Source organism: Terasakiella sp. (genome assembly GCF_048267425.1).
Lineage (GTDB): Bacteria > Pseudomonadota > Alphaproteobacteria > Rhodospirillales > Terasakiellaceae > Terasakiella.
Genome location: NZ_JBLWXN010000006.1, coordinates 1 through 115,343 on the forward strand (window position 1 = coordinate 1; position 115,343 = coordinate 115,343).

The window sequence follows — 115,343 nt, forward strand, 5'->3', positions numbered from 1 at the left end:
TGTTTCCTCGTTGGGTTATATGATGAGGTAAATTCGGTATTGTTACGCGCGCTAAACGTGCCATAGTGCTCTCCTTCATTTTCTGAAAGAGGTATGAAAAGCTTAGGCAAGTAATTCGGTAACTGTCCCCCGAACTGGCCCCCGAACTGTGGCCCCGAACTGTGGAACTGGAACTGAACTCCCCCCGAACTGAACTCAGGATTTTATCTAAAAAGATAAGATTCTTTCAATCAGATTTCTTACTCAAAATCATTCTAGGAATTATCGAGAGATCATTATAAAAGAATTCATTAATCGCACTCGATCTGACATTCACCGTATCAAAATGGGCAAATATTAGGTCGCCTCACTCTTAATTGTAAAAATTTAATTAAGGACCATTAGATGCTGGTATGTATTTATTGCGAGGAAGAAAAGGGTGACAAAAACTTTTCATCTGAACATGTAATCCCGAAATCTCTTGGTGGAGCACAAGTCCCAGATAGATTTAAGACGCAACGAGTTTGTGAAACATGCAATAATAACCTAGGACTATTCGTTGATGCCAGTTTTGAAAAAAACTGGTTCATTTCCAATTGGCTACACGCCATTTACCCAACAGACAAAATTCAAGATGGTTTTAAAGAAATCCCCTTAATCTGTATCGGAATCCTAAAAGAAAAAGCACCATTTCTTCAAACAGATGAAATCTGTGAATATTATCTCGGCCCAAACCACGAAAGCATTTTTTGGATAAGACCAGATGATGAACGATTATTTGGGTACGTAGGTGGTAACCCAAGAACGACTAAAGATGCAAATACAAGGGCTTATTTCTTTATGTCCAAAAAAAGTGAAAGCAATGCACACGCAATGCTTTATAGTTTCAAACATGCTTTTTCAGGCAGAAAAGTTGATAAAATACTAGCTGGTCAAATTGATGGTTTTGAAATCTCAAAAATTGGTCTTCGCCCTCCAAACGAACATGAAAAAACCGAAATCCAATGGTTAGATAATTATGCATTTAATCAAAATGAAAAGGTGCAATGTCAAATCAGACACTACGGACGGTTCGATATACGCTTCTTGTCCAAACTGGCAAGAGGTCTCTCTTTCTGCATTTGGGGAGATAAAGTTTTACAAAGCCCTTATTCTCGCGAAATATTTAAAGGCATTTGGCTCAAAAATGACGAACCTATGCCTGACACTAAAAACGTTTCTATTTTTGCGAACCAAGACCAAAATTTACTAGATCGGTTTGGTTACCCAAAAGCAATTGTCATCACATTTATGCAAATAGACAAAAACATTTCAATGTGTGTAAATATTGGGACTAAAAAGTCAGCACGCATTATTTGTGCAGATGAGAAAATGCTTACAGATATTGACAGAAGAAAAATTGAAGGAGGGTTAGCTATTGTAATATTTAGCTTTCTTAAAAAAGCAATTTCTATGACCTTAATGGAGTTCCTAGCCCATAAAGACGGCACATTGCCACATCCCGAATTAGCTAAAATTGAACAGGAGTTTGATTTAACGAGTGAAAAAGCTCCCCGCAACCTTCAAGATAAACCTTAAGATTGCTTCATCTCTTTTATATTTAAGACATCCAGTCGTTGATCATCGCATCCGGGATCGCGTCGCAGGCGTAAGTGAACGAGCCTTCATCGTGCAACTGCGCAAGGGTGCGGTTCAGGTGGCCGTAGGTTGCGCGCATCAGCGATCCGCCCGTTGTGATGCGGTTTACACCTAAATCTGTATAGTTTTTTAAAGACAAAGGTGTTGCAGAGACACCGCCCAGAATATTGATGGGGGCTTTGATCTCGTTCACCAATGTGCGGATTTCATCATGGTCCACCACACCGGGGATAAAGACGCAGTCCGCACCGGCTTCTGCATAAGCTCGTCCGCGCAGAACAGCTTGATCCAAGGCATCTGACTGCCCCGTTAAGTATGTATCGCAACGTGCATTTAAGACGAATACCCGGTCACCTACTGCCTTTTTCGCTGTTTCTACGGCCTGAACCGCCACATCAAGTGGGAACAAATCATCGACCGCTCCACCTTTGGCATCTTCCAAATTCGCACCAACGGCCCCGATTTCAATAATCCGGTTGACTGTTTTTGTGATATCGCCGTACCCGGTTTCCATATCCATCGTGACCGGGACAGCAACGGCGCGCACGATGCGTTCAACAGCTGCAAACATTAAATCGGGATCAAGATTATTACCATCTGGCAAGCCGTGGGAATAGGCAATCCCCGCGCTTGTCGTCGCAACTGCGGGAAAGCCAGCGCGAGCAATCATTTTCGCACTGCCAGCGTCCCATGCGTTCGGCAAAATAAAAGGCACGCCTTTATGGTGAAGATCGTAAAATATCTGTGCCTTTGATTTTGTCATGTCACTTACTCGTCATCCGATCCTTTAATCCGGCTGGCAAGGGCCGCCGCCATAAATTGATCAAGGTCCCCATCCAAAACAGCTTGGGAATTGGAAGTTTCCACGCCTGTGCGCAAATCCTTGATCATCTGATAGGGTTGCAGGACATAAGAGCGGATCTGATGGCCCCACCCAATTTCCGTTTTTGCATCATGTTCGGCCTGACTTTCAGCCTCACGTTTTTGCAGTTCTGCTTCATATAGGCGCGCACGCAGCATTTTATAAGCGGCTGCACGGTTTTTATGTTGCGAACGGTCATTCTGACACTGCACGACAATCCCGGTCGGAATATGTGTGATCCGAATGGCTGAGTCCGTTTTGTTAACGTGCTGCCCACCGGCACCGGAGGCGCGGTAGGTATCAATGCGCAGGTCTTTTTCTTCGATTTCAATCTCGATATTGTCGTCAACTTCAGGATAGACCCAGACAGAAGAAAAACTTGTATGTCGGCGTGCAGAGCTGTCAAACGGTGAAATGCGCACCAAACGGTGAACACCACTTTCCGTCTTTAACCAACCATAAGCATTGTGACCAGAAATTTTAATAGTTGTGGATTTAATGCCGGCTTCTTCACCCGGTGTTTCTTCGATATATTCAACCTTGCATCCGTGTTGGTCTGCCCAACGCGTGTACATGCGCAACATGATATTTGCCCAATCGCACGCCTCGGTCCCACCGGCACCGGAATTGATCTCAAGGAAACAGTTGTTGGCATCGGCCTCACCGGACAACAAAGTTTCGATCTCTTCCTTGGCAGCGCGTTCCTGTAAGACGACCAGAGCCTCTTCTGCCTCTGTTACCGTATCGGCATCATCTTCCATCTCGCCCATTTCGATCAATTCGATATTATCGGCAAGTTCCTGTTCGGACTCTTCCAGCGCCTTGATGCCATTTTCAAGACGTGTGCGTTCCTTCATCAGTTCTTGTGCTTTTTGCGGATCGTTCCAAAGGTTTGGATCTTCGCTCAATGCATTCAGCTCTTCCAGACGTCGCACAGCATTGTCGTAATCCAGATGCTTGCGCAACAAGGTAAGAGATTTGCGGATTTTTTCGACCTGAGTTTCGACTTCGGCACGCATGGATATTTTCCTAAAGAAAAGAATAATCTGATGGGACGCTATTTAAACTGTAATAAGCTTGCGGTCAATATAGACCACCGCCTGTGTCCACATCGCCCGGCGTGATAATCTCATCACTTTGCCCTTCCAAAACGCGATTGCTTTGGCTGGGCGATGTCCCTTGTTTAAAGGCTTCCCAAATAACATTTTGATCGCCAATTTTCGCATCCTGCCCGGTACGCGCATTGACACGAACCATCCGTACCCCGTCCGGGATACGAAACGGTGTTGCCGGTTTATCCGCCAAAGCTTCCTTCATAAAATCACGGAAAATAGGTGCGGCGACACTTGAACCTGTTTCGCGTCTCCCCAAAGGAATGGGAGTATCAAAACCAACAAACACACCCGTGACAAGGTCGGGGCTAAAGCCCATAAACCAGCTGTCGCGTTCCTCGTTGGTTGTCCCGGTTTTACCAGCAAGCGGTTTACCCACGGCGGCGACACGCCGCCCGGTACCGCGCTTGACCACGCCTTCCAGAATAGACACGATCTGATAAGCACTTTCCGGTGAGGTCACACTTTCACGGTTATCAATGATTTGCGGGACGGCTTCATCGCCCTGCCACTGCATCGCCATACAATCGGTACAATCGCGCGTATCATGTTTGAAAACCGTAATCCCATCCCGGTTTTGAATGCGGTCAATCAAGGTCGGCATGATCCGCTTGCCACCGTTTACCAACATCCCGTAAGCCGCAGCCAGGTTGATCAGCTTCGTTTCCCCTGCCCCCAGCGCCATTGACAACGTTTCTTGTAAGTTGGGGGTAATGTCGAAACGTTTGGCATATTCTGCAACTTTTTCCATGCCTAATGTCTGCGCAAGACGCACCGTCATCAAGTTTCGTGATTTTTCAACACCCAGACGCATGGTTGACGGACCGTAAAATTTATTACTGTAGTTATCAGGGCGCCATTTCGGCTGCCCCGGCCCTTGATCCAGAACAAACGGCGCATCCAGAATCAGCGTGGATGGCGTATAGCCTTCATCCAATGCCGCCAGATAGACAAACGGTTTAAAGGCGGAACCGGGTTGGCGGTTGGCTTGGGTTACACGGTTAAACTGGCTGCGTTCATATGAATAGCCCCCGACCATTGCCAGCACACGCCCTGTATGCGGGTCCATTGCGACAATGCCGCCCTGCACACCGGGGATTTGGCGCAACGCATAATGCTGAATGTGTTTTTCTTCGCCCTCTTTTTGCGCAAAAACAGGTTTAACCCAGACGACATCACCCAGCTTAAGAACATCGGAGGCGCGAGAAACCCGTGGGCCAAGTTTTTGTCCTTCAATCCACGGGCGCGCCCATTTCATTTCTTCTAAAGGAACCGTTCCCTGATTGCCGCCAACAAAGCCGACATCTGCACTTTTGTCATGAACTTTCAGCACGACACCGAGTTGCCAGTCCGCAGGTGCCCCTTTAGGCGCTGTTAAATCGGATAACTGCTGTTCCCACGACAGGATATTTTCCACCCGAGTTACCGGACCGCGCCAGCCATGCCGTCGGTCATAAGTTTCCAGACCGTCTTGCAACACCCGTTGGGCCACACTCTGAAGATCAGGGTCCAATGTCGTATGTACGGACAACCCGCCTTTATAAAGCTTGTTTTCCCCGTACATATCCACGAGTTCACGGCGGACTTCCTCGGCAAAGTAAGGCGCATTGACAAATTCTGTTTCAGAACGCGATGCAACTTTTAAAGGTCGTTTTTTCGCTTGATCTGCCTCAGCTTGACTGATCAAACCTTCAATCGCCATACGTTCAATCACCCAATTGCGTCGTTCAATCGCCTTTTGGGTTTTACGAATGGGATGGTAGTTATTGGGCGCTTTGGGTAGGGCTGCCAGATAGGCTATTTCTTCAATCGACAAATCCCCTAAAGATTTGTTGAAATAGTTTAACGCCGCAGCCGCCACCCCGTAAGACCCATACCCCAGATAGATTTCATTGAGGTACAGTTCAAGAATACGGTCTTTGCTCAGGGCTTTTTCGATACGCAAGGCAAGGATCGCTTCCTTAATTTTGCGCACATATGATACTTCATTTGTCAGCAAAAAGTTTTTCGCGACTTGCTGGGTAATCGTGGATGCCCCCACCAGTCGCCGCCCGGACCCGACATTGCGAAGGTTCGTAACGATTGCGCGTGCGACCCCCATCGGATCAACACCAATATGATCATAAAAATTTTTGTCTTCTGCCGCTAAAAACGCACGAGACACCCGCAACGGAATGGCTTTGATCGGCACGAAAACACGGTTTTCAATGGCATATTCCGCCATCAACTGACCATCACCGGCATGCACACGGGTCATCACCGGCGGTTCGTAATCCTTAAGCTGGGTATAATCGGGCAAGCCTTTGCCAAAATGGTAAAAACCATACAAAACGGCCCCCGCGCCCAAAAGGGCAAAAAACAGACAAACCGCCAATAATCCAGTGATGATTTTTAATATTTTCACAAGTCTTAACCAAACAATCCAACAACAAAAGGACGGCAGTATAACCGCTCGGGACTAAATGTCTTGATTTTTATAAACGATTGGCTTCTTCAACCCGGTTAAAGTACCGATTGATTGACGTTTTAATCGCATCAGCCAGTTTCGCACGATGTTTTTTGGACCGCAACGCCCGTTCATCATACTTGTTTGACAAGAATCCGAGTTCGATCAAAACGGCAGGCACATCCGGTGCTTTCAACACAGCAAATCCGGCAAAACGGTGCGGATTACGTAACACATGACCGGACAAGGAGATATCTTTCACCAAGGTTTCAGCAAAGCGCGAAGATTGGTTTTTCGTATCGCGTTGTGCCATATCCAGCAAAATAAAGCTTAAATCATCCGTCGTGGATGACAGGTCCACCCCTGCAATTAAATCCGCCTTGTTTTCGCGCTCCGCCAAGGCTTGTGCTTCCTTGGAAGAGGCCCTTTCAGACAAGGTATAAACGGATGCCCCGCGAACCGATTTATCGCGAAACGTATCGGCATGTAACGATAAAAACAAATCAGCACCGGCCCGGCGTGCAATCGCGGTTCGTTCACGCAAAGGGATAAAAACATCACGGTCACGGGTCAACACCACCTTGTATCGCCCTGTTTTTTGCAACGTGTCGCGTAACTGGCGTGCGATTGCCAAAGTGATATGTTTTTCGTACGCCCCGCTTACACCACGCGCACCCGGATCAACGCCGCCATGCCCGGCGTCAATAACCACCACATGTTTGCTTTTCTTGGCAGGTTTGGATGGTGGTAAAATTGCAGGCACACGCGCTTGCTGCACATGGGCACGATTTTCAACAACTGTCGGCGTTGGTGTAGAGGCCACTTGATCGGGATAAACCGCAGGCTTCATCAAGGCCATAAATGTTGAATGATCCGTTGGCACCAAATCCATGACAAAGCGCCAATTTCGGACCTGCCCACGCGGAGCCAACATCAAGGTTTGCTTGATTTTCACAGGTGCATTTGCATCCAGCACAATCCGTGACGTTCCCGTTTTAAACAGGCCGTAGCGAAAACCGCTTAACGCCCCGTACATACGGGGGTTGAACCCTTCAGGCAATTGCCAACCCAATTCGGGAAAATCAACAACAACCCGGTAGGGCTCTGCCAAGGTTGTCACCTTAAAGCCCACATTATCGCTGACTTCCATAACAAAGCGGGTATGGTCGGGATGTTGACCGACGCGCACACTTTGTACAACAGGCATGCTGCCATCCTGCGCTAATGCGATATCTGCGAATCCTAACAGACAGCAAAAGAGCAATAAAGTTTTGAAAAATGGTACCTTTATGGTTCGATAGCTCGACATCTTCGCTCGACGACAATAGATTAAAAACACGGATTATATAAGTGCGACTCCTATGATTTACCTCATTTTCATAACTGACGGCAAGAGGGTGATGAAAAATTCATATAAGGTTAAAAGTAAAGAAAATCATAAATGACGCGATTAAGACATTGTGAAATTAAATTCCTACCGTTATGTTAACGACCGCGTGAAAAAGCACTCCTGTCTGTAAAAGCTCCATTTTCGGAATAATTTATCCTCACAAAAATGGAATAAGGTTTAAGCAAGACCGATGTTCACGCCGATTTGACGCAACTTTCAATTTGCGCGAAACGAAGTGCTAAAGCGACTATACACTTAATTTCGAGGTTTTCATGCCGGCAAGAGCAGACCACATGACCAGATCACATAAAACGGAACTGTCCGTTTTATGTTCTGCATTGGGCGCCGCCGACATTTCGACCATTTATTTCAATACAGACTATCGCAGAAATACATTGGCGGGTTCAGCATGCTTTGAGAAGCGCTCCCCGAAAAGAACGGTTTCTGCATATCGGAGTTACAGGCCTAATGGCAACCAAACGCATGCTTATCGATGCGACTCATCCGGAAGAGACCCGGGTCGTCGTTGTCGATGGAAATCGACTAGAAGAACTGGAATTTGAATCGGCGAGCCGTAAACAGCTCAAAGGAAACATATATCTCGCAAAAGTCACCCGTGTAGAGCCTAGCTTACAAGCTGCCTTCGTTGAATACGGTGGCAATCGACACGGATTTCTTGCTTTTAACGAGATCCATCCGGATTATTATCAAATCCCTGTATCGGATCGTGAAGAATTTGAAGCCGATATTGAGGAAAATAACGAGGATGCGGCCTCCTCGCCCGCAACAGAGGTCGAAGAGTCAGGTTCCGATGATAGCGAGCAGGTCGAACATATCCGACCGCATTATCGCAATCAGCGTCGCTATAAAATTCAGGAAGTGATTAAAAAACGCCAGATCATTCTGGTGCAGGTCGTTAAGGAAGAGCGCGGCAATAAAGGTGCAGCCTTAACCACGTACCTATCCCTTGCGGGCCGCTATTGCGTCTTGATGCCCAACACGGATAAAGGCGGTGGGATTTCCCGTAAAATTTCCAACGTCAAAGACCGCAAGCGTCTTAAGTCTGTTTTATCTGAGCTCAGCATCCCCAAAGGGACTGCCGTTATCGTCAGAACAGCCGGTGCGGAACGTTCAAAAGCAGAAATCAAACGCGATTTTGAATATTTGATGCGTCTATGGTCCAATATCCGTGACGTAACCCTGCAAAGTCAGGCACCTTCGCTTATTTATGAAGAAGCCAACCTGATCAAACGTTCAATCCGCGACATGTACAGCCGCGATATTGACGAAGTACTCGTTGAAGGCGAAGAAGGCTATCGCACAGCCAAGGACTTCATGAAAATGTTGATCCCCAGCCATGCGAAAAAGGTTCAGCCTTATCGTGATGAATTGCAAATCCCGCTTTATCACCGTTATCAGGTGGAAGGCCAGCTGGATGCGATGCACAGTGCCATTGTTCAACTGCCTTCTGGTGGTTACATTGTGATCAACCCGACCGAGGCACTCGTCGCCATTGACGTGAACTCCGGTCGATCCACCAAAGAACGCAATATCGAAGAAACAGCGCTGAAAACCAACTTGGAAGCCGCCGACGAAATTGCACGTTCTTTACGTTTGCGCGATCTTGCCGGTTTGATTGTGGTCGATTTCATTGATATGGAAATCTCACGCAATCAGGCACAGGTCGAACGCCGCATTAAAGAAGCCATGAAAAACGACCGTGCACGGATCCAGATCGGACGGATCAGTCCATTTGGCCTATTGGAACTGTCGCGTCAACGCTTGCGCCCCAGCTTCACAGAAACCAGCACGGAAACCTGCCATTTCTGTCATGGAACCGGGGTTCGCCGTTCCCTTGAATCAACAGTACTTCATGTTCTGCGCGTGATTGAGGAAGAAGGCATTCGCCGTCGTTCCGATGAAATCACCGTTCATGTGCCCACACAGGTTGCGCTTTATATTCTTAACCAAAAACGCGACCAACTGGCGGGTATTGAAGAACGCTATCAAATGACTGTTCAGCTTTTGGGCGACGATAGCCTTGTTTCGCCTGAATATAAACTGGAACGGATCAAAGCCAAAAGCGCACAAGAAGCCGGCGTTCGCCCCCTTGGCCCGGAAGATTCCACTCATTTGGATGAAATCCGCGGTGAAGTGCTTGATAGCAATGACGAGGAACAGGACGATGACGGACGCAAACGTCGCCGTCGCCGTCGCCCGCGCCGTCGTAAGAATGAAGGTCAGGTCAGCGAAGAAGTTTCCGAAGATTTAGAGGTTACAGAACCTGCTGAAATCGAAACGGAAACCGATTCAGATGACGACAATGATGATGATAAACCGCGCAAGCGTCGTCGTCGCGGTAAACGCGGTGGTCGTCGTCGTTCTCGCCGTCCAAATGAGGATGATCCTGATTTTGATGAAAACGAGTCTTCACAAGATGACGCTGATGCAGATTCTTCAGAAGACGTTCAGGACGCAGAAAACAACGAAACCGAAACGACATCCAGCGACGATACGCAAGAAGAAAGAACACGCCGTCGTCCTCGTCGTCGCGGAATGCGCCGTCGTCGTAATGACGATACACCTCGCGAAACAACAGATGTTTCTGTTGTTGAAGCAACAGAGGAAAATTCCCCTTCAAAGGATGACTCCGCCGTTGCAGAGGCCGGGGATACAGAAGCATTGAGCGTAGAGGCGGAAGAAGAAAAGCCGAAACGCAAGCCTGTACGTCGGCGCACAACACGTAAAAAGAAAGACGAGGAAACCGCACCGGCCTCTTCTGACGAAAGTGCTGATACACCTGTTGAAACGCCTAAGTCAGACGATGCGACAAGTGAAACCGAGGCCAATGCAGAGGCGGAAAAGCCAAAGCGGAAAACCACAACACGTCGACGCACCACAACCACGCGTAAGAAGAAGGTTGAAACGGATGGAAATGAAACCGATGCGAGCGTATCGGATACAGCACCATCAGAGAAACCCAAACGTCGCACAACACGTAAGGCAAAGACTGCTGATACGGTAAAAACAGAAGAACCAAAAGCAGTTGTTGAAAATAAGGTTGAAACTGTCGCAATTGCCGCAACAGGCGTAATCGTCAAAAACAGTGATGGTTCCCAACAGGAAATCGCTGACGATAAACCGAAACGCAAAGGATGGTGGAGCCGCTAACGCCCGCTACCCCTGATACAAAAAAAAGCCCGAAAGAGTGATCTTTCGGGCTTTTTTGTTCATACTTCGGTAATAATTCAACACTTTATTTCGGTAAAAACTGTGCTATATTACGAAAGCTCAGAGAAACACGTTTTTTCATATAAAACTTAATTCAAAGGAATGAAAAGACCATGTCCGTTACAATAAAATGCGGTGAAGGTGAACATTGCCAACACTGTAAATTCAATGGCACCTTTAACTGTGCCAACCATACTGTAATTTTCAGCAAGAACAAACTGGGCCGTTGCGATTGGTTTGCAGATAAACCCGGTTCCTCAAAACATATTATTAAAAACGTTACTTGAGGAACACTTTCAAGCGTTTCGCAGCTTCAACCATATGTTCAAAGCTGCCCGCATATGAAAAACGCATAAAGTGATTCCCACGCGCACAATCGAAATCGACGCCGGGCGTTGTTGCAACGCCCGTCTTTGCCAAGATGGTCTTGCAAAACTCTTGTGCATCATTCGTCAGGTGCGCCACATCTGCATAGATATAAAACGCGCCATCACTCGGGGCCAATTTATCAAAACCAGCCAGAGGGAGTTCGTTTAACAACATTTCCCGGTTGCGGGCATAATGCGCAACATTGGCATCCAATTCTTCGCGACAATCAAACGCAGCCACGCCACCGAACTGCGATAAAGTCGGCGCCGATATAAACAGGTTTTGTGCCAGACATTCAATGGCACGAACCATATTATCCGGCACAACCATCCAGCCCAAGCGCCAGCCTGTCATGGAAAAATATTTCGAGAAACTGTTAATCAGAATAACATCTTCACTAAATTCAATGGCTGTATCGGCACGATGATCATAGGTAATGCCGTGATAAATCTCATCTGAAATAAACCGGATCCCTTTGGCATCGCAATAGCGGCACAATCCCTGTAAATCTTCACGCGACAGCATGCTGCCTGTAGGGTTTCCCGGACTTGCCACAATCAGACCATCCAGTTCTACGCCTAACTCATCCAGCATTTGCGGTGTTGGCTGGAAATGAGTATCCGGGCCAACAGGAATTTCAATGGCTTCAAACCCCAACGCTTTTAAGATATTGCGATAAGCCGGGTATCCGGGGGCCGTTAAGCCCACCTTATCCCCTTGTTCAAAAGCCGATAAGAAAGCCAGTAAAAAACCGGTTGAAGACCCGGTCGTTACAACAACGCGGCGCGCATCCAGACTAACATCGTAATATTCTTTATAATATTGCGCGATCCGTTCACGTAAAGCCGGAATGCCCAGTGCCTCGGTATAACCGACTTTATCAGACATTAATGCTTTTTGTGTGGCTTCCAATACGCCACGCGGTGCGCTTGTGCTGGGTTGTCCGACTTCCAGATGAATAACGTCCCCGCCCTGTGCTTCCCGTTCGTTGGCAGCGCGCATCACATCCATCACAATAAACGGTGCAACACTGCCGCGTTTTGAAATTTTTAAAGCCATTATTCCGCCCCTGTTGTCAAACCGTATCCGCGTGGATCGTTCATGGCACGGCAGCTTTCCGGCTCTGCATGCAGGCCACCGGGACAAACGATTGCATTTACAATACCAATCCCACCTTCAACACCGGAAAGTTCATAGCCCAAAGTCTGCAATTTCCCCACAACATTTGTGTCCAGATTGCTTTCATAAAAGACCTTATCCGGTGCCCCGCCATGATGGGTACGCGGTTGGCTCATGGCTTCTTGCATGGTCTGTTTTGCCATAAATGTGCGCGCGGCAATATTGACCAACTGTGTCGGTGCCGTCACGCCGCGTGAAGCCGCACCGGCAAAATAAACTTCATTGGAATTTTCATTCACAATTAACATCGGTCCCAAAGGCATCGGCCCCCGACCATTTAGTCCCGGTAACGCCGACAACAAAACCCCTGTTTGAGGGGCGATACGCCCAACACCAAACGTGCTGTTCATACTGACGTTACAGGCAACCCCCGTACCAAAACTGTCAATAGCTACCAAACTCAGCGCAGAGGGTGCTTCCGGTGTCACTTGCGGTGGATTGGGGAGTGTATTTGCAGGCTGATGACGATCCATGCTCATGCCTTGCATCAGGTTTTCGATGTAATCCTGCGTCAACAAGGCATTGACATCTTCACGCGCACGGCCATCCGGGCTGACCCATCTTGCACGTTCTCCATATGCACGCATAGATGCTTCTGCTAAAAGATGGGCGCGTGTTGTTTCATCCGCAGAGGCAAAGTCGCCGTTTTCAGCCAACATTGACCAAATTTGTGCGCCAACAACGCCGCCAGCCGCAGCCGGTGGGGCAAAATGGGCAACACTGAAATTATAAGGCAAGCCTTTTACCGTTTCACGCCACTGAGGAAGCGCATCACGTAAATCTTCGGCTGTCAGGTAACCGCCGGCTTTTTTAACCGACTCTAAAAAACGCTTGGCAAAGGTGCCGACATATAACGCCCCCGGTCCCTTGGTTCGAATTTCAGTCAAGGTCGCAGCCAAGTCATACTGTTTAATAAAATCACCCTCGTGAACCGGTGTTCCATCTTCTTTGGCAAAAACCCGTGCGGCTTCGTTATCACGAATAAGTGCCTCGCCAACAGGGCGCAACTCTGCTGCTAGCGCCCTTGACACCTGTGTCCCAAACCGGGCCAGATTTTCCGCCGGGGAGATCAACTGTGCCCAACGCAAATCCCCATATTTGGATTGCAAAATGAAAAACCCGCGCGCGTTCATCGGGACACCAACCGGACGCACCGTCCCTGCAGGAACCGATTGCGGCGCCTTGCTTAAAAAATCAAGGGCTTCGGTTTTATTGTCTTTACGATCATGGATCACGCAAACCCCGCCCCCACCAAGACTGGCAGAAGACGGCATGGTCACTGCCGAGGCAAAATACATCGCCGTGACCGCATCCGCAGCCGTCCCCCCGGCCGACAACACATCGCGACCGATAAGGGCCGCGCGCGGTTCATCGGCAACGACTGCACCGATATATCCCTTTACAGAACCTATTTTGCCTTTGTCTTCGGGTTTGTCCAGTGCACTACACGCACTTAAAGAGACGATCAAAGTGCAAGCCGCCAATTGACGCAACCCTGTTGTCAGGCTAGCTTCCATAAAGACCTTTTGATTTAGACGGTGATAAAGCGTGCGAAAAACCATTAAATTACTTTTCTTTGTCGTTCTGTGGAGCGTGACATTCCCGGTTTCCAAATCGCACGCCATATCCTTTGTGCGCGATGCAGAAATCGAAAGAACGATTGCTCTGTTTGCGAAACCGATATTCGAGGCAGCCGGCCTCAGCGCCGACAACATTGAAATCTATCTGGTAAACGATAGTCGACTCAATGCTTTTGTTGCCAATGGACAAAAACTTTTCATCCATACCGGCCTATTACAACGTAGCAAAAGCCCTGAGCAGGTTATTGGTGTCATCGCGCACGAGACCGGGCACATTGCAGGCGGACACTTATCACGTATTCGTCAAAAAATGGAAGAGACTTCCCCCGAATCCATTCTCGGCTTTATCTTAGGCGGTGCAGCTATCCTTGCCGGACAACCCGGCGCAGGCAGTGCGATTATCATGGGGGGACAAGATATGGCCACACGATCACTGCTGAAGTACAGCCGGACCGAAGAAGCGTCTGCCGACCAAGCCGCCGTCACTTATCTGGATGAAACCAAAACATCGACACGCGGCCTGTTGGAATTTTTTGAAATTCTGAAAAAAACGGAATTAAGCTCTACATCCCAACAAAATCCCTATATCCGCACACACCCTCTGACCGCAGAACGAATTACCTTTCTGGCAGCACATGTTGCAAAATCTCCGCTGAGTGACATCCGGGTTTCAGATGAATTCATTGAATTGCACGCGCGCATGCGTGCAAAACTAGATTCTTATCTTTTATCCCCAACCCATACCTTTCGCTTATATCCGACAAGCGATACCTCAATTGCCGCTCGCTATGCGCGTGCACAGGCTTATCACAAAGACAACCAACATGAAAAAGCCATTGCGGAAATTGACGGCTTGATCGCAGAACACCCGAAAGATCCTTATTTTTATGAACTCAAGGGTCAAATCTATTTTGAAAACGGCGATATTGAAAATGCGATTGAAGCCTATAAAAAATCAGTTGCGATATTACCCAAGCACCCCTTGCTCCTACTCGCATTAGGGCGCGCCTATCAGGAGTCCGGCAAAGATGAATATCTGCCGGAGGCTATTGACCTGCTTGAACAATCCATCAAACAGGACAACACATCCTCATTTACATGGCGTCAACTGGGCATCGCCTATGGACGTGCCAATCGCATGGCCGAAAGCTCCCTTGCACTGGCAGAAGAAGCCTATCTTCAACGCCGTTATAAAGAAGCTATTTTTCTGGCGGGGCGTGCGGAAAAAGAATTTAAAACAGGTTCTTCGCAATGGATCCAAGCACAAGATTTGCGCCTCGCCTCTGAAAGACTAATGAAAAAACAAAACAAATGACACGCTTGCCCTCCTTATTCGGTTTCCTGACCCTTTGTCTCGTCCTAAATGGGTGCATGACACAAAGGGCCTCTTATGACGAACAGCCCTATAAAATAGGAACTGGCAGCCGGATAGATATTCTTGATGGTCGTGAACGTTTTTATAAAGGGCACAGACCACGCGGTTGGACGCTGTCCGGTCTTGACGAAGACGAGATCTTTTCCTCAAAAAAACAAGTGCGTCATATCTTTCAAACCCAAAAAGAGGGGCAACAAGGGCTTCATATCCAGAATTTCAAACAAGACTATATTCTGGCACGATATACAAATACTCGCCTTCTCGTAACGCCCTATCTATCTTGGTACTGGAACGTATCCGAACATAGCGGAACGCGGCATCCTGTTCGCTTACTCATCGGTTTTTATGGCGGAACGGCGCAATCACCTGCCCTTGCGCAAGAACAATTCATCTGGAATAAAGACAAGCTGCCCCCATATGATCGTTTACTGGCCATCGGGTTTGACGATTTGGCCTTAAAACGTGCAACCCTCTATCCGATGGGTAATCTGAAATATTATGTGCAGCGTGGTGGTATTGAACAGACGAACCAATGGTATTTCGAGGCGGCAGACTTATCCATTATTTACCGAATGGCCTGGCCACAAGACGATGCCGGAAAAACCTTTATCACCTTTGTCGGTTTTTGGGCCGATAACCAGCCCGGTATCGGCGGAATAACCTTCTCAAAGATAACGCTTTCACGATAAGTCTACTTGCCTCTTGTGCCTGACTGGCCCATGATGGGAAAATGAAAAACTAATATTAGGTTCACGAATTCATGTTACGCATTTTTACTGTTTTATTCCTTTCATTTATTGTTTTCTCCCCAGCCAACGCGGCAGATCAACTTTCGACCACTCAACAGGACGAAGTGCGCAAGCTGGTGCGCGAAACCTTATTGGCAAACCCTGAAATTTTGATGGAAGCCATGAACGTCCTGCAACAGCGTCAGGAAGAGCAAAAAGAAAAAGCACAAAAAGCAACACTGTTGTCCCTGGGAGATTCCATCGAAAACGGTCCCTTAACACCCATCGCCGGCAATCCCAAAGGCGATGTGACGATGATCGAATTTTTCGATTACCAATGTGGTTATTGCAAACGCGCCTTCCCCGGCGTCATGGAGGTGATCAACAGCGATAAAAATATTCGTTATGTCTTGAAAGAATTTGCAATCCTTGGCCCTGAATCAGAAGTTGCCGCCCGTGCTGCATTGGCAGCAAAAAAACAAGACAAATACTTTGAAATGCATACAGCATTGATGACTATTCGCGGTCGCCTGAACACCGATAAAATCATCAAAATTGCAGAAGACGTTGGACTGGATGTTCAGCGCCTGAAAACCGATATGCAAGGCGATGACGTCAGTGCGGAAATCCTTTCTACACGTGCCATTGCACAGCGTTTAAATATCACAGGAACGCCTGCCTTTATTATCGGAGATCAGATCATTCCGGGGGCCATTCCACCAGAAGGTTTGAAGGAAGCAATTGCAAAAGAAAGACAGAAGTAGGGGGAAGACAAGCATGTCACTTAATATCAAAACTGTAGAAGAGCTTCTTGCGCACTCCATCTCTATGGAAACGGATGCGGGCGAACGCTACCGCGAAATTGCAGATGCAATGGAAGTACACAATAATCCTGAGGTCGCTGAACTTTTCAGCGTCTTGGCTGGCTATGCGGACAAACATGCCGCTGAAATGGAAGAACGGGCCAAGGATTTGGTTATTCCCCATATTGCCCCTTGGGATTTTGCATGGGAAGATAAAGACAGCCCTGAAGCAGCTGACCATTTTCAAACCCATTACAAAATGACCCCCTATCACGTCCTGCAACTGGCCATGAAGGTCGAAAAAGGCGCACGGGACTTCTATGCCGGCATTGCCAAAGAAAGCAGCAACCCGGAAGTTTGCGCTATGGCTCAGGAATTTGCCGAAGAAGAAAGCGAACATGTTGAAATGCTCAAAGGATGGGTTGGTCGTTATCCGAAACCGGAAAATGACTGGTACGACGACCTCGACCCACCGATGATGCATGAGTAGCATTTTTTGAAACAGGGCCGCAAGCTTATGAGTTTGCGGCCTAATTTAATACGGGAACGGGCAAAAGAACAAAACGGTAGCCGTTGTTGCGAGCAACCAGTAAAACCACCATTTCTTTATTTTCTTTCTGCGCCTTTTTGAAATAACTGACAATATGGGCGGGCGTCCAGACATCGGACTGATTGACCTGCACCACAACATCCCCGACTTTCAGGTCCAAACCTGCGGCTTTTTCTTTATCAACGAGTGAGACAGCCACCCCACGTGTGTTCCATGCCACATCAAAACGCTGCTGCACTTTATCGGTCAGAGACGCAAAAGTAAGACCCAAGGCAGGGATTGTTGAAAAACTGTTGCGCGCAATCGCCCAGCTTGCCGGTAGAACACCCAACTTGATATCAACATCTATCGTCTTGCCACGTCGCCAAACCTTAACAGGAATATTCATTCCCGGTTTAAAGGCTTTGACCCGCACTGTAATCTCGTCAACCGATTGAACGTTTTTTCCATCCAATTCCACAATCACATCCCCACGGCGAATATCAGATAAACTGGCCGGACCCGGAAATGCAATATCACGCACCATTACCCCTTTGGCGTCATCTAGCCCCAAGGCAGTCGCAATAGCTGGCGTCATCCCCTGAATTTGCAAGCCAAAAAAAGACGCCTTTTCGCCAGATGCCATTGTTACGTTACAGGTGGCTATACTCAAAAGCATAGCGGCGCAAAAAAAACGCAACTTCATTTTTATTAATTTAAACACGCCTAACCTCACCCTGAAAGCTGCAACTATTTCAAAGATATTATCCTAAAAGATAAGCGTAAAGAAAGTCTGAAAATACGAGAGGTTCTACGTCCCTAAAACAGACAACTTGGAATCATAGCGACGATATCCATTGCGCCCACTGGTTTTCACCGCATACATGGCTTCATCCGCATAGCGCATCAATTCTTCCGCATCCATCGTATCATCGGGATAACAGGCCAGCCCAACACTGGCCCCCAACGTACATTCCCGTCCACCAGCCATGATGGGTTCTTCCAGACAATCCAATACTTTTTGCGCCACGACAGGACCGACATCAACACTGTCGAGTTCTTCCAACAAGATAATGAATTCGTCCCCACCGATACGTGCAACCGTATCGGACTCCCGAATAATTTTTCTAAATCGCTGTGCAACTTCGATTAAAACCACATCACCGGCCTCATGGCCCAATGTGTCGTTAATTGGTTTGAACTTATCCAGATCAATGAACATCAGCACAAGCGCACGATCATAACGATGAGACAATTTGATGGCATGATGCAAGCGATCCGTAAACAAATGCCGGTTTGGCAACCCCGTAAGCGTGTCGTGGTGCGCCAAATGACGAATGCGTTCAACTGTTTGAATACGTTCTGTAATATCGCGCAAAACAGCCGTGAAAATACGTTCGTGTCCAACTTGCATGCTGGAGATGGTAATCTCCATCGGGAACTTGCCTTTGGTGCGATTAAAACCGTTAATCTCCATCGGCTTACCCATCAAATTGGATCGGCCATGCGCAACTTTACGATCAAAAATGCGCCGAAATTTTTCATGTTTATTATAAGGAAGCAATTCCACAACATGATGACCGATGATCTCATTCGCCGTACATCCAAACACTTTCTCCGCCGCGGGATTGAAAGTTTGGACTTTTCCTTCAGAATCAAAGGTAATAATGCCTTCGCTCACCGTATTCAAAATACTTTTAATCCGGTGTTCACGATCTCGCACCGCTTCAGACGCCCGTTTATAGGCCGTGATATCCTGAACTTCGACAATATAGGCCGCCTTGCCCTTAATCTGCAATTCATGGATTAAAAGTTTGGCGTCCAGTTCATCCCCTTGCAAAGTTGTAAGCTTCAAAGGGATAAAATCATCTTCTTCGGCAAGCACCTCTAACCCAAAGGCGAGGTACTCTTTATAATCATTATGAATAAAATTTATAAATTCCTGATTGATGACATCTTCTGCAACATCGATGCCTAACAACTTCAATCCTGCCGGGTTCATATACTGAATACGGTCATCAACACAAATGGTAAACAGATTGGACGCCGACTGAACAAGATTCATCGCCCAGCCAGCATGGGCCAGATCGAGGATATCTAAATTCACAACGGTTTCTTCAATCGCCATTATGTCTTATTTGTCCCTGGTTTACCTTATTCACAAGGTCTATTTTAGTTTAGACTTAGCCTTTGCAAGGGCTGCAGCCAATGCATTGTCACCTTGTGCCCCAAAATTATCTTTTCGGCTGAACCTTGTAGTAGAATCTTGCGGTGACTGTACCTTATTTTTCACACGATGCGAACCGGCTTTTTTGTCATTTGACGCATATTTGTCATTTTTTACCGCTTCTTGTAGTTTCATTGAAAGGGATATTCTATTTCTTGGTAAATCCACTTCCATAACACGCACTTGCACCACATCACCGGGTTTCACCACCTCATGTGGATCTTTCACAAATTTATCTGCAAGTTGAGAAATATGGACCAAACCATCCTGATGAACCCCCACGTCCACAAAGGCACCAAAATTGGTCACGTTGGTTACAACACCTTCCAGACGCATCCCCTCTTTCAGATCTGACGGTTTTTCTACCCCTTCTTGAAAGGTTGCCGTATGAAATTCAGGACGGGGGTCACGGCCAGGCTTTTCCAGTTCCGCCAGAATATCGCGCACTGTCGGTAAGCCAAAACGTTCATCCGTGAAATTTTGCGCATCCAAACTGGACAAGGTTTCACGATCACCGATCAGGTCATCAATGGATTTTGAGACCTCTGCAATAATGCGTTCCACCACCGGGTAAGCCTCTGGGTGAACAGAGGAACAATCCAAGGGGTTGTCCCCGCCTAAAATACGCAAGAACCCTGCGGCCTGTTCAAAGGCTTTCGGCCCCAGTCGGGACACATCTTTCAATTCTTTGCGGTTTTTAAAACGCCCCTTTTCTTCGCGGTACTGTACGATATTTTGCGCCAACCCCTCGTTAAGTCCCGAAACACGGCTAAGCAAGGCCACAGAAGCGGTGTTCAGGTCAACACCAACCCCGTTTACGCAGTCTTCGACCACACCATTTAGCATACGTCCTAACTTAACTTGTGACACGTCATGTTGATATTGCCCGACCCCAATGGATTTGGGATCTATTTTGACCAGTTCGGCCAACGGGTCCTGTAAACGCCGCCCAATGGAAACGGCGCCACGCAAGGAAACATCCAGATTGGGGAATTCCTGCGCCCCATATTCAGATGCAGAATAAACAGAGGCACCCGCTTCGCTTACCACCAACTTGGTAAGTTTCAATTCCGGATAACGTTTCATCAGGTCTGCTGCCAGTTTATCGGTTTCACGCGAGGCAGTTCCATTCCCGATACTGATCAATTCCACCTTATGTGCACGACACAGGCGTGCCAGTATTTCGATCGACTGATCCCATTGGCGTTTGGGTTCATGCGGATAGATCGTCGCGGTATCGCATAATTTCCCGGTATCATCGACAACCGCAACCTTCACCCCGGTTCGAAATCCGGGATCGAGGGCCAGTGTCGGACGCGTTCCGGCAGGTGCGGCCAGCAACAAATCACGTAAATTACGCGCAAAAACCATAATGGCTTCGTCTTCGGATTGTTCGCGCAACTGGGTCAGCAAATCCATTTCAAGATGGAGAGAAAGTTTCACCTTCCACGCCCAACGGACACAGTCACCAAGCCATTTATCTGCCGCCCTGCCGCTATCGTGAACTCCAAAATGACGAGCAACTTTTACAATACAATCGCTCGCATCCTCTTCGTTTGACAGCAACGCAATTTTCAGGATCCCTTCATTGCGACCACGAAAAAGAGCCAAGGCCCGGTGCGACGGGATTTTGTTAATCGCTTCACTATAGTCAAAATAATCGGAAAACTTTGCGCCTTCTTTTTCTTTCCCGGCAATCACTTGCGAAACAACCTTGCCCTCTTCCCACAGATAATCGCGCAACTGTTTGATAAGACCTGCGTCTTCAGCAAAACGTTCCATCAAGATCTGGCGCGCCCCATCTAGGGCAGCCTTAACATCTTCGATACCTTTATCAATCGCCACAAACGCCTGGGCTTCCCCCTCAGGCATTTTCGCTGGATCGTTAAACAGCATATCCGCCAAAGGCTCCAACCCCGCTTCACGGGCGATCTGTGCTTTTGTACGGCGTTTTTTCTTGTAAGGCAGATATAAATCTTCAAGCGTGGCCTTGGTATCAGCTTTTTCAATTTCCTTTTTTAAGCTATCGCTTAGCTTGCCTTGCTCATCAATCGTTTTTAAAATGGCATCGCGTCGCTCATCCAACTCGCGCATATAACGCAAACGCTCTTCCAATTGCCGCAGTTGGGTATCATCCAGACCGTGCGTCACCTCTTTACGATATCGCGCAATAAACGGGACACTTGCCCCTTCATCCAACAGGCGGACCGCAGCCTCGCTTTGATGCAGTGCAATAGATAACTCAGAAGAAAGACGTTCGATGACAGAGAGCATTAATTCTTATCCTTGTGAAAGCGGGGCGCCTTTATAACAAGGAGATTTAAGCAGACATAGGAATTTTATAAACAAAATGAGGATCGTGCATAAATACAAAAAAGCCCTCGCCATGAGAACGAGAGCTTTTTGATATTTTTTAGATATAAATCGCTTCGAAAGAGGGGGATTTATGAATGCCACATTCTGTCTTGCCTTGACCTGACCAGCGACCGGCACGTTGATCTTCCCCATCTTTCACCGCCCGGGTACAGGGGCCGCAACCGATGGACGGATAGCCCTTGTCAACCAACGGGTGCTTGGGCAAATTCATCATTTTAAACTGGGACACCACCGTTTCATAATCCCAGTTGTAAAGGGGATTGATCTTGAAACGACCATCATGGTCCAATTCAATTCCCTGCAATTTTGCACGTTCACTATTTTGGAAACGTTTGCGACCACTGACCCACGCATCATACGGACCCAAGGCTTTTTCAAACGGTAAAACCTTGCGGATATGACAACAATAATCCGTATCGCGTTGATAAAGGGTGGCGTCACGATCGGCATTGTCCAAATGGATTTGTTCCGGCTGCACTGTGATAATATTGCTTAACCCCAAATGTTCTTCGATGGTCGATTTGTATTGAATTGTTTCTTCAAACAAATGCCCGGTATCGATAAACAAAACAGGCGTGGTTTTATCCACCTCAGAAACCAGCTTCAACAAAACAGCTGCCTCAGCCCCAAAAGACGAACTAATGGCAATCTTGGCGGGGAATTCCTCTTTTAACATGACCTCCAACAAGGCCTGACCTTCAAGTTTGCCATAGCGCTGCATCAATTCCTGCAAACGAGCTTCTTTATCGCTCGAGGCGGCGTTCAAAGGGCTAAAAGAAACGGCTGTTGATGTTGCGCTCATTTTGTCTATCTCAACTTATTTCATTTTGGTCCTTACGATTTAGTCCGAACCTTCAATTTTGTCAATTATTTTTGTTATTTATTTTAATTAACATTTTAAATATGTATTTGATAGAGGTGAAAAGATTAGCTACATCCTTGAGGATCAAAATACAAGGATACAGCCCTATGCCCCGCTTAAACGGCCCCGAATACCTTCCCGATCACAACCAAATCGATTCTGTTGTTATTTTCCTTCACGGTTTTGGCGCGGATGGGCAAGACCTGATTGGGTTGGCACCTTTTTTTGCCTCTCACTTACCGACAACGGCCTTTTATGCCCCCAACGGCCCCGAAATATGTGAAATCTCCCCTTTTGGAAGACAATGGTTCAGTCTTGCACGTTACGATGCAGATTACTTGCGACGACAAACGGCAACGCAGGCAACAGCCTTTGAAGCCATGTACGAAGGGGCACAAGATGCCGCAAACGACCTTCAAACTTACATTGACCATGTGCAAAAAAAGCACAACGTCAGTGCAGACAAGATCGCTTTGGTTGGTTTTTCACAAGGGACCATGATGGCTTTGCATCTTGCTTTCAGGCAAAAGACACCATTTGCCGGGATTGTTGGCTTTTCCGGTGCACTCGTCGGTGCATCTCACCTGATATCAGACAAGACATGTACATGCCCTGTCTTATTGGTTCACGGCGAAGTGGACGAGATGCTCCCTATTCACGCCGTCGATTTGGCTGCTGAAGGGTTGACACAAGCAGGCATTGAGATTTCGGTCGTAAAGCGTCCCTCTCTTCCCCATGCAATTGATGAAGAAGGCTGTCGTGCTGCTGTTACTTTTTTAGGAAAGCATTTTTAGGTCAAAACCAAAAAAAGCACCTGATATCAGGTGCTTTTTAGAGCTATTTTTAATCTTTAAATCAGTCTTCAAACGGGATCAATGCATCAAATTTTGCAATTTCCAACATACGACGAACCTGACCATCAGCATTTCGGATAGAAAGGGCAAAAGGTTTCCCTACGGTTGCATCGCGCAACAACATCAACATACCCAAACCTGCAGAATCGATAAATTCCAGACTGCTTAAATCAAAAACACATTTCGTACCGTTGTACTCTTTCAAGTCATCAACAATTTTACGAAACACAACATTGTCGGAAAATGTCAAGCGCCCCTGAAGGAACAGTTCCTTACTATTGTCATCGCCACGAACGTTATATTCCATGTTCTTTCCTCGTCTAAACTAAACAGTGCTACTTATTCAACTTGCACCTTTTATATCTGAAAGTACCATACCTTGTTTTTGAATCTCGTCCAACAAATTCAAATACTTTCGATGCTTTTTTATTATCTCAGTTATCTTAACTCAACCTACGGACATAAACTATAAATTTATTTGCCGTACACCTGCTTAATGGATGATTGAATCTCGCTGACCGTTGTATTTTCCGTATTTTCTGCGTTCACCGTTGTACACAATGCGGTTGCAAGCTCTGGCAATAAATCCAAATCTTTATTTTTCGGCTGACCGCCACTTTGCCAAATGGCTTTGGTCACAGTCACCAATGTCGCGGCCAAAGTAGATACATGTGCATAATCGCTGTTTTTCAGTCGTTTGCTGATATCCTGACCAACATTCATCAAACGTTGCACCATTTCGGCACTGTCCTTTGTAACCTGCCCTGTTTTAAAGGCCGGTACAATTCGATCCACCAGATATTTAACCTGAAAGACGTGACGCTCAATTTTTTGGGCATTCACACTCCAAACGGCATTGGCGATTTGGCGTTGTGTTTTATTGGGCTCAAAATCCCCTGTGGCCTTCAGCGCCAAGGTATTGGGAACCGTGACAAGCGGAACTTCTTGGCCTTCTTGACGCGCTTCTTTGCGACGGTCCGGCCCTATATAGTCCGTTGTTACCACAAATGGTTTTCTTTTTTCGATCAGGAACTTCACACGGTCAATGATTTTTTGAGCCACAACCGGCTTTATCTGCAAATCATCCAGACCCGCCCGTGAAGCCTGACGAACGATTTCTTCGCCCGCCTCGTCAATAAACAGAATCACGGCTGCAAAAGGATTTTGCCCTAAATGGTTATGGCGCAGGCGATGGATAACTTCGCAAACCTGTTCGCCCTTTAAATTGACATCGCATAAAATCAAATCAGGACTATGCGCACGAATAGCATCTTCAAAACTTTCAATGTCGTATGCATCCGTAATTTTACGAAAACCGTAATGGTGTAAAACACCTTTCAAACTACTTCGCAGTTGACGGTTACTATCCGCAATAAGAATACTGATATTCTCTATTTGGTATTTAGCCATAGTTGAAATATTCCGCGCCATGATTTCTGTGTCGTTCATTTAAAGAACGTTATGCGCGAACTATTAAACTATAACGACAGGTAAAAGAAACCTATCCTCACGTATAGTCCTTAAGTTTAAGGAACTTCCCTTTTTCCATTGGCGGGTTAAAATAATACCCTTGCAGCAGGTCGCAACCACGTTCTTCCAAGAACGCCACATGCGCTTCTGTCTCTACCCCTTCGGCAACAATACTCAGCCCCAGACTATGTCCCATCGCAAGCATGGCATTGACCAAGGCCGCATCATCATTAGATTCCGGCAAGTCGGAAATAAAGGCCCGATCAATCTTCAAAATATTAAACGGATACCGTTTTAAATAATTCAGTGACGAAAATCCGGTCCCAAAATCATCTACCGCCAGACGGACACCCAAATCCGACATGGCCTTCAAAGCGGTCAATGTGGTTTCTGTTTCAGCCATACAAACGCTTTCCGTCACTTCAATTACCAAACTTCCTTTTGGGACGTCATATTGGGTAAGCGCATTTTTCACGACATCCACCAAAGTCTGAGACCAGATTTGCTGAGGAGATACGTTGACCGCAATATAAAGGTCGTCAAACCCGCTGGCATGTAGTTCCTTCAAGGCCTGACAGGCCGTTTCAATAACCCACTGCCCGATAGAAACGATCAAGCCGGTTTCTTCTGCCAATGGAATAAACTTATCAGGTGGGATCAACCCTTTTTCAGGGTGCAGCCAGCGGATCAAAGCTTCCGCACCAGCAATACGACCGGTTTTAGGTTCAATAATCGGCTGATAATACAAAGTAAGTTCTTGTTTTTCCAATGCCTTTCTCAGCCAGGCTTCAAGAACAAGACGTTCTTCCGCTGCACGGTTCATATTGGGCCGGAAGAAACGAAAACCGTTGCGCCCGTCTTCTTTGGCTAAGCGCATGGCGGCTTCTGCATTTTTAAATAATGTGGACGCATCGTTGCCATCTTCCGGGCAAACCGTCAAACCGGCGCTGATCGTCACAAACAATTCATGCCCGCGGATATCAAATGGTGCGCTGAACGCATCCAAAACATCGCGCACCACATTTTCAACATCACCGATCCGCGAAATATCGGACATCACAATGGCAAATTCGTCACCACTGACCCGGCCAATACCGTAATTATTATCCAAACAGTTTTTCAGGCGAAGCGAGGCCATGACCAACAGTTCATCCCCAAAACTATGGCCCAACGATTCATTGACCTTTTTAAAATTATCCATATCGACGGTCATCAGCGCAACATTGTCGGAACGTCGCAACGCCTGCCCCAATCGATCCAAAATTAATCCTCTGTTGGGAAGGCCTGTCAGTTCATCAAAATTTGCCTGACGATAGAGTTTTTCTTCCGTCTCTTTTCGATAGGTTATGTCTTCCTTTGAAATCAGCAGGTTGGTCAAAATACCATTTTCATCTCGGATCGGAGCGACGCTGACATTTTCCCAAAAAAGTTCGCCATTTTTGCGTTGATTACAAAATTCGCCCCGCCATTCCTTACCATTATTGACCGCTTCCCAGACAGCTGCATTTTGTTCCAACGACACAAAATCACCTGCAAGAATATCCGGCAATTGCCCCAATACTTCTTTACGCCCGATCCCGGTAACCTGTTCATAATGAGGGTTTACATATTCCAGTCGCCCTTTACCGTCCGTAATCATAATACTGGTCGGACTCTGTTCCACCGCGCGGAACAGTTTACGCAAGGTCGCCTGATCGCCCAAACGTTCCTTGCGCATTTTCATTTCGCGCAATTCGCGCTCGATCGCGGGCACCAGTCGCGCATAGTCCCCTTTTTCGATAAAATCATGCGCACCTGCCTTAAGCAAGATCACCGCATCCCTGGCACTTACGGCCCCGGAAATAATGATAAAAGGTAAATTGCTTTCGTGTTTAACGGCAATATTCAGGGCCGCGGGCGCATTAAAGGCGGGCAAATTATAATCAGATAGAACAAGATCCCATTCGCCGGAAATCAATTGTTCTTCAAATTCACGTGCGGTTTCAACCCGTGTGATAGTCGTGTTCAAACCACCACGACGCAACTCCAACCCAAGGAGCTCGCAATCGTCTTCAGAGTCTTCTACCAGCAAAATTTTTAGCTGTTCACTCATGCCCTAATCTATTCAGCCTATTTTCCCCCTGCACCTTCTATAAATTGACTTATTGCTCAGAAAAATACAAGCTTCTTATGCTATTACACTACGAAATAACACTTTTTAAGTCACAAGATTACTGAGCGCCTCTCTCAAATCAGCAGGCATTACAGGTTTTGTCAGCAAAGGCACATTTTGCATTTCCAGTTTACGAATTAAAGACGCTGCCGTCTCACCGGAAAGCACGATGGAAGGGGTATTCACCTCCAACTTGCGCCGTAATGACAAAATAACGTCCAATCCTGTCTCCTCACCACGCAGCCGGTAATCGGCAACAATTGCATCAAAGGGCAATCTCTGATCAACCTGCTTGCAAAATTCAAGGGCTTCCCGCTCTGTGGCGGCAAGTAACGTTGTGCATCCCCATGCTTCCAACATATATTTTGTGGCGGTTTGAACGTCTATTTCATCCTCAATAAATAAAATGCGTTTTCCCTGCAAAACCGAACCACCTGCCCGTGAAGAATTTGCCCGCTCACTTTCATCTACCTCACATGTCTCAACATCAAAACTGAACATGGAGCCTTTTCCCAACACTGAGGTCAGCTGAATTTTCGTCTTTAAAAGTTTGGCAACCCGTTCACAAATTGCCAATCCTAAACCGAGCCCCTTACGGCGGTCGCGTTCACGATTACCAAGCTGGCGGAATTCCTGAAAAATGATTTCATAATCTTTTTCTTCAATACCGATGCCGGTATCCAGAACGCATATGCGCAAACGTTCTCCTTCGCGACGAGCACCGACTATAATTCGACCGCTTTGTGTATAACGCACAGCGTTTGCGATTAGGTTTCGCAAAATACGGTCAAACTGAAGGGGATCACTGAGAATCCAAAGAGATGATTTCACGAAAACAAGTTGCAGCCCCTTTCTGGCGGCAACCGGTGCAAATTCATCTTCCAAAACCTCAAAACACCGGGCCACGTTCACAGGCTCCAGCCTAACGAGAACCGCGTTTGCATCCAGCTTGGATATATCAAGGATCCCGGAAAACAGTTCATTCATGGTTTCCAAAGATGTCATGACGCGTTCCAGAACCTGAAGCCCTTCTGGGCCGGGGATATGTTGTTCCAGAACGCCTAACAACAACCCAATAGCATGGAGAGGTTGGCGCAGGTCATGGCTGGCCGCTGCCAAAAACTGCGACTTGGCCAGACTTGCCAGTTCCGCCTTTTCCTTGGCTTCTTCCAATTGACGCTGATAGTGCACTTCCTTGGTTAAATTATGGAATGTACAAAGAAAAGCCGACAGTCCATCATAAAAAATGGGCGTACAGGAAAGCGTTAAAACCAAGGTTTCCCCTGCGGGGTTAGAAAAACTCAGTTTGTAATCTTCGATCCCCTGCTGATCGATCAAGTTTTGACGAACGTCTGCCGGCAGATCAAGTTCATCAAATATTTTCTGATTATTTTCCAGATTGAAAACGGCTTGTGCCGCCCGATTAAAAAACAAGACCCGATCATCGTGTTGTTCGACCACAACAATTGGCATGGGAGACGCATTAAAAATGAAACGCAGGTTTTCTTCACTTGCCTTATAGGCTTCGCGGCGACGTCGATCCTGTGTGACATCAATACCGCTGCAAGACAAACCGACAATATCGCCTGTCGCCTCGTCTTTTAGCGGTTCAACAACAAGGTCAAAATATTCAGAATTTTCGTCCCCTGCGACGGTGGGCATCTCGACACGTTCGCCTCTTCCTGTTTCCAGAACCCGACGTTTAATCGTCCCCATACGGTCAGCCAAATCTTTATCAAGAATGTCCCAGTCGGTCAGCCCAATGACATCATCCTGCACAAAGCCCATATGACCGTTATAGAGCCATGTGTAACGCAAATCCCGATCATGGTGACACATTGCCATCGGACTGAGGCGCAGAGCATCCAGAAAGCGTCTTTCGGAAAGACGGACACGCTCCACTTCCTCTTTTAATTGCTTATTTTCAGCTTCCAATGCCGTCAGTCGGTTATTTTGATCAGGTAATGTCATAAAAAAAAAGCGCTAAAGTAATCCGTAGACAACTTTAGTCGCATATTTTCACCCGTTAAACCAGCTTAATTCGCGTCAAAGCAGTTTCCGGTTATAGGCAAAAAGCCCTGAAAAAAACTTGTGTCGTTTTCAGGGCTTTCACGTTTTAGAATTCAACAGCCAGTTTTGCCGTTGCTGTATGGCCGTCGGCACCAGTACCGCCTTCGGTTTTGCTGTAATCTTCATCCGCAAGATATTCTAGCGTCAAAGCTGTTTTATCATAGACTTCAACGGTCACCGCCGCACCCAAACGTGTTTCAGGCAGGCTCAAAGCCAATGCTTCATCCGAACCTTGGTAGGTTGCCGCAAAGGTCGTCGGTTTACCCATAATTTCAGTCGCATAGGAAAGTTCCGTATTCCATGCGCGCGGTTGCGCCCCTTGACCATTAAAGGCCAGTTCGCCAACTTTAAACGTATCCGTTGCTTTCACATAACCAGCATTGAATGTGATATCAGAAACAGTGACAGAACCATTCAGGCTCATACCACCCACATAGCTGTTCAATGCAGCCGGACCGGTCACAACATCAGTAACCCCATCAGAATCTGCAATGTTATTGATATAACCGGCACCCAACGCATAAGTCAGACCAGCATCTTCACCTTCATAAGCGACATTTAAACCATATTGGTCGATGTTGTTGCCTTCCCCGGCTTGTTGTGTATCGCCATTAAAGGCAAAACCTTCGACGCTAAAGCCTGCATATGTCGCACCGACCAAAATGGCGTTCTCTTTGGTTTCACCCAATGTTTTTGTAATCGGGTCGGAGCTCATCGCCGTATCATAATTACCAAACGGCAAAGCCCATTTCCCAACCGTCGTATAGAGTGGGAAGTTTTCTTTGTTCGCGATTTCGATGGTTGCTTCATCCAATGTGATATTGTTGGAACCATCTTCGTACAAAGCCACAATGTTTGTGGTTACGTATTCGTGTGGTTTTGCAGAAAAAGACAGTTCCGCCTTTGCCAAGGAAAGATCACTGCTATCAGCCCCACTGAAGGCTTCTGTGGACGTTGCTTCAAATTCCAGAACACCCCCAATTTGGACGGTATCCAAAAACGCAGGAGAAGCTTTTTCTTCTTCTACTTTCTGTTCGGTTTTCTCGACTTGCGCCTGAGTCTGCTTCAACATTTTATGAAGCTCGTTCAACTGGCTTTGTTGCTTGTACAGCATGGCCAACAATTCTTCACGGGTCGGTTCAGCCGCCATTGCAGAAACGGACGTTAAGGCTAAAGCAGAAGTCACGCCCATAAGGGCAATTTTTTTGAATGGAAACGTTAATGACATTTGATTCACTTACCGGTTTGCTCAAAATTAAAAGGTTATAGATAACGATAATCATTATCAGTAAACCGCTTTTAATGAACCCCAATCTCAATTGCAAGTGTTTTTCATAATCATTATCATTTAACGAAATAAGAAGAACATATTTGACACACTCAAATCCAAAAATAAAAAACCTCGCTTCGATGAAGCGAGGTTTTGTAATGGTAGGCACTACAGGATTCGAACCTGTGACCGTTCGATTAAAAGTCGAATGCTCTACCAACTGAGCTAAGTGCCCTCATTTGAGGTGGTCCGTCGTACCGCTTGGCGGTGTGTCCGTCCCGTTTGGTGAGGCGGAACATAGTGGGGTCGACGCGTCTGGTCAACAAAGAATTTAAAAAAAATGCATTTTCTTTTAAAAATATTTAAAAACAAACAGTTACAGAGGCTTTCTTGGTACATTCACGACAAAAAAAAGCGCCGTTTTCAATTTAACTGGGAATCTCGTTCAGCCGAAACCATGAGATCACCCTGTTTTGAAAACGACGCATTGTTCTGATTCGATCCTATTCGTCCGCGTCAAAACGCTCCATAAGTTTTTCTCGCACGTTCGGTGTGACGAAGTTACTGATATCGCCACCTAATTTGCCAATCTCTTTGACAAAGCGTGAAGAGATAAACTGACATTTATCCGAGGCCATCAAAAAAACCGTTTCTATATCCGGTTCCAAATGGGAGTTCATCCCCGCCATCTGGAATTCATATTCAAAGTCAGAGACCGCACGCAACCCCCGCACGATGGTTTTTGCCCCTTGTGCCGCTGCAAAATTCATCAGCAAGCTTTCAAAAGGTTTAACCTCAATCGTGGCACCTGTACGTTCCATGATGGCAGAAAGTTCATGCTCGACCATTGCGACACGTTCTTCCAATGAAAACAAAGGGCCTTTGCCGCGATTAATTGCAACGGCGAGGATCAGGTGATCAACAATATTGGTCGCTCTTTCAATAATATCCAGATGACCGTTTGTCACCGGGTCGAAGGTTCCCGGATAAATACCAATGCGCTTTTTAACCATGAGACATCACTCCTCAAAAGCATAACAGGCAGTGCGTAGAAAGCGTTTAGCTTTCCACGCCTTCGTCATTGCCTTCCTGTATATCGGCAGTTTGTTCTGCCTGTTGTTCCATACCTTCTGTAGAAGGTGTCTCATTTTCGGATGCAGCCTCAGTGTCACCACCCTCAGCATCTATATCAGAATCCTCGCCCATATCCCGGAAACAGCTGACGGAGACGACGCTCTCCCCTTCTGCAACGCGGAAAAGGGTCACGCCCTGTGTCTTACGTCCGGCAATACGGATTTGATCGACGCCCGTGCGGATCAGTTGCCCGCCATTTGTCACCATAATGATCTCGTCCTCAACTTCGACCGGGAAGGAGGCCGCAACCTTGCCATTACGTTCGGACATTTCGATATTGGCAATCCCTTTACCGCCCCGCCCGGTTGTACGATATTCAAAGGAAGAAGACCGTTTCCCAAAACCACGTTCGGTAACGGACAGCAGGAATTCTTCTGCCGCTTCCATTTCTGCGATCTGTTCTTCGTTCAGTCCTTCTGCAACAACGTCTTCGCCACGTCGTTTCGCATTGGCATATCGCAAATAGCTATCACGTTCTTCTGACGTCCATTTCCCGCCGTGCAAGATCGACATACTAATTACGCGATCTTCGCCCTGCAAACGGATGCCGCGCACACCTGTTGAATTTCGCCCGGCAAAAACCCGGACATCTTCAACGGCAAAACGGATACACTGACCGTTATGTGTCGTCAGGAAGACGTGATCTTCTGGCGAACAGACCGACACGGCCACCATCGAATCGCCTTCATCCAGTTTCATCGCGATTTTCCCGTTGGCCTTCACATTTGTGAAATCAGACAACAGGTTACGACGCACGCCGCCGGACGCGGTCGAGAACATGATATGCATATCTTTTGCAATGCTCTCGTCTTCCGGCAGTTCCATCACGGTTGAAATGGTTTCGCCTTCATCCAATGGCAACAAGTTCACCATCGCCTTACCTTTAGACTGCGGTGTACCCAATGGCAGACGATATACTTTCATTTTGTAGACCATCCCGCTGGAAGAGAAGAACAACAGCGGTGTATGGGTATTGGCGACAAAAACCTTTTCGACGATATCTTCTTCCTTGGTGCTCATGCCGGAACGGCCTTTACCACCACGGCGCTGCGCCCGGTATGTATCCAGCGGCACGCGTTTCATATAGCCGGAATTCGTCACCGTCACGACCATGTCTTCGCGTTGGATCAAATCTTCGATATCGTGTTCAAATTCGGCTTCCTGAATTTCAGAACGGCGCGGTGTGGCAAACTGTGTGCGCATATCCAGCAATTCGTTGCGCATCAAAGTCATCATTTTTTCACGTGAGCGCAAGATAGAGAGATATTCTTCAATCTCCGCACCCAATTCACGCAAATCATTGGCAATTTTATCGCGTTCCAAGCCTGTCAACTTATGCAGGCGTAAATCCAGAATGGCTTTAGCCTGTGTTTCTGACAGTTTGTATTTTCCATCAACAACTTGACGGTCCGGTTCATCCAGCAATTGGATCAACGGTTCGACTTCGCCGGCTTCCCACGCCCGTTCCATCAAGGCTGCGCGCGCAATCTGCGGATCAGCCGCCTGACGGATCAGTGCAATAACCTCATCAATATTCACAACCGCAACAGCCAGACCGGCCAAAACGTGTGCTTTATCGCGGGCTTTACCTAGTTCGTAAACCGTGCGACGGGTGATGACTTCTTCGCGGAATGCAATAAAGGCCTGCAAAATCTGCTTCAGGTTCATCAATTCCGGGCGGCCTTCGTTCAAGGCCAACATATTGACACCAAAACTGGTTTGCAGCGGTGTAAATTTAAACAGTTGATTGAGGACGATTTCCGGGTGGTGGCCTTTTTTGATTTCAACGACCACACGGACACCGTGACGGTCCGACTCATCACGCAGATCGGAAATGCCTTCGATTTTCTTGTCGCGAACCAGACCTGCCATCGTTTCGATCATACGGGCCTTATTGACCTGATACGGAACTTCCGTGATGATGATCGCCATGCGGTCTTTGCGGATTTCCTCGATTTCCGTGCGTCCGCGCATAATGACGGAGCCCCGCCCCGTATGAAACGCTGAGCGCAAACCGGATTGTCCCAGAATAATCCCCCCGGTCGGGAAGTCGGGACCAAAAACATAATCCCGGATCAGATCATCAATCGACAAGTACGGGTCATCAATGAGCGCACAACAGGCATCAATTAATTCCCCAAGGTTATGTGGCGGGATATTCGTCGCCATACCAACCGCAATACCGCCCGCCCCATTCACAAGCAGATTGGGGAATTGCGCAGGCAGAACACTGGGCTCCACCGTAGAATCATCATAGTTGGCCTTAAAATCGACCGTTTCCTTGTCGATATCGGCAATCAGGTTATGCGCCGCCTTATCCATACGCGCTTCGGTGTAACGCATGGCGGCGGGCGGATCACCATCCATAGAACCGAAGTTGCCCTGTCCATCAATCAAAGGCAGGCGCATAGAGAAGTCTTGCGCCATACGCACCATCGCATCGTAAATCGCGCTGTCACCATGCGGGTGATACTTACCCATGACATCCCCGACGATACGGGCCGATTTACGATAAGGTTTATTGTACTCGTAACCACTTTCTTTCATGGCATAGAGAATACGACGGTGTACCGGCTTAAGGCCGTCGCGCACATCCGGCAGTGCCCGTGAAACAATTACGCTCATCGCGTAATCGAGATAGCTGCTGCGCATTTCGTCTACGATAGAAACCGGTGCAATGTCCATACGTGATGGTGTTTGTTCGTTGTCGCTGGTCAAGTGACTAACCCAATCTGTTATATCTTCATTAAAAGCATGCTTTTCAAACGGATAAAACACACTTTCCTATTTGGGTGAAAGGTATAGCAATTTTCAAAATCAACAACAACCAATCAATGCCCTCTCCCCCAAAGAAAAACGGCCTTCATTCAACTGAAGACCGTTTTAAACAGAATTTTATTATCGTTTTGCCTTACATCAACGTGGACATCATCCAATAAAGGATTGCTGCCAATAAGGCTGAAAGCGGCACGGTAATCAACCAAGCGGCCACGATTGTTGTCAAATGTTGACGACGGACCAGCTTGCGGCGACGTGATTTTTCCTGTTTTTTGATTAAACGCTCCAAGGCCTCGCCACGCCCTTTATCCGAACCGGTTTCACCTGCTTCAGGTAAAACTTTCTCCAGACGTTCGCGTTTTTTCTTATTGCTCAAAAATTCACGGAAGAAACCAACACCGAACACACCGCCAACTGCGATATGCGTAGAACTCACCGGTAACCCCAATGCAGAAGCAATAATAACCGTAATCGCTGCCGATAAAGCCACACAATAGGCGCGCGCACGATCCAGTTTGGTAATTTTCTCACCGACTGTACGCACCAGTTTTGGACCAAACAACAGTAGGCCAGCCGCTATACCCAAGGCACCTACGACCAAAATCCACATCGGCAAGCCAACATTGCCCGTCATGTCCGCCCCACTGGCAACACCAACAACGGCAGCCAAGGGCCCAACAGCATTTGCAACATCGTTTGCACCATGAGCAAAAGACAGCAGTGCCGCAGAGAAAATCAACGGAATCGTGAAGAGATCGCTAACCGCACGACGACGGTTTTCAATTTTTTCAGCCGCCTTGGCCACAACAGGCTTCACGATCACCCACGTACTGACAAAGAAAACAAGGCCGATCAGCATGACAACTTCGCCACTCGGCTTCCACAGCTTTTTCAAGCCCTTCATCGTCAGATACATGGCAAAAGCACCCGCCATAAAACCAACAAGAACCGGAACCCATTTTTTAGCTGCCGTGACCTTATCTTCTTTAAAGAGAATCTGGAATTTAATCAGCGCAAGGAAGGCCGCTGCGATGATCCCGCCCATCACGGGTGAAATAACCCAACTTGCTGCAATTTTTCCCATTGTCGCCCAATTAACAGCCCCTAGACCCGTTGCCGCAATCCCGGCCCCCATAACACCACCGACTACAGAATGTGTTGTGGAGACAGGCGCGCCAATAAATGTCGCAAGGTTTACCCATAATGCAGCAGCAAATAAAGCCGACATCATAGCATGAATAAACATGACGTCGCTTTCCATCGCTGCCGGGTTTACGATACCTTTGCGCACCGTGGATACGACATCACCGCCGGCAATAATGGCCCCCGCCGCTTCAAAAACAGCGGCAATGATAAGCGCACCGGTCATGGTCAATGCTTTGGAACCAACCGCCGGACCAATATTGTTAGCCACATCATTGGCCCCAATATTCAATGCCATATAGGCACCCAGCAAACCTGCCAGTACAATAAAGACCTGATTACTGGCATCTGCAACTTGGGTGAAGGCGAAGAATCCGACCATCACAAGGAAAAGAATACAAATACCGAATTTCAGATTGCCGCGACTAATTTCTTGTACCGCGTCTTCGAATCTACTGATGTTTTTCAACTCTTTATCGAGTTTCTTCAGATCACCGGATGGAAGAGGATTCTCAGCCATTTGAACACCATTCGCCCTATTGAAGTCAGGAGCTTGTAACTTTTCCGTCATAAAAAGTACACAGCAAAAATTAAATGTAACAATAGTGTCATACTATAATTACTTTTAATTGCAATTCGTACATCAATTTAACGCGCGCAGCAAATTAGATTTTATATAATTTTACTCACCATAACACCACGTCACAAATTATTCACTCTCAACACTTTGCCATTGTCAGGCAATGAGATAGAGTGATCAAACGTTGATCAAAGAACACTCTGGCCAAATTCATCACAAGCGTATAACAAACCATGCATCCACGCTTTCACAAGCTTCTTCTTCTTGGATTGAACATGATCCCCACCGCGGCACTCGCAAGTGTCGCCCCCGCAGATACGTCGTCCGAGACCCTACTTATTCTCGTTCTTGGCATTTTGATACTCATCTCTGGCGCAATGCATTTTATCCCCCGACTTAAACCTCGCAATAACATCACAGTAAAATTAAAGAAATATCTCGGCGCAATTGAACGCATGTCACACAAGTTGCAGCCCCTTCTTCTGCAAACCTCGCCTGAAAAAAAAACAGAGGAAACGATCCATTGGCTCCTGAAGGAAACTGCAAGAACGATCGATAGTGCACAAGTCAGTTTATGGCGTTTTAATGATGAAAACAGCAGCCTCACCCAATGTTATTGTTTTGAGAGCCAGCACGATACACCCGCGCCCTCTCTCCACATGACTTCAGAGCTGTACCCCACTCTTTTCACCGCCCTGCAACGTGAAAAGGTCTTGAGTATTACAGATATTAAAAACGACCTTCGTTCGATTGAACTGCATAAAATTTACACAAAAAACGATGCACCCTTATCCGTATTGATGGTGCATATTAATTTTGGTCAAAACACGCACGGTATTCTTCAAATACATACCCGACGACAACACCGCCACTGGGATGACAGTGACCGACAATTTGCCAACGCCGTTGCCGATCTATTTTCCCTTTATCTGTCGACGACGGAATTACAAAAAGCACAAGAAAGCTTAACCGATAACGAAACCAAATTGCGCGACCTCGTGGATGCAAGCTCCGACTGGTACTGGGAAACTGACCGCAATCATTGCTTTAGCTATTTTTCAGACCAGTTCACACAATTAACCGGCATTGATGAAACACAACTCATTGGAAAGACACGTCTCGACCTAAAACCGCATGCATCACAAAGCGCCAAATGGAAACAACACCTAGAGGATCTAGATAACCACAGACCATTTCGCAATTTTCAATACACAACTCGTATTGGTGATCGTGAAATCAGCGTCACCAGCAACGGCAAACCATTTTTTGATAAGAATGGTGAATTTGCCGGATATCGTGGCACCGGTTCCGACCACACGGAAAGCACCGTTTTCAAAGCCCGCTTTGAAGAGGGACTAAACGCACTGCCCAATGGGTTTTTGATGTGGGATTCTCAAGACCGTTTAATCATGTGGAACAACACCATCTTCGATATGTTCCCCGCCCTCACCCCTTATGCCAACAAAAAACCAACCTTTCTAAAGCTGATGCAAATTTGCCATCGCGAAAAGATCATTAAATACCCGCGCCCCTTTACCAAAACTTACGCAAAAGTCATTGTGCACGCTCATCAAAACTGTGGCATTAACGAAGTTGAATTAACCAATGGACGCCATCTTCTCGTTCACGAACACAAAACATCCGAGGGCGGGATCGTAGGCATTTACACCGACATTACCGCGTTGAAAGAGCGAGAAAAGGAAATCCTTGAAGGCAAGAAAATATCCGAAACCCTCAGTTCTTGCAGCAACATCCTGTTTCATGCCCGCAACGAAAGTTTCATTCTTTCAGAAATTTGCCGCATTATCACCGACACCTTTCCCTTTGATACGGCCTGGATTTCTCTTTTCAATACAACAGGGCAATTACCGGAATTTCTAAAAGTGAATATGCTGCGCGGTCGTCAACTTCCACAAACCTCCTACCGCCCGTCCAGCACACTGAAGCAGGCTTTCATTAAACAAGAATATATGATCCTGAATGAAAATCTTTTGCTGCAAGCTTACCCAGACTTCAAAGCCTTCTTTCAAGATACAGGTGCACGCACTGCCGGAATTTTTCCAATTTGGATCGATACAAAACTCACAGGCTTTCTAACCGTCGTATCAAGCGACCCGGGAACGTTCCATAATCGCTATATCAACCTTATGTCTGAACTTGCCAATGATGTCGGATATGGCCTGACCAGTTTACGCAGCGAACACAGCCGTTTGATTGCAGAAGAAGCCTTGCGTGAAAGTGAAGGCAGATACCGCAGTCTGGTTGATATGTCACCGGATGCCATTCTGGTTTTGGATGAACAGCATAAAATCGTCTTTTCCAACCCCGAAGGCCATGTGTTGTTTGCCACCACCAATCGGGCGGAAATCTATCACAAATCTTTCTATGATTTTCTGGTGAAAGAACAGGATCTTTTTGCCAACGCACCACGCATCACAGATGATGATCCGACGCAATTTATTGGTTCTGTCACCCTGCGACGTATGGATGAGCGATTATTTGAAGCCGACATTACCGCACGTCCCGTCTCGTATTCTGGCCTTACAACCCGGTTACTCATTATCCGTGACGTTACAGAGCGAAATCGCGTCAATGAACATCTTGCACAGACTTCCAAACTGGCAACCTTGGGGGAAATGGCCGCGGGGATTACCCATGAACTCAGCCAACCGCTTAACATCATGCGTTTTGCCGCCGAAGGCTCCTTACTTAAAATGCAACGTGGCACACTTGAAAAAGACGAAAGCCAGAAGAAATTTGATCTCATCAGCATGCAATGTGGTCGCATGGCGGACATTATTGACCATATGCGCATTTTCAGCCGTAAAGATACTGGGGATCTCGAACTGTTTGATCCAACTTTAGTTGTTCGACAATCTGTGGATTTGATCGAGTCTCAATTCCTTGCAGAAGGTATTCATCTGGATGTTCGCTATCCTGCCCATTACGCCATGTTAAACGGGCGCCCTATCCAGTTGGAACAAGTCATTCTGAACCTCGTCAACAACGCACGTGATGCAATCAATCAACGACACCAAACAACAAACTGGGAAGAAGACGAGAATAAACAAATCATCCTACAAATTACCTATGATCAGGCAGATCATAAAATCAATATTGCGATTACAGATAACGGTGGCGGCATTCCCGAAGATGCCCTTGCCAAATTATTTGATCCCTTTTTCACCACCAAAGAAGTGGGCAAAGGAACCGGTCTTGGGCTTTCCGTCAGTTATGGCATCATTGCTGCTATGGGCGGGGCCATTCGGGCACGCAACATTCATAAAGGGGCGCGGTTTGATATCACCTTGCCTTGTGCCATCGAAGAAGAGGAAAAATTCTCTCCCAAGCGTCTTGCCGAAAAAATGGTCCACAAAAATACACCACTGCCAATCATCGAATTGGCTGAGGATGAAGACGACGATTTGGATATGAACGCCGATGGCGCAAAAGTTCTTGTTGTCGATGACGAGATATACGCCGCCGAAGCCATGATGGAATACTTGTTCGACCAAGGATATCAGGTCAATATTGCAGGTGACGGCGAAGAAGCCCTCGAACTCTATGACATGGAAGCCGTTGATGTGGTCGTCACCGATATGCGCATGCCCCGCATGGATGGCTATGTCTTGATCCAAAATTTGAAAAAACGCTGCCCGTCCCTTCCCGTCATCGTTGTCACCGGGCATACCGGGATGGATGATGCCGATCAACATGATCTAAATACGCTAGCTTTCAAAATCCTTAAGAAGCCGGTCAGCCTTTCTTATTTATCCGAAAGCATTGAAGAAGCCCTGCAATCCGTCAACGAAAAGACGTTTTCTACTATTGAGGATTGAGAAATATATAATATTACAATATGATATGCACAATTATTGGTAAAAAAGAAAAAGCGCACATGAAAATTCTTATTGCAGATGACCACAATCTCGTTCGCGAAGGCCTTCGTCCCTTTCTTGAGGAACTAAGCCCGGACGTTGAAATCATGGAAGCAGCATCCTTCGATCAGGCTTATGAAATCTCTCAGGCCAGTGATGGCTGGGGTCTTATTCTAATGGACCTTAAAATGCCGGGAATGAATGCCTTCGATGGTCTGGTCAAAATGTGCGAGGCCCACAAAGATGTCCCCGTTGTCATCTTATCCGGTCATTTCAATCGCCATGATGTTCTGGAAGCTGTTGAACGTGGCGCAGCAGGCTATGTCCCTAAAACCATCAGCGGGTCCGCTATGGTCAATGCGCTCCGTCTGGTCTTGTCCGGTGAAAAATACATTCCCTCTGCCGCCTTTCAGGATACGCCTGAATCAAATGACGACAGCCCGATCGGGCGCAGTGCCACCAGCAACAACATGGAAAACGGCCCGCTGTCACGCTTAAGTGACCGTGAAAAAGAAATTCTCGGCCATCTGATCGAAGGCAGTACAAATAAAGAAATTGCCCGCAAACTTGGCTTACAAGAGATTACCGTCAAAGTACATTTGCGCAACATCTATCGCAAAATGGAAGCCGCCAACCGCGCCCAAGCCGTCCGCATCGCCTTGCAGAATGGCTGGGAAGGGTAACCCCTCCTATTTCATTTTACTTTTTAGCGTTTCGTCATAAATATTTAGAAGACTCTGAATATGGGTAGGCATGTCTCTTGATTGGCTTTCCAAGGCTAGTCTCGCATTTCTACCTTTTTCTGCAACCCACGCATCATCGCGGGAAACATCTTTCAATATCTCGCTCAAGGCCTGCACATCACCATTAGGGAAGACCTTTCCGGCATCAAACTCCAAGACAAATTGCTCTGCAGCCGTATCAGATGCCGCAATAATTGGAATACCACGAGCGGCGGCCTCCAGATACACAAGCCCTTCCGGTTCCTGCCATCTTGACGCCATAACAAAAGCACGAACCTTTGAAAAAGCGTGGATATAATCTTCGCCGGTCAACCAACCTGTAAATTCTAATTGAGTAAAACGTTGCTTCAACTCTTCTAGTTGCACCCCAGCGCCTACGATTTTACCTTTTATGGCGGCCCGTTCACAGCCTAAAGCGAAAACATCCATACCTTTCTCCGGCGACATACGTCCTGATGATAAAAAGACCTGATTTTGGGCTGCATTAACAAGATCAAGTCTGTTCACCGTTATAGGGTTTAACAAGGTCATCACAGGACGACTAATCGGCAGAAATGGCTCTAAGATCTGTCGGCTGAAAGCAGTGACTGCAATAAATCCGTCTATATCATTCGGGATACCATCGGTTTGAAATCGTTTCTGTCTAAGTATCCGGAATATCTTGAAAGCCATATTGCGGGAATCGCACGAGCAAAAAACACAAGACATACCCAACGGAGTATAACCGCAATTTGATTGGGTCTTGTAATTATATAGACCACCATTCGGACATGCCGAAAAATAATCATGCAAGGTTAATACTGTTGCAAGGTTTCTTTCTTGCAAAGGTTCAACCACACCGCCGGTCAGAATTTTAGAATAAGCATGGATATGAGCAATTTCAATAGGATCATCCCCACTGACCTCATCCAACCATTGCCTCATCACCTTTACAAAAAAAGTATTATGAAACGCATCCTTCAACGCAGCAATTGGCGATGCCCCCAATTGCATTAAAGGATCTTCCTGACCGCTCAGCTTCACAGAGATATTGGGATGATCAAGAATAGGATCAGAAGCGGTTCCTCCTGCCCAAAAGTGAACTTTTTTGCCAAAGTTTGCGAGCCCGACGGCCTCCTCGATCGCCACTTTTGCAGCCCCGCCCGTAATTGTCGCATGATCATTTAAGATAAGGATCGACATAATCTATCTCGCACTCGCTACAGACGATGGTTACGATGCCAAGCATCCAGATTTATCAGAGCCCAAATCATCTGACTACACTCAGTTTGACCGTTCAAATGACGTTGGATCAGAGCTTTAACTCCGCTTTCATTCAAAGACCCATCCTGCAATAATGGGCTGTTTAATAATTTTTCAATCTCAGGACGGGCAACTGCCCCTTTCAGCCATTTAGACATAGGTGTCCCAAAGCCTGTTTTCGGACGATTTAGTATTTCATCCGGCAAAATACCTTTCAATGCATTTTTTAAAATAGGTTTTGTATACGCCCCTCCATTTGCACCAGACAGACGCACAGAACGGGACAATCCCGCCATATATTCCAAAAGACGATGGTCCAGAAAAGGCACCCGGGCTTCGATACTATGCGCCATCGTCATTTTATCAACTCGCATCAATAATAATTCAGGTAAACGATGATCCAACTCACGCATCATCATCTGCAGGCAAATATCGGCGGGCTCATAATCAGTTTTCAATTTTAATAAAGACTGGGATGCAGCCGCCCGCGCACTTGATAAAACCTCACAACTTGCGTCCATGCCAAGCGCAGATAAATCACCTTCTATTTCCGCTATTTCGTTCTCTTGTGGTAAGGATGGACAAATACATTGCGCATTAAGATCATAAAACCCGATTGCTCCTGATAAGAACTGAGGATCTCCTCTCAGAAAGCGGCTCAAATAATCAAAACGAGAGAGAACCCCAGGCCGCTTAGAAGGAATCCGTTCAATAAGAGATGCCAATCCATTTGAAACAGAGCAATCACCGATCAGAGATTGACCTGCCCCCCACCATTTATCATGGCGCTTGAGACTACTATAATAATGCATATAGCCAAAGAAAGGCTCATCGGCCCCTTCCCCGACCATAACTGTACGCAGACCATTTCGATGCGCTTCCCGTGCCAATGCATAAATGGGCATACATACCCAATCGGCAAGAGGGTCTTCCTGCGCATCAACAATAGCATGCCAGTCGGCAAAAACATCCTCTTCGCTCAGGGTAATATTCGTATGAGAAGCTCCCATTTGCGCTGCAAATTCTTGTGCAAATACGGATTCATCTAAATAATCATCCTCATCATAGCGGACAGAGAAACTCTCCATCCGTTTGCCCGTAATTTTTTGTGTCAGCGCAAGAATGGCACTTGAATCAATTCCCCCGGATAAAAAAAGTCCAACCGGGACATCCGCATCCAATTGCTGTTCAACAATTTCAAACAAGAGATCACGAACTTTTAAGGTTGCAACCTCTGGATCCGTAACGGTTAGCCCTTGTTCAAATAAATTCCCTGTATCATGGTTTGTTGCAACCCAATAACGTCGGGTCTGCATCGAAAAAGTATTTAAATCACATTCCAACAAGTGACCTGGAGGAAGTTTATAGACACCCTTCATCAAGGTAAAAGGCGCACTCACAGACAAAAAAGAGAGGTAATGGCGCAGGGCAAGACGATTGAGTTTTTTTTCCACATCCGGCATGGCTAAAATCGCGCGCATTTCAGACGCAAAGATCAATTGATTGCCTTGTCGGGTCAGATACAGTGGTTTAATTCCGGCAAAATCACGCGCTAAAAACAGCTTTTCATATCGCTCGTCATAAATAGCAAACGCAAAAATACCACGAATTTTTTTTAGTAACTCATCAAGGCCCCAGCATAAATATCCCTGCAGCAGAACTTCCGTATCAGAATGATCTGTCACAAACGTCCGCCCAGACCGTTCCAGTTGTTGACGTAATTCACGAAAATTATAAATTTCGCCATTGTAACAAAGTGCAACAGATTTTCCATCCGGACTCTGCCAAACCATTGGTTGGTTCGCTAAGTCTTCCAAATCCACGATTTTTAATCGGCGGTGCCCAAAACCAACTTTTTGTGATTTATTAAGCCATTGACCATCTGCATCCGGCCCGCGGTGACGCATGGTATCACTCAAAGTCTTTAAAAGATCAACAGACAAAGTGCGTTCTGCATTTCGATTTAACGCAACTCCGACAATACCACACATCTATTTTTACCTATCGGCTTACACAACAGCCTTGCATCTGTTGAAATAAAGGCTAGTTCTGCACGGGACGCCAGAATTCTTTCTCTGCATACAAGGTTGTTTCCATATTTGCCACTTGTTGACGACAAATATCCCGACCTTTTGACGGATCTTTTACAAAAGTCATCAATCGGTCAATCATATCGCCATGACCTTTATCCAAATCACCTTGCCATAAGATCGCCCCGGACGCCAAGTCCATCACTTTATCATAGCCAAAATCATAGACATGACCATCAGCAAAAATCTCGGCCTTTTCCTTATCCAAATTTTTATGCCCTAATGACGTATAAATCAGGTTTGCAACTGAACCATCCTCATAACGGATTTGAGTAGAAAAATTTTCCTGCTTCATCGCTTTATCAGCCAATGTTCCGCCAATGGTCATAGACTGAACATTTATCGCCGGACAACCAATAACAGACTGGAAGAAATCATAAATATGGCAACCTTCTCCCAAATTGCGACCGCCGCCCATAGGCCCGCGTGTCCAATGGTTTTGCGGTAATGCCAACGCATTCATCCGATAAGAAATCATTAACGGGTTTTGTCGCTCCTTCAACGCATTGACAAGTGCAACAGTACTCCGTGCAAAACGTCGATTGAAACCAATAAATAATACTTGATCCGGTCGTTTTTCAAATTCTTCGCGGATTTCTAGAAATTCATCCTGATCAAGTGTCAGTGGTTTTTCTACAAAAACATGCTTCCCGGCACGCAAAGCCGAAAGAACAAGTTTGCCATGACTGTCGTGTCTTGTCGTAATATAAACCAGATGGACCGCAGGATTATTTATCAATTCATTTGGATCGACATAAACATCCTTGATTTTATAGCTTTGCGCCAATCCAGCAGCCACTGCAGGCTGGCGGGTCGCAAGTGCAACAAGATCACAATCATTATGATCACATAACTTCGGCAAATGAATCCCTTGTGCAAACTCACCTGCACCAATCAGGCCCACCCCAATTTTTTCAATTCTCTGTACATCTGTGATCTTTGTAGATTCAGAAGTATGAGAAGGCTTGTCCTCATCATACGAAAACAGTCCAAACAGCGGACGATCTTCCGCCTCCGGTTTCATTTCTTCATACAATTGAGGGGCTTCATTCACAGTGCGAATACGGGCAATTTCGTCAAGATGGAGATCAACCTTACCTTCATCAATCAAAGCAAGGTACGATGCCATATTACGATTTTCAGTCCAACGCACATAATCGAACGGATAATCATTTCCCAAAATTTCGTAATCAGGATCATAACGCCCTGGACCATAAGAGGTCGAAATCAATACGTCCGCTTCGCGTTTATATAACGGTTCACGATCCAGATCTATTTTCGCGTCGCCGACAACAATGACTTTTCCCTTACGACGGCACAATTCAACAGCTGTATTCACCAACTGTTTATTTTGCGTTCCTGCCGTAACAAATACGACATCCACACCACGCAAACCAGTTTTATGTCGACAATCGTTTAATAGAGCATCACCCGTTGTATTCAGGCAAAAATCCGCCCCAGCAAGTTTCGCCCAACTTAGCCGTATCTCATCGGTATCTACAGCAATAACTCGTAAACCGGCTGCTTTCGCAAATTGCACAAGTAGATTTCCAATCAATCCCAAGCCAACAACAACAACCGTTTCACCTAATTGAGGGCTTGCACGACGTAAGGCCTGCATCGCGATCCCTCCGATGGCAACGGTCGAGGCCTCTTCCAAACCAACATGCGCAGGAACAGGAACGGCTAGATTAACCGGAATGGAAATATATTCGGCATGAGAAGCAAAACCGGCTCCCGCACAGGCGACAGGATCACCGACACAAAAACCTTCCACCCGCTCACCAACACCAACAACAATACCCGAAGCAGAATATCCAAGTGCAGTCGGGGGAGCCAGCTCCCCCTTTGCCTTACGCCAAGTTTCTTGCAAACCTCTTTCTTGCATCATCTTTAAGGCTTTTTGAATCTTATCAGGATTCTTCAATGCCTTTTTCCACATTGGCATCTCGGCATATCCGAGTCCTGCCAACTCAGTGCCCGCACTGATACAACTAAAAGAAGTTTTAACAAGTAGTCCTAGGTCTGGAATATCTGGTTGAGGCGTCTCGAGTACTTCAATCCGGCCAGCTTTTTGGCAGACTTGCTTCAATTCCAAACCCCGCGTGTATCCAGAATGACTTTATTTTTCAAATCTTTCAAAGACAAATCAACAAAGACGTTATGATCAACAAGCAAAACAACAATATGTGCGTCGTTCAAAGCGGTTTCCATACTAACAAGTTTGACGTTTTCTTTATCAAGCTGCTTCGGTAACTTTTCCAAGTATGGTTCGACAACAAGTAATTGCGCTTCACCTGATGCTTTTTCAGCCAATTCTTTCACGATATCAACTGCCGGGCTTTCCCGAATGTCATCAATATTAGGCTTATAAGCCAACCCCAAACATGCAATTTTAGGATGCTTAAATTCTTCTGCCATTTGTTGAATTTCTGCGACCACCTGACCGGGACGCGCCTCGTTTACCAAACGGGCCGTCTTCACCAGTTTTGCAATTTCAGGCGCACTATCAACCACGAACCACGGGTCAACGGCAATACAATGCCCTCCTACACCGGGGCCGGGGCTTAAAATATTTACACGCGGGTGGTGATTAGCCAGTTTGATCATTTCCCAAGGATCAATCCCTTTTTCACGGCAGACCAATGCCAGCTCATTCGCCAACGCAATATTGACATCCCTGTATGTATTCTCCGACAGTTTGACCATTTCAGCTGTTGGAGCTGTTGTCCGCAACATCTTACCAACAACAAATGCACCATAAAGATCGCAGGCTAATTTGGCACTATGGGCACTCAAACCGCCGATGATGCGATCATTTTCAACCAATTCAATCAATAAGCGCCCCGGCAGAATACGTTCAGGGCAATAAGCGATAGAAATGTCACTGTCGTCACCTGCATCACAAGGGAATGTTAAGTCTGGACGGGCCTCTTTCAAAATATCCTGAATAATTTCAGTGGTGCCAACTGGTGAAGTTGATTCCAGAATCACAAGGTTACCCTTTTCCAACACCGGTGCAATTGATGCCGTGGCCTCTTTTACCATTCCTATATCGGGATAACGCCCATCACGTAAAGGAGTTGGGACCGCAATAATGAATGCCTCAGCTTTTTGCGGAGCATGATAAGCTTTCAACTTGCCGGACGCCACAGTCCCTTGAACAATATAATCAAGATCCGGTTCGACAATATGTGCTTCCCCATTATTGATACAGGCAATCACATCCTCGTTGACATCGACCCCAATAACTTCAACATCGCGGCTTGCAAATGTTGCAGCTGTAGGCAAACCAATATAACCGAGTCCTACGACACAAATTTTCTTAAAGTTCATAATAATCTCTTAAAATATCTGCAATTTGTTGAGCGGCAGTTCCGTCACCAAACGGGTTTGCTGCTTGTGACATTTCTTGATAAGCATTCGCATCATCAAGGAGCCGGAACATTTCCGACACGATTGTCTCGGTTTTCGTTCCTACTAATCTTGCAATACCAGCATCAATGGCTTCCTGGCGTTCAGTCACATCGCGCATAACCAAAACAGGCTTGCCCAATGATGGTGCCTCTTCCTGAATGCCCCCTGAATCCGTCAAAACAATATCAGCACGATTCATTAAGTAGACGAAACTCTCATAATCTTGCGGCTCAATAAGAAAGACATTATCGGTATCTTTCAAAATACGATTTACGGGTTCTCGAACATTCGGATTTAAATGCACAGGATAAAGAATTTGCACATCAGATCGTGCACTGATTTCTTTAAGTGCGTGACAGATGTTATCAAACTTTTCACCAAAACTTTCACGCCGGTGTCCCGTTACCAAAATCAATTTTTTATCTGGATCCAGAAAATCGAACGGAACAGCAATACGTGCAGCCCTTGCTTCATCGGATTTTAGAATTGCGCTCATTTCCAACAAAGCATCAATGACCGTATTTCCTGTAATAAAAATACGATCTTCCGGTACATTTTCATCACGCAAGTTTTGTGCAGATTTTTCAGTCGGTGCAAAATAGAAACGAGTTACCAAATCACAGAAACGGCGATTGAATTCTTCCGGCCACGGATTATCCATATCCCCGCTACGCAAGCCAGCCTCAACATGACCAACTGGAATTTTTTCATAATATGCAGCAAGTGAAGCAGCCATTGTGGATGTTGTATCCCCATGAACGAGAACAACATCGGGACGCCATTCCTTGAAAATATTTTGCAGACCTTCCAGAATTCCCACCGTAACGGTAGAAAGTGTCTGATTGGGCTTCATAATCTTCAGGTCGTAATCAACCTGAAGACTAAAAATATTAACTACCTGATCCAACATCTCACGATGCTGCCCTGTCACACAGACCCTACTTTCTGCTCCAGACAACTGAGCCAGAGCTTTTACAACCGGTGCCATTTTAATGGCTTCTGGACGCGTTCCAAATACCGATAAAACTTTCAACGTTTTCTATGCCCCCTAAGCATATGCCCCAAAAGAACGAAAAGATTTAACCACGTCGGGTGACATCATGCCATCCCCACTTACGCTTAAAACCACGCATAAGGAAAAGATGCACAAACAAATGGCATGGCCCATACAATGCAAGGGCAATCCCACGTCCACCCGGCACATTCCAAAGCGGTTTCCCAAAGATAGGAATGTGTAAAATACGTTGATAAATTTCATGCAGTGTAATCAGATAATCAAAATAAGGTGCCTGAAATGATTTCGTCATAGGACAGCGAGCACAAGGCGGCAATGGGTCTTTTCCATTAACTGTACGACGGAATTCCTGCGCAACTTTACTATTCCAGACTTCTTGGAAGCTTTGGAACAACAAGTTCCCCCATTGATATTTTGCCTGACTGGGACCTGTTGCGATACAACACACATCAATTCGACCATCAACGGAGAAGTTATTCAGATCCGTCCACGGTTTTTGGCAATAAAACCGTTCTTTCCCCCATAAGAAACGATGAAGCCAGCTTTGCTTGCCCGTATAATCCGGACCAGTAAAGGCCTGCGAGAAAGCCCCGGTTATATTGGACCAAGTACCCGAAATGCTATCGCCCAGTTTTTTAAAGAAACTAGGTTTGGCTACAGGCACTGCATCAGGTTGGGTGCCTTCACCAAGTTCATTGTTTTTGAAGGCAACCGAAGTTAGCGGCTTGCTTTCTTCCGCATCTTTTGATCCCCGTTTGGGCAAAGGTTCCAAAATGTCCAACCAATCCACAGAAGCCATTAATGGTTCCGTTTTGGATTTTTGGAACATAACCAATTGAACCCGTCTGTTATCGCCGGTATTCCATTCCAAAGCTGTATCATGGGAGCCTTTTTCAAATGTAAACTTCTGTTCCCACGAACTGAAGTCTTCCGACAAGACACCGATAACAAGTTCACCGCTTTCGACCTCAACTTTAAGCGGAATAGAAATCTGTTCGTTACGGAAGGTTTCAACAGAAAAATTCTTCAACAGATACGGACCCGGCTTACCATGCCATTCCAGAGAAACTTTGCTGCCTTCCCAATTCAAGCCCACGCCTTCAACCGACATTTCCCACTTTCCGGGATGCGGTAATTTAAACTCTTTACGCAATCCACGACCGGGAACGCGGAAACGTTCGACCGTCCATTCAGCCTTAAATTCACCTTCTGCATCACCGCCAAGCAAGGAGACAAACACACCATTTGTTCCATCCGGCAAATCAAGGGTGATTTCCAAAGATTGAGCCACGCCTTCCCCGACATCTTCCATAATATGTCTGGAGATCTCGGTGCCATTTGATCCTTTAAAGACCAATTGAACGGGCACGCCCTGATGAACATAGTCCAGTTTGAATTTAGGTTTCTCACCATTTAAAACCGGGATTAAAGGAAGCGTACACAGCTCTTCATCTTTCGCCGTCACTACGGCTGAAAGTTTCATCATATTTAAAAGGCTTTCCCCTGACACCTGATCTTTGAAATTCCAAAGATTTTCACGGGGCAACAAGAAACTATTCTCAAACCCTTTTGGACGTACCAAGCGATCAATCGGATCGGGGCGCACCGCACGAAATGCACTGGGGTCAATATAAAGAAGGCTGTTTTTAACACCGACTTTATTTTGATAATGCTCAACTTCCGCCAAGGCATCCTGCACATCATTTTCATAAGGCACCAAATCACGAAAATCTTCGTTCGCGCCCAATTCTGTTGCGATTTCAGACAAAGGCCGTAAGAAGATTTTGTCAACCTTCATATCCTGATCTGCCAATTTGATGAAATCGACTATTTCATGAATGCTATCGTTAGTAATTACAAACGATACAGAAATATGAGGCTCATCCATGAGCACGACATCGCGATTTTTCTTTGCAACGGTCAGTTTTGAAATGATATCCACAATATGATCAAAATTCTTCAAACGCATAACTTTTTTGTGCGTCTCAGCTGACGCCGCGTTCAAAGAAAAGTTAATAGATTCAAACCCTAATAAATCAGGAATTTGATCTTCGCGCAATACGGCGCCATTTGTAATCAAATACACTTTGGCGCTATTTTGGCGCAGGAGACTGTTTAATTCATCAAACTCGCGATAGAGTGTTGGTTCGCCATTACCCTCTAAACCAAACATACGTACAACTTTCGCGACAGGCGCAACCAGTTGGCGCAAACGATCCATCGGCAGTTGGCGTTTAATGACACCTGTACGGTTCACAGTAACCGAACAAAACTCGCATGATGCATTACATTGCCCCGTCGGGCAGAAAGACATAAACTGCGGTAAAGAAAGAACTTCTTCTTTATCAAAACGCATTTCCAACTGGGCAACCAGTCCATTAAACCAGCTATATTCACGACACCAATCATGGACTTTGCGTTTGACCGGCCCCCAATGCGGTAAATAGGTCGAGACTTCAGCCGCAATTCGTTCTTGCGCCTGATCGCCTTTAATAACTTCTACCGTGATATCCGACAGTTCGATATTTGACTGTTCCGTGTAAGTGTCGGGTTCAATCGCCAGATGGAACACGCCAGCACGTTCTGCATAAAAACTAATGCCGATTTCCTGCTCGCCCTCTTCCACAGCTGTTTTATATCGCAACCATTCTTTATTAGAAGAGCGACGGATACCAAACGTTACCCCTCCCGCACGTTTCGCATTATAGCGCAGAATGAACATATAGAGATAGCGTACCTCTAATTCAAAATCGGACGAAACGAACAGACGTTGCGTATCTTCTTCTTGAGCGCGCGCTGTCGCAGGAACAGGGTCCGTATCTAAAATTTCAGTCCAGGAACCTTGGATATCGCTCAACGCATTTGGGGAAATAGTTGTCATTATATTTTCAATATCTATTTTCTGTTAACCGGCAGACTCATTGGCAATCCAGCGTTCATGCCACATGACGGCATTCATAACGGTCCACAAATGGAAACCGTAATTAATCTTGCCATCAACCTGATTTTTCAACAAATCGCCGATATATTCGTTATCGAAATAGCCTTCTTTCTTGATTGTTGAATTTTCAAACATATCAAGACAACGTTTACCGAACCGTTCTTCCGTAAACCATTTATCCATCGGCGCACCAAATCCTTGTTTGCGACGATAGAGCAGGTCGTGATCAACATAAGGTTCAGCTGCTTTCTTAACCAGTTTTTTGCCAAGGCCGTCATCCAGCTTATAAGACGGCGGTAAGCGACGGGCAAAGTCTACCATATCATGGTCGAGGAACGGCACACGTGCTTCAATAGAATGCGCCATCGTCATCTTATCAACACGCATCAACAAATGTTCGGATAAACGCAACTTCATTTCCAAATAAGGAATTTGCTGGAGAATTTCCGGCTCCGTCAGTTTGCCGCTAAGCTTATCCAAATAGTGTCCAACAACTTTCGAGCTATCATATTCACGATGACTATCCGGCATCATCCCCTTTACGGGACAATTAACTTCTTGCTGAAACGGGCCTGTATTAGGCGTTAATTGGTCACGCATATCACCCCACCAACAAACCGCACCGCCCCAAAAAAGTTGCTGCCCGTTTTCAAAACGCTTTTTAATCAATTCATCTTCACCGTCATTCAAGGTCGGGATGAAGTTTTTGGTTTTACCAAGCAAGCGTTGTAAAAAAGATGTTCGACCGTTATCTCTCATGGGCCGATAAAGGTTTTCGTATTTTTGACGATAGTGATCACACCACCAGTAACCTAAAAAGTTTTCATCCGCACCTTCACCAACCTGCACAACAGTTGTTCCGCTATCGCGAACCAACTTAGACAGAAAGTACAAAGGAATACAAACGTTATCCGCAATCGGTTCATCTTGAATTTCAACCAAATTCGGCAAGAAATCCAAGGCTTCGTCAGAATTGATACGAACCTCATGATGATCGGTATTATAACGTTTTGATAGCTGTGTTGCATAATCATACTCATTGAACTCAGCATGTGTTTCATACCCAACGGTAAAGGTTTTAACTGGCTGATCCATCAACTCTGACATTAAGGCGACATTCAAACTGGAATCCACGCCCCCTGATAGTAAAACGCCAAACGGCACATCACTGACCATACGACGTGAAATAGACTGGCGCATCAAACGCAAGAATTCATCACTGGCTTCATCAAAGCTCAAATCTTTCTCGCGGAACATGTCTTTTTTGCTCGGCGCACAATCCCACCATTGCTGGGAAACTGCCTCACCCTGTGCATCAATCGTAACTCGCGTACCCGCAGGCAACTTGAAGATGTCCCTAAAAAGGGTCAAAGGCGCAGGTGCAACAATAAAAGTCAGGTAATGCCAGAATGCTGTTTTATCCATTTCGCGCGAGCGTTGAGGGTGCTCTAAAAGAGCACGAATTTCTGATCCAAAAATCCATTCCCCACTCGGGAGTTTAGAAATATAAAGCGGTTTGACACCAACGCGATCACGAATCAAATGAAGTTTGGGATTATTGATTTCACGTTGATCATAAATGGCAATAGCAAACATACCATAGAACTTATCCACACAGTCTACGCCCCACATCTCGTAGGCCCGTAAAATAACTTCGGTGTCTGAATGGTCCGTCTGCCAATTGATCTCACGTTTAGCAGAAATTTCCGCACGGATTTCAGCATGGTTGTAGATCTCGCCGTTAAAAACGATAACAATACTGCCGTCATCGTTTTTCATGGGTTGGCTAGCAGATGTACTTAGGTCGATAATAGAAAGTCTGCGGTGTGCAAGCGCGCATTTATTGCGCCCATCTCGCCAAGTATCTGCCCCGTCAGGCCCACGGTGCGTCATCCGATCACGCATCCGGTTAATTACTTCATCTGTCGCCGCTGCACCCTTAGGATGAAAAGATCCTACTAACCCACACACTCGTCAATACCTCATTTCATTAAATTTTGAAGCCCACAATTGCATTATTTCTTTTCGAAGGTCAAGTATTTCAACTTACCGTCTACAAAACAGGGCTCATCCTGATTAAATGCAACGATCCAAATTTCCAGATCTACATTTTCCTCCAGTATGAATTTCTTTTTTAGAAGCCCATCTGCTTTATCAAAAGGAAGCTGACAGACCCAGCTATTGTTAGGTTTATCTAATAAGCTAATGCAGATATCTCCCTTGAAAAGATCCGCAATAAAAGTGACCTCCCATTCTCCTGCCTCAAACTTACATGCCCCGACCAGCTCCACATTCTCGTATGCTAACTCTTTATGAGATATAAACGGATTTATTCCCATTAGCTCGGCATGCTGGGGGTCCGCACATAAGACAAGCTTGTTCGGTCTATAAACAGGCGGAATATATCGTTCCAGCTCCACGTTATGCAAAATGATTTCACATTTCTCGCGTTGTTCAGAATTTGCACCTGAAATCACAAAATCACACTCTTCACCATCAGCCAGATAAGCAACATCTTCGAGCTTGACATCCAAGGAATGAAAAACCTGTGACGAATTTAGTTGCTTTTGCCAAATCCACTTGTTGTGTTTTTTGGAAATAAATCCAACCGCAATATCACCTGAAAGAATCTCGACAGCTAAATCCAGTTTATAATTTGCATTAAAAAAACAGGTCGCCGTCGTACTGACAATCATCTCATTGCTGATATCTGAACTTGTTTTAAAAACTTGGTCTGACAAAACATTGGTATATTTTTTAAAGCCATCGTACTGTTTCTTCGGCAGCCATGCCCATATGCCGATGCTATTATCAGAAATACGTTCTTCATCTCTTTGGTCTTGAAGAATCAGATTTTTCTCCGTTATGAAACGTTCGAGAACAGTATCAAAACAGGAAAGCTTGACCTCTGGTAATTCGAAATCACAATAGCCGTTTTCCGCACTTGCAATTACAAAGCGGACAATCGTTTTTTCCTTAAACTCGAACCCAACATTGTGCTGACAGCGCGTCGCATCAATAGTTTCATTTTCAAGCCAAGCAAACTCGCTACCATCAAAATATTGTAGCCCAACACTCAATCGACCTGCTTTTATCTCAAACCGAGATGAAAGATTATAATTGCCCGCCGGTAGCATAAACGTATCGGAAACCAACAAATAAGTATCGCGTTCACCTTCTTCGATGAGCCAACTTTGTCGCGTTTTCACCCCTTCAACGCTGGGATAAAAGGATACTTTTTCATGCAAATCAATAAGTTGTCGCTCCATTCCTTTTTGTTCGTCTTCAAACGGAATAGCATCCAAATCTTCCCGCACTGTTTCTCGGAAATAGTTTGTCCATCCCTTCCCACAATTGCTGTATGTTGCAAACATCATCGTCTGGCCCAGCGTATCAGCAGACACAGATTGATAAATCGTCCCATCGGTAATGGAACGCAATTCAAATCGGTTTTTATCTGCAACCATCCCCAAGGCAAGTTCATCCCCAATACACAATGTATCGTGCAGCCACTTGCAATCAAAATCCACGCGTTTTTTAAGTTGCCCGGTATTCATATCCACCAGCCATAACGCCCCACCCGCGCTGTCTGTGAAATACATCGTCTTCGAAGAATTACCGAGAAAACGCCCCCCATGACATCCACGGAACCCTTCGACAATAGGATAGAGCTTGCCATGCGCGTCCAAGGAGGCAACCATCCCTTGAATCCAAAGCGTCACCAGCAAGGTGTCTGTCGCCCCTACCGTTTCCACCGCATTAACATGGCAGCGTTGCAAATCTGTTGGAATATAATGCTTAGAGAAATCTGCATCTTCCGGATAAGGAACGCCTTGTACAATTTGATGTCCAACAGGCCGCTTCTCCAACAATTCCTCAGTATCCAAATCAAAACGAAGAACCAGATCCCCCGGCGCGCAAGTCACCCAAACGGTATTTTTCTTCGCTTTGCACAACATATGCCCCCCGCACAACAGTGGGTGGCGAATTTCTTTAACCTTTACAAACCCCGGACCATATATTTCGAGACGGTCACTCCCCAAAACCACAAGGGAGTCTTGAATAAAGATGGCAGACTGAACTTTATAATCTGGCTCCAGTTTCCCTAGGAATTCTAATTGCGGTGTGCCATCAACGTCAGTCATTCCCCAAATCGAAAGATTACCGGTAAAATCGACAGCTGCTTTCATACTCGGCTGATCTTCATATCTAGACTGAGTTAAGTCCCCTCTCTCTCCAAAACGTTCATTTAAAACGTTAATGGAACACCTCTTATCATAAAAAGGACGAGAGGAATGACTAATAGCAATGCACTTCATAAAAATCACTCGGCAACGTTAGGGGTGCGGATAAATATCCGTAAATAACCAACTTATCCCGTTTTCTATTCCGTTCAAGCCTTCAAGACAAGTATAAAGGAATTTCTCCAGCCTCACAGGTCCGTTAGTGTAAACTTCAGCAGTCATACAACCGGTCTAACATCCGTTTTCTAACGACATTCCAACCTAAACTATTCCCCGTATCGTAAAGGCCTTTTTTCTTACACATCAACGCATCACCGAGTTTAGCAATAATATCTGCCGGTCTTTCATAAAAGAAAAGAGACTGATGTTCTTGTCTTAATGCTGTCAAACTTGGTAGCGGAGATGAGACAACAGGTAAATGGCACGCCATATATTCGTAAACTTTAATTGGATTAATCGCATTCACGAATGCCTCATTCTCGGCTAATCGAAAAGGTATTAAGCCCAAATCTGCATGTTGCAGGTAGGCTGGTATGCATTTGTGTGGCTTCATTCCTAAAAAGTGGAGATTGGGGAAACTAGCAACCCATTTTTTTAAATCCAAAGGACATTTATTACCCAAGCCAATAATAACAAACTGTACATTCGGCAAAGCCCTTGCCGCGGCCTCCATCGCCTCAAAATCAAACCATTCCCCAATCGTCCCGACATAGACAGCGATAGGACTATGCATTTGCGTATATTCTGTTGGGATCACTTGTGGTTTGGAAAAAAGCTCCAAATCAACACCATGTGGAATAAAGGTCGTTTTGCGCGCTCCCAGTGCTTGTACATATTCTTTAAGCTGATGCGAACTATACGTAACCAAATCAGCCTGCTGTGCCCCAAGGTATTCCAAACGACCATACTGAGACACCATATTGGGAAACGCATCCGTTAAATCTGTAATGCGTTGTATGATTTTCTGCGGATGTATCTTCGATAAAACGGGTAAGAAATAAGCGCAATCGAGTATCGCAAGCGTTGGGTCGTCAAATCCATTTTCTTTTAACAACTCAGTCAAATAGGCTGAAGATTGCGGCAAAATTTTGCGTAAAACCTGATAAAAGGTTCCTAACATCTTGCTTGAAGGTTGATTTTGCGGAGGTAACCATTCATTTGGTACATAGGCCCACAAACGGTCATCCATAAACCATTCTCCCCTTCCCTGCCCTAATGACTTCCGTTTTTGTGTTGTCTGCGAAGAAGAGAGAAGACTATGAAGGGGAGACAGAGGAACCGTTACAAAAGCGACTTTCCAGCCATCTTCAACAAAGGATTTAGCAAGAGCATGAGCAGAAATATGTATAGGACCTGACCAAAACTCCCATGTAAAAAAAACCACTGTCTTAGGCATCAACTATCACCACATCTATGCTTTTTCAGAAATAGACCAGCGCAAGCAATGTTGCTGCGTCAACGACAATGTAAAACAGGGTAAGAATTCGCCATATGTTGGTGAATACTCATCTCGTCCGATTTCAATGTTTGACGCATTCCCCTCAAACTGCAATAGAAAGTCCCCCATATCGATCAGAACTCCCTCTTTGCCTTTATTTTCAATCGTCAGAGAGAGGGGTAAAATCAAAAACACATAAACGGGTTCATGGCTGGAACTCTCACATTTGTCTTCAAATGATATTCTATCACCCTCTAAATGTACATAACGCGAAAACATCTCTCCATTCTGTTCGAACGATGCGTGTATTTCATTTTGATCACACGATTGAACAATGACTTTTGACGGATGCGAAATCTTAAATAATTCCTCGGTTCCCTGTCCGAAATAATGATTTACTTTTTTCTTACCCACCGGCCCATTGTGGAATGCCGCAGCGCGATGTTTATTACGCACTTTGGGCAAGGGTGTATAAACACCCGTTCCTGGCTGTATGATGAGTGGCTTATTTTTCCAGCTTAATTCGAAGGACAAGCAATCACAATGATCATGTCCACCATTACCATGCTGCCCCGTCGATGATACTTTAAACCAAAAACGATAATGCCTCCGGCGCCACGCATACAAACCAAAATCGGGAAATGCCTTATGCCCATCGTCCTCAATTGAGACAGATAGGTGTTCGCAGATTGCAATGCTCTGCAGATATTTTGCTTCAATGGTTTTGCCTTCAGCTTCAAATAAGCCTTGCCAAAACCCGATGTGACGAGACCAATCGGAAGGATTATCAAAGCACCCCTTTATATCGGGAATAAGCGGCAAACTCCTACCACCATCGTTATCTCCAAATTGAGGGGCAGCGCCGCCGTCATTCATTAACCACATAGAAAAGGGATAGCTTTGTCTTAAACGGGTTTTAGCAGATGCAATCTGCTCGGAGAATTGATGAAAAACACTCACGATCACATCACCACCCGGCATTCCCGAAGCTTGCTGAATAAAACGTTTAGGCAGAGTTTGCAATTCAGACTGATACTTGACTAAAACAGTCAGCCCCAAACAAGCAGCTTCACTCATTAATCGATGATAATACGTAGAACTTTCAAAATTCCCGCCCGTTTTTAAAAATTGTAAAGACGTCTCGTTCAGAAATGTTCCGGCACCATAAGCCAACCATTTCCCCTGCGACGGATGTCCCCGCAACGTTGCACCTGCAATTAAAAGCCCAAGACAATTAATATAGTAATGGTTCCCTCTAACAGAAGGATTCCATTCAATATGTTTTTCGATATATTGGGCATGATCTACCAAACGTGCGATAAATTCTTCATGCTCTGCCTTCGTGAATAACTCTTCCTCCCCCCGCAACAAATCATAGCAAACGACCCAACTGATCAAGCGAAGGGAAATATCCATAGGGCACGCCCAATTCACACCAAAACCCGGTGGGTTTGCCTGACAGAAATCAAAAATTTGATTTTTCATCTCTGCCAAAATTTCACGCTTCTGATTTTCATTTTCCAGAGTCAACGCATACAGCGCCATTGAGGGGAGATGTTGCATGCGGGATAATTCCCAGGGGTTTTTGACATCACTTCCTTCTGGAACACCGTATTCAATTTCTTGAGGGCGGATCAACCGAGGCCAAGACCAACCGCTACGTCGATCTCTATGCCAATCAATATAAGTGTAATCGGAATCAATGAAGGCGCGTAATCGCACGCAATCTCTTTCAAAAACCTTTAAATCTTCGTCAGGTTTTTTTTCGCAGGACAGTCTGATATTTTTCAACCCCGCCACACCCGCATTAAAATCAGCTGGCGCCACTCCTGCTCCTAATACCTGAAACTGATGGTTCATCCACAGTGCTACAGCGGACATCAAACATTTCTGATCTTCCTCAGGCAGGTGAAGGCATTCTTTCTTTTCGCTTAGCGGCCTGAATTGTACGCTATATTTGGACGGTGGCGTATAAGGGGAAACAAAACGATCATGCCAATCTGTCATAACTTTCTGCCATCGACGGGAAATAAAAAAACGCACCTTCCCTGGCAATTCATTAAGCGGTGTACGACGTACTTTTTTCAGCAAAGAAAACAATCTCATAATGCGACACGTCCGTTAAAGGCATCTAATATCTGTGCCACATGCGATTCCCAGCTATAATGCTCACAAGCAAGTCGTCGGGCATTTTTAGCCAGCTTCTCAGAAAGAGCATGATCCTGAACCAGCTTTAGCATTGCTTCGGCAAATGCCGTCGTATCCCCGGCAGGGACAGTCAACGCATGAACATCATTTTTCAGGATCTGACCAATTTGATCAAGATCAGATGCGACGATCGCACGACCTGATGCCATATACTCGAATAATTTAGTTGGCGATCCAAAAAATGCACTTCCGTCCTTATTACTGACATGCGGACTGAGCAAAACATCACATGCGGCGAGCGCGCTTGGAGCCTCATGCGCTTCTACTCTACCTGTAAAGATCATTTTATTTTTGCCAAAAGTTCGTGCTGATGCATCACGCTCGCAAGCTGTGCGCTCACTCCCATCTCCATAAAGCACCAATGTTGCAGGTGGCAACTCAAGTGCCTCCGCCATCATGCAATATTTTTCAAATATTTCAGGGAGCAACTTCGTTCCATGCCATGTTCCGAAACTGCCGATAAAACCAAAAACCGGCCCTTGGTCAAGCTCGTATTTTTCCTTGAAAGATGAAGCATCCACACCTGGATGAAAAACAGACGTATCAACACCATTTGGTACTGTCACAATTTTATCAAGGTCAACACCTCGATCAACGAGTTGCTGCGTCAAAACATCACTAATCGAAACAATAAGTTCAGCCTTTTCCAAAATCGTTTTTTCGATCTGGACAGCCAGCTTGCGATATTTCAGGGGCTCTCCCCAGTTATCTGTAATCCAAACTTCTGAACCATTATACTCCAGCACAAAGGGTATCTGAAGTTCTTGTGCGCCGCGAAAACCCGCAAAACTGTAGGCACCATGACGTTGATAAACTAACGCAGGCCGCTTCTCTTTCCATCGTTCCAACAAATGTTTCGACAATATCATATTATATTGTATTTGACGGACTTCCGGCTCGTTCAGAAATGTGTTGGGACAAGCCTGCACATGCAACGCGACATGTGATGAAATCAAATCAGGCCGATAACACAAATGAGCTTCCGTTTCCCTCCCGTGTACGATCAGTCCATTTAGAATTCCACGTGTGTGGCTTTCAGCGCCGCCTATCGCATGTGAGATATCTCCACGAACAAAGCTTACCCGGCCTTCCGTATTTTTTATTGTAGGGACCACCCTCTCGGTTTGTGCCAATTGAAAAAACAAATCCTGAGCTTGTTTGATGACTCGTTTTTTCTGAAAGCTTTCCATAAATAACAGAATGATGGCAAAACATGTTCCACGTAAACCTGGTATTTGTTTGCGACCACGCAAATCACATATCGCAAACGTTCCGCGACCAATGATATACAACAATGGGAAAAGCAACCCGGGACGAGGTAATTCATTTAAGTCCCGACAAACAAACTCAACAGGCTGATACCACCGAAATCGGCATGCCAAAGATATAAAGCTTTTCTTAAAGTCTCTCCAAGAAACTGCTCCTTCCCTCAAACCGGGCGGTGTATCAGGTCCGCAAATATAGATGGCCGTTTGTGGTTTGTGCAATTTCATCAGATACTCGAAATAAAAAAGGGTAATATAATTGGAAAAAACAATAAAAGTATTTTTATCCGCTAGCAGATATGAAAGCAATCTCGGATATTTAACAGTATTTTCATTTACTCAAAATGTTTTTAAATTTTAAGGTCATTAAATCTTTAACGGTTTTAACTCAAGGTTTCCGTACAGCTTTTTGTTGATTTAACCAGAAAAATGTTGTGTTCAGGACTAAGGTCAATTAAAAGCTGTTTTATTAGGAAACTAGCTACATTATAGTGAGGGATTGTGCGTCAGGTATTAGGTGCTTCAAAGGGTGTTGTTGTTGCTCGTTCTCCGAAACCAGCATTGCAAACTGGTTCAGTTTTGGTACGAGTGAAATATTCCATGATTTCTATAGGGACGGAAGTGGCCGGTTTAATGCCACCCGATGAAGCCCCAAAAGGAAACATCGAAATCGTCAAAGAAAAAGCAGAAGACGGCGCACGCAAAGTAGGCAAAGCCATTGCTGACCCCAAACGTGCCTTCCGATATTTAAAAAATAAAGTTGACGCACGCGCTGCCCGAAAAAAAGCTTTACAAGCAGAAGCCGAAGTTAGGCCAGTTCTTGAAGGTGCAAAAGTTACTTGGACGCAAAATGCTGCCAGTGAATTTTCTTTTGAAAACGGCGTTCTAAACCTGACAACTGACGACTCACCAGCCCTTTATCAAGCTGATGCATCCCCCATCCCGGTGCCCGAAGGTTACATCCCTGAAATTTCTATTAAAGGTGCAATGTTATCCGGCATGGCCGTCTTTGGTTTCTTGAGTGAAGACAAAAGCAACTGGCTGGAAACGGCAACCTTTGCCTCCGGTGAACTGGATGAATGCCTTCTCGTCGACCCGGGGAACAACAAAAGTGTCAATTTGGTTATCGCCAACGCCGGCACCTTGGAACCCAGCAAAATCATCCTTGAATCTGTAACCGTGCGTTTAGTCCCCCGCAAAGAAGGTGGCCTGCCCCCTAGCGAAATGGGGCAAGTCGGCTGGAACCTTGGCTATGCCGCAGCTGGCGAACTTATCGAAGTCGCCGAAGGCGTCGAAGGCTTTGCCCCCGGTGACTTGGTCGCCTGTTCCGGTGCCGGTCAAGCAAACCACGCAGATTTTATTTGTGTAAAACAAAACATGGTTGCCAAATTGCCTGCAGGCGCAGACTTACGCGATGCCTGCTCCACAACAATTGGTGTTATTGCCTTACAAGGTGTACGCCGTGCGGACCCTCTACTTGGTGATAAAATTTGTGTCCTCGGCTTAGGATTAATCGGTCAAATTACAGTTCAACTTCTTGTTGCTAACGGTTGTCGCGTGATCGGTTTTGACCCGGACCCTGAACGTGTTGCCCGTGCAATCGAATTTGGCATGGAAGCCGGCGGAAGCAATCCGGATGAATTCCTGATGCAAATCCGTAACTTCACAGGTAATCAAGGTGTCGATCGCACCATCATTACAGCAGCAACCAAATCCAACATCGTCATTAATACAGCCATGCAAGTCACACGCCGTAAAGGTGTTGTTGTGATCGTGGGTGACATCGGTTTGGATGTTAAGCGTGCCGATTTCTACAAGAAAGAAATTGACCTGCTTATGAGCAGTTCTTATGGACCGGGTCGTTATGACCGTAACTATGAAGAATTTGGGCAAGACTATCCTTATGCGTATGTCCGCTGGACAATGAACCGCAACATGGAAGCTTACTTGGATTTGCTGGCCAAGAAGAAAATCGTCATTGGGCCCATGATTGACGTGGAAGGCGAAGTCGATGACGCGCCTGCTGTCTATGGTGCGCTGATGGATAAAGATGCAGAGAAAAAGCCTCTCGCGGCTGTTCTGCGTTATGATAACGAAAATCTAGAAGCCTACCACGATGATCCGACTATTGTTTTACAGGGGCATCGTAAATTTAAACCAAACAAAATCAATTACGCGCTGGTTGGTGCAGGTGCCTTTGGTCAATCCATGCTTGTTCCCAATTTGGCAAAGTCAGGCGATAAATTCTTCCTGCGTGGTGTTGTCAGTCGAGATGCTATTCGCGGGGGTAACTTTGCCCGTCAAAATAGCTGCTCACTTTTTGCCTCCAATATTGATGGCGCCCTGCAAAGTGACGAAATTGATATGGTCGTTATCGCCACCCGTCACAATGAACATGCCGAACAAACTGTTGCCGCGATTAAAGCCGGTAAACATGTTTTTGTGGAAAAACCGATTGCTTTGACCTGGGATGAACTTGGGAAAGTGGAAACTGCCTACAACGAGTGCCCGCAAGACAAAAAACCGATTGTGATGGTCGGCTTCAACCGTCGTTTCTCCCCTGCCCTGCAACGTATTGCCAAAGAACTGGCCTCCCGTCAGGGGCCGATTATGGTAAATTACCGATTGAATGGCGGCTATATCCCGAAAGAAAGCTGGATTCAGGATGAACAAGGCGGTGGTCGCAATATCGGTGAAGCGTGCCATATGTATGATTGTTTCCGTTTCCTTGCTCGTAGTCCTGTCAAAGATATCAGCGCACATGCCATTGCAACGGCAAACACACCTTATATGAAGAATGACAACTTCGTCGCAACTTTGACCTACGAAGATGGAAGTGTCTGTAACCTGATTTACACAGCTGTCGGCCCTAAAAAAGGCATGCCGAAAGAACGCATCGAGGTCTTTGCAGACGGAGACGCATATGTCGTGGATGACTTTAAAGTCCTGACAAAGGCCAGTGCGAATGTCAAAAAAGAAGGTGATAAAGAAATCATTAAAGAATCACCTATCTGGCAATCAAACGACCCGGACAAAGGCCATGGCGAAGAAATGCGCCAACTGGCTCAATCGTTTGAAAACGGTACAGAAGCACCGATTCCATTTGAGGAAATCATAGAAACTTCTGCCGTTGCTTTGACAATTGAAGATTTGCTTTTTAATCGAGTGAACAATGACTAATGGTGCAGGAAAGTTTCTGTTTGTAGATGCAGAAAGTCTTAATGTCGGCCTGTTTGAAGAGCTCGCATTATATTCGATCGATGGTACGCAAAAGCATTCGTTACCAGTTCCTGAGCTATTACCCTGCCCAGACATCTTGGCAGAAGTGGCAGAATGCAACCCTGATGGTCTTGTCTTTTCTGTCGGTATCGGCGTTGTGCCTTGGGCGATCTTAAAGATCGCCCTAAAAGCAACCCTAAAAGGAAAACCGGTTTGGATATATTGGGGCAGTGAAGGTACTGTGCAACGCGTGGGCCTACGGCAATGGAACCACCTTTTTGCACAGCGTTATGCCTCTCGTTTTTTCTCACGCTGGCATCTAAAAGAATTCGGTACAGAGCCTGAAGCCTCTCTCGATGAGACTGCGCAACAGGCTCTTTCTGTATCGCAAACTTTTGACCAAGTCTTTCCAAATCTCCAAACTATTGCTTTTTCCAACTTGCCCGACAATCCTTCGCCTGAAACAAAAGTTCATGGTACCGGGATTTATTTCCGTGGTGATTTCTGGGCACCGCTTGTCGCAGGTGGCAGCTACGGCCATACGACTTATGTCGCCAAAGAACTCTCTGAAGCCACAGAAGATTTTGTCTGCCTTATGGCCAATCCTCTCACCATGATTGATGAGCTGGGTATTAAACAAGTTAAACTTGACCCTCCAGGTGAGCACGGAAATGATCTCAACGTCCTGAAAGGGACAGATCATTATTATGAAATCCTGAAAGAAAAAATCCAATCTCTGGATAAACCGCCTGCTTATATTTACGAACGTCTCATTTTGGGCAACTACGCCGCAGCACGCATCAGTCGCGACCTTGGTATTCCTTATATTTTGGAATATAATGGTTCTGAAATTTCCATGAAACGTAGCTTTGACACTCAAGGTTACGATTATGAAGACACCTTCATGTTAACGGAAGAAGCTGCATTCCGTCAGGCAGCCCTAATCGTCGTTGTTTCCGAAGCAATCCGGGATATGGCCATTCGTCGAGGTGTTGATCCTCGTAAAATTCTGGTCAACCCCAATGGGGTCGACACGGACCATTACAAACAAGCAACAGTTGACGAGAAAAAAGCCATTAAAACCGAGATGGGATGGGATGAAAATGCCCCCGTTATCGGTTTTATTGGAACCTTTGGCGGCTGGCACGGAATTGACGTTCTTGCAGAGTCATTACCCCGTATTGCCGCAGAACATCCTGAAGCACGTTTCCTACTCATTGGTGATGGCGGGTTCAAGCATTTGGTCGAAACCGCCGTTACAGAAAACGGCCTGGAAGACCGCGTTAAATTAACAGGAATGGTTCCTCAAGCTGAAGGCTGCCGACTTTTAAAGGGATGTGATATTTTCATATCACCCCACAGCGCCCATATGGTAGATAGCCGTTTCTTTGGGTCCCCAACTAAACTTTTTGAATATATGGCATTAGGCGGTGCTGTTATCGCCAGTGATTTAGAACAAATCGGCGATGTCATGCGCCCATCCTTATATTCTGAGGACTTGGCAAGCGTTACAGATGTCGGGGATGCTCGTGGTGTATTGGTTGAACCCGCTGATGTAAACGATTTTGTTTTTGCCGTTTGCGGTTTGTTAAAACGCCCTGAATTAATTTCTAAGCTCGGTGAAAATTCCGTCAAAGCCGTAAGCGAACATTACTCGTGGAAACGCCACGTTGAGCGGATTTGGCAACACCTTCTTCATCTCTATGGCGGTACAAAAATTCCACCAGGTGAAATCCCTGCACCGGAAGCGACGATGGAGAAAAAAGACCTCGGCGATGAAACCGAGATGAATGATCGCCAGACTAAAGCCCGCCAGCGTGAACTCGCCTGGTACAGCCAACAACGTAAAAACCGTTACCAAACGAAATTGCCCTGGCTTTGCGAAGAGTTCCCGTTAAAAGAGCTCGATGGTAAAGAGGTTCTCATCCTTGCCAGCGACAATGGATACGATGCCGTCACACTCGCTGAACATGGTGCAAAGGTGACAATGGTTGATTATTGCCCGGTCAATTTGCGTGAAGCTGAAGCTCAATTCAAGATTCTTGGACTTGAAGGTACTTTTATTCCCTCTGCCTTGGATGATCTACCGTTCACGAACGACTGCTTTGATATTGTCATTTGTGTATCCAAACTTTCATTGCAAAAAACACCATATGATGTCGTCAGTGAAATTGGACGTGTTTTAAAACCTGGCGGACGATCTTATGTCGGTCTTCTCTCCCAATGGTCTGCTAAATACTGGTATTCTTGGTTCGCCCGTCGTGGTTTGAAAAAAGGCCGTTTGTCACTTTGGTCCATGAACGAAGTTCTGTCACGTAGCGTCGATATCACTTATTTTGATAAGCGTGAACTTGTATCCGTCTGGGATAAGGCATCCGCGAAGCGGCTCTTCAATGGCTTCACAAACTTGTCTTTTGCAAGACGCGATATTGACGATTTAGATATTCCTGGCCGTGTCAAAAAGTGGCTCCCAAAAGCAGTTGCTGAGCGTTTCTTAGGCTGGAAACTGATTGTCACCGCAAAAAAACCGAAGCAAGGTTTTGAAAAACTTAGAGGTGTGACCAAACTGGGCATGCCCCAGTACAATTTTGACGATCAGCTTAAAATTACTGGTCAGACCGTGACTGCATGGGTGGACAATCGTCGCCAAACGGCCTTTACTTATGCAGGCATTGTCATCAAGGATCTGGAGCCCCTCAAACGTCATTGTCCAGATCAAGTGAAATCGACTTTAAATGAGGCAGACCGAGTTCTGCGTCATGAATTCGACCTGCTTGGAAGCGGCACGTTTATCCCGAGCAATATGGGCGATAATGGGTCTTATGATTACAAACCAATCAATTGGCATTTGGACCCGGTTCGAAATCTGACTTTCCCCAGCAATATTTCTCACAAACAATGGAATTTGTTTGAAATGCGCCCCGGAAATGCAGACGTCAAATATCCTTGGGAATTGGGCCGTCTTCAACATTGGCCCTTGTTGGCGCAGGCTTATGTCCTAACCGGTGATTTCAAATATGCACGTGAGATCTCAGATCAGTTAAAAGATTTCATGGCCTCAAATCCTATTGGTATTGGTGTCAACTGGACCTGTACGATGGATGTAGCTATTCGTGCTGGCAATATGGCCATTGCGTTTGATATTTTACGCGAATGTAACTTCCCATTTGAAAAGACATTCTGGGACGAAGCCTATAAAGCTTTGTTTGAGCATGGCGATTTCATTTATAGGAATTTGGAAAACCATTACGAAGTAACAAGTAACCACTTCCTGTCAAACGTTGCAGGCCTTTACATCATGGCGAACGCCTTCAGTGATCTTGAAGCAGGTCAGGAATGGGGTAAGTTTTGTCATGATGCTTATGAAAAAGAAATCATTGCACAGGTTCTCCCTGACGGTGCAGACTATGAATCTTCTGTTCCCTATCACCGATTGGTCACAGAATTATTCATGTCTGGCTATCGCATGGCCCAACTTCGCGACGAACCTTTATCCGAAGGCTATGCCAAAGTTTTGACAAAGATGCTGGACTTCCTGTCCACATTGACACGACCAGACGGTCGCATGCCACAAATCGGGGATGCTGATGATGGTCGCCTGCACATATTTACAGATTATGGTCGTTGGGACCGCCAAGATGCCCGTCATCTTTATGGCCCGGCTAGCGTACTGTTAAAGAATGATACGTGGCAGTCCTACTTAAAAAGCGAAGACGAAGCACGTTGGGAAACCTTCTGGTGGGGGCTTGATACAAGCACCATTAAAAAGACAAACACACCTGAACGTGTTGCACATTTTGCAGATGCGGGATTAAGCCTCAATTATGCAAATAACAATTGGTTATTGATCAATAACGCGATTGTCGGAACAAAAGGTTTTGGCAACCATAAACACAATGACCTTTTGTCTTTTGAACTTCACCTCTCAGGTACCCCCTTCGTTGTTGACCCTGGCAGTTATGTCTATACATCTGATTTTGCCGCGAGAAACCATTTCCGCAGCACACGTTCACATGCAACCGTCATGTTCGATGGTGTAGAACAAAACGAAATGCGCCCGGACTGGATTTTCCGTATGTTCGCAGAAGCCGAACCTCATGTAGAACAACAAGGTCCGGAAGGCGAATATTATGTATGGTGTGGCTGGCATGATGGTTACAAACGTATTGGCGGCCCTAATCATTGGCGCACATTTGTTCACGATACTGCATCAGGTTCACTGGTCATTCTAGATCGTTTCATTGGAGGGAACTTTAACGAAGCTGAATGGAATTTACCATTGGCCGTCGGTGTCGATGTCAGCACCAATACGTCCAATAGCCTTTCACTACAAAACAACGGTATCAAGTGTGAATTTAACGTTGACCAGGAAGTTAGCTTGCAGATCGAAGAAGCGGGATATTCCCCCTCTTACGGCGTAAAACAACCTGCTAAACAGATTAAATTTAAATTGGATGGTCAAATTCGTAAACTTTCCTCATGGATCAAGGCCGGTGATATTTCTCAAGACCGGATTGACAATATGATGAAAGTAGCAGAAATACATATGAATAATCATTCTTCCGAGACCTGAGTCTATATTCAGCGAAGGTAATAGAGGATTTAAAAGGAAAGATAAGAGATTTTATGTCTTTTATAGCCAACTTATTTGGGATGTTATTACGCAATCGACGAGTTATTGCATCGACAACCCGCATTGAACTAAGAAAAAGATATTCAGGTTCCTTTTTTGGCTCTTTATGGGTTTTCTTAAACCCCCTGTTATTCTTATGTATCTACTTGTTTGTTTATCTTGTTGTATTTAAAGTCCGTTTTCCCGGTTACAGCGACTTAGACTATGTTCTGTATGTCTTTTCCGGATTAGTTCCCTATCTGGCATTTATGGAAGTCATTCAAGCGGCATCGGTCTCTATTAGACAAAACATACATTTGGTTAAAAATGTTATTTTGCCGATTGAGATTATTCCCGCCCGGTTAGTGCTCATCGCACTCATCCCACACCTGATTGGCTTAGGGCTTGTCTTAATTATAGCCGCCATAAACAATACACTAGGTTGGCATAACCTCTATCTCGTAATTGCTATTGTTATCTTCACAACATTTCTTGTGGGGCTGGCGTTATTTATGGCCCCGCTCGGGGTATTATTTCCCGATGTTCAACAAATAGTTGGGTTGTTCACTTTATTCCTCATCTTTGTCTCCCCCATCGGATTTCGTCCTGAAATGGTACCCGGCAAAGCACGTATAATCGTCGATATCAATCCAATCTACTATATGATCGATATGTATCGAACTGGTTTTGGGGCATTCGGACAAGTTTCCCCTGATTGGTTCCGTATGGGTGTTGCACTCGCAATTGCACTTGTATTTCTTGTTCTAGGGACGTTTTTCTTCCAAAGATTTAAGGCGTTTATGACCGATTATGAATGATCTACTTATTGATGTTCAGGCATTAACAAAAACCTATCGACTTTTCGACAAACCGTCTGATCGGATGTGGGAAATGTTGCGTTTATGGGGCAAGCCTAAAAATGCACGTTTCCATGTTGCACTCAACAAAGTTTCCTTCTCCGTTCAAAAAGGGGAACGGATCTCCATTATTGGCCGGAACGGTGCTGGGAAAAGCACATTGCTTCGCCTTATCAGCGGGGCTACAAATCCGACCAGTGGTAAAATAACCGTCAATTCTGCCGTTCAGGCCTTATTACAAATTGGCGCAGGTTTTCATCCTGAATTTACAGGCCGGCAAAACGCAGAAGCATACCTTGCACAAATGGGGGTCCCATCTGCACAAATTGCAGAAATGCTTTTAGATATCGTAGAGTTCGCAGAACTCGAAGAGTATATCGATCAGCCGTTAAAAACATACTCTTCAGGCATGGTCTCTCGGTTGGGTTTCTCTGCAGCCACTGTTGTCAAGCCGGACCTGCTTATTCTTGATGAAGTCCTTAGCGTGGGAGATGCCTATTTCGCACGCAAAAGTCAGGAACGCATCGAAGAACTTTCAACCGGGTCAGGGACAACATTGCTCTTTGTCACGCACGACATTTATTCCGCTCAAAAAATGTGTCCTCGCATGTTATGGCTAGACAATGGCGCTATCCGAATGGATGGAACCAGTAAAGATGTCGCTGCAGCCTATGAAAAGGCAATCAAAGAACGTGAAGAACAACGTTTAGATCGTAAAAGATTGGCGATCTTAAAAAAGAACCTATCCCAAAAGTCGAAACCACTCGTTTGCAATATAAAACTCTCTGAAGAAAAAATTGCCGACGATCAATTTCTGCTCTTTGAAGCCATTCGTTTTTATGACTCTAAAAATGAACTTCACCAAATGTCATTTTTGCATGAACTTGATGAAAACGGCAACGGCATAAACCTTCATACCGATTACGGTTCATGGGGAGAAGAAGCTGAACAAGATGACCGAAAAGGGCGCATTTTAGAGGGGCATGGTTCGGTCTTTTTACAGGCACCTTTTTCCATTTCATCTGAACAGGTTTTGCCTCCGTTAGAAGAAGAAGAACTATATGTAGAAGTCAGCCTTTATGCCAAACAGGAAGAAACGATGAAAATCACCGTTCTTCATCCTGATGGTCGTCGACAATATTCCGGTATGATAGAATGTTCAGCGGGCTGGAACAGTGTCTCTGTTCGGCTGACACATGGGCACGGTGGCCTACAAAACGAGCAAAAATTATCCAGTGAGCGTTATGGCAATCGCTCCATTGAGATCACAAATGTCGAATTCCAAAATGAGAATGGCGACGCTTGCCACGTTTTTTCCCCTGGCGACCCTTTAAAAATTAAGCTTCATTATCGTGTAAACCGTAACGATATCGATGAAAAACCCATTTTTGTATTTGGTTTTCAACGACCTGATAATGTCCGCAGTCACCGTTTCTTCTGCAAAGACATTCACATAGGACCAAACCAACCCAAAAGTGGTGTTATTGAAGTTCAAACCGATAAACTCCTCTTGGGGGCAGGCGATTATTTTGTAACGACTGCCATTTTTAAAGAAGGTTATTTCACGTCTGCCGAAGCACTTAAACATTATACCACCAATAAAGGTGTCTACGATTCACATCCCAAGGCATATGAAATTAAGGTTGCACAATCCTTAGAAGAACCATTATTTAATGATGTCATCTTCATCCATGATGCAAATTGGTCATTGTGTTCAGAAGAAACGGAAACGTAGGTATACCCGTAATACGAAGTATGATTGTTTTGACAATTAAGATAAAATATGGTCAAACAGTGCTAGAAACTAAGGGGTTTAGGGGAGAAAAACGTTGGCTTGGAAAGGTATTATTTTAGCAGGAGGGGCCGGTTCTCGCCTGTATCCATTAACGCATGGTCTGTCCAAACAACTTTTACCTATCTACGACAAACCGATGATTTACTATCCCTTATCCGTTCTCATGCTCGCCGGGATCAGGGATATCCTCGTTATTACAACACCTAAAGACATGCCACTTTTTAAAGACCTTTTGGGTGATGGACAAAAGATGGGAGTAAAACTCTCCTATGTTGAACAACCCTCTCCCGATGGGCTCGCACAGGCCTTTATTCTCGGTGAAGACTTCATTGGTGATGATAATGTTTGCCTTATCCTTGGTGATAACATTTTTTATGGTCAGGGTCTTAAAGACAAATTGGATAAAGCACTCGCCAAAGACACAGGCGCAACCGTATTTGGATATCAGGTTCGAGACCCCGAACGTTTTGGTATTGTTGAAATGGGGGAAAATGGCAAGGCTGTATCTCTTGAAGAAAAACCTTTAAAACCCAAATCAAATTATGCCGTTACAGGTCTCTACTTTTATGACAACCACGTTATAGAAGTTGCAAAAAATTTGAAGCCCTCAGAACGTGGCGAACTTGAAATTACAGATGTAAATAAAGTCTATTTAGAAAAAGATACCCTCAATGTTGAAGTTTTTGGGCGCGGCTTTGCATGGTTAGACACCGGGACGCATGATAGCTTGATTGAAGCGGGTCAATTCATCCAAACCATTGAACATAGACAAGGATTAAAAGTCGCCTGCTTAGAAGAAATTGCCTATAGAAACCGCTGGATTTCCAAAGACCACCTACAAGAAATCGGTCAAAAAATGAAAACCAACCCTTATGGGCAGTATCTTTTGCAAGTCTCTAAAGAAGGCTACTAAAATTATGAAGAAAGTAGCGATACTCCAGTCAAATTACATTCCTTGGAAAGGGTATTTTGACATGATTGCTTCTGTAGATGAGTTTGTATTTTACGATGAGGTACAATTTACTAAAAACGATTGGCGTAATCGAAATAAAATTAAAACACCAAATGGTCTGAATTGGCTAAGCATTCCCGTTGGAAGCAATATTTCGCGACGTATCTGCGATGTTGAAATCACTCAACCAAACTGGAAACGCAAGCATTGGCGATCTATAGAGGTGAGTTATGCAAAAGCCCCCTATTTTAAAGAAATATCAGACTTGATAAAGCCCCTTTATGCAGAAGATAAATTAACTAATCTTTCTGAAATAAACACTGTTTTTATCAAGACCATATGTGCCTATTTAGGGATTAACACCCAGTTTAAAAACAGCCAAGATTTTGACCTACCCATAGGTAAAACGAAAAAACTGGTTTCTCTTTGCCAAGCCTTAAATGGGTCAGTCTATATCTCAGGTCCTGCAGCAAAAGATTATTTAGAAGTTTCCTTATTTAATGAAGCTAATATTGAAGTCTCATGGTTTGATTATTCTGGCTATTCAGAATATCCACAACTTTGGGGAAGTTTTGAGCATGGTGTCTCCATCCTCGATTTGTTATTTAATTGTGGCCCCAATAGCCCTCAATACATGAAGTATATATAATTAATATGACCTCTGACATGAAGTACTCAATTGTTGTTCCTATCTATCACGATTCATACCTTGCTCCAGCTTTTTGTGCTGAAATCAAATCTGTCATGTCAAATTACTTAAAGACAGACAAACTCAATGGCATATTGGAAGTTATTTTTATTAACGATGGCAGTGGCCTTGAATGCCTAAATGAGCTCATAAGCCTGAGTAAGGCCTATAATTTTGTAAAAGTCTTGGACCTATCTAGAAATTTCGGACAACATTCCGCCATTGCATGTGGTTTACAAGAGGCAAAAGGTGAATTCGTTGTTCGTATGAATGTCGATATGCAAGACCCCCCCTCATACATCCCCACCATGTGTGAAACAATGGTCGAGGGAGATTATGATCTGGTCGTCGGCCAGTATTCGGAGAGAAAAAGTCCGTGGATTAATAAGGTAACGGCTCATCTTTATTTTCGCCTCTTCCGTTTCTTAACAGAATTCGATGCACCTCAAAACACATCCCCTCTGCGAGTTATGAACCGAAAGTTCGTCGATGCCTATAACAGCTTGACTGAAAAATCTCGCTTCCCACAGGGTTTGGATCAATGGTTAGGTTTTAGACACAAATACATTCCAATAGAACATCGTGAACGTATTGATCAAAAATCTTCTTACAATTTTTGGTCTCGCCTTATACTTGCTATTAATGGGATCCTATATTGCTCAAGCAGACCCCTGACTTTAGTTGCGGTTTTCGGTTTCATTGTTGCAACTTTAGGGTTGGTGTTAGCTTTATATATTGTTATCGAAAAACTACTAGGTTATAACTTCGCGTCTGGATTTGCATCGTTTATCTCTTTAGGTCTCATAGGGTTTGGAATACAACTTTTCTGTATGGGCTTAATTGGAATTTACATATCAAAGACTTTTAAAGAAGTTCAAAACCGCCCACTGTATATTATCCGTGAAGAATATACGAACGGGTTCATTTCAGCTACGGGAAAAGACAAATGAAAAAACATGAATCGGCTGTAGTCAGCTACTCATCAGAAGATAGCTTGGACGCCAGAATGGCGTTATTTCATAAGATGAATGAGTACCAAGCAACTGATGATGAAAAAGAACGTTCATTAGGCCTGTTCTTGAGAGGATCTTTGTTAGCTCGCATCTTAGCGACAGCTGAAATTTATCAAATGATCATTGATAAACCGGGCGCTATTCTGGATATCGGAACATGGCGGGGCCAAACAGCTGTTCTCTGTGAAAACTTTAGAGCAATTTACGAGCCGTTGCATTTCAACCGTCGTATTGTTTGTTTCGATACTTTCGAAGGCTATAAAGGTTTCTCGGAAAAAGATAAAGCAACTGATTTACATAAGGATGGAACGTATGGTGTCGGCGGCGATGACTACGTAACATTTTTAGAAGATTTGCTATGCCTCCACGAACAAAACAATGCAATGGGACACAACAATGGCAAACACAAGGTTATAAAAGGTGATTGCTGCGAAACGATCCCTCAGTTTTTTGCAGAAAATGCTCACGAGTTTGTTGCGCTTGCTTTCTTTGATGTTAATTCATTTGTACCGACATTGGATGCCTTTGAAAAAGTATGGGCTCGCCTCATCCCCGGCGGGGTTGTTGCATTCTGGCAATTAACACGCAACACAATTCCGGCGGAAGGCAAAGTTTACGCTGAAGAAATTATCGGTAAATACGGGCACTCTGTACGCCGCACTCAAAATTACCCCGGCTTATGCTATTTGGTAAAAGAATAACTTACGTTGGAATAACCTGATATGAAAACAGTTATCGTTGGTAACGGAATTCTTGCTTTGACGAGTGCATTCCGTCTAATTCGTCGTGGAAACCCAGCTGACGAAATTACTATAATCGGAAAACCGGCTCGTGAAGGATCTGCAACATTAGCTGCAGCTGCTATGTTGAACTCTTTCGCCGAAATCGAAAAAGGCGGGTTAGAGTCAGACCTTGATCTCTATCGCTTCGAATTAAGCCATACCGCAACACGCATGTGGAAAAATTTCGAAGAAGAAATCATTGAAGCCGCTGGTGATACGTTGCCCGATGGCTGTTCCAAGTGTTTAGGGTGCTCTGGCGGCGGTTGTTTTGAAAGTGGTACATATGTCGTAAACAATACAGCTGCCGACGACCTCGATGATGAAAACTTTGACGCGATCGTACAAGCACTAGACGATTTTAATGAGCAATACGACGTTATAAACCCCAAAGATATCCCAGGGTATTTACCCGAACAACGTTATCGGGCAACCCGTGGAATTTATATCCACAACGAAGGCTGGTTTAACCCACGTCTGATGATTGAGAAACTGGATAACTGTCTTCGCCAATATCCAAATGTGCACTTTGTTGAAGACAATGCCGTTTCCATGAAGGAAGAAAACGGAAAAGTTATTTCCGTTCAGCTAGAAAACAATAATATCGTTGAAGGCGACCGCTTCCTCCTCGCAACAGGGGCAACCGTTTCCAAGATACTTGAAGCAAGTAACTTCGACCTTCCTGTACAGCGTGTTTTCTACGGTGTGGGTGTTTCCATTGAATTAAAAAGCCCCGACAATCCACTTGAAAAATGTATTCGTACACCAAATCGTGGGTTGGCATGTGGCTTATACGCCGTTCCTTACTTCCAAGGGCCTAATGTTGCCAATGACCATATACTCGTTGGCGCAAGTAACTTCATTACACCTTACCCCTATGATTATGGTCGTTTAACAAGCGTCGAAGGGTTGATCCGAGGGGCAATGGAACAAGTCAATCGCAACTTCTATCGTGCCGACTTGGTGCGCGTAAACGTCGGATGGCGCCCAACCAGTCAGGACTCCTACCCTATGATAGGTAAAACATCATTGGCAAACCTTGTGATTGCGACAGCTACAAAACGAGATGGGTTCCATATGTCACCACTCATCTCAGAAAAAGTCGCAGCTCTGCTGAATGATGAAGAAATAGATGAACGCTTTAATGTGTTTGCACCAGAACGAAAACCAATTATGGAGCTAACACGCGAACAAGCCATCGAAAAAGCTTTACGCCATCAATTAAACGCTGCTTACCAGCACGGTTTTGTCCCTTCTAAAAACCGAATGGTTGACCAAGTTAAACAAAAAATGAAAGACGATCTGGAAGCATTGCACGATCAAGTCGGCGCTGTCGATTGGGGCATTCCGCCTGAAATGCTCGATATGTACCGTTATGGACATGCGAAAATCTGATGAAAATGCTTCTTACCATAGCCCCTACTTTGTTATTAGTTGTCTATGGACAATTGATGACAAAGTGGCGGGTTGAAATACTTGGAAAAGCAAACTCAACCAGTGAAAACCCCGTTTTCACTGGTTTGATCGGGAAAATTTATAATTTTCTATCTGACCCATTTATTATTTCAGCTTATGTTACTGCCCTGATGGCTTCAATCACATGGATATTTGTCTTAGAGCGGTATCCCATATCCTCAGCCTTCCCAATATACATTGGGCTAACATCCATTTCTGTATTTCTTGGTGGTGTGTTTCTTTTTGGAGAAACATATAGTTTTATGAAAATATTAAGCGCTGCCCTTATTATCATTGGCGTTATTATTGGCGTGCAAGAAACATAATAAGTCATAAAACATCGCAATCAACTCATGGATAAAGCATGTATTCCAGATTAAATCATGGCTGCAAGAATTTTTTTAATAATAAAAATATTATTATTTCTTTGAGTCTTTTTTTAATAGCTTTTGTTTCTTCCTCTTTCTATTTAAAAGATAATTGGGGAAAAGGTAGTTTTTATCAAAGAGAATTCACTCCATCTGTGATGCTTGCTTGTGGACATGGCTATGTAAATGTTGGCAAAGAACCGTCAACGGCAACACTTAAGGATTTCCTTGCACAAAAAAGCAAAAGCTACGACTGCTCAGATCTTGAAAAGGGCTATAAGATCGAAGAATTGAACTTAATGCAACGCGGTCATTATTACTCAATGGCAGTGGTTAGTTGGGTATGGAAAATTTCTGGTCTTATTTCATGGAAGGCCCTTACGCCATATTTCGCGCTTACTTTTGCCTTCACAATTGTTATCGCGTATCTGCTATTTAAACAATTTCTAGCGACTTACCTTGCTTATGCAGGTGCCGTCTTTTTATCTTTATCTGACCTTTTATTAACACACCTTCCTCATTTTAGAGATTTCTCAAAAGCACCCACTCTACTTGTTTCTTTACTTCTTTGTGTACTCCTCTTTAAAGCAAACACATCAAAACAAAGGGCTCTAATAAGCCTTACTCTCGGCGTTACATCCGGGATTGGGATCGGTTTCAGAATGGATATTTTGATGCTAATTCCGCTTATTATCTCAACAATTTTTCTATTTTGTAAAATTCCATTTTCCCGAAAAGGACTTTATGAACGCATCTTCCTTGTCGCTATATTCGGAGTTTCTTTTAAAATCGTTGGGTGGCCTATTTTTAGCATGCTAGAAGGCCATGGCGGTAACTTATTTCATGTCACTTTATTAGGACTATCTCCATTTTTTGACAAAACGATTGGTTTGGCTGGCGGAACAACATTAGTCGAATATTATAATGATGTTTTTTTACAATATCTTGTCTCAACTTTCCATTCTTCCTCATTCGGCCTTCTTACTAAGCTAAACTTAGGTTCTCTTTCCTACGAAGCAGCATCCCAAAACTACTATTTCTTATTGGCTCGTTTATTTCCAGCCGATTTTTTTCTGTCTGGGCTAGCTGCAATTTGGGATACCCTCAATCTCATATTTAATAATAATGCAGATGTGTTCCATTGGATGCCTCTACAACAGAGTACTAATAATCTTTCAGACGGGCTCAAAGCATTTGTTCTGCTCACTCCTCTTTTCTGTTTGGTCTTCATAAAAAAATATGGATTAAAAGCAGCCTTTTTCATTGCCGTTTCGCTTGGGTATTTGTGTGCTGCAACATCTATTCAATATCACCCTCGGCATTTTTTCTACCTGCAAATAACATCACTTCTCTTAGTATTGGCTGCTTGCCAGATATACTTTTATGTGATCGTTCTCTGTGTACAAAAAGCCCATAAAATAAAAACTATTCCCAGTTCATTTAACAAGAAAGTTCTCAAGGCATATTTTTTACCTCCTATATTTCTGGCCTTTTTTATCTTCGCAGCGCCATATACAATTTATTCTTTACTTCTAACTTATCAAAACCACCAAACTGTTGAGCTTCAGCGCCATCTATTAAACCTTCCTGTGCAAGAAATCCCATATGAGAAGGTAAAAGGTAAAGAATACGTAAGGTATGTCTTAAAAGAAGAAGATAATATCAATACAAATCGTATTACAGGATATTATCTTTCTTTTGATATCGATAAGGATAAATGTAACACTAATGATTTTAGGGTTCATCTATCTTATAAAAGCGATATTCAATACTTTAATTTTTCAGAGTCAAAAAACTTTTCTGGAAAAACTACTTTCAAGGTAATGTTCCCTGTTTTTTCAAGTATTGATTCCAGGTTTAAAGAAATCATTCTGGAGACAGAGGCAGAAAAGTGCGTCACAAACTTTTCTCAGGTAAAAAAAGACGGCACTCATTACCCTCTATTAAGCATTGCTATCCCAACGCAGAAAGACGAGATCAAACCACTTCAAGAACGTAAGTTTGCAGAGCTCTTCCCCAATTATACACGCCCATATATACTCCTTGAACGATACAATGGTTTTAATAACCAACCCAACCCACTATACTTCTTTGCTGGTGATAAAAAACCGATTAAAACATTCACACACCTTGATCAAAACATAATGCACGAAGGTCAGAACCTCATGTACTTTAACGCCGTTCTTCCATCTAGATACCCCTATCTGATTGTAGGGGAAAAAAATCTTGGTAATTACAAAGGATATCAAGTAAGTGGGAGCGTTGAGAAAGGAGTTTTGACCGTTGGTGCTCTTGACAAGAACGGAAACTGGTATTGGCAAATGCACGCCCGTGGTGACTTTAAAATTGCCACAGAAGTTCCACCAGGTGGGCAGGCCTTAATTGCAGCCAATCAACCAGACACAGGGCTACCGCTCAAATTTAAGATTAAAAGCTTCGATTGGCTTGATGCACAGGAATAATGCGTAGATTGATACAATTAAGTAATATACGTATCAGCTTTCTGGCACAAAAACACTTATAAATCGTTTTGTTTTATTGTGCCTGATCACACAATTTTGAGGAGTTGAAATGCGGCTATTAATTACAGGGGGAGCTGGGTTCATTGGTTCGGCACTCATCAGGTATCTCATTAAAAATACTAAAAATACGATCCTGAATATAGACAAGCTGACATATGCCGGAAACTTGGAATCCTTACTCAGCATTTCAAGCCATAAACGTTATCAGTTCCAAAAAATTGATATTTGTGATCAAACAGCCTTAGAGGCTGCCTTTTCTTCTTTTAAGCCTGATGCCGTTATGCATCTTGCTGCAGAGTCTCATGTTGACCGTTCTTTGACAGGCCCGGCTGCCTTTATTGAAACGAATATTGTCGGCACTTATACTCTGCTTGAAGTCTCCCGGAAATACTGGGAGAAGCTGCCATCACAACAACAAGACAGTTTTCGTTTTCATCATATTTCTACAGATGAAGTCTTCGGCGACCTCGCCAACACGACAGACCTATTCGTCGAAACAACGCCTTATGCGCCCAGCTCACCCTATTCTGCAAGCAAGGCCAGCTCAGACCATCTAGTGCGCGCTTGGCGGCGTTCTTATGGCTTACCTACTGTGATCAGCAATTGTTCCAACAATTATGGCCCTTATCAATTCCCGGAAAAGCTTATTCCTTTGATGATTACAAATGCCCTAAAAGGAAAACCCTTACCTGTCTATGGAGCCGGAGATCAAATTCGTGATTGGCTATATGTCAATGATCATGCAAAAGCCCTTTATGCTGTCCTGACAAAAGGCAGTGTTGGCGAGACCTACAATATTGGCGGCCACAATGAAATGCGAAACATTGATGTCGTTACAATGATATGCGATCTACTTGGCGAGAAAATGGATGGGCAAGACTTTAGAAAGCTCATCACTTTTGTTACTGACCGCGCGGGTCACGATTTACGATACGCTATTGATGCCAGTAAAATTGAGCGTGAACTTGGATGGACACCCGATGTAACGTTCAAAGAAGGCTTGGAACAAACCATCCAATGGTACCTTGATCACCCGCAATGGTGGGAACGTATTTTTAATGGTCGTTATCTAGAGACCAATAATGCCATAACTTAGATAACTTCATTCTGCTTCAATATACTGCAAAGAAAGTCAAAAATGATTCCCTTTAACAAGCCTTATCTAACCGGCAATGAAATCCAGTATTTGACCCAGGCTATAGAAGAAGGACACCTTTCTGGCGATGGAGCATTTACGCGACAGTGCCATTCATGGCTTATATCCAATACTGGTGCAGCAAAAGCACTTCTTACTCATTCTTGTACAGCAGCCCTTGAAATGGCGGCACTTTTAATTGATCTTTGTCCAGGCGACGAAATCATAATGCCAGCCTACACCTTTGTTTCGACGGCCAACGCTTTCGTCCTGCGCGGTGCTATACCGGTCTTTGTAGACATATGCCCTGACACCTTAAATATTGATCCTGATTGTATTGAACAGGCAATCACAGCAAAAACAAAAGCGATTGTCCCTGTACATTACGCAGGTGTCGCATGCGAAATGGATACAATTTTAGACATTGCAAGACGTCATAACCTTTATGTAATTGAAGATGCCGCTCAAGGGATTATGTCAACTTACAAAAATAAACCGCTGGGTACGATTGGTGATATAGGCGCCTTCTCCTTTCATGAAACCAAAAACATTATCTCCGGTGAAGGTGGTGCCCTCTTATTAAGAGATGCTGATTTTGCAGAACGTGCTGAAATCATCCGGGAAAAAGGCACCAATCGCAGTTTATTTTTTAGAGGACAAGTCGACAAATATACATGGTGTGATATTGGATCATCTTATCTGCCTAGCGAATTAATCGCTGCCGTTTTATATGCCCAGTTGGAAAAAGCAGAAGTAATCACAGGAAAGCGATTGGATATATGGGAACAATATCACGAAGCACTCGCTCCCTTGGAACAAGCAGGTCATATTACTCGACCCTTTATCCCCTCTGACTGCCAACATAATGCTCATATGTATTATGTACTTGTAGAAAGTTTAGCTGTTCGGACTAGTCTTATCGAACACCTACGAGCATGCGGGATCAGTGCCCCCTTCCATTACGTTCCTTTGCAAACATCTCCAATGGGGCAAAAAGCAGGGCGTTATGCTGGCAAACTTAAAATCACGGACGAGAAGTCTGAACAAATACTGCGTCTCCCCTTATTCGCAAGTATGACTGGAACAGAGCAAAACACAGTAATAAACGCAATAAAGACCTTCTTTTAATTCCAAATGCATTTACAGTAAAAAAAATGGTGCCTCAAATGGGCACCATTTTTTATTCAACGGATAGAGTATAGAAGAAAAACAGAATCAATCTTCTGTATTTTCCTCAACCTGATCCGCAGCTTTACCTTCAGCTTTTTCCAGTTTAGCTGCACGTGCGCGTGCGACGATCACGGCTTTTTCCAGATCAGCTTCGGTGCATAGGCCCAAAGTTACCGGGTTGCGTGCGGTGATGTTGGGGGAATTCCAGTGGGTTTTATCACGGATTGCTTTAATGGTCGGTTTGGTTGTTCCCAACAGTTTGGAAATTTGCACATCTTGCAGTTCCGGGTGGTTTTTCACAAGCCATGCGATTCCGTCCGGGCGGTCCTGACGTTTGGAAACAGGTGTATAACGTGCACCTTTCCCACGGGCTGTAGGAACCGGGTTGGTTGAACGCGCCAATTTCAAACGTGCTTTCGGATCAGCTGCACAACGATCCAGTTCAGCTTGCGTCAATTGACCATTTGCGATCGGGTCCATGCCCTGCATGCCCATACCGACATCGCCATCTGCAATAGCTTGGATCTCCAATTCATGCAAACCACAAAAATCAGCAATTTGAATAAAGCTCAGAGCTGTGTTTTCGACGAGCCAAACGGCCGTCGCCTTGGGCATAAGAGGCAGCGCCATCTTGGTATTCCTTTTCTTAAGTAAGAATAATCTCGATTGAACATGGTCAATCTGATTGATTTGTTACCCTATATATAATGGACTTTTCGCTCAGGTCAAACTTCTTCCATATGAAAGAGGTCAACTTTCAACATTCAAGACGATTTTACCGATATGTTGGCTGCTTTCCATCAATTCATGTGCCGCTGCCGCCTCATTCATGGCAAAAGATTTAAACAAAACAGGCTTAACCTTGCCGCTTTCAATTAAGGGCCAGACCGTTTCACGCAATTGCTGTGCGATTTGTTTCTTAATTGCCAATGGCTGTTGGCGAAGCGTCGACCCTGTAATCGTCAATTGTTTCATCATCACGGACATAAAATTCACTTCCGCCTTGGATCCCTGCAAATAGGCAATATTGATCAAACGTCCCTTTTTCGCCAAACATTTAATATGACGGGAGATATAATCGCCGCCGACCATATCGAGAATCATATCCACGCCTTTTCCGTTTGTGGCTTCTTTAATGACCTCGACAAAATCCTTGTCTTTATAATTGATCGCCAATGAGGCCCCAAGATCGCGGCATGCCTGACATTTGGCATCATTACCCGCTGTCGTAAAGACCGTCACACCCAATGCCGTTGCCATCTGAATTGCGGTGGTCCCGATTCCACTGGAACCGCCCTGTACCAACAAAGTCTGTCCCGGTCTTAATCCTCCCTGAAGATAAAGATTAAACCAAACTGTAAAAAAAGTTTCCGGCACAGCTGCGGCTTCTTCCATCGTTAAACCGGATGGAATGGGTAAACACTGTTCAGCCGGGACAACACAATACTGGGCATAGCCACCCCCATTGGTGAGCGCACAAACAGTGTCCCCGATGGAGACGTTTGTAACCCCTTCCCCCAGTGCAACAACCTCGCCTGAAATCTCCAATCCCAATAGGTCAGATGCCCCCGGTGGTGGTGGATAAAGTCCTTTGCGTTGAATAACATCCGGGCGGTTCACACCTGCCGACGCAACCTTAACGAGGATCTCCCCCGTCCCTGCAACGGGGACATTGCGCTCAGTCATTGTTAAAACATCCGGTCCACCCGGCTCACGTATTTCCACACACTTCATCGTCTGTTCAATCATAACCACGGGACCCTATTTTCTGTTCAATAAAATACACAGTCTTGCTTTTTAAAATAATTTAGTTTCCTTGACAAACGTCAATTTTTGCTGCGCTGCAGCAACTATTTTTCTTGACCGAAGGCTTTGACGCCGCCTAGAGTGCCTCTGCCGACAAAAGGCAAGTTTGACAGGTTGAGGCCATAAAATAGGGGCTGCCAGTTCCATATAGAGAACGGCAGCCCTAATTAATTTTGCCCCGGGCCACACACAGCGTAACATAAATAATATTTAACCGTTGCCGTTTTCATTGAATCCGGCTAGAAAGCCGCGTTTGGAATTTTTGCGCCCTCAACTCGCGCGGATAGGGATATGACTGACAGAGCCTTGCTGCCAACCGGCCTAGAAGATGTTTTACCAATTGATGCACAACATGAAGCATCCGTCGTCGATCATCTTATGCATACTTTTGCATCTATGGGCTATGATCGCGTTAAACCGCCCCTTATTGAATTTGAAGACAACCTGCTGCAAGGCAGCGGTGCTGCGATTTCGGCACAGACATTTCGCGTTATGGACCCTGTCTCGCAGCGCATGTTGGGGATTCGCCCCGACATGACCGTTCAGGTCGAACGTATCGCAACCACCCGCCTGATCAATGCACCGCGCCCTTTACGTCTAAGCTACGCTGGACAGGTTCTGCGTGTTAAAGGTTCCCAACTGCGCCCGGAACGCCAATTCACCCAAACCGGGATCGAGTTGATCGGATCTGACGCACATGCCGCAGACTGCGAAATCATCCTGCTCGCCCATGAAGCTTTAAGCAAAGCGGGTGTCAAAAATCTCAGCGTCGATCTGGGCCTACCGGCCCTTGTCCCTGCGATTTGCGAAGATTTAAATATGGATCAACAGACCCGCGAAGATTTACGCATTGCATTGGATCGCAAGGATGCGGCAAGCGTGAAGGCACTGGGCGGTGTGGCGGCAAACCTGTTTGCACAATTGCTGGACAGTGCCGGACCGGCATCCCATGCCATTGCTATTTTGAAAAAACTGGAACTTGGCGGCAAAGCAAAAGAATTACGTGAACGTCTGATCAATGTATATGATCTGGTCAAATCACAAGCCCCGGACCTGAGCGTTACAATCGATGCCTCGGAAAATCGCGGGTATGAATATCATACGGGTGTTGCCTATACCTATTATGCAAAAGGCGCACGTGGTGAACTGGGCCGGGGCGGTCGCTATGTCGCAGGCTCAGGCGAAGCCGCAACAGGTTTTACTGTATTCGTTGACAGCCTAATGCGCGCCCTTGAAAAAACAGACGCACCTGAAAAAGTTTTCCTTCCCTTTGCGACACCTTCACAAGAAGGCGCACGTCTCAGAGCGGATGGACATATTATCGTAAACGGATTGCAAGAGGTCCCAGACGAACAAGCTGAAGGCTTGCGCATGGGTTGCAGTCACATCTTCTTAAACGGAAACATCGTAGCACTGTCCCGTTAAGGGCAGTATTCAAAACGGAGATTTTCACCAATGACAAACGTAGTAGTGGTCGGGTCCCAGTGGGGCGACGAAGGTAAAGGCAAAATCGTTGATTGGCTTTGCGAACGTGCCGATGTCGTCGTTCGTTTTCAAGGCGGTCACAACGCAGGCCATACTCTTGTTATCGACGGTGTGAAATATAAACTCAGCCTCCTGCCTTCCGGTATCGTGCGTGGTGGAAAACTGTCCGTCATCGGTAACGGTGTCGTCATCGACCCTGCGGCTCTTTTGCGCGAAATGGACACCATTCGCGGCCAAGGTGTTGAAATCAAACCGGATAATCTGGCCATTGCGGAAAATGCCTGTTTGATCCTGCCAATCCATCAACAACTGGATAATGTGCGTGAAGAAGCCCTTGGCAATGCCAAAATCGGCACAACAGGTCGTGGTATCGGCCCGGCTTACGAAGATAAAGTGGGTCGCCGCGCCATTCGTTTTGGCGATTTGGCAGACCCGGAAACTTTACCGGCAAAAATCGAAAAGCTGCTTACTCATCATAACGCCATCCTGCGTGGTCTGGGCAAAGAGGAATTCAGTGTTGAAGACCTTTTAAACCCGCTGTTGGAAATGGCACCGAAGTTGATGCCTTATTCCAAGATTGTTTGGCAATTGCTGGATGAAGCAAAAAGCAAAGGCCAACGCATCCTGTTTGAAGGTGCCCAAGGAACCTTGCTAGATATCGACCACGGAACCGTTCCTTTTGTAACATCTTCCAATACAGTTGCCGGTCAAGCATCTGCGGGTTCAGGCATGGGACCGGGGTCTTTGAACTATATCCTCGGTATTACCAAAGCCTATACAACACGTGTTGGTTCCGGCCCCTTCCCGACAGAATTACTGGACGAAGTCGGTCAAGGTCTTGGAGAGCGCGGCCATGAATTTGGCACAGTCACAGGTCGTCAACGCCGTTGCGGCTGGTTTGATGCGGTTCTGGTTCGCCAAGCAGTTAAAGTAAACGGTATCAGCGGCATTGCCTTGACCAAACTGGATGTCCTGGACGGTATGGACGAGTTAAAAATCTGCACCGGCTATGAACTGGATGGCAAAGTGATCAAACACCTGCCGTCAAACCCGGCAGAACAAGCACGCGTCGTTCCCGTCTATGAAGTTATGGAAGGCTGGAAAGAAAGCACGGAAGGCGCACGTAGCTGGGGCGATTTACCCGCAACATGTGTCAAGTACGTCAAACGCGTCGAAGAATTGATCGAAGCACCGGTTGCTGTCTGTTCTACAAGCCCGGAACGCGACGATACCATTTTGGTGACAGACCCGTTTGGTGGTTGATCCACAGAACAAACAAAATTTAATTCTTAAAAATGCCCTGATCTTTGGATCGGGGTATTTTTTTTATTTTTTTCACTCCCTTTTAACTGTTTGTCTTTTAACATTTATGTGATTTCTGTTTTCTTTTCGGCTACCATATGCGCAGTGTTAGTCGAAACAAGACACAAAACCCACGCGCATAGAGAAAAGACCCATTTATGGCCGAACAGGATAAACCCGACACACAAGCTGCACCGGACGCAGCCCCCAGTGCCGCTGCACCGAAGGAAAAGGCAAAGCCTATTCCCCCTGTGACGTTGGATCGTTTCAATATTCTGCCCGGTTCACCTATCCCTGAACTTTCCACCCCATCCGCGCGTGCCTATGTTGCCGAAGATAAGCGCAACAGCGAACGTAAGCTTTTTGCCTTAATCTGCCCGCCTTTTCTGGGCGTCAGAACCGGCGTTTTAGAAATTCTAAAAGGGGCTAACATTCGCGGCGCAATGAGTCTTGTCGAATGGGGCGTCGTCGCATGGCCTTTGGTCAATCAACGCACCATTGCCGTAATTTATGAACGCCCCAGCGGCGGGCGGCTCCTGGACCATCTTGGTCAAATCAATCAACATGAAATGGTTCGTAAAATCATTGAGCCCCTTTGTCACGGCTTGATGGAACTCTCGTCACGCGGGGTGTCCCACCGTCAAATCCGCCCATCCAACCTGTTTTTTATGGATGGGTCAATGGAACGCCTTGTTCTGGGGGATTGCGCCACGGTTCCTGCCGGATACGACCAACCAATTTTATTTGAAACGCTGGAACGCGGTGCCGCCCCACCAGCAGGACGCGGGGCGGGCGATGTCAGTGATGACATGTATGCCCTTGGCGTATCCATCATGTTCGCACTGGCCGGTGGTAACCCGGTTCCCCATTTACGCACCGACGATGAAATTCTTTATGCAAAGATGATCGAAGGGTCTTATACGACTTTGGTGGCCCAAGAACCAATCCCGGCAAATATGGTGGAATGTTTGCGCGGGCTGTTATCCGATGATGAACATGAACGTTGGAGTCTCGAACAACTGGACCTTTGGATCAATGGCCGACGCTTAACCCCCATTCAGAAAAAATCCGCACCAAAAGCCAAACGTTATATTGATTATGCAGGTCGCGAACATTTTAATACCCGTACCCTGTCCTTGGCCGTTTCACGCATGCCCTCGCAAGTTGACCGTCTGGTGAAAGATAATCTTCTTGAAACATGGCTTAAGCGCGATCTGGAAAATTCCGATTTGTCTTCGGCGGCTTCCAACGCGATCCATATGGCGCAAAATCAGGCGGGCGACAAAGACTTAATTGCTGCACGGATCAGCATTGTTCTCGATCCTTCCCTGCCCGTGCGATACAAAGATTGCTGGTTCATGCCAGACGGGTTCGGCACGACACTTGCCCATTCCATTTTACAAAAAGGTAACGCCAATACACCGGTTGAAGTGATCTCGCGTGGTTTGCCGCGCGCGTGGTTTGATGCTCAAGATACCTATAACCCGGTATACGTTGCCCTTGAAAAGAACTTCGATCAATTGCTGGATTTCGTTCAGGAACGCAAAATCGGTTATGGGATTGAACGCTGCCTTTATGAAACCAACCCGACCCTTCCGTGCCAAAGCCCTTTGATCATTGAAGAATACGTCACAACGATCAAGGAACTCATGCCCGCACTTGAAAGGGTATCAGCAAAAATTGATAAAAAACGTAAACCGATTGACCGCCATATCGTTGCCTTTATTGCCGCACGCCTGAACCAAAACATTGACCCCCATGTCAAAGCGGTTGGGGATGATCGTGAAGAAATTGCCACGTTGGGTATGCTCAGCCTGTTGGCCCTTGTCCAATGGCGTACAAAATCGGGCCCGGTGCTTGGCTTTACAAGTTGGGTTGGCGCCCATATGGGGCCTGCGATCAAGGCCTATCACAGCAAATCCATTCGCGAAGAACTGGAAAAGGAAGTGCCCAAATTAATCCGCAAGGGTAATTTGGCAGACTTGTTTAATTTGTTGGACAATGCCGAACAACGCGCACAAGACCATATGGATTTCAAAGACGCTTGCAAAGAATTTGAGGATGCCGAAAATGAGATTAAAGATATAGAAGACGGTTCCAACACATTGCAAAAAAACTCCAGTCGACTGGGCGAGCAAGCCGCTGCAATGACAGCTATTGTTATTGCTCTCCTCATCATCACCGTCACCTTTTTGGGTAAACTCTGGTAAGGCACGAACAAGATGGCAAAAAAACCAGTTAGAAAAGTTCCTCCCAAAAAAGGCGGTGGCGGCCTTATGCTCTTAGGGATGATGGCCTTGTTTGCGGCCCTCATCCTGATGCTGGTCTCAATGGCCTCCTTGGTTCTGGTCGTCTTTGGCATGCTGCCCACTTTTGTGGCTGTTCTTGTAGACCGATCCCCGCAACGTTTTGCCTTTATCAGCGTTATGGCCATGAACTTGGCTGGCGTTTTCCCATACCTGTTGGACCTATGGATGGGCAGTAACAGTATGTCGGTCGCGATTGACAGTCTAACCGATGTTTTCTCACTCTTTACCATGTACGGGTCCGCCGCCGTCGGCTGGGTTTTATTTATTGTCACCCCACCCATCGTCACAACGGTTATGACCTTTATTGCCCAGCGACGCGTGTCAATCTTGCGTGCCAACCAAAAAAAACTACTGGCAGAATGGGGCAATGCGGTTGCCAACCTTGAAGACGACCCAATGGAAGAGAGTGAGACGAAAGAACCGAATGCACCAGGCGCACCGGGGGCGCCAGGAGCCCCAAAAACCGATCGGGGCAAGAAATAAGACAAAAGCAGCCAACCATTTATAAGGCTGCTTTTACATTTCACTTGACGATCACAAGTCATTCACCTATGAGTGCAACAGGCTGCTGACGCCTGCCACTCGCTGACATTCCTGTCTTGGTGAAGTTCTGCATGTGACCATCTTTGTAATCCTCCACGCATATTGCGCGGGTGGAAATGCGAGTACCCATCCTTAATTTGCGCATTCTTTGCACGAGGAGTACGGGGATATGGCGAACACCCCACATAATACGTTTTTAGATGGATCCTTGACTTCAATCTACGTCAAGACATCTTTGCCCATCATATTTGTAATGGGTTTGAGTGGCCTGCATGCTGTCGTGGATGCTATTTTTCTTGGTCATTATACAGGGCCAGAAGCTCTGGCAGCGGTTACCTTGATGTTTCCGATCTACATGCTGATTGTGGCACTTTCGACATTGGTTTCAAGCGGCATGTCCAGCATTCTGGCGCGTCACCTAGGTGGGAAACGTCTAAGCGAGGCACGGGCGATCTTTGCTGGTGCTCATGGATTAGCATTGATTGTCGGTGGCGTACTTATTCTTCTGTTTTTGCTCTTTGGGCATAAGTTCGCTTTTTTGGCGGCACGCGGCTCAAACGAGCTTGCCGAGATGGGGTTGATCTATCTCAGGATCATGACCTTTTTCTCGCCATTGCTTTTTGTACTTTCTGTGAATTCCGACACCTTGCGAAATGAAGGCCGGGTTGGATTTATGGCCGCAATGAGCCTGCTGGTCTCGCTTGCAAATATAGGTTTCAACTATGTGCTTATTGGCCTTCTTGATATGGGCGTCGCCGGGTCGGCGTATGGCACTGTTCTCGCGCAAACACTGGCCTTAGGCATTATCATAGCCTTTCGCCTTCACGGAAATACTGTATTGCGGGCCTCAGCACTTCTTGAACATAGTCTCACTTATGGATGGCTGCGGATTTTAGCACTTGGCACACCGCAAAGTCTTAGTTTTATTGGTCTCGCACTTGGTTCCGCCGTTATCATGGCTGCCCTTCAACTTGTTGACAGTACCATTTACGAAAGTACGGTTTCCGCCTATGGGATTATTACGCGGGTCATGACATTTGCCTTTCTTCCATTGCTCGGGCTTTCACATGCGATGCAGACAATCACAGGAAACAATTATGGTGCAGGACTGCTGCATCGTTCGAACTTGAGTTTAAAATTCGCAATATTCACGGCCTTTATCTACTGTGCGATCATTCAGCTCGCCATGACTGTTTTCGCTTCGCAAATAGGAAGGGCTTTTGTGATTGACCCCTTGGTGGTTTCCGAGGTTGCGAGAATTTTACCCATTATTGTCACCATGTTTGCTGTCGCAGGCCCACTCATGATGATTGCAACTTACTTTCAAGCTATTGGTGATACTGGGCGTGCCATTATTTTGAGCCTTTCAAAGCCTTATCTGTTTGCAATTCCAGCAACCTTCATTTTATCGGCTGCCATCGGAGAAAAAGGCATCTGGATAACAAGCCCTTTCGCCGAGGCAATGTTGTTAATCCTGACAACCGTTGTGTTGGCACAAACAGCGCGGAGCCAATCACTTCGCTGGGGATTATTTAAGGTCATGGAGGGGGACAGAACATGAGCCATGCCCTCCCAACCATCACTGAAGCCAAGCAACATGCCAAACGCCTGCGTACTCAATTGGCCCATAAAGGAACCACGATCAGTCATTCCTCGGCACTGGAATTGGTGGCACATCAAAATGGGTTTCGGGATTGGAACACATTTTATGCAGCAATGGGAAATCGTCCACCAGAAGGTTGGACCCTCGGTGGGCGTGTTCAGGGAAGTTATTTGTCACAGCCCTTCGAAGCCACAATCGTGGCGGTAGAGATGCTACGTCCTGGGTGGTTTCGATTGATACTTGATTTGGATGAAGCTATCGACCTTGTAACCTTCGATAGCTTCTCGAACTTTCGTAAACGCATCCGAGGCACCGTAGGCCCTGAAGGTATTTCACGTGAACGAACATCCGATGGTGTCCCACATTTGAAATTGAACATATGACCAATGGCCCAATGGCTTACGATTGCTGACCTATATTAATCAATTGTGCGAAAAACGCTGTTATTAGTCTTAGTGCCTGACCCGAAAGTTAGCCTTATGTCTGATAAGACATTAAAATATAAAGAATACTTTCGAGTCAGGTTCTAAGCCATTATAGTTCATATGTTCGGAGCTTTCTTCTTATCGCTCTGTACAGCAAGGCAGATTAGAAATTTTCGCGCATTTCTTTTTCATGCATGCGTTGTTCAATCATCGCATTTTTCATTGATTTTTGCAGTTTTTCAAAAGCGCGCACTTCGATCTGACGGATACGTTCACGCGATACACCATATTCCTGCGACAGATCTTCCAAGGTTGTCGGACGATCTTTCAATCGACGTTCTTGCAAAATATGACGTTCGCGTTCATTCAAAACTTTCAAACCGGCTTCAAGCATAAAGCGGCGGTTATCCAGTTCTTCCTTTTGTGCGAGTTCTTTTTCCTGATTGCTCTTTTCGTCCACTAACCAATCAATCCATTCGCCTTCCCCATCCATACGTAAGGGGGAATTCAGGCTATGGTCCGAACTTGCAAGACGCCGGTTCATTTGAACAACTTCATCTTCCGGCACATCCAGTTGCTTGGATATCTTCGCAACATGTTCGGGATGTAAATCGCCTTCTTCAATGGCCTGCATTTGGCCTTTTAATTTGCGTAGATTGAAAAACAGTTTTTTCTGGGCTGCGGTCGTCCCCATTTTGACCAAAGACCAGGAATGCAGAATATATTCTTGGATAGAGGCCCGTATCCACCACATTGCATAGGTTGCCAGACGGAAACCACGTTCGGGATCAAACCGTTTAACGGCCTGCATCATGCCTACGTTGCCTTCTGAAATTAATTCACCAACCGGCAAACCATAGCCGCGATACCCCATTGCAATTTTTGCAACAAGGCGTAGGTGACTGGTTACAAGCTTGTGGGCGGCCTCGTGATCTTCTCGCTCTTGCCAGCTTACAGCAAGGCTATACTCTTCCTCGACGCTCAGCATCGGGAATTTTCGAATTTCACTCAGATAACGCGAAAGATTACTTTCGGGTGTAAAAGAAAGTCCAAAGGTATTTGTCGCCATGTGCCATCCCCCTTGTCGGATATGGGTTACACGGACAGTTCGGCAGAACCATCCGTCATGGATGCCCTCCTCAGAATTTAAATCCCCTTCACCTTTTATAGTACCTAACTCAGATACTCAGGTATATAACATTTTTATATTTTTTTGAGAATTTCGCATAAGACATTAATTTCTATAGGTAAATTATTTTCAAACCGAAGAAACTCTTTTGTTCGCGGGTGCAAAAACCCTATAATATATGCGTGTAAGGCATGGCGGGTAAACTGGCTGAATTCCGCCTTTTGTTCACTACTGAGCATGCGCAACACGCGCGAGGGTGTGCGCCCATATAACCCATCGCCAACAACAGTGTGACCGTTCTCTGACATATGTACTCGTATTTGGTGCGTTCTACCCGTTTCCAAACGACATTCAACCAACGAGGCAAAGGTGCCAACGGCTTTGATATAGCGGTAATTGGTCACAGCCGTCTTACCCCCTGACTTGACCATTGCCATTTTTTTACGGTTTTGCGGACTGCGCCCGATATTTCCTTCAATCCGTCCTTCTTTTGGATTCGGTACCCCCCAAACAACCGCTTGATACGCCCGTTCCAAGGAATGAGCGGCAAATTGTTCTGATAAAGAGACATGGGCGATATCATTTTTTGCAACCACCATCAGTCCGCTGGTCTCTTTATCAAGGCGATGAACAATCCCAGGACGTTTCACCCCGCCAATACCAGACAGGCTGCCCGCACAATGATAAAGCAATGCATTTACAAGGGTTCCGGTGTAATTACCAGCTGCCGGATGCACCACCATACCTGCGGGTTTATTAATCACCAACAGGTCGTCATCTTCATAGACAACCTCAAGCGCAATGTTTTCGGCTTGTGGTTCGTAGTCCTCTGCTTCGGGAATTTCGATGGAAAACTGCTGTCCGGGTTTGACCCGAACCGACGGGTCGGTTATGGTCTGCCCCGCACAGAAAACGGACCCGCCTTCAATCAAGGCTTTCAGTCGAGATCGTGATAGGCCGCTATCCCCCAAGGATAGAAGTTTATCCAGACGTATCCCTTGATCTTCATCGCGGGCTGTTACTGTGAATGTATCGCTCATTGTCACCAAAGCTAGAGTTAAAATTTATGAGAACTGTACTCGTTTCTGCCGTCGCCGGCATGGGAATTCTGATTATCCTCGGTATGATTGCTTTGGTTTACGGCCTAATACAGAAGTCAGACAACCCTGATTTTAAATTTTTTGACCTTGCCAAAGAAGCACCGGAACTGGAACAAGCCTTAAAAGAGGTTGAAGTCCCATTGGTTGGCAAGAAAAAAGACACAACACCGAAACCGCAAGCAACGGTTTCCCCTTCTGCCATAGCCCCCGCAAAAGCGTTCGGGGACATGCGTCTAGAAATCCCCAAAGGTTATAAAATCGTAGAAACAGATATGGATTCTCAACGTCTTGTTTTGCGTATGATCAATGAACAAGGCATCAACCGCTTGATGATTTTGGATATCAACAGCGGGGCCAAGCTGGGCGGTTTATCCCTCGCCCCTGCGGAATGATCTTTACACAAAATCACATAGACCAACTGTTTGAACAGGCACGCAACGCCTATCCTGAGGAATGTTGCGGCCTGCTCAGTGGCACACACGATCAGGTTCGTGATGTTCATCCTGCCGCCAACGTCAGTGCCGGGGATAAAACCAAAACCTTTGAAATTGATGCAAAGGTTCGTTTTGACCTGATTGCACAAACGGGGGAACGTAGCGTCCTCGGCCTTTATCATTCCCACCCCACAGGGTCGCCTTACCCATCTGAAACCGATAAATCGATGGTTTACGAACCCGAACTCATCTGGGTTATTTTAACTTTGGAAGAAATAAAGGCTTTCCGCTTTATTGAGGCAAAACAAGACTTTGAAGAGATCCCCATTCAGGTTAATCTAAAAGCCTGAGTACATTAATGGAGGCTAAAATGAACTTTTGCAGCGATAATACGGCAGGTGTCTCCCCAGAAATACTCGATGCGCTCGCAAAAGCCAATGTCGATACGGCGATGCCCTATGGTGCAGATGCGCTGACGAAAAAGGTCGAACAACGTTTCAACGATCTTTTTGAATGTGAAACCTCTGTTTATCTGGTCACAACAGGAACTGCCGCCAACGCCTTGGCACTTAGTGCGATTTCCCCCTCTTATGGCAGTATTTATTGTCACAAGGATGCCCATATCAATTGTGATGAATGCGGCGCACCTGAATTTTATACAAGTGGTGCAAAACTTGTCACCCTGCCCGGCCCCAACGGCAAACTCCATCAAGGCGAAGTCGAAGCTGCCCTTTCTGCAACAGATGACGCCGTTCACCATACCCAACCTGCCGCCATTAGTATTTCACAAGCCTCAGAAGCCGGAACCGTATACGGCCCCGGTGAAATTCATCACCTCAGCCATGTTGCCAAAGAATATGGCCTTTATTTACATATGGATGGGGCCCGTTTTGCCAATGCGCTGAACACACTAGGGTGCAGCCCTGCCGACATGACATGGAAAGCCGGTGTCGATGTGCTCAGCTTCGGTTCCACCAAAAACGGCACCATGAATGCCGAGGCTGTCGTTTTCTTTAATGATAAAATTGGTAAGTCGATTGGTTATAAACGCAAACGCGCCGGTCAATTACAATCCAAAATGCGTTTCACTGCCGCCCAATGGGATGCGTATCTGGAAAACGATCTTTGGCTAAAAAATGCCGCCCATGCCAATGCAATGGCTCAAAAAATGGTCAAAGGCCTGGAAGGCATTACCGGAAGTGAACTTTATTATCCGGTCGAAGCCAACGAAATTTTTATCAGCATGCCGGAGCCCATCTTGCAAAAATTGGAAAGTGCCGGATATGCCTTCTATCGTTGGCATGACGCCCATTGCCCTGTCATCCGCCTTGTGACGTCTTTCAACACAAACGAAAAAGACGTGGACGGTTTTATTCAAACCGCCCTGAATGCCCAAACAGAATAATCAGCTACGCGACCAAGCATCAATGCCGCCACGCAGGTTGGTCACATTTTCATAGCCTTGTTGGCGCAGAAAACCTGTGACTTGCATAGAACGTCCGCCAATGTGGCACAGAACGACAACGGTTTTATCTTCCGGGATTTTATCAAGGTTCTGTGGGATTTCATGCATCGGGATTTCCAATGCCCCGTCAAAGGCATGCGAAGCGGTTTCCGCCGGTTCACGTACATCCAGAACAATATGATCCAGCCCTGCGTCACGATATTCTTTCAGGGTTGCGACATCAATTTCATATGGCAGCATTTAGTTGACCTTTTTATAATATTAAAGATTTTCCGCAGACATATCTTTTAATTTTGAAGAGTTCAACTAAAAATCAAGGCCTAAATCCAAACAAGGTGCACTATGTGTCAACCAACCGACTGAAATCACATCCACACCACTGGCGGCAATGGCGGGTGCTGTTTCCAATGTCACCCCACCAGATGCCTCGGCCACCGCGCGACCATCAATCATCTTGACGGCTTCTTTCAACAGGTCCGGTCCCATGTTATCCAGCAAAATAACATCGGCGCCTGCTTTTAAACCTTCTTCAAGCTGATTAAGGTTGTCGACCTCCAGTTCAATTTTCACCATATGGCCGACTTTGCTTTTTGCCCGTTCAATCGCTTGGGTGATGCCGCCACAGGCCGCAATGTGATTGTCCTTGATCATCAAGCCATCATCCAGACCAAAACGGTGGTTAAAGCCCCCACCACAACGCACGGCATATTTTTCAAAAGCCCGCAAACCCGGTGTGGTTTTACGTGTACAGGTGATGCGCGCCTTGGTTCCTGCAACGGCATCAACGATTTTACGTGTTTCAGACGCAATGCCGGACAGGTGCCCCATATAGTTTAACGCGACCCGCTCACCCGTCAGGATCGCACGTGCCGGACCTACCAACAGGGCAACCGTATCACCGGGGGCCACACGACCACCATCGGCGATGTACACTTCCATATCCACACGCGGGTCCAACAAGGCAAATGTCATTTCCGCGATATCGATACCGGATAACGCACCGACCTGACGTGCGTTGATAGAGGCCTTCACCCACGCATCATCATCAATAACAATATCGGTTGTCAGGTCACCCCCACGGCCCAAATCCTCCGCCAGTGCATTGCGCACCGCAGGTTCGATCAAAATGGGAGAAAGCGGTTCTACTTTTACGCCGGCGTCTGACATGTGTTTACTGTCCCTTGAATATCAGCCCCGATATTGAGGCCCCTTATAAATGCATCGACTTCACGCAAGGTTGTTTTGCTGCGTGTTGCCTGTTTCTCGTCCGTTTCCGGATAATCACTTCTGAAATGACCGCCCCGGCTCTCGCAACGTTCCAGCGCACAGACCAAAATCATTTTGGCACTGATCAAACGGTTGCAAAATTCCGGGCAATAAAGTTCAGATTTCTGTTCCCATTCCACAATCTGACTGAGCGCGTCAAACAAGCTGGCTTCATTGCGTTCCACACCACAAGCCGCATACATTAGGTTTGCCAATTGTGCCCCAAGATCGAGCCCGCCTGTCTGGTCCAATACAGGCAGGTTAGCCAATGGTTCATTGTCCAGATTTTCCAGAATATCCTGCGCTGCCCGACGACCAAAAACGACTGCTTCCAACAAGGAATTGCTCGCCAATCGGTTGGCGCCATGCACACCCGTGCAAGCAACTTCACCCACAGCCCACAATCCTTGGATGCTGGTTTGCCCGTCCAGTGTCACATCCACCCCGCCCATATGATAATGGGCCGCTGGTGTAATCGGGATCGGTTGAACACGCGGGTCTAGCCCGGCATCCTGACAATATCCCCAAACGGTGGGGAACCGTGTTGGAAATTCATCCCCAACCGCTTCCCGCGCATCCAGAAAGACTTTCTCCCCTGCTTTCACACGGCGCCAAATGGCGCGGGCAACCACATCACGTGGGGCCAGTTCCGCATCAGGGTGAACCGATGGCATAAAACGCACACCACGAGCATCAATCAAATGTGCCCCTTCACCGCGCAAAGCTTCGGTTGCCAAGGGCATGGGCGTTACGCCAACATCAATAGCCGTGGGGTGAAATTGCACAAATTCCAAATCCGCCAAGCGTGCCCCGGCACGCGCCGCCATCGCGATACCTTCACCACCAGATTCTGCCGGATTGGTCGTATATGCAAACAAACTGCCGATCCCGCCAGTTGCCAAAACGGTTGCCTTGGCAATAATCGCCAGATCAGAACCATCTTTACCCTTGGCAAACGCTCCTTTGACACAGGCATTTTCAACAATCAGGTCATGGGCGGTAAAATCTTGCACGACATGGATATTCTGCGTATGCGACACGGCCTGTCCAAGGGCACGCATAATTTCTTTACCCGTGCTGTCCCCTTGCGCATGTAAAATACGACGAAAAGAGTGCGCTGCTTCGCGCCCCAAGCTCAGCTTACCTTCTGCGTCCCGATCAAAATTGACCCCCCACGCAATCAGGGCCTCAATCAATTCAGGTCCTTCATGGGTGATAATGCGCGCCGCTTTATCGCACGACAGGTCAACCCCGACATCCAGCGTATCCTTCAGATGTGCCTTGGGATGATCATCTTCACCCACAGCCGCAGCAATACCGCCTTGTGCCCACGAACTGCTAGACCCTTCACCAACCGGCGCTTTGGCCAAGACAGTTACGTCCAGACCTTCCAGTTCAAGCGCACTGACCAAACCGGCCGCACCAGCCCCAATGATCAGTACATCTGTTTTCACGCTTTTCATCGCACTGCTTTTTCCGTTAGCTCGCCGCGATCATCGCCTCAATCGACGCACGGGCAGGTTCTGCCATCGCTTCATCCACATGGACTTCATTAGATAAATCACGCAAACAATCGACGATTTTCTGCAAGGTGATCTTTTTCATATGCGGGCACATGGAACAAGACATGATAAATTCACTATCCGGACAGTCTGCACGGATGTTATCACTCATAGAACATTCTGTGATCAGGGCGACCAGCTCGGGCTTTTTCTCTTTCACAAAGTCCGCCATCCCTGTGGTGGACCCTGAAAAATCAGCCGCATCCAAAACATCCGGCGGGCATTCTGGGTGGGCCAGAACGACACATTCTGGATGATCTTTTTTGATCTGCTCGATATCTTCTTTTTTATAAAGCTCGTGAACTTCACAACGCCCGGCCCAAGTCAGGATTTCAACATCCGTTGTTTTGGCAACGTTTTGCGCCAGAAACTCATCCGGTATCAGCAAAACTTTGTCACTGCCCAAAGATTCAACAATCTTTTTGGCATTGGCTGAGGTGCAACAGATATCGACTTCCGCCTTTACTTCGGCAGAGGTATTGACATAGGTACAAACCGGAACCCCCGGGTTATCCGCTTTCAGTTTGCGCACATCGGCGCCTGTAATGGACTCTGCCAGCGAACAGCCTGCTTCCAGGTCCGGGATTAAAACCTTTTTAGACGGGTTTAACAGTTTGGCTGTTTCCGCCATGAAATGCACGCCACAGACGACCATTACATCGGCATCAACTTCTTTTGCCTTAACCGCCAAGGCCAGAGAGTCCCCCACAATATCGGACACACAATGGAAAATATCGCGTGTTTGATAATTATGCGCCAAAATGACTGCATTGCGTTCTTTTTTCAAGCGCAGGATTTCATCCACATACGGGGCGATAACCGGCCATTCTTCGGCTGTGATATGATCTTTCACGCGCTCATAAACAGGCGCCATACGTGCGGCGACATCGGCTGTATATTCAAAATCGTCATTTACCCGTTGGGCTACGGCAGTCATTTCCAAGGCTCCTTATGCTCAAGTTGAGCATATATTTTTTAAAAATTTTCGGAGGCTGAAACGTTAACCTCCATTTGAGCATAAGGTAGGACTGCTTATCCAAAGGGTCAAGATTTTTCTGCCCTTTCACAACTTCGAAGATACTATCTAATTGAATATATTAAAGATATTCATGAAAGTTTTTTGACAGGTTCCCTTTTTTTAGGATCTTACACAAAAAATTAACGCCGCCCGACCGGTAAGCGGGGTCCTGCGGTTAAGCGTTCAGCAAGAATGTCGCGGACGTATCGAAAAGTTTCTGCAGGGCGTCCGCCTGTGCGGCTTTCAAATTTTCCGGTGCCTTCCACCAAACCGCTTTTTTCCACCATGCGGCGGAAATTCTGCTTATGCAACAAGTTACCAGTAATGGCTTCAACGGCTTTTTGCAGTTCGAACAGGGTGAAGGTTGGCGGGACGAGCTCGAACACCACCGGGCGATATTTCAATTTTCCGCGCAAACGGCCCATTGCGGTTGCCAAAATACGGCGATGGTCCAAAACCATTGCATGACTGGGATCGTTCGGCCCTGTTTTTAAATCCTGATCACGTGCAGCTTCTGTCACCAAACCCGCTTCGTATAACAACTCATAACGTTCCAAAACACGATCTTCGTTCCAACGGACTTCTTCGGATCCAAAACAGGCATCAATGCGCGCAAATCGTTCGCGAATTTCAGATGGGCTTTCCGCCTTCGCGGCCCATTCTTCCAAACCGGGTTCAAGTTCCTGTGTAATGATATCCGGCTTTCCATCGCGCCAATCTTCCCACGGGAAATAACGATACCAGTTTTGCCACAAGGCTTCCCCGGCCCCGGCGGGTTTTGCTTCTTGTGCCAAGGCTAAATAGCCAATGGAGAGAATACGCCCGCCGAGTTCGCGTTCGCGCGGATCACGCCCCCGATCACCAAAGGTGTAAAGTTGTTCCACATATCCGAGATCGAGTTCGGCCTGTTCTTCCACCCAGGAACGCAACCCCATATCCAATGTCCGGTGTCGTCCCGGATAAAATGGACCATAAGGCAAAGCTTCCAATGTATTTTCGCTGAGTGCTTCACCTTGGCGCGCCGCACCTTCTTCTGTTGAAGCCAAGGCGTGATCCACCCGGCGAACCACCAAAATACGGGGTTCGGCGTCCGTGACCGCAACAATAACAGCCGTCAAGCCGATTTGAACGCTGCCTTCATTTTCAATACTGCTGGCGGAAAAGCCACTCATCCTTAATCCAACCCTTCAATCACCGCATGACCGGATGTATCCGCAAATTTTTCAAGCTGTTCAGATGTTGCCTTTTCCTGATATTTGGCTTTGTACGTCTCATACGGCATGCCATAGACAACTTCTTTTGCCTCATCCATTGATAAGGCAACATCACGCTCATTTGCCGCAGCCTTATACCATTTTGCCAAACAGTTTCGACAAAACCCGGCTAAATTCATCAGATCGATATTTTGAACATCGCTGCGTTTTTGCAGATGCGCGACCAGTCCGCGAAAGGCGGCGGCCTCCAGTTCCAGGCGTGTTTGATCGTCCATATTATCTATCCTTCTTTTTGTTCTGCGCACGCAATACAAGTCGGTACAGCCGGGTCAAGTTCAAGGCGCTTGGGTGCGATTTCTTCATCACAGGAAACACAATACCCGAAATCCCCGCTTTCAATACGTGATAAGGCGCTGTCTATGCGTTGTATTTCGATTTTACGTCGTCGGTCAAGTTCCAGCGCCATGGCCTGCCCTTGTAACGCATCCATGCGCGATAAACGGCCAACCTTGGTTTGATCCAGCTCAACAGGCGCACTTCCCTCCCTTGATGCAGCCTCCAGTGCCTGCAACTCTGCCTTTAGGGACAGTAAGCGTTTTTCAAAGGCTTTGAGGTCAAAATCAGTCATCATACTCGTCTTCTTCAACCCATACCGGATTGGATGCCAGATAAGCCGAACTGTTCATCACCAGACTGACCAATTCCGGTTGGCGGTTAGTGCCTGTTTTGCGAAAAACCTGTTTCAAATGACTGCGCACCGTATTCATAGAGACGCCAACCTCAGTTGCAAAGGTTTCGAGTTTTTTCCCGACGATAAGGGCTTGCAACAAACGGGCTTCGGCTTCTGTTAAACCATAAAGACGCGCGAGAACACTTGTCGGTGGTTCATTATGCCTTTCCGGATCATTGATAAAAACAGCCACATTACCGTGATCGCAACTGACATCTTCATCCGGCAGGGGGACAACCAACAGGGAAAATGATCGTCGATAAGACGGGCGCGAGACCGTCATGGCACCGCCTTCACGTTGATCGCCATCTCCCAAATCAATCGCCGCATCGGCAATCAAGGCATGAAGATTTTTTGTTTCTGCGACTTTTGCCGTTCTAAAAATACCGGTGGGCCCCACATCCACCCCATCATTTTGGGCAAACAGGTCACTGGCGTTGTTATTCATAAAAACCACTTGCGCAGAACGATCCACAATAACCACCCCCATTGGCAGTTGGTTCAGTGCGGCCGCGCCGAAATCACGTGTTGGTTCTTCTGAAAATTCATCCGAGCTAAACATTTCATTGTTGGCTTCAGGTACAAATGTCTCGCCTTCTAAAACCTGTTCTAAGGCATGACGCATTTCAGACTGGCTGAAGGATTTGAACATATAGCCTGCAACACCACATTGTAACGTTTTGTTGATGGCTTTGCGGCTTTCCGTTGCCGATATAATCACAATCGGCACTTCCGGGCGTTTACTTTGCACGGCACGAATGCCGTCCAGCCCCGCCATACCGGGCATATTCAAATCTGCAATCACCAATGAAAAATCTATATCCTGCGATAAAACCTGCAAAAGGTCCGGGTAGCTTGTTGCTTGCAAGATATCGGCATCTTGCTCTATTTCACGCAAAACGCCCTTAACCCCTTCCAACACCAACGGATGATCATCGGCAACGACAAAAGTAGTCTTCATTATTATACCCCATTCATTTCTTTATATTTTTCGGGTTTTCATTGTTCCGCCCCGTCTTGTCCCGGAAAAGTTCCCGCGTGAACGGTTCGAATGATTTGACGTAGTTTAGCAGGCCGCAACGGTTTATGCAGTAGAATGAAACCACTTGATTTTGCCTCCTGAATTCGGTCCGGCGCTGTATCCCCTGTGATAATAGCCGCCGGGATCTCTTGCCCCAATTGTTCATGAATTAAACGAATAGCTTGCGCACCGGTCAAATCTTCCTGCAAACGATAATCTGCCAAAATCAAACTCGGTTTTTTTACCGATTGCTTCACTCGTTCCAAAGCCTCTTGTGTCGAAGACGCAGCAATCACATCGTACTTCCATCCGGAAATCAATTGCTCCATTCCCTCCAGTATGTCTGGTTCATCATCAATGACCAGAACCAACGGCACCTGATTGCCACTTAAGGCAACTTCAACCGGTTTTTCTTCCCCTGTACTGATTTGAACTTCATCGCGTTCAATTTCCAGACTAAACGTCGTTCCTTTGCCAAGAAATGATTTAACTTCAAGGCGATGTCCCAATAAGGAAATAACCCGGTCCACAATTGCCAACCCCAGACCCAACCCCCGTCGACGATCCCGTGCGGGGTTTTCAAGCTGCTGAAATTCCACAAAAATATCTAAAACCTTATCTTGTGGAATCCCGACACCAGTATCACTCACTTGAATAATCACATTGTCGCCACGACGACGCACCCCCAACAAGACACCTCCTTCTCTGGTGTAGCGCACCGCATTGGACATCAGGTTTGATAAGATACGTTCCAGAAGAACCGGGTCACTATGGACGGCAAGATCGGGACAAAATGATTTCAGAACCAGCCCTTTTTCCTGAGCCCGCCCATTATATTGTTTTAACAAACGATCAATCAACGGGCGCAACATCACAGACGTTTTTTCCGCCTTCATCACACCGGCATCCAGCTTGGAGATATCCAATAGCGCGTTTAATAATCCACGCAATGCTTCCAGACTATCAGAAATGTTATTTATAATTTTCAAGTCAGCGCGAGCATTCTCATTGTCAACCTTACTCCGGCGGTCTTCCAATGCCGATAGAAACATACCAATTGCATGTAAAGGTTGGCGCAAATCGTGGCTAGCGGCTGCCAAAAACTTCGATTTAGCTTTGTTGGCATTTTCTGAATCCTGTCGGGCCAGCTCCAATCGGGTTTCTGTTTTAATGCGTTCGGTAATATCAATGACCAATGATACCGTGCCACCATCCAGTGTCGGTGCTTCGCTGACCTGAAGGTAATGACCGTTGGACAGCGCCTCCATAAAGACACCGCTGGGTTTTTTACGAAAGCGTTTGCGACGTTCCCCGTAGCCTTCATGGTCGCGGACCCCGTGGCGTTCCTCCATCAAAAGGGCGAGTTCTTCAAAGGTGACACCGGGACGAATACGATCGTTTAAAACTTTGTAATATTGATAATATTTGCGGTTACATAAAACGAGACGGTTTTCGTGATCCCAAAGGGCAAAAGCCCCCGGCATAATTTCATTCGCCGCCATCAAACGACTGCGGGCTTGTGTTTCTGCTGTGATATCCGCCCCGGTTCCCCGATAACCTTTAAACACCCCATCACTGTTAAAGATGGGCTTCCCGCTGACCTTGGCCTGACGCCAGACCCCATCAGGGCAACGAATGGAATAGGAAAAATCACGAAACCGTCGTCTGTTTTTCAGATCATTTGCATGATGCAACCATTTTTCGGGATCGTCTTCTTCACTGCGGGCCAAAGAGGCAAACCCCATCGGGGTTGTTCCCAAAATATCATTACGGGTAAAACCGGTAATATCGAAAAAACGATCTGAAACCAAAGAATATTTTAAATCGGAATCCGTTTCCCAAAGCCAGTCAGAAGTCGCTTCGGCCACATCGCGAAAACGCGCTTCACTCAGCTTCATAATCTCTTCGCGTTGTTTAATTTCATCCACCAAATAACGCAAAGCATCGGCCATATCGGAGATTTCATCTGCGCCGTCGATTTCAATCGCACATTCCCCACCTTCTGCGTGAACACGCATGCTTTCTTTCAACATGTTCAACCGGGTCAGAATACGCCATACAAAGATGGCGCAAATAAAGCCCAGCACGACGACGGCGACCAACACAATATTCGTCAACAATGCCGTTCGACTATCAACCAAAAGCTGGAATTCGTGGCTATTTTCTTCAATATCTTCACGCATACGTCGAATGAGGTCGTTGACAGAATAGACAAACCGACTAGACAAACGTTCATTAACCGCAAGGATACCGGAAATTTTTTGTAATTCCTCCCCCAGCTCGCCTTGCAATTCAATCAATCCTTCCTTGCCCATAGCGACTTTGCGTAATCGGGCCAGCAATTCACGTTCCTTCGATGTTGCACTGTCATTTTTCAGGGCGGGCATGCGCTCAAATGCAATCAGAACACTTTCGCGTAATGTTTCAAACCGTACAGGTTCCGTGACACGTTGCATGAGTAACAATTGGTCCAGCAAATCGCTGAACACGGTAAACCATTTATCGTTTGTTTCATTTTCCAGACCTTTCTTTGCCTGAAAAATATCCAACAATTCCGTATACCGTCGGTTTATCCGCACATTTACATCGATTCTATTTTGGATCAACAAATCAAGGCGTCCAAAATTATTCAACAATTGTTGGCGTGTCTGGTTAATGACTTCCAGAACATCATTATCAACCTGATAATCTCGCAATGAATCAATAATTTCCTGAAGCCAGCGCACGCGATCTGCAATGCGAAAAGAAATGGTTTCGCGTTGTGCCTGTGACTTTACCCGCACAAGCATGGGCGCACTTGCGACGATTGCTTCACTCTGTTGTCCCAACTGATAAGCCTGCGTCATGGCAGGAACGCGAGACAAAACAACTTGTTTGATACCCGAATTAATTTTCTGAATGGAAAAAATACCGATACCGGCTGCAATAACCGTAAAAAGGACGGCAAGCGTAAAACTCGTTATCAATTGCGCAAAAACACCGAAACGAAACCTGCTCATGCGAAACACAAACCACCCAGTTAATAATTTTCGTTTCAGTAGTTTAGGCTTTTTACAGAAAAGTTGAAACACTTTCCCGTGTGATAAATAGATATAAAAAAAAAGGGTGATAAGAAAACTTATCACCCCAAGTCCGCCGAGAAACTACGTCGTACTCAGAACCCCAATATGGAGAACTGTTTAGATAATGACGGACCTGCGCCCTCCTGCCTTCACCCATTTGGGTGACCTTGAACAATTTTTTCTAGTTTATTTGGATAAGTTTACGGCCCAGACAAAAAAAAGGGTGATAAGAAAGCTTATCACCCCAAGTCCGCCGAGAAACTACGTCGTACTCAGAACCCCAATATGGAGAACTGTTTAGATAATGACGGACCCGTGCCCTCCTGCCTTCACCCAAATGGGTGAAAGCATTATCTTTTTTTATGACAATGTAATTTCAGCAACTTTGGAATAATGTAAAAAACACATTTTCAACCTGAAATTCAGAACATATAAACAACTTTAAAATCCTTTTCTATAACCGGATTTATCGTTAGAATACTATTGTCCGTTTCCTAATATATATATAATTGAGGCAGTCATGGTTTATGCACCATCACACGCAAGTGATGATTTTGAGTTTGTCATTAATGCGGCACAAACAAACAACATTGAACTCCCCGATACATTTACCATTGGCAGTGGCGGTTACCATCAGGCTGGTCGTGACCTGATCCTCACCAATGAAAACGGACAACAGGGGCTCGTTCAGGATTATTTTATCCATCAGCCTGATGCGCTTATTTCACAAAGCGGTTCTCTTGGCTTCCAAATGGTGCAAAATCTAAGCGGCTCGCTTGCCCCTGAACAATATGTTCAGGCAACCACTCCTGCCAGCTTGAGTGAAAGCATCGGTCAAATTGAAACGTTACAAGGTTCCGTTAGTGCTGTACATGCGGACGGTACGACCGTCACCCTGAAAGTTGGTGACCCCGTTTTTCAAGGAGACGTCATACGAACATCTGACAACGCCAATGTCGGGATTACGTTTAAAGATGAAAGTGCGTTTTCACTGGATGAAAATGGCGAAATGATTCTGGACGAGATGGTCTATGACCCAGACAGCGGTGAAGGCAGTTTCAGCACCAGCCTGACCAGCGGGGTTTTTTCCTTTGTTTCCGGGCAGATTGCCAAGGCGAACCCTGATGCAATGACCCTGAATACACCGGTGGCAACAATCGGTATTCGCGGTACACAAGGTGTTTTACAACAAACCCGTGGTGGCGAATTAAAAGCAGCGCTTTTAGAAGAGGCGGGTGGATTTACGGGCGAACTTATCCTGACAAACTCCGCCGGTTCTATTACCTTGAACCAACCCAATCAATATTCCGCTATTTTATCCTTTAATACGACGCCAGGCCAGTCTGTCACCCTCAATCTGGCACAAATTACCGGATCGTTTGGGACAACAAGTATTCGCACACTAAACAACACGCGCCGCGCAGCCTCTCAACGAAAAGCCGACCAGAAACAAGAAGAAGCAGAAGCCTTGGCCGCTCAAGCAGAAGCCCTTGAACAACAAGCTGCCGAATTGGAAGGTGCCGAGGCTGAAGCCTTACTTGCCGAAGCCGCTGCAATTGCAGCTGCCGCCGAGGAGGCCGCCGCAGAAGCCGCGCAAGCCAAAGCAGAATTGGAAAGTGTCATTGAAGCCGGTTTAGCATTTGAATCTACCCTTGCGGAAATACAGCAAAGTCTGGAACAACTGACACAGGAATTCCAAAACATCAACACCAATAATGACGCTGGAGATAATGAAACAGACGTTTCTGATATCCTGAAAAACATCCAGACAAACGTTGGAAAACTCAACACAACGATTGAGCAAATTGTCGCAGCCGAAGTCGAATCACAAACAGAAACCACACAAGAAGAAATCGCAGAAAAAGTTGAGGATGCGATCAAAGATATTGAAAATTCAATTAGCGGCACGTCAGACTACGATTACATTGAAGGTGACAACAGCCTCAACGATGGCATTGTCGGCCTAGGTGGCGATGATACAATATATGGTTACGGTGGAAACGATGTGATCAGTGGCGGTTCTGGCAACGATGCCATTTTCGGTGGTGAGGGCAACGACTTTATTCATGGGGATATTCCCACAGGAAATTCGTTTAAAGATATCTTGAGTTCCCTTAGCGATGACAGTGGATATGGCAAAGATACCATCTATGGCGGCGATGGAAATGATGCGATCTCCGGCGGTGGCGATGATGATTTTCTAGACGGCGGATCCGATAACGATACGCTAGAAGGTGGCGATGGAAACGACACACTGGAAGGTGGAACAGGGCATGACACCCTAAAGGGCGATGCAGGAAATGACATCCTGAAAGGTGGCGATGGAAACGACACATTACTTGGCGGGACCGGGGACGATAGTTTATATGCCGGTGATGGCAAAGATACCCTTCTTGGCGGTGAAGGAAATGATACCTTTTACGCAAATAGCGATGCATCCCAAAATACATATGTCGGCGAAAGCGGAACCGATACACTCGACTTAAACACCACCATTGACTATGGCGAACATGTTACCCTGTCTTTCACTGACAATAACACTGGATCTATTACTTATACAGACGCGCAAAACACAACCGTAGGCACTGATATTTTCGCTACTATAGAAAAATTTGAGCTTGGCTATAATAACGATACAGTGACCCTGTCGGAAAACATCGACCCCAACGGTAATGCATTAACTATTGATGGCGGTGACGGACATGACACCCTAGTGTTACAAGGTACATCTTTCAATTTTGAAAATTCGCCTTCTATCAACTTTAGCAATTTCGAAGTTCTAAATCTGTCACAAGCTGATACGAATATTATGATCGGACATAATTTCAGAAGCACCGGCATTGTGGCAATCACAGGGGACAGCAACGATAGTGTGACCTTGGACAACTACTGGAATGATACGCAACAGTCCTATTACGACCAGATGTCAGATACTTATTTCCGTGTCTATCAAAACGACGGTTACACAATATCAATCCAAGAAGACATAAATATTGAGCAAGCACCGCTGGACTAGATCAATAAATGTAAGAGGAAACCTGTTCCTTAAATTTATCCCCGCCCTTTGGCAACAAGACCTGCCAAAAATTTCTTGGCTGTGCCAGCTTTTAAAAACTCCAATGCACAGCCAAGTTCTTTGTCTTTCTTCTCACCAATTTCCGGGCAACTCTCAACCGAAGTATTGCCTAAAACACCTTCTTTACTATGAAGGTCATCTTCAATAAATTTCTTTGCATTCAGCACATTGGGCAAGTCAGCTTCACGCGGTGCATGATATTTATCTTTTGCACCGCCCTCAGCTTTAGCATTATCCGCATTTTCGTCTTTATTATCATTTGCCGCAACCGGCACTTCGGGGAGGTCTAGACGAATATCCGGGGCAACACCGACTTTTTGAATTGTGCGCCCTGACGGCAGATAATAAAGCGAAGTGGTCAAACGCACAGCCCCTTCACGCATCAACGGCATAATCGTTTGTACAGACCCTTTACCAAATGTACGACGTCCCATCAGGATTGCACGATTATGGTCCTGTAAAGCACCAGAGACGATTTCGGATGCTGACGCCGATCCACCGTTGATCAAGACCACAAGCGGCACACCAGCGGCAATTTCACCAACGGATGCCCCAAAATTGCGTACATCTTCAACTTTGCGGCCACGAATAGACAACACATTGCCTTTTTCAAGGAACATATCACTTAACGCCACAGCTTGCGTTAACAACCCGCCCGGATTGTTGCGTAAATCCAGTACAATGCCCTTAGGTTTTGCCCCCAATTCACGGCGTGCCTTTTCAAAGGCTTTTAAAACATCTGCTTCCATACGTTCTGAAAACGAAACAACACGGATGTGTAAATACCCGTTGTAAAGGGCAGAACGCACCGCACGCACCTGAATAATGGCACGCACAACTGTCAAATCAAACGGGGCTGTATTTTCACGTTCAATCGTGACAGTCACGGAACTTCCCGGTTTACCGCGCAAGGCCCGAACCGATTTCGTCATGGTCCATTCTTTGATGGAGGCGCCATCCACATGGGTGATATGGTCGCCCGCCTTGACCCCGGCCCGATCAGCCGGCGTATCTTCAATCGGGGAAACGATTTTAAGAAACCCCTCGCCTTTTTGAACTTCAATACCTAACCCGCCAAATTCACCGCTGGTATCGACCATCAGTTCCTGAAATTCTGCAGGAGTCATATAACCGGAATGCGGGTCTAACTTCGCCAGCATTGCGTCAACGGCAACCTCAACCACTTTTTCAGGCTTGGCCTTACCGCGCGGTGTCCCATCATCTTTTTGATTAAGCCAGTCGTCCTCATCTGCCTTTAATCCATCAATTGCATAGGTGATGAGATCATTATCCGATATCTGTTTGACATAATGGCTGCGCACGACTTTAAAGGCATCGATAAACTGATCAAATTGATCGTCGCGTTTATTCGTCTCAACGGCCTTTTGCAAATAAACCTCTTTAAAGCGGGCCAATTCAGTCATCGCCTCTTTTGGCAAACCGCGTGTTCCCGTCAATGAAGACATCCAGCGTTCAACTTGTGCCGTGTGCAAGGCGCAACCGCTGAGTGACGGCAAAAATACAGTTGCCACAGCCAAAGCCAGAACAACCATTAAAAGGGACGGAAGACGGGGCCAAAAGTTCATTTTCTTACACAGCTTCTCTAATTCAGTCTATATCGCATATAACTTATAAACATGTGGGGTATCGTGCCTTGCAACGCAAGACACGACATACAAACATTCCCGCATTTGGCGGGAATATTTATTATAATCAAAATTTTATTGCTGCATAATTAAAATGCATCAACCATCGGCATTCATACCCGCAATCAAGGCGTCCAAAGTTTCAACGGCTTTATCGTTGGCCACTTGACAGGTTCCGGCATTTTGATGCCCCCCGCCGTTATAGCTCAACATCAACTCACCCACATTTGTGTTCGATGTTTTATTGAGGATGGATTTCCCACAGGCAAATACCGTATTTTGCTTTTTCAAGCCCCATAAAACATGAATGGAAATATTTGTATCCGGGAACAACGCATAAATCATAAAACGGTTACCCGTATAAATAATATCTTCGTTGCGTAAATCCAGGACAGCAACATTGCGATGAACCTGCGTGCAGCGTTTTAACTGATCGATAAACTTAGGTTCATGTTCCTTATACATATCGACGCGTTCTTTAACATCCGGCAGCGCTAGAATCTCTTGAATCGACATGCTTGCGCAACAGTCAATAAGCTCCATCATTAACTGATAGTTGGAAATTCTAAAATCACGGAAACGTCCCAGTCCGGTGCGCGCATCCATAAGGAAGTTCAAAAGGACCCAGTCTTCCGACTTGAGGATTTCTTCGCGGCTGAATTGTGCGGCATCGCCTTTATCAACCGCTTCCATCATTTCATCCCAGCTTGCCGGGAATTCACCATGCCCACCGTAATAACGCCAAACTACACGTGCCGCCGATGGCGCATCCGGGTCGATAATATGATTGGCAGGATTGTCATCCAATCGCAAAGTTTCACTCAAGTGGTGGTCAAAGGCCAAGTGAACCCCTTCCACATAAGGCAGGTTCGTCGTAATATCGCGGTTCGTAATCGCAACCTTACCATCTTGCATGTCTTTGGGATGAACAAAGGTAATTTTATCGATCAGGTCCATTTTCTTCAACAGAACTGCGCAAACCAAACCGTCAAAGTCGCTTCGTGTGACTAAACGAAACTTCTCCCCCATGATATTTTCTCCTTATTTGTTATCGGCAAGGGCATGACCACCTTTATGGAACTCGCCACATATAGATAAGTAAGTTATCCTAATTGCGAAAGAGTTTCAAAGCTTTCAGGTGGAAATACATATTTTTTCTATAACCCCAGCGCGCTGTACATCATCTTTAAACTGGTCACAAACAAAAAAACCGCAAATCCTTTTTTTAAATACTGCGGATTAACAGAATGTGCAATTTTTGCCCCCAACGGAGCACAGGCAACGGTCATCGGTACAATCAAACCAAAACCCAATAGATTGACATAGCCAATCGACCCCACCGGCAAACCTTCTGTCCCCCACCCCGATACCATAAAGCCAAGCGCGCCCGGCACCGCAATGATCAAGCCAAACCCGGATGCCGAAGCCACAGCCTTGCGTATGGGATAATTAAATGAGCTGAGAATGGGAACACTGATAGATCCCCCACCAATACCGACCATAACGGAAATGGATCCGATGATAAAAGCACATATAAATTCCAAGGGTTGACCGGGTAAGCCTTCACTTAGATGTCCGCCAGCTTTGCTTAATAACATCTGTATTGCGACCAACAGGGCCAAAATTGAAAACATAATGGTCAGCGTCTGCCCTTTTAAAAAGGCGGCTAACACGGTCCCTGCGATCACGCCAATCACAACACCAAGGGCCCATCTTTTCAGCAGTAACCAGTCCACTCCGCCTTTTTTATGGTGAGAACGCACCGAAGAAATGGACGTCCCTATAATCGTCGCCAAAGAGGTCCCGACCGCAACATGCATGGCGGCATCCGCAGACGTGCCAAATAACTGAAATAAGAAATACAAAACCGGCACGATGACAATCCCGCCGCCAACCCCCAACAAGCCTGCCATAACACCCGCAATAAAGCCCGTCGTGCCCAAGGCTGCAATAATTTGAAGGAGAAAAAGAGGATCGTTTAAAATTTGGCTCACGTAAGGACCATCCGCTTAATTGAAACTTTATGCATTCGGTTTAAACAGTTTCTTCTGATCAAACAACCCAGAACAGAAACATAACTGTTCTGATAACCTTCTGATAAATTGTCATTTGATTCCCTCCGGCTGTTAGATTACAGTTTTATGAAACAACAAAAAACAGGGATGCATTATGGCAAACGGCGCAGAATTGGACCTTTTCACCATTACCGCTGGTTTAGGCGGCGGTCTGGCAATTTTTCTTTTTGGGTTAGAACAGCTTTCTGCAGGATTAAAAGCCGTTGCTGGCGAAAAAATGAAGACCATTCTCGCCAGGCTTACTTCCAACCGGTTTTTAGGCATGTTTACCGGTGCCTTTGTCACTGCCATCATTCAATCATCATCTGTCACCACAGTTCTGGTCGTCGGTTTTATCAGTGCCGGTTTAATGAAACTGTCCCAATCCATCGGTATTATCATGGGGGCCAATGTCGGGACGACCATTACAGCCCAGATCATTGCCTTTAAAATTACCCATTTTGCTATGGTTATGGTTGCCGTCGGTTTTTTCATGTTTTTCTTCGGACGTGGGGATAAATTTAAACAGTACGGCAATATGATCATGGGGTTGGGGCTGATCTTCCTTGGCATGAATTTGATGTCCGATGCCATGTACCCTTTACGTAGCTACGAGCCCTTTCTAGACCTCATGGTCAGCATGGAAAACCCGTTTTTAGGTTTGCTGGTTGGGGCCGCCTTTACAGCCCTTGTCCAGTCATCTTCTGCCACAACCGGGATTGTCATCGCCTTGGCAACACAAGGGTTACTGTCTCTTCCCGGTGGGATTGCCCTGATTTTCGGTGCAAATGTCGGCACCTGCGTCACTGCAATGCTGGCTTCCATCGGTAAACCGCGTGAAGCCTTACGCGCCGCCGTCGTCCATGTCTTGTTTAACATTGCAGGGGTCTTGTTGTGGATCGGTTTCGTCGATCAACTTGCCGGGTTTGTACATAAAATTGGCGGAAACGCAAGCGGAACGGCCCGCGACATCGCCAATGCCCACACCATCTTCAACGTTGCCAACGCTTTTATTTTTATCTGGTTTGTCACGCCCTTTGCCAAACTGGTAGAGCGTCTTGTCCCCTTGGAAAGCGAACCGAGTAAAATCTCTACAAAACCCAAATATCTGGATGAGCCTTTAATTTCTACACCATCCATTGCCTTAAACGCAGTGCGTATGGAAATTGGGGAATTGGGCAAGCACGTCCAGCGTATGATGCAGGCCATTTTGCCCGCAACCCTGACCGGAACCAATGCGTCACTGGATAAGGTTGCCGACATGGATTCAAATGTGGATAGCCTGCATATGGCGATCCTGAAATATGTTCGTAAAATCGGGGCACAATCGTTGGGCGAAGAAGATATGCGCGAAGTTGTCCGCCTAATGTCTGCAGCCAATCATATTGAAAACATCGGCGACTTAATCGAAACCGATCTTGTCCAAATCGGGCGACGCAGGATTGAGGAACGCATCCATGTCAGCCCGGAAACAACCCGGTTATTGAAATCTTTCCACAATAAAGTTGACCATTCCATTGAACTGGCACTGGAAGCTTTGATTAACGAAGATGTTGAAATTGCTCATAAAGTCATTGATATGAAGCATACCATTGCCAGTGATTCCACCGCCATTTCGGCCTTTGGCGCAACCCGTCTTTTGGCGGAAGGTGAAAACCGTCATCATACCTATTCACGCGAAATGGAAACGATGGAACGCCTGCAACGTATTTATTATTTCGCCAAACGCATTGCCAAAGGCGTCATTGCCAAGGCAGATTCACATGAACTGGAAAACTGGGACGAAGACGATCAAGACCACCCTGCCGTTCAAGCACAAACGGCAGAGTAACTCTTTTTATCCTCAGTTATACTTGGCAAAAATTTCTTTCACATCATCTGATAGAGGCGTGCTTTTCCCCGTTTCCAGATTGGCAAAAACCAGAATGGTTTCAGCCGTGCTAAAACATCCTTGCTGGCAAAACAGACCTTGTTGCAAAGTCACCGAACTATTACCGATACGTTTAACCCGTGTACCGATTTCAATTTCATTTGGATAATGAACTGGGGCGAGATAACTGACGTTGATATTTGCCAAAACCCAGTTGACCTTGGCACTGAAATCATGCCCCAAATTCTTCACAAAGAAATCAGCACGTGCGGTTTCACAATAAACAGCCGATGCAATATTGTTCAAATGATTGAGCGCATCCATATCCGCAAACCGAAAGATTTCCGGCGTCCAGAATTTAAAATTCGCACGATCTGTCAAATTGACTTGATCTTCAGACATGGCTCAGGCTCCGTATACATCTTTATATTTCGCTAAAAAATTAGCCCGCAAAGCACGTTTCGCCTTTTGATGAGCAGGCATGTTCAGGCTTGCGAGATATCCGGCAACGTCATTGACGCGACGATCCAAAACATCTGCCTCCACTGCTTCATCCAGAAAACCAACATGAACCGCCTGATCCGGAGTATAGATAACGCTGTTGGCAAGGGCTGGAATTTGCGCGGGTTTTGCTAGGCGATCCAAAACCAGATCAATGCCGTAATCCGGCATTTCCACACCAATGGCAATTTCATTCAAACCGATTTTTGCAGAACCGTTTACCCCGATCCGGTAATCACAGGATAACAACAAAATAGCCCCCATTGCCAAGGCATGACCGGCACTTTTGGCAATCACGGGACGGCCTGCATTTAACAGACGATAAGACAAGGAAAAACCTGTTTTTAATAAACGATCCCGATCCGGTCCTTCGGCCTTCATTGTCTCAAGATCAAACCCGGCGCAAAAACATTTTGCACCACCTTCCAAGATAATCGTATCACTGCCTTTTTCGGCTTCATCCAAGGCTGCGTTCATCTGCGCCGCCATTTCAAAAGACATGGCATTGGCTTTGCCATCATCCATTTTAATCACGCCGATTTTATCTTGTTGTTCAAATGTGACGATCTGGGACATTGTTATTTTTCCTCTTCCATAAATTTTTTACTTTGGTCAGCCTGTTGGGTGACAGCCTGTACATATTCCTTTTTCATATTATGGATCAAGTCTTTAACGTGTGGGACATCATCAATGGACCCAACCCCCTGCCCCGCCGACCAAATATCTTTCCATGCGCCTTTCTTTTTTTCGTCATCCATCGTCAATTCAGATCCGAAATCAATCTCGGTCTTATCCGGCGTCATCGCTAAATCAATCCCGGCACGATCCAGACTAGGACGTAGGAAATTCGCATAAACGCCTGAAATTTTAGGCGTATAGACAATATCTTCCGCCCGGCTGTCGACAATCATATCTTTATAATCCGGTTGGGCCATCGCTTCTTTGGTCGCGATAAAACGTGTCCCGATATAGGCAAGGTCCGCGCCCATCATTTGGGCGGTTGCCACATCGCGCCCCGATGACAAACAACCTGCCAGCAAAATGGTTTTATCAAAAAATTGGCGAATTTCACTGACCAGTGCAAAGGGGCTCATCTCACCTGCATGACCACCGGCCCCGGCACTGACGCAAATCAAACCATCGGCCCCGGCCTTTGCTGCTTTTTTGGCAAATTTCAAATTAATCACATCATGAAAAACCAAACCGCCATAACCATGAACCTTGTCGATCAAGCTGGGAACTGCCCCCAAGGAGGTGATGATCAAAGGAACTTCATGCTTAACGCAGATGTCAAGATCGGCCTCTAGTCTGGGATTGCTGCGATGGGCAATTAAGTTTACCCCAAACGGTGCTGCCTTTTCGCCAGTTTGAGATTCAAATTCGGCCAATTGCTGTTTAATGGTGATAACCCAATCTTCAAATCCATCACTTGTACGTTGGTTTAAGGCCGGGAACGTTCCCACCACACCGGCTTTGCAGGTTTCAATGACAAGTTCGGGGCCTGACACTAAAAACATCGGCGCTGCAACAACCGGCAAT

General features: G+C 45.9%; 82 protein-coding genes and 1 tRNA gene (1 of these 83 running past the window's edge). 34 read left to right on the forward strand and 49 right to left on the reverse strand.

Annotated features, from left to right (window positions below; genetic code table 11):
* Window positions 1–384 precede the first annotated feature (384 nt).
* Complete coding sequence (locus tag ACN0VA_RS10610; protein ID WP_417821124.1) at window positions 385–1,557, forward strand: HNH endonuclease; 1,173 nt, start codon at window positions 385–387, stop codon at window positions 1,555–1,557.
* Window positions 1,558–1,579: 22 nt separating this feature from the next.
* Here the strand turns inward: ACN0VA_RS10610 and ACN0VA_RS10615 are convergent, their stop codons facing one another.
* The 4 genes from ACN0VA_RS10615 to ACN0VA_RS10630 all read right to left on the reverse strand — a co-directional run bounded on the left by ACN0VA_RS10615 (window position 1,580) and on the right by ACN0VA_RS10630 (window position 7,244).
* A complete protein-coding gene (locus ACN0VA_RS10615) occupies window positions 1,580–2,380 on the reverse strand; it encodes an isocitrate lyase/PEP mutase family protein (RefSeq protein ID WP_417821125.1) in 801 nt (266 codons plus the stop codon).
* Window positions 2,381–2,385: 5 nt separating this feature from the next.
* Window positions 2,386–3,498 (reverse strand): peptide chain release factor 2, encoded by a 1,113-nt coding sequence (prfB, locus tag ACN0VA_RS10620; RefSeq protein WP_417821126.1) that lies wholly within the window; start codon window positions 3,496–3,498, stop codon window positions 2,386–2,388.
* A gap of 64 nt (window positions 3,499–3,562) precedes the next feature.
* Window positions 3,563–5,995 carry a penicillin-binding protein 1A gene (locus ACN0VA_RS10625; RefSeq protein WP_417821127.1) on the reverse strand — a complete coding sequence of 811 codons (2,433 nt, stop codon included), beginning with the start codon at window positions 5,993–5,995 and terminating at the stop codon, window positions 3,563–3,565.
* 70 nt (window positions 5,996–6,065) lie between these two features.
* Window positions 6,066–7,244 carry an N-acetylmuramoyl-L-alanine amidase gene (locus tag ACN0VA_RS10630; protein WP_417821128.1) on the reverse strand — a complete coding sequence of 393 codons (1,179 nt, stop codon included), beginning with the start codon at window positions 7,242–7,244 and terminating at the stop codon, window positions 6,066–6,068.
* A 651-nt stretch (window positions 7,245–7,895) separates the two neighbouring features.
* Here ACN0VA_RS10630 and ACN0VA_RS10635 point away from each other — a divergent pair.
* A complete protein-coding gene (locus ACN0VA_RS10635; protein ID WP_417821129.1) occupies window positions 7,896–10,598 on the forward strand; it encodes an Rne/Rng family ribonuclease in 2,703 nt (900 codons plus the stop codon).
* Between the two features lie 173 nt (window positions 10,599–10,771).
* Entirely contained in the window at window positions 10,772–10,945 is a 174-nt protein-coding gene (locus ACN0VA_RS10640) for a hypothetical protein (protein WP_417821130.1), read from the forward strand.
* Here ACN0VA_RS10640 and ACN0VA_RS10645 read toward each other — a convergent pair.
* Complete coding sequence (locus ACN0VA_RS10645; RefSeq protein WP_417821131.1) at window positions 10,938–12,086, reverse strand: pyridoxal phosphate-dependent aminotransferase; 1,149 nt, start codon at window positions 12,084–12,086, stop codon at window positions 10,938–10,940. The genes ACN0VA_RS10640 and ACN0VA_RS10645 overlap by 8 nt on opposite strands.
* Window positions 12,086–13,768, reverse strand: a complete 1,683-nt coding sequence (locus ACN0VA_RS10650) for a gamma-glutamyltransferase (RefSeq protein ID WP_417821132.1) — start codon at window positions 13,766–13,768, stop codon at window positions 12,086–12,088. The genes ACN0VA_RS10645 and ACN0VA_RS10650 overlap by 1 nt, the downstream gene beginning before the upstream one ends.
* Between ACN0VA_RS10650 and ACN0VA_RS10655 the strand changes: the two genes are divergently transcribed.
* The 4 genes from ACN0VA_RS10655 to ACN0VA_RS10670 all read left to right on the forward strand — a co-directional run bounded on the left by ACN0VA_RS10655 (window position 13,755) and on the right by ACN0VA_RS10670 (window position 17,182).
* Window positions 13,755–15,101 (forward strand): M48 family metalloprotease, encoded by a 1,347-nt coding sequence (locus ACN0VA_RS10655; protein WP_417821133.1) that lies wholly within the window; start codon window positions 13,755–13,757, stop codon window positions 15,099–15,101. The genes ACN0VA_RS10650 and ACN0VA_RS10655 overlap by 14 nt on opposite strands.
* Before the next feature lie 56 nt (window positions 15,102–15,157).
* Window positions 15,158–15,850, forward strand: coding sequence for a hypothetical protein (locus tag ACN0VA_RS10660; protein WP_417821134.1), 693 nt, complete (start codon window positions 15,158–15,160; stop codon window positions 15,848–15,850).
* Window positions 15,851–15,921: 71 nt separating this feature from the next.
* Window positions 15,922–16,653 (forward strand): DsbA family protein, encoded by a 732-nt coding sequence (locus tag ACN0VA_RS10665; protein WP_417821135.1) that lies wholly within the window; start codon window positions 15,922–15,924, stop codon window positions 16,651–16,653.
* Window positions 16,654–16,666: 13 nt separating this feature from the next.
* A complete protein-coding gene (locus ACN0VA_RS10670; protein ID WP_417821136.1) occupies window positions 16,667–17,182 on the forward strand; it encodes a ferritin-like domain-containing protein in 516 nt (171 codons plus the stop codon).
* 40 nt (window positions 17,183–17,222) lie between these two features.
* Here ACN0VA_RS10670 and ACN0VA_RS10675 read toward each other — a convergent pair whose 3' ends face one another.
* The 4 genes from ACN0VA_RS10675 to ACN0VA_RS10690 form a co-directional block, all read right to left on the reverse strand.
* On the reverse strand, window positions 17,223–17,900 hold the full coding sequence (locus tag ACN0VA_RS10675) for a PDZ domain-containing protein (protein WP_417821137.1): 678 nt from the start codon (window positions 17,898–17,900) through the stop codon (window positions 17,223–17,225).
* Between the two features lie 132 nt (window positions 17,901–18,032).
* Entirely contained in the window at window positions 18,033–19,349 is a 1,317-nt protein-coding gene (locus ACN0VA_RS10680) for a diguanylate cyclase domain-containing protein (protein ID WP_417821138.1), read from the reverse strand.
* 39 nt (window positions 19,350–19,388) lie between these two features.
* Entirely contained in the window at window positions 19,389–21,722 is a 2,334-nt protein-coding gene (locus ACN0VA_RS10685) for a Tex family protein (protein WP_417821139.1), read from the reverse strand.
* A gap of 139 nt (window positions 21,723–21,861) precedes the next feature.
* The gene (locus ACN0VA_RS10690; protein ID WP_417821140.1) at window positions 21,862–22,626 is read right to left on the reverse strand and encodes a phosphoadenylyl-sulfate reductase; all 765 of its coding nucleotides are present in this window, start codon (window positions 22,624–22,626) and stop codon (window positions 21,862–21,864) included.
* A 167-nt stretch (window positions 22,627–22,793) separates the two neighbouring features.
* Here ACN0VA_RS10690 and ACN0VA_RS10695 point away from each other — a divergent pair, with 167 nt between their 5' ends.
* Window positions 22,794–23,480 (forward strand): alpha/beta hydrolase, encoded by a 687-nt coding sequence (locus ACN0VA_RS10695; protein WP_417821141.1) that lies wholly within the window; start codon window positions 22,794–22,796, stop codon window positions 23,478–23,480.
* Between the two features lie 61 nt (window positions 23,481–23,541).
* Here ACN0VA_RS10695 and ACN0VA_RS10700 read toward each other — a convergent pair whose 3' ends face one another.
* The 9 genes from ACN0VA_RS10700 to ACN0VA_RS10740 form a co-directional block, all read right to left on the reverse strand.
* Window positions 23,542–23,847 (reverse strand): STAS domain-containing protein, encoded by a 306-nt coding sequence (locus tag ACN0VA_RS10700; protein WP_417821142.1) that lies wholly within the window; start codon window positions 23,845–23,847, stop codon window positions 23,542–23,544.
* 167 nt (window positions 23,848–24,014) lie between these two features.
* On the reverse strand, window positions 24,015–24,950 hold the full coding sequence (locus tag ACN0VA_RS10705; RefSeq protein WP_417821143.1) for a response regulator: 936 nt from the start codon (window positions 24,948–24,950) through the stop codon (window positions 24,015–24,017).
* A 97-nt stretch (window positions 24,951–25,047) separates the two neighbouring features.
* Window positions 25,048–27,102, reverse strand: coding sequence for a putative bifunctional diguanylate cyclase/phosphodiesterase (locus ACN0VA_RS10710; protein ID WP_417821144.1), 2,055 nt, complete (start codon window positions 27,100–27,102; stop codon window positions 25,048–25,050).
* A gap of 105 nt (window positions 27,103–27,207) precedes the next feature.
* A complete protein-coding gene (locus ACN0VA_RS10715; RefSeq protein ID WP_417821145.1) occupies window positions 27,208–29,133 on the reverse strand; it encodes an ATP-binding protein in 1,926 nt (641 codons plus the stop codon).
* Window positions 29,134–29,278: 145 nt separating this feature from the next.
* Window positions 29,279–30,460, reverse strand: coding sequence for an LbtU family siderophore porin (locus tag ACN0VA_RS10720; protein ID WP_417821146.1), 1,182 nt, complete (start codon window positions 30,458–30,460; stop codon window positions 29,279–29,281).
* A 201-nt stretch (window positions 30,461–30,661) separates the two neighbouring features.
* A tRNA-Lys gene (locus tag ACN0VA_RS10725) sits at window positions 30,662–30,737 on the reverse strand.
* Between the two features lie 268 nt (window positions 30,738–31,005).
* Window positions 31,006–31,515: a pantetheine-phosphate adenylyltransferase gene (coaD, locus tag ACN0VA_RS10730; RefSeq protein WP_417821147.1), complete on the reverse strand. Its 510-nt coding sequence runs from the start codon at window positions 31,513–31,515 to the stop codon at window positions 31,006–31,008.
* A 46-nt stretch (window positions 31,516–31,561) separates the two neighbouring features.
* The gene (gyrA, locus tag ACN0VA_RS10735) at window positions 31,562–34,321 is read right to left on the reverse strand and encodes a DNA gyrase subunit A (protein ID WP_417821318.1); all 2,760 of its coding nucleotides are present in this window, start codon (window positions 34,319–34,321) and stop codon (window positions 31,562–31,564) included.
* Between the two features lie 226 nt (window positions 34,322–34,547).
* A complete protein-coding gene (locus ACN0VA_RS10740) occupies window positions 34,548–36,077 on the reverse strand; it encodes an inorganic phosphate transporter (RefSeq protein WP_417821148.1) in 1,530 nt (509 codons plus the stop codon).
* 335 nt (window positions 36,078–36,412) lie between these two features.
* Between ACN0VA_RS10740 and ACN0VA_RS10745 the strand changes: the two genes are divergently transcribed.
* A complete protein-coding gene (locus tag ACN0VA_RS10745) occupies window positions 36,413–39,976 on the forward strand; it encodes a response regulator (RefSeq protein ID WP_417821149.1) in 3,564 nt (1,187 codons plus the stop codon).
* Between the two features lie 59 nt (window positions 39,977–40,035).
* Complete coding sequence (locus ACN0VA_RS10750) at window positions 40,036–40,698, forward strand: response regulator transcription factor (RefSeq protein ID WP_417821150.1); 663 nt, start codon at window positions 40,036–40,038, stop codon at window positions 40,696–40,698.
* Between the two features lie 6 nt (window positions 40,699–40,704).
* On the opposite strand, the gene ACN0VA_RS10755 is transcribed toward ACN0VA_RS10750, so the two are convergent.
* The 11 genes from ACN0VA_RS10755 to ACN0VA_RS10805 form a co-directional block, all read right to left on the reverse strand.
* Window positions 40,705–41,940, reverse strand: coding sequence for a glycosyltransferase (locus tag ACN0VA_RS10755; RefSeq protein WP_417821151.1), 1,236 nt, complete (start codon window positions 41,938–41,940; stop codon window positions 40,705–40,707).
* Window positions 41,941–41,957: 17 nt separating this feature from the next.
* The gene (gene asnB / locus ACN0VA_RS10760) at window positions 41,958–43,991 is read right to left on the reverse strand and encodes an asparagine synthase (glutamine-hydrolyzing) (protein ID WP_417821152.1); all 2,034 of its coding nucleotides are present in this window, start codon (window positions 43,989–43,991) and stop codon (window positions 41,958–41,960) included.
* 52 nt (window positions 43,992–44,043) lie between these two features.
* Window positions 44,044–45,981: a bi-domain-containing oxidoreductase gene (locus ACN0VA_RS10765; protein ID WP_417821153.1), complete on the reverse strand. Its 1,938-nt coding sequence runs from the start codon at window positions 45,979–45,981 to the stop codon at window positions 44,044–44,046.
* Window positions 45,982–46,178: 197 nt separating this feature from the next.
* Window positions 46,179–47,426: a UDP-N-acetyl-D-mannosamine dehydrogenase gene (gene wecC, locus ACN0VA_RS10770; RefSeq protein ID WP_417821154.1), complete on the reverse strand. Its 1,248-nt coding sequence runs from the start codon at window positions 47,424–47,426 to the stop codon at window positions 46,179–46,181.
* Window positions 47,416–48,540: a non-hydrolyzing UDP-N-acetylglucosamine 2-epimerase gene (gene wecB, locus ACN0VA_RS10775; RefSeq protein WP_417821155.1), complete on the reverse strand. Its 1,125-nt coding sequence runs from the start codon at window positions 48,538–48,540 to the stop codon at window positions 47,416–47,418. Before wecB ends, wecC begins: the two co-directional genes overlap by 11 nt.
* 46 nt (window positions 48,541–48,586) lie before the next feature.
* Window positions 48,587–51,403: a radical SAM/SPASM domain-containing protein gene (locus ACN0VA_RS10780; RefSeq protein ID WP_417821156.1), complete on the reverse strand. Its 2,817-nt coding sequence runs from the start codon at window positions 51,401–51,403 to the stop codon at window positions 48,587–48,589.
* 24 nt (window positions 51,404–51,427) lie between these two features.
* Window positions 51,428–53,434, reverse strand: a complete 2,007-nt coding sequence (gene asnB / locus ACN0VA_RS10785; protein ID WP_417821157.1) for an asparagine synthase (glutamine-hydrolyzing) — start codon at window positions 53,432–53,434, stop codon at window positions 51,428–51,430.
* Window positions 53,435–53,478: 44 nt separating this feature from the next.
* Window positions 53,479–55,653 (reverse strand): hypothetical protein, encoded by a 2,175-nt coding sequence (locus tag ACN0VA_RS10790; protein ID WP_417821158.1) that lies wholly within the window; start codon window positions 55,651–55,653, stop codon window positions 53,479–53,481.
* A 265-nt stretch (window positions 55,654–55,918) separates the two neighbouring features.
* Window positions 55,919–57,103: a glycosyltransferase gene (locus ACN0VA_RS10795; RefSeq protein WP_417821159.1), complete on the reverse strand. Its 1,185-nt coding sequence runs from the start codon at window positions 57,101–57,103 to the stop codon at window positions 55,919–55,921.
* Between the two features lie 15 nt (window positions 57,104–57,118).
* Complete coding sequence (locus tag ACN0VA_RS10800) at window positions 57,119–59,251, reverse strand: heparinase II/III domain-containing protein (RefSeq protein WP_417821160.1); 2,133 nt, start codon at window positions 59,249–59,251, stop codon at window positions 57,119–57,121.
* A complete protein-coding gene (locus tag ACN0VA_RS10805; protein ID WP_417821161.1) occupies window positions 59,248–60,846 on the reverse strand; it encodes a glycosyltransferase family 4 protein in 1,599 nt (532 codons plus the stop codon). Before ACN0VA_RS10805 ends, ACN0VA_RS10800 begins: the two co-directional genes overlap by 4 nt.
* A gap of 372 nt (window positions 60,847–61,218) precedes the next feature.
* On the opposite strand from ACN0VA_RS10805, the gene ACN0VA_RS10810 reads away from it, so the two are divergent.
* The 13 genes from ACN0VA_RS10810 to rffA all read left to right on the forward strand — a co-directional run bounded on the left by ACN0VA_RS10810 (window position 61,219) and on the right by rffA (window position 81,141).
* Window positions 61,219–63,798, forward strand: coding sequence for a bi-domain-containing oxidoreductase (locus ACN0VA_RS10810; RefSeq protein ID WP_417821162.1), 2,580 nt, complete (start codon window positions 61,219–61,221; stop codon window positions 63,796–63,798).
* Window positions 63,791–68,410 (forward strand): heparinase II/III domain-containing protein, encoded by a 4,620-nt coding sequence (locus ACN0VA_RS10815; RefSeq protein WP_417821163.1) that lies wholly within the window; start codon window positions 63,791–63,793, stop codon window positions 68,408–68,410. The genes ACN0VA_RS10810 and ACN0VA_RS10815 overlap by 8 nt, the downstream gene beginning before the upstream one ends.
* A 53-nt stretch (window positions 68,411–68,463) precedes the next feature.
* A complete protein-coding gene (locus ACN0VA_RS10820) occupies window positions 68,464–69,267 on the forward strand; it encodes an ABC transporter permease (RefSeq protein ID WP_417821164.1) in 804 nt (267 codons plus the stop codon).
* On the forward strand, window positions 69,260–71,041 hold the full coding sequence (locus ACN0VA_RS10825; RefSeq protein WP_417821165.1) for an ABC transporter ATP-binding protein: 1,782 nt from the start codon (window positions 69,260–69,262) through the stop codon (window positions 71,039–71,041). Before ACN0VA_RS10820 ends, ACN0VA_RS10825 begins: the two co-directional genes overlap by 8 nt.
* Before the next feature lie 94 nt (window positions 71,042–71,135).
* Window positions 71,136–72,014 carry a glucose-1-phosphate thymidylyltransferase RfbA gene (rfbA, locus tag ACN0VA_RS10830; RefSeq protein ID WP_417821166.1) on the forward strand — a complete coding sequence of 293 codons (879 nt, stop codon included), beginning with the start codon at window positions 71,136–71,138 and terminating at the stop codon, window positions 72,012–72,014.
* A gap of 4 nt (window positions 72,015–72,018) precedes the next feature.
* Window positions 72,019–72,702, forward strand: a complete 684-nt coding sequence (locus ACN0VA_RS10835) for a WbqC family protein (protein WP_417821167.1) — start codon at window positions 72,019–72,021, stop codon at window positions 72,700–72,702.
* A gap of 17 nt (window positions 72,703–72,719) precedes the next feature.
* Window positions 72,720–73,691, forward strand: a complete 972-nt coding sequence (locus ACN0VA_RS10840) for a glycosyltransferase family 2 protein (RefSeq protein WP_417821168.1) — start codon at window positions 72,720–72,722, stop codon at window positions 73,689–73,691.
* Window positions 73,688–74,455: a TylF/MycF/NovP-related O-methyltransferase gene (locus ACN0VA_RS10845; RefSeq protein WP_417821169.1), complete on the forward strand. Its 768-nt coding sequence runs from the start codon at window positions 73,688–73,690 to the stop codon at window positions 74,453–74,455. Before ACN0VA_RS10840 ends, ACN0VA_RS10845 begins: the two co-directional genes overlap by 4 nt.
* Before the next feature lie 21 nt (window positions 74,456–74,476).
* Window positions 74,477–75,928, forward strand: coding sequence for an NAD(P)/FAD-dependent oxidoreductase (locus ACN0VA_RS10850; RefSeq protein ID WP_417821170.1), 1,452 nt, complete (start codon window positions 74,477–74,479; stop codon window positions 75,926–75,928).
* A complete protein-coding gene (locus ACN0VA_RS10855; RefSeq protein WP_417821171.1) occupies window positions 75,928–76,314 on the forward strand; it encodes a hypothetical protein in 387 nt (128 codons plus the stop codon). Before ACN0VA_RS10850 ends, ACN0VA_RS10855 begins: the two co-directional genes overlap by 1 nt.
* Window positions 76,315–76,352: 38 nt before the next feature.
* The gene (locus tag ACN0VA_RS10860; protein ID WP_417821172.1) at window positions 76,353–78,818 is read left to right on the forward strand and encodes a hypothetical protein; all 2,466 of its coding nucleotides are present in this window, start codon (window positions 76,353–76,355) and stop codon (window positions 78,816–78,818) included.
* A 109-nt stretch (window positions 78,819–78,927) separates the two neighbouring features.
* Window positions 78,928–79,974: a dTDP-glucose 4,6-dehydratase gene (rfbB, locus tag ACN0VA_RS10865; RefSeq protein ID WP_417821173.1), complete on the forward strand. Its 1,047-nt coding sequence runs from the start codon at window positions 78,928–78,930 to the stop codon at window positions 79,972–79,974.
* A gap of 42 nt (window positions 79,975–80,016) precedes the next feature.
* Window positions 80,017–81,141: a dTDP-4-amino-4,6-dideoxygalactose transaminase gene (rffA, locus tag ACN0VA_RS10870; RefSeq protein ID WP_417821174.1), complete on the forward strand. Its 1,125-nt coding sequence runs from the start codon at window positions 80,017–80,019 to the stop codon at window positions 81,139–81,141.
* 87 nt (window positions 81,142–81,228) lie between these two features.
* Here rffA and ACN0VA_RS10875 read toward each other — a convergent pair whose 3' ends face one another.
* The gene (locus ACN0VA_RS10875) at window positions 81,229–81,813 is read right to left on the reverse strand and encodes a DUF1013 domain-containing protein (protein ID WP_417821175.1); all 585 of its coding nucleotides are present in this window, start codon (window positions 81,811–81,813) and stop codon (window positions 81,229–81,231) included.
* Window positions 81,814–81,933: 120 nt separating this feature from the next.
* Window positions 81,934–82,932 (reverse strand): NAD(P)H-quinone oxidoreductase, encoded by a 999-nt coding sequence (locus tag ACN0VA_RS10880; protein WP_417821176.1) that lies wholly within the window; start codon window positions 82,930–82,932, stop codon window positions 81,934–81,936.
* Between the two features lie 348 nt (window positions 82,933–83,280).
* On the opposite strand from ACN0VA_RS10880, the gene ACN0VA_RS10885 reads away from it, so the two are divergent.
* The 6 genes from ACN0VA_RS10885 (at window position 83,281) to ACN0VA_RS10910 (ending at window position 90,614) form a co-directional block, all read left to right on the forward strand.
* Window positions 83,281–84,414: an ATP phosphoribosyltransferase regulatory subunit gene (locus ACN0VA_RS10885; RefSeq protein WP_417821177.1), complete on the forward strand. Its 1,134-nt coding sequence runs from the start codon at window positions 83,281–83,283 to the stop codon at window positions 84,412–84,414.
* Between the two features lie 30 nt (window positions 84,415–84,444).
* Window positions 84,445–85,737: an adenylosuccinate synthase gene (locus tag ACN0VA_RS10890; protein ID WP_417821178.1), complete on the forward strand. Its 1,293-nt coding sequence runs from the start codon at window positions 84,445–84,447 to the stop codon at window positions 85,735–85,737.
* Window positions 85,738–85,934: 197 nt separating this feature from the next.
* Window positions 85,935–87,986, forward strand: a complete 2,052-nt coding sequence (locus ACN0VA_RS10895; protein WP_417821179.1) for a hypothetical protein — start codon at window positions 85,935–85,937, stop codon at window positions 87,984–87,986.
* 12 nt (window positions 87,987–87,998) lie between these two features.
* Complete coding sequence (locus tag ACN0VA_RS10900) at window positions 87,999–88,568, forward strand: acyl-CoA synthetase (protein ID WP_417821180.1); 570 nt, start codon at window positions 87,999–88,001, stop codon at window positions 88,566–88,568.
* 229 nt (window positions 88,569–88,797) lie between these two features.
* Window positions 88,798–90,189 carry an MATE family efflux transporter gene (locus ACN0VA_RS10905; protein ID WP_417821181.1) on the forward strand — a complete coding sequence of 464 codons (1,392 nt, stop codon included), beginning with the start codon at window positions 88,798–88,800 and terminating at the stop codon, window positions 90,187–90,189.
* Window positions 90,186–90,614: a glyoxalase superfamily protein gene (locus tag ACN0VA_RS10910; protein WP_417821182.1), complete on the forward strand. Its 429-nt coding sequence runs from the start codon at window positions 90,186–90,188 to the stop codon at window positions 90,612–90,614. Before ACN0VA_RS10905 ends, ACN0VA_RS10910 begins: the two co-directional genes overlap by 4 nt.
* A 205-nt stretch (window positions 90,615–90,819) precedes the next feature.
* Here the strand turns inward: ACN0VA_RS10910 and rpoH are convergent, their stop codons facing one another.
* A complete protein-coding gene (gene rpoH, locus ACN0VA_RS10915) occupies window positions 90,820–91,725 on the reverse strand; it encodes an RNA polymerase sigma factor RpoH (RefSeq protein ID WP_188662211.1) in 906 nt (301 codons plus the stop codon).
* 134 nt (window positions 91,726–91,859) lie between these two features.
* Window positions 91,860–92,825: an RluA family pseudouridine synthase gene (locus tag ACN0VA_RS10920; RefSeq protein ID WP_417821183.1), complete on the reverse strand. Its 966-nt coding sequence runs from the start codon at window positions 92,823–92,825 to the stop codon at window positions 91,860–91,862.
* A 26-nt stretch (window positions 92,826–92,851) separates the two neighbouring features.
* On the opposite strand from ACN0VA_RS10920, the gene ACN0VA_RS10925 reads away from it, so the two are divergent.
* From ACN0VA_RS10925 to ACN0VA_RS10935, 3 genes are read left to right on the forward strand one after another with little or no spacing between them, the layout of a single operon-like run.
* Complete coding sequence (locus ACN0VA_RS10925) at window positions 92,852–93,277, forward strand: hypothetical protein (protein ID WP_417821184.1); 426 nt, start codon at window positions 92,852–92,854, stop codon at window positions 93,275–93,277.
* Complete coding sequence (locus ACN0VA_RS10930) at window positions 93,274–93,669, forward strand: Mov34/MPN/PAD-1 family protein (protein WP_417821185.1); 396 nt, start codon at window positions 93,274–93,276, stop codon at window positions 93,667–93,669. The genes ACN0VA_RS10925 and ACN0VA_RS10930 overlap by 4 nt, the downstream gene beginning before the upstream one ends.
* Window positions 93,670–93,689: 20 nt before the next feature.
* Window positions 93,690–94,724, forward strand: a complete 1,035-nt coding sequence (locus tag ACN0VA_RS10935) for a threonine aldolase family protein (protein WP_417821186.1) — start codon at window positions 93,690–93,692, stop codon at window positions 94,722–94,724.
* Here ACN0VA_RS10935 and ACN0VA_RS10940 read toward each other — a convergent pair whose 3' ends face one another.
* From ACN0VA_RS10940 to ACN0VA_RS10980, 9 genes are all read right to left on the reverse strand, one after another.
* Window positions 94,725–95,024, reverse strand: coding sequence for a rhodanese-like domain-containing protein (locus ACN0VA_RS10940; protein ID WP_417821187.1), 300 nt, complete (start codon window positions 95,022–95,024; stop codon window positions 94,725–94,727).
* A 66-nt stretch (window positions 95,025–95,090) separates the two neighbouring features.
* Window positions 95,091–95,951, reverse strand: coding sequence for a carboxylating nicotinate-nucleotide diphosphorylase (gene nadC / locus ACN0VA_RS10945; protein WP_417821188.1), 861 nt, complete (start codon window positions 95,949–95,951; stop codon window positions 95,091–95,093).
* Entirely contained in the window at window positions 95,933–97,513 is a 1,581-nt protein-coding gene (locus ACN0VA_RS10950) for an L-aspartate oxidase (RefSeq protein ID WP_417821189.1), read from the reverse strand. Before ACN0VA_RS10950 ends, nadC begins: the two co-directional genes overlap by 19 nt.
* Window positions 97,514–97,529: 16 nt before the next feature.
* Window positions 97,530–98,549 (reverse strand): quinolinate synthase NadA, encoded by a 1,020-nt coding sequence (gene nadA, locus ACN0VA_RS10955; RefSeq protein ID WP_417821190.1) that lies wholly within the window; start codon window positions 98,547–98,549, stop codon window positions 97,530–97,532.
* 221 nt (window positions 98,550–98,770) lie between these two features.
* Window positions 98,771–99,802 (reverse strand): NUDIX hydrolase, encoded by a 1,032-nt coding sequence (locus ACN0VA_RS10960; protein ID WP_417821191.1) that lies wholly within the window; start codon window positions 99,800–99,802, stop codon window positions 98,771–98,773.
* Window positions 99,803–99,804: 2 nt separating this feature from the next.
* Complete coding sequence (locus tag ACN0VA_RS10965) at window positions 99,805–100,119, reverse strand: DUF1244 domain-containing protein (RefSeq protein WP_417821192.1); 315 nt, start codon at window positions 100,117–100,119, stop codon at window positions 99,805–99,807.
* 5 nt (window positions 100,120–100,124) lie between these two features.
* A complete protein-coding gene (locus ACN0VA_RS10970; protein ID WP_417821193.1) occupies window positions 100,125–100,475 on the reverse strand; it encodes a TraR/DksA family transcriptional regulator in 351 nt (116 codons plus the stop codon).
* Window positions 100,465–101,535 (reverse strand): response regulator, encoded by a 1,071-nt coding sequence (locus tag ACN0VA_RS10975; RefSeq protein ID WP_417821194.1) that lies wholly within the window; start codon window positions 101,533–101,535, stop codon window positions 100,465–100,467. The genes ACN0VA_RS10970 and ACN0VA_RS10975 overlap by 11 nt, the downstream gene beginning before the upstream one ends.
* Window positions 101,536–101,573: 38 nt before the next feature.
* On the reverse strand, window positions 101,574–104,594 hold the full coding sequence (locus ACN0VA_RS10980) for an ATP-binding protein (RefSeq protein ID WP_417821195.1): 3,021 nt from the start codon (window positions 104,592–104,594) through the stop codon (window positions 101,574–101,576).
* A gap of 583 nt (window positions 104,595–105,177) precedes the next feature.
* Here ACN0VA_RS10980 and ACN0VA_RS10985 point away from each other — a divergent pair.
* On the forward strand, window positions 105,178–107,673 hold the full coding sequence (locus tag ACN0VA_RS10985) for a FecR domain-containing protein (RefSeq protein ID WP_417821196.1): 2,496 nt from the start codon (window positions 105,178–105,180) through the stop codon (window positions 107,671–107,673).
* 35 nt (window positions 107,674–107,708) lie between these two features.
* Here the strand turns inward: ACN0VA_RS10985 and ACN0VA_RS10990 are convergent, their stop codons facing one another.
* The 3 genes from ACN0VA_RS10990 to ACN0VA_RS11000 all read right to left on the reverse strand — a co-directional run bounded on the left by ACN0VA_RS10990 (window position 107,709) and on the right by ACN0VA_RS11000 (window position 111,373).
* The gene (locus ACN0VA_RS10990) at window positions 107,709–109,319 is read right to left on the reverse strand and encodes a S41 family peptidase (RefSeq protein ID WP_417821197.1); all 1,611 of its coding nucleotides are present in this window, start codon (window positions 109,317–109,319) and stop codon (window positions 107,709–107,711) included.
* Between the two features lie 159 nt (window positions 109,320–109,478).
* Window positions 109,479–110,408, reverse strand: a complete 930-nt coding sequence (locus ACN0VA_RS10995; RefSeq protein ID WP_417821198.1) for an exopolyphosphatase — start codon at window positions 110,406–110,408, stop codon at window positions 109,479–109,481.
* Window positions 110,409–110,536: 128 nt separating this feature from the next.
* A complete protein-coding gene (locus ACN0VA_RS11000; RefSeq protein ID WP_417821199.1) occupies window positions 110,537–111,373 on the reverse strand; it encodes a sulfite exporter TauE/SafE family protein in 837 nt (278 codons plus the stop codon).
* A 175-nt stretch (window positions 111,374–111,548) separates the two neighbouring features.
* On the opposite strand from ACN0VA_RS11000, the gene ACN0VA_RS11005 reads away from it, so the two are divergent.
* The gene (locus ACN0VA_RS11005; protein ID WP_417821200.1) at window positions 111,549–113,264 is read left to right on the forward strand and encodes a Na/Pi cotransporter family protein; all 1,716 of its coding nucleotides are present in this window, start codon (window positions 111,549–111,551) and stop codon (window positions 113,262–113,264) included.
* A 12-nt stretch (window positions 113,265–113,276) separates the two neighbouring features.
* Here the strand turns inward: ACN0VA_RS11005 and ACN0VA_RS11010 are convergent, their stop codons facing one another.
* The 3 genes in view from ACN0VA_RS11010 to ACN0VA_RS11020 are tightly spaced (at most 3 nt apart) and all read right to left on the reverse strand, a layout consistent with a single transcriptional unit that may run on beyond the window.
* Window positions 113,277–113,705, reverse strand: coding sequence for an acyl-CoA thioesterase (locus tag ACN0VA_RS11010; protein WP_417821201.1), 429 nt, complete (start codon window positions 113,703–113,705; stop codon window positions 113,277–113,279).
* A gap of 3 nt (window positions 113,706–113,708) precedes the next feature.
* The gene (locus tag ACN0VA_RS11015) at window positions 113,709–114,380 is read right to left on the reverse strand and encodes a crotonase/enoyl-CoA hydratase family protein (protein ID WP_417821202.1); all 672 of its coding nucleotides are present in this window, start codon (window positions 114,378–114,380) and stop codon (window positions 113,709–113,711) included.
* A 2-nt stretch (window positions 114,381–114,382) separates the two neighbouring features.
* On the reverse strand, window positions 114,383–115,343 hold the 3' portion of the coding sequence (locus ACN0VA_RS11020; RefSeq protein ID WP_417821203.1) for an NAD(P)H-dependent flavin oxidoreductase. It continues 35 nt past the right edge of the window; only the last 961 of its 996 coding nucleotides appear in the window; the start codon falls outside the window, past its right edge; the stop codon is at window positions 114,383–114,385.

Coding starts and splice junctions, on each gene's coding strand:
- ACN0VA_RS10610 (WP_417821124.1), top strand. CDS start 385: ATGCTGGTATGTATTTATTGCGAGGAAGAAAAGGGTGACAAAAACTTT.
- ACN0VA_RS10615 (WP_417821125.1), bottom strand. CDS start 2,380: ATGACAAAATCAAAGGCACAGATATTTTACGATCTTCACCATAAAGGC.
- prfB (WP_417821126.1), bottom strand. CDS start 3,498: ATGCGTGCCGAAGTCGAAACTCAGGTCGAAAAAATCCGCAAATCTCTT.
- ACN0VA_RS10630 (WP_417821128.1), bottom strand. CDS start 7,244: ATGCCTGTTGTACAAAGTGTGCGCGTCGGTCAACATCCCGACCATACC.
- ACN0VA_RS10635 (WP_417821129.1), top strand. CDS start 7,896: ATGGCAACCAAACGCATGCTTATCGATGCGACTCATCCGGAAGAGACC.
- ACN0VA_RS10640 (WP_417821130.1), top strand. CDS start 10,772: ATGTCCGTTACAATAAAATGCGGTGAAGGTGAACATTGCCAACACTGT.
- ACN0VA_RS10645 (WP_417821131.1), bottom strand. CDS start 12,086: ATGGCTTTAAAAATTTCAAAACGCGGCAGTGTTGCACCGTTTATTGTG.
- ACN0VA_RS10650 (WP_417821132.1), bottom strand. CDS start 13,768: ATGGTTTTTCGCACGCTTTATCACCGTCTAAATCAAAAGGTCTTTATG.
- ACN0VA_RS10660 (WP_417821134.1), top strand. CDS start 15,158: ATGACACAAAGGGCCTCTTATGACGAACAGCCCTATAAAATAGGAACT.
- ACN0VA_RS10665 (WP_417821135.1), top strand. CDS start 15,922: ATGTTACGCATTTTTACTGTTTTATTCCTTTCATTTATTGTTTTCTCC.
- ACN0VA_RS10670 (WP_417821136.1), top strand. CDS start 16,667: ATGTCACTTAATATCAAAACTGTAGAAGAGCTTCTTGCGCACTCCATC.
- ACN0VA_RS10675 (WP_417821137.1), bottom strand. CDS start 17,900: ATGCTTTTGAGTATAGCCACCTGTAACGTAACAATGGCATCTGGCGAA.
- ACN0VA_RS10680 (WP_417821138.1), bottom strand. CDS start 19,349: ATGGCGATTGAAGAAACCGTTGTGAATTTAGATATCCTCGATCTGGCC.
- ACN0VA_RS10685 (WP_417821139.1), bottom strand. CDS start 21,722: ATGCTCTCTGTCATCGAACGTCTTTCTTCTGAGTTATCTATTGCACTG.
- ACN0VA_RS10690 (WP_417821140.1), bottom strand. CDS start 22,626: ATGAGCGCAACATCAACAGCCGTTTCTTTTAGCCCTTTGAACGCCGCC.
- ACN0VA_RS10695 (WP_417821141.1), top strand. CDS start 22,794: ATGCCCCGCTTAAACGGCCCCGAATACCTTCCCGATCACAACCAAATC.
- ACN0VA_RS10700 (WP_417821142.1), bottom strand. CDS start 23,847: ATGGAATATAACGTTCGTGGCGATGACAATAGTAAGGAACTGTTCCTT.
- ACN0VA_RS10705 (WP_417821143.1), bottom strand. CDS start 24,950: ATGGCTAAATACCAAATAGAGAATATCAGTATTCTTATTGCGGATAGT.
- ACN0VA_RS10710 (WP_417821144.1), bottom strand. CDS start 27,102: ATGAGTGAACAGCTAAAAATTTTGCTGGTAGAAGACTCTGAAGACGAT.
- ACN0VA_RS10715 (WP_417821145.1), bottom strand. CDS start 29,133: ATGACATTACCTGATCAAAATAACCGACTGACGGCATTGGAAGCTGAA.
- ACN0VA_RS10720 (WP_417821146.1), bottom strand. CDS start 30,460: ATGTCATTAACGTTTCCATTCAAAAAAATTGCCCTTATGGGCGTGACT.
- coaD (WP_417821147.1), bottom strand. CDS start 31,515: ATGGTTAAAAAGCGCATTGGTATTTATCCGGGAACCTTCGACCCGGTG.
- gyrA (WP_417821318.1), bottom strand. CDS start 34,321: ATGGACATTGCACCGGTTTCTATCGTAGACGAAATGCGCAGCAGCTAT.
- ACN0VA_RS10740 (WP_417821148.1), bottom strand. CDS start 36,077: ATGGCTGAGAATCCTCTTCCATCCGGTGATCTGAAGAAACTCGATAAA.
- ACN0VA_RS10745 (WP_417821149.1), top strand. CDS start 36,413: ATGATCCCCACCGCGGCACTCGCAAGTGTCGCCCCCGCAGATACGTCG.
- ACN0VA_RS10750 (WP_417821150.1), top strand. CDS start 40,036: ATGAAAATTCTTATTGCAGATGACCACAATCTCGTTCGCGAAGGCCTT.
- ACN0VA_RS10755 (WP_417821151.1), bottom strand. CDS start 41,940: ATGTCGATCCTTATCTTAAATGATCATGCGACAATTACGGGCGGGGCT.
- asnB (WP_417821152.1), bottom strand. CDS start 43,991: ATGTGTGGTATTGTCGGAGTTGCGTTAAATCGAAATGCAGAACGCACT.
- ACN0VA_RS10765 (WP_417821153.1), bottom strand. CDS start 45,981: ATGATGCAAGAAAGAGGTTTGCAAGAAACTTGGCGTAAGGCAAAGGGG.
- wecC (WP_417821154.1), bottom strand. CDS start 47,426: ATGAACTTTAAGAAAATTTGTGTCGTAGGACTCGGTTATATTGGTTTG.
- ACN0VA_RS10780 (WP_417821156.1), bottom strand. CDS start 51,403: ATGACAACTATTTCCCCAAATGCGTTGAGCGATATCCAAGGTTCCTGG.
- ACN0VA_RS10790 (WP_417821158.1), bottom strand. CDS start 55,653: ATGAAAGCAGCTGTCGATTTTACCGGTAATCTTTCGATTTGGGGAATG.
- ACN0VA_RS10795 (WP_417821159.1), bottom strand. CDS start 57,103: ATGCCTAAGACAGTGGTTTTTTTTACATGGGAGTTTTGGTCAGGTCCT.
- ACN0VA_RS10800 (WP_417821160.1), bottom strand. CDS start 59,251: ATGAGATTGTTTTCTTTGCTGAAAAAAGTACGTCGTACACCGCTTAAT.
- ACN0VA_RS10805 (WP_417821161.1), bottom strand. CDS start 60,846: ATGAAATTGCACAAACCACAAACGGCCATCTATATTTGCGGACCTGAT.
- ACN0VA_RS10810 (WP_417821162.1), top strand. CDS start 61,219: ATGATTTCTATAGGGACGGAAGTGGCCGGTTTAATGCCACCCGATGAA.
- ACN0VA_RS10815 (WP_417821163.1), top strand. CDS start 63,791: ATGACTAATGGTGCAGGAAAGTTTCTGTTTGTAGATGCAGAAAGTCTT.
- ACN0VA_RS10820 (WP_417821164.1), top strand. CDS start 68,464: ATGTCTTTTATAGCCAACTTATTTGGGATGTTATTACGCAATCGACGA.
- ACN0VA_RS10825 (WP_417821165.1), top strand. CDS start 69,260: ATGAATGATCTACTTATTGATGTTCAGGCATTAACAAAAACCTATCGA.
- ACN0VA_RS10835 (WP_417821167.1), top strand. CDS start 72,019: ATGAAGAAAGTAGCGATACTCCAGTCAAATTACATTCCTTGGAAAGGG.
- ACN0VA_RS10840 (WP_417821168.1), top strand. CDS start 72,720: ATGAAGTACTCAATTGTTGTTCCTATCTATCACGATTCATACCTTGCT.
- ACN0VA_RS10845 (WP_417821169.1), top strand. CDS start 73,688: ATGAAAAAACATGAATCGGCTGTAGTCAGCTACTCATCAGAAGATAGC.
- ACN0VA_RS10850 (WP_417821170.1), top strand. CDS start 74,477: ATGAAAACAGTTATCGTTGGTAACGGAATTCTTGCTTTGACGAGTGCA.
- ACN0VA_RS10855 (WP_417821171.1), top strand. CDS start 75,928: ATGAAAATGCTTCTTACCATAGCCCCTACTTTGTTATTAGTTGTCTAT.
- ACN0VA_RS10860 (WP_417821172.1), top strand. CDS start 76,353: ATGTATTCCAGATTAAATCATGGCTGCAAGAATTTTTTTAATAATAAA.
- rfbB (WP_417821173.1), top strand. CDS start 78,928: ATGCGGCTATTAATTACAGGGGGAGCTGGGTTCATTGGTTCGGCACTC.
- rffA (WP_417821174.1), top strand. CDS start 80,017: ATGATTCCCTTTAACAAGCCTTATCTAACCGGCAATGAAATCCAGTAT.
- ACN0VA_RS10875 (WP_417821175.1), bottom strand. CDS start 81,813: ATGGCGCTGCCTCTTATGCCCAAGGCGACGGCCGTTTGGCTCGTCGAA.
- ACN0VA_RS10880 (WP_417821176.1), bottom strand. CDS start 82,932: ATGATTGAACAGACGATGAAGTGTGTGGAAATACGTGAGCCGGGTGGA.
- ACN0VA_RS10885 (WP_417821177.1), top strand. CDS start 83,281: ATGACTGACAGAGCCTTGCTGCCAACCGGCCTAGAAGATGTTTTACCA.
- ACN0VA_RS10890 (WP_417821178.1), top strand. CDS start 84,445: ATGACAAACGTAGTAGTGGTCGGGTCCCAGTGGGGCGACGAAGGTAAA.
- ACN0VA_RS10895 (WP_417821179.1), top strand. CDS start 85,935: ATGGCCGAACAGGATAAACCCGACACACAAGCTGCACCGGACGCAGCC.
- ACN0VA_RS10900 (WP_417821180.1), top strand. CDS start 87,999: ATGGCAAAAAAACCAGTTAGAAAAGTTCCTCCCAAAAAAGGCGGTGGC.
- ACN0VA_RS10905 (WP_417821181.1), top strand. CDS start 88,798: ATGGCGAACACCCCACATAATACGTTTTTAGATGGATCCTTGACTTCA.
- ACN0VA_RS10910 (WP_417821182.1), top strand. CDS start 90,186: ATGAGCCATGCCCTCCCAACCATCACTGAAGCCAAGCAACATGCCAAA.
- rpoH (WP_188662211.1), bottom strand. CDS start 91,725: ATGGCGACAAATACCTTTGGACTTTCTTTTACACCCGAAAGTAATCTT.
- ACN0VA_RS10920 (WP_417821183.1), bottom strand. CDS start 92,825: ATGAGCGATACATTCACAGTAACAGCCCGCGATGAAGATCAAGGGATA.
- ACN0VA_RS10925 (WP_417821184.1), top strand. CDS start 92,852: ATGAGAACTGTACTCGTTTCTGCCGTCGCCGGCATGGGAATTCTGATT.
- ACN0VA_RS10930 (WP_417821185.1), top strand. CDS start 93,274: ATGATCTTTACACAAAATCACATAGACCAACTGTTTGAACAGGCACGC.
- ACN0VA_RS10935 (WP_417821186.1), top strand. CDS start 93,690: ATGAACTTTTGCAGCGATAATACGGCAGGTGTCTCCCCAGAAATACTC.
- ACN0VA_RS10940 (WP_417821187.1), bottom strand. CDS start 95,024: ATGCTGCCATATGAAATTGATGTCGCAACCCTGAAAGAATATCGTGAC.
- nadC (WP_417821188.1), bottom strand. CDS start 95,951: ATGTCAGACGCCGGCGTAAAAGTAGAACCGCTTTCTCCCATTTTGATC.
- ACN0VA_RS10950 (WP_417821189.1), bottom strand. CDS start 97,513: ATGAAAAGCGTGAAAACAGATGTACTGATCATTGGGGCTGGTGCGGCC.
- nadA (WP_417821190.1), bottom strand. CDS start 98,549: ATGACTGCCGTAGCCCAACGGGTAAATGACGATTTTGAATATACAGCC.
- ACN0VA_RS10960 (WP_417821191.1), bottom strand. CDS start 99,802: ATGAGTGGCTTTTCCGCCAGCAGTATTGAAAATGAAGGCAGCGTTCAA.
- ACN0VA_RS10965 (WP_417821192.1), bottom strand. CDS start 100,119: ATGGACGATCAAACACGCCTGGAACTGGAGGCCGCCGCCTTTCGCGGA.
- ACN0VA_RS10970 (WP_417821193.1), bottom strand. CDS start 100,475: ATGATGACTGATTTTGACCTCAAAGCCTTTGAAAAACGCTTACTGTCC.
- ACN0VA_RS10975 (WP_417821194.1), bottom strand. CDS start 101,535: ATGAAGACTACTTTTGTCGTTGCCGATGATCATCCGTTGGTGTTGGAA.
- ACN0VA_RS10980 (WP_417821195.1), bottom strand. CDS start 104,594: ATGAGCAGGTTTCGTTTCGGTGTTTTTGCGCAATTGATAACGAGTTTT.
- ACN0VA_RS10985 (WP_417821196.1), top strand. CDS start 105,178: ATGGTTTATGCACCATCACACGCAAGTGATGATTTTGAGTTTGTCATT.
- ACN0VA_RS10990 (WP_417821197.1), bottom strand. CDS start 109,319: ATGAACTTTTGGCCCCGTCTTCCGTCCCTTTTAATGGTTGTTCTGGCT.
- ACN0VA_RS10995 (WP_417821198.1), bottom strand. CDS start 110,408: ATGGGGGAGAAGTTTCGTTTAGTCACACGAAGCGACTTTGACGGTTTG.
- ACN0VA_RS11005 (WP_417821200.1), top strand. CDS start 111,549: ATGGCAAACGGCGCAGAATTGGACCTTTTCACCATTACCGCTGGTTTA.
- ACN0VA_RS11010 (WP_417821201.1), bottom strand. CDS start 113,705: ATGTCTGAAGATCAAGTCAATTTGACAGATCGTGCGAATTTTAAATTC.
- ACN0VA_RS11015 (WP_417821202.1), bottom strand. CDS start 114,380: ATGTCCCAGATCGTCACATTTGAACAACAAGATAAAATCGGCGTGATT.